The 114,021-nt window shown below is 63.5% G+C and carries 104 protein-coding genes and 1 tRNA gene (2 of these 105 only partly in view); 66 read left to right on the top strand and 39 right to left on the bottom strand.

Features of this window, described 5'->3' with window-relative positions; translation table 11 throughout:
* The 4 genes in view from serS to P8Q88_RS13485 are tightly spaced (each overlapping or abutting the next) and all read left to right on the top strand, a layout consistent with a single transcriptional unit that may run on beyond the window.
* A protein-coding gene (serS, locus tag P8Q88_RS13470; RefSeq protein WP_278324344.1) for a serine--tRNA ligase crosses the window boundary here: on the top strand, positions 1–115 show its end. It extends 1,166 nt beyond the left edge of the window; 115 of the gene's 1,281 nt are visible here — the last part of the coding sequence; its start codon lies off the left edge, out of view; the stop codon is at positions 113–115.
* Positions 115–879: a 5'/3'-nucleotidase SurE gene (surE, locus tag P8Q88_RS13475; RefSeq protein WP_278324345.1), complete on the top strand. Its 765-nt coding sequence runs from the start codon at positions 115–117 to the stop codon at positions 877–879. Before serS ends, surE begins: the two co-directional genes overlap by 1 nt.
* The gene (locus P8Q88_RS13480) at positions 876–1,655 is read left to right on the top strand and encodes a M23 family metallopeptidase (protein WP_278324346.1); all 780 of its coding nucleotides are present in this window, start codon (positions 876–878) and stop codon (positions 1,653–1,655) included. The genes surE and P8Q88_RS13480 overlap by 4 nt, the downstream gene beginning before the upstream one ends.
* Entirely contained in the window at positions 1,652–2,782 is a 1,131-nt protein-coding gene (locus P8Q88_RS13485; protein WP_278324347.1) for a potassium channel family protein, read from the top strand. The genes P8Q88_RS13480 and P8Q88_RS13485 overlap by 4 nt, the downstream gene beginning before the upstream one ends.
* On the opposite strand, the gene P8Q88_RS13490 is transcribed toward P8Q88_RS13485, so the two are convergent.
* Positions 2,783–3,151 carry a DUF1761 domain-containing protein gene (locus P8Q88_RS13490; protein WP_278324348.1) on the bottom strand — a complete coding sequence of 123 codons (369 nt, stop codon included), beginning with the start codon at positions 3,149–3,151 and terminating at the stop codon, positions 2,783–2,785.
* Between the two features lie 66 nt (positions 3,152–3,217).
* Here P8Q88_RS13490 and rimO point away from each other — a divergent pair, with 66 nt between their 5' ends.
* From rimO to P8Q88_RS13530, 8 genes are all read left to right on the top strand, one after another.
* The gene (rimO, locus tag P8Q88_RS13495; protein ID WP_278324349.1) at positions 3,218–4,591 is read left to right on the top strand and encodes a 30S ribosomal protein S12 methylthiotransferase RimO; all 1,374 of its coding nucleotides are present in this window, start codon (positions 3,218–3,220) and stop codon (positions 4,589–4,591) included.
* 258 nt (positions 4,592–4,849) lie between these two features.
* Positions 4,850–7,216, top strand: coding sequence for an EAL domain-containing protein (locus P8Q88_RS13500; RefSeq protein WP_278324350.1), 2,367 nt, complete (start codon positions 4,850–4,852; stop codon positions 7,214–7,216).
* Between the two features lie 212 nt (positions 7,217–7,428).
* Positions 7,429–8,226 (top strand): transglutaminase-like domain-containing protein, encoded by a 798-nt coding sequence (locus tag P8Q88_RS13505; protein ID WP_278324351.1) that lies wholly within the window; start codon positions 7,429–7,431, stop codon positions 8,224–8,226.
* Positions 8,227–8,311: 85 nt separating this feature from the next.
* The gene (gene zwf / locus P8Q88_RS13510) at positions 8,312–9,754 is read left to right on the top strand and encodes a glucose-6-phosphate dehydrogenase (protein WP_278324352.1); all 1,443 of its coding nucleotides are present in this window, start codon (positions 8,312–8,314) and stop codon (positions 9,752–9,754) included.
* On the top strand, positions 9,747–11,561 hold the full coding sequence (gene edd / locus P8Q88_RS13515; RefSeq protein ID WP_278324353.1) for a phosphogluconate dehydratase: 1,815 nt from the start codon (positions 9,747–9,749) through the stop codon (positions 11,559–11,561). The genes zwf and edd overlap by 8 nt, the downstream gene beginning before the upstream one ends.
* A gap of 2 nt (positions 11,562–11,563) precedes the next feature.
* The gene (glk, locus tag P8Q88_RS13520; RefSeq protein ID WP_278324354.1) at positions 11,564–12,535 is read left to right on the top strand and encodes a glucokinase; all 972 of its coding nucleotides are present in this window, start codon (positions 11,564–11,566) and stop codon (positions 12,533–12,535) included.
* Entirely contained in the window at positions 12,532–13,146 is a 615-nt protein-coding gene (eda, locus tag P8Q88_RS13525; protein WP_278324355.1) for a bifunctional 4-hydroxy-2-oxoglutarate aldolase/2-dehydro-3-deoxy-phosphogluconate aldolase, read from the top strand. Before glk ends, eda begins: the two co-directional genes overlap by 4 nt.
* Before the next feature lie 71 nt (positions 13,147–13,217).
* Positions 13,218–13,886: a L,D-transpeptidase family protein gene (locus tag P8Q88_RS13530; RefSeq protein ID WP_278324356.1), complete on the top strand. Its 669-nt coding sequence runs from the start codon at positions 13,218–13,220 to the stop codon at positions 13,884–13,886.
* Between the two features lie 6 nt (positions 13,887–13,892).
* On the opposite strand, the gene tilS is transcribed toward P8Q88_RS13530, so the two are convergent.
* From tilS to P8Q88_RS13555, 5 genes are all read right to left on the bottom strand, one after another.
* Positions 13,893–14,861: a tRNA lysidine(34) synthetase TilS gene (gene tilS / locus P8Q88_RS13535; RefSeq protein ID WP_512700436.1), complete on the bottom strand. Its 969-nt coding sequence runs from the start codon at positions 14,859–14,861 to the stop codon at positions 13,893–13,895.
* The gene (locus P8Q88_RS13540) at positions 14,857–15,813 is read right to left on the bottom strand and encodes a tetratricopeptide repeat protein (RefSeq protein WP_278324358.1); all 957 of its coding nucleotides are present in this window, start codon (positions 15,811–15,813) and stop codon (positions 14,857–14,859) included. The genes tilS and P8Q88_RS13540 overlap by 5 nt, the downstream gene beginning before the upstream one ends.
* Positions 15,814–15,908: 95 nt before the next feature.
* Positions 15,909–16,745, bottom strand: coding sequence for a helix-turn-helix domain-containing protein (locus P8Q88_RS13545; protein WP_278324359.1), 837 nt, complete (start codon positions 16,743–16,745; stop codon positions 15,909–15,911).
* A gap of 142 nt (positions 16,746–16,887) precedes the next feature.
* Positions 16,888–19,158 (bottom strand): phosphoenolpyruvate--protein phosphotransferase, encoded by a 2,271-nt coding sequence (gene ptsP, locus P8Q88_RS13550; protein ID WP_278324360.1) that lies wholly within the window; start codon positions 19,156–19,158, stop codon positions 16,888–16,890.
* Between the two features lie 70 nt (positions 19,159–19,228).
* Positions 19,229–19,384, bottom strand: a complete 156-nt coding sequence (locus P8Q88_RS13555) for a YdcH family protein (RefSeq protein WP_278324361.1) — start codon at positions 19,382–19,384, stop codon at positions 19,229–19,231.
* A 151-nt stretch (positions 19,385–19,535) separates the two neighbouring features.
* Between P8Q88_RS13555 and P8Q88_RS13560 the strand changes: the two genes are divergently transcribed.
* Positions 19,536–19,745, top strand: a complete 210-nt coding sequence (locus tag P8Q88_RS13560) for a YdcH family protein (RefSeq protein WP_278324500.1) — start codon at positions 19,536–19,538, stop codon at positions 19,743–19,745.
* A gap of 90 nt (positions 19,746–19,835) precedes the next feature.
* Entirely contained in the window at positions 19,836–20,291 is a 456-nt protein-coding gene (locus tag P8Q88_RS13565; protein ID WP_278324362.1) for a DUF1465 family protein, read from the top strand.
* Positions 20,292–20,298: 7 nt separating this feature from the next.
* Here P8Q88_RS13565 and P8Q88_RS13570 read toward each other — a convergent pair whose 3' ends face one another.
* A complete protein-coding gene (locus tag P8Q88_RS13570; RefSeq protein ID WP_278324363.1) occupies positions 20,299–21,762 on the bottom strand; it encodes a glycerol kinase in 1,464 nt (487 codons plus the stop codon).
* 62 nt (positions 21,763–21,824) lie between these two features.
* On the opposite strand from P8Q88_RS13570, the gene P8Q88_RS13575 reads away from it, so the two are divergent.
* From P8Q88_RS13575 to nadA, 4 genes are all read left to right on the top strand, one after another.
* Positions 21,825–22,697, top strand: coding sequence for an MBL fold metallo-hydrolase (locus P8Q88_RS13575; protein ID WP_278324364.1), 873 nt, complete (start codon positions 21,825–21,827; stop codon positions 22,695–22,697).
* Entirely contained in the window at positions 22,682–23,365 is a 684-nt protein-coding gene (locus tag P8Q88_RS13580; protein ID WP_278324365.1) for a DUF4230 domain-containing protein, read from the top strand. The genes P8Q88_RS13575 and P8Q88_RS13580 overlap by 16 nt, the downstream gene beginning before the upstream one ends.
* 80 nt (positions 23,366–23,445) lie before the next feature.
* Positions 23,446–24,222, top strand: coding sequence for a hypothetical protein (locus P8Q88_RS13585; RefSeq protein ID WP_278324366.1), 777 nt, complete (start codon positions 23,446–23,448; stop codon positions 24,220–24,222).
* Between the two features lie 66 nt (positions 24,223–24,288).
* Positions 24,289–25,275 (top strand): quinolinate synthase NadA, encoded by a 987-nt coding sequence (nadA, locus tag P8Q88_RS13590; RefSeq protein ID WP_278324367.1) that lies wholly within the window; start codon positions 24,289–24,291, stop codon positions 25,273–25,275.
* A gap of 10 nt (positions 25,276–25,285) precedes the next feature.
* On the opposite strand, the gene P8Q88_RS13595 is transcribed toward nadA, so the two are convergent.
* Together P8Q88_RS13595 and P8Q88_RS13600 are read right to left on the bottom strand one after the other, a co-directional pair.
* On the bottom strand, positions 25,286–26,110 hold the full coding sequence (locus P8Q88_RS13595) for a Brp/Blh family beta-carotene 15,15'-dioxygenase (RefSeq protein WP_278324368.1): 825 nt from the start codon (positions 26,108–26,110) through the stop codon (positions 25,286–25,288).
* Positions 26,110–26,976, bottom strand: coding sequence for a bacteriorhodopsin (locus P8Q88_RS13600; RefSeq protein WP_278324369.1), 867 nt, complete (start codon positions 26,974–26,976; stop codon positions 26,110–26,112). The genes P8Q88_RS13595 and P8Q88_RS13600 overlap by 1 nt, the downstream gene beginning before the upstream one ends.
* Positions 26,977–27,137: 161 nt before the next feature.
* On the opposite strand from P8Q88_RS13600, the gene P8Q88_RS13605 reads away from it, so the two are divergent.
* Positions 27,138–28,448 carry a DUF2254 family protein gene (locus tag P8Q88_RS13605; RefSeq protein ID WP_278324370.1) on the top strand — a complete coding sequence of 437 codons (1,311 nt, stop codon included), beginning with the start codon at positions 27,138–27,140 and terminating at the stop codon, positions 28,446–28,448.
* Positions 28,448–29,758: a DUF2254 domain-containing protein gene (locus tag P8Q88_RS13610; RefSeq protein ID WP_278324371.1), complete on the top strand. Its 1,311-nt coding sequence runs from the start codon at positions 28,448–28,450 to the stop codon at positions 29,756–29,758. The genes P8Q88_RS13605 and P8Q88_RS13610 overlap by 1 nt, the downstream gene beginning before the upstream one ends.
* A 7-nt stretch (positions 29,759–29,765) precedes the next feature.
* Here the strand turns inward: P8Q88_RS13610 and P8Q88_RS13615 are convergent, their stop codons facing one another.
* Complete coding sequence (locus P8Q88_RS13615) at positions 29,766–30,674, bottom strand: DMT family transporter (RefSeq protein ID WP_278324372.1); 909 nt, start codon at positions 30,672–30,674, stop codon at positions 29,766–29,768.
* 53 nt (positions 30,675–30,727) lie between these two features.
* Here P8Q88_RS13615 and P8Q88_RS13620 point away from each other — a divergent pair, with 53 nt between their 5' ends.
* Positions 30,728–31,834: an alkene reductase gene (locus tag P8Q88_RS13620; protein WP_278324373.1), complete on the top strand. Its 1,107-nt coding sequence runs from the start codon at positions 30,728–30,730 to the stop codon at positions 31,832–31,834.
* An 8-nt stretch (positions 31,835–31,842) separates the two neighbouring features.
* Here P8Q88_RS13620 and P8Q88_RS13625 read toward each other — a convergent pair whose 3' ends face one another.
* Positions 31,843–32,178 carry a hypothetical protein gene (locus tag P8Q88_RS13625; RefSeq protein WP_278324374.1) on the bottom strand — a complete coding sequence of 112 codons (336 nt, stop codon included), beginning with the start codon at positions 32,176–32,178 and terminating at the stop codon, positions 31,843–31,845.
* Positions 32,175–32,846 (bottom strand): lipoyl(octanoyl) transferase LipB, encoded by a 672-nt coding sequence (gene lipB / locus P8Q88_RS13630; protein ID WP_278324375.1) that lies wholly within the window; start codon positions 32,844–32,846, stop codon positions 32,175–32,177. The genes P8Q88_RS13625 and lipB overlap by 4 nt, the downstream gene beginning before the upstream one ends.
* A 56-nt stretch (positions 32,847–32,902) precedes the next feature.
* Between lipB and P8Q88_RS13635 the strand changes: the two genes are divergently transcribed.
* Positions 32,903–33,736, top strand: coding sequence for a hypothetical protein (locus P8Q88_RS13635; RefSeq protein WP_278324376.1), 834 nt, complete (start codon positions 32,903–32,905; stop codon positions 33,734–33,736).
* Here the strand turns inward: P8Q88_RS13635 and P8Q88_RS13640 are convergent, their stop codons facing one another.
* Positions 33,737–34,345, bottom strand: a complete 609-nt coding sequence (locus tag P8Q88_RS13640) for a class I SAM-dependent methyltransferase (protein ID WP_278324377.1) — start codon at positions 34,343–34,345, stop codon at positions 33,737–33,739. It abuts the gene before it with no gap.
* Between the two features lie 125 nt (positions 34,346–34,470).
* On the opposite strand from P8Q88_RS13640, the gene P8Q88_RS13645 reads away from it, so the two are divergent.
* Positions 34,471–35,835: an MFS transporter gene (locus P8Q88_RS13645; protein ID WP_278324378.1), complete on the top strand. Its 1,365-nt coding sequence runs from the start codon at positions 34,471–34,473 to the stop codon at positions 35,833–35,835.
* Here P8Q88_RS13645 and arsC read toward each other — a convergent pair.
* On the bottom strand, positions 35,832–36,176 hold the full coding sequence (gene arsC / locus P8Q88_RS13650) for an arsenate reductase (glutaredoxin) (RefSeq protein WP_278324379.1): 345 nt from the start codon (positions 36,174–36,176) through the stop codon (positions 35,832–35,834). The two genes, P8Q88_RS13645 and arsC, sit on opposite strands and share 4 nt — an antisense overlap.
* Positions 36,177–36,460: 284 nt before the next feature.
* On the opposite strand from arsC, the gene P8Q88_RS13655 reads away from it, so the two are divergent.
* Positions 36,461–38,566 (top strand): TonB-dependent receptor, encoded by a 2,106-nt coding sequence (locus tag P8Q88_RS13655; RefSeq protein ID WP_278324380.1) that lies wholly within the window; start codon positions 36,461–36,463, stop codon positions 38,564–38,566.
* Here P8Q88_RS13655 and P8Q88_RS13660 read toward each other — a convergent pair.
* Positions 38,563–39,114, bottom strand: coding sequence for a (2Fe-2S)-binding protein (locus P8Q88_RS13660; RefSeq protein WP_278324381.1), 552 nt, complete (start codon positions 39,112–39,114; stop codon positions 38,563–38,565). The genes P8Q88_RS13655 and P8Q88_RS13660 overlap by 4 nt on opposite strands.
* 129 nt (positions 39,115–39,243) lie before the next feature.
* On the opposite strand from P8Q88_RS13660, the gene P8Q88_RS13665 reads away from it, so the two are divergent.
* The 9 genes from P8Q88_RS13665 to P8Q88_RS13705 all read left to right on the top strand — a co-directional run bounded on the left by P8Q88_RS13665 (position 39,244) and on the right by P8Q88_RS13705 (position 50,790).
* Positions 39,244–40,581 (top strand): MATE family efflux transporter, encoded by a 1,338-nt coding sequence (locus P8Q88_RS13665; protein ID WP_278324382.1) that lies wholly within the window; start codon positions 39,244–39,246, stop codon positions 40,579–40,581.
* A gap of 79 nt (positions 40,582–40,660) precedes the next feature.
* A complete protein-coding gene (locus tag P8Q88_RS13670) occupies positions 40,661–43,081 on the top strand; it encodes a chemotaxis protein CheA (RefSeq protein ID WP_278324383.1) in 2,421 nt (806 codons plus the stop codon).
* Positions 43,078–43,512: a chemotaxis protein CheW gene (locus P8Q88_RS13675; protein WP_278324384.1), complete on the top strand. Its 435-nt coding sequence runs from the start codon at positions 43,078–43,080 to the stop codon at positions 43,510–43,512. The genes P8Q88_RS13670 and P8Q88_RS13675 overlap by 4 nt, the downstream gene beginning before the upstream one ends.
* A 57-nt stretch (positions 43,513–43,569) precedes the next feature.
* Positions 43,570–43,935, top strand: a complete 366-nt coding sequence (locus P8Q88_RS13680; protein ID WP_278324385.1) for a response regulator — start codon at positions 43,570–43,572, stop codon at positions 43,933–43,935.
* A gap of 10 nt (positions 43,936–43,945) precedes the next feature.
* Positions 43,946–45,031, top strand: coding sequence for a chemotaxis-specific protein-glutamate methyltransferase CheB (gene cheB / locus P8Q88_RS13685; protein WP_278324386.1), 1,086 nt, complete (start codon positions 43,946–43,948; stop codon positions 45,029–45,031).
* The gene (locus P8Q88_RS13690; protein ID WP_278324387.1) at positions 45,022–45,891 is read left to right on the top strand and encodes a CheR family methyltransferase; all 870 of its coding nucleotides are present in this window, start codon (positions 45,022–45,024) and stop codon (positions 45,889–45,891) included. The genes cheB and P8Q88_RS13690 overlap by 10 nt, the downstream gene beginning before the upstream one ends.
* A 115-nt stretch (positions 45,892–46,006) precedes the next feature.
* Positions 46,007–47,539, top strand: a complete 1,533-nt coding sequence (locus P8Q88_RS13695; protein WP_278324388.1) for a putative bifunctional diguanylate cyclase/phosphodiesterase — start codon at positions 46,007–46,009, stop codon at positions 47,537–47,539.
* Entirely contained in the window at positions 47,536–49,314 is a 1,779-nt protein-coding gene (locus P8Q88_RS13700) for a methyl-accepting chemotaxis protein (RefSeq protein WP_278324389.1), read from the top strand. Before P8Q88_RS13695 ends, P8Q88_RS13700 begins: the two co-directional genes overlap by 4 nt.
* Positions 49,315–49,386: 72 nt before the next feature.
* Positions 49,387–50,790, top strand: coding sequence for a methyl-accepting chemotaxis protein (locus P8Q88_RS13705; RefSeq protein ID WP_278324390.1), 1,404 nt, complete (start codon positions 49,387–49,389; stop codon positions 50,788–50,790).
* Between the two features lie 19 nt (positions 50,791–50,809).
* Here the strand turns inward: P8Q88_RS13705 and P8Q88_RS13710 are convergent, their stop codons facing one another.
* Both P8Q88_RS13710 and P8Q88_RS13715 read right to left on the bottom strand, forming a co-directional pair.
* Positions 50,810–54,133 carry an amidohydrolase family protein gene (locus tag P8Q88_RS13710; protein ID WP_278324391.1) on the bottom strand — a complete coding sequence of 1,108 codons (3,324 nt, stop codon included), beginning with the start codon at positions 54,131–54,133 and terminating at the stop codon, positions 50,810–50,812.
* Positions 54,134–54,211: 78 nt separating this feature from the next.
* Positions 54,212–55,240 (bottom strand): LacI family DNA-binding transcriptional regulator, encoded by a 1,029-nt coding sequence (locus P8Q88_RS13715; RefSeq protein ID WP_278324392.1) that lies wholly within the window; start codon positions 55,238–55,240, stop codon positions 54,212–54,214.
* A gap of 124 nt (positions 55,241–55,364) precedes the next feature.
* On the opposite strand from P8Q88_RS13715, the gene P8Q88_RS13720 reads away from it, so the two are divergent.
* Genes P8Q88_RS13720 through P8Q88_RS13730 form a run of 3 tightly spaced genes read left to right on the top strand, consistent with a single transcriptional unit; the run spans position 55,365 to position 58,492 of the window.
* Entirely contained in the window at positions 55,365–55,673 is a 309-nt protein-coding gene (locus tag P8Q88_RS13720; RefSeq protein WP_278324393.1) for a PilZ domain-containing protein, read from the top strand.
* Positions 55,674–55,675: 2 nt separating this feature from the next.
* Entirely contained in the window at positions 55,676–57,055 is a 1,380-nt protein-coding gene (locus P8Q88_RS13725) for a polysaccharide biosynthesis protein (RefSeq protein WP_278324394.1), read from the top strand.
* 45 nt (positions 57,056–57,100) lie between these two features.
* The gene (locus tag P8Q88_RS13730; protein WP_278324395.1) at positions 57,101–58,492 is read left to right on the top strand and encodes an O-antigen polymerase; all 1,392 of its coding nucleotides are present in this window, start codon (positions 57,101–57,103) and stop codon (positions 58,490–58,492) included.
* Here P8Q88_RS13730 and P8Q88_RS13735 read toward each other — a convergent pair.
* Positions 58,489–59,433 carry a hypothetical protein gene (locus tag P8Q88_RS13735; RefSeq protein ID WP_278324396.1) on the bottom strand — a complete coding sequence of 315 codons (945 nt, stop codon included), beginning with the start codon at positions 59,431–59,433 and terminating at the stop codon, positions 58,489–58,491. The genes P8Q88_RS13730 and P8Q88_RS13735 overlap by 4 nt on opposite strands.
* Positions 59,434–59,540: 107 nt before the next feature.
* On the opposite strand from P8Q88_RS13735, the gene P8Q88_RS13740 reads away from it, so the two are divergent.
* The 3 genes from P8Q88_RS13740 to P8Q88_RS13750 are packed head-to-tail and all read left to right on the top strand — an operon-like array spanning position 59,541 to position 64,868.
* Positions 59,541–61,043 carry a flavin-containing monooxygenase gene (locus P8Q88_RS13740; protein WP_278324397.1) on the top strand — a complete coding sequence of 501 codons (1,503 nt, stop codon included), beginning with the start codon at positions 59,541–59,543 and terminating at the stop codon, positions 61,041–61,043.
* A gap of 33 nt (positions 61,044–61,076) precedes the next feature.
* Entirely contained in the window at positions 61,077–61,832 is a 756-nt protein-coding gene (locus P8Q88_RS13745) for a competence/damage-inducible protein A (RefSeq protein ID WP_278324398.1), read from the top strand.
* A 60-nt stretch (positions 61,833–61,892) separates the two neighbouring features.
* Positions 61,893–64,868, top strand: coding sequence for a DUF2339 domain-containing protein (locus tag P8Q88_RS13750; protein ID WP_278324399.1), 2,976 nt, complete (start codon positions 61,893–61,895; stop codon positions 64,866–64,868).
* Positions 64,869–64,971: 103 nt separating this feature from the next.
* On the opposite strand, the gene rplA is transcribed toward P8Q88_RS13750, so the two are convergent.
* On the bottom strand, positions 64,972–65,664 hold the full coding sequence (gene rplA, locus P8Q88_RS13755; RefSeq protein WP_278324400.1) for a 50S ribosomal protein L1: 693 nt from the start codon (positions 65,662–65,664) through the stop codon (positions 64,972–64,974).
* 4 nt (positions 65,665–65,668) lie between these two features.
* A complete protein-coding gene (gene rplK, locus P8Q88_RS13760; protein ID WP_061926391.1) occupies positions 65,669–66,100 on the bottom strand; it encodes a 50S ribosomal protein L11 in 432 nt (143 codons plus the stop codon).
* Between the two features lie 251 nt (positions 66,101–66,351).
* Between rplK and P8Q88_RS13765 the strand changes: the two genes are divergently transcribed.
* Positions 66,352–67,392, top strand: coding sequence for a retroviral-like aspartic protease family protein (locus P8Q88_RS13765; protein ID WP_278324401.1), 1,041 nt, complete (start codon positions 66,352–66,354; stop codon positions 67,390–67,392).
* A gap of 19 nt (positions 67,393–67,411) precedes the next feature.
* Here P8Q88_RS13765 and P8Q88_RS13770 read toward each other — a convergent pair whose 3' ends face one another.
* Both P8Q88_RS13770 and P8Q88_RS13775 read right to left on the bottom strand, forming a co-directional pair.
* Positions 67,412–68,419 carry a copper resistance protein B gene (locus P8Q88_RS13770; RefSeq protein WP_278324402.1) on the bottom strand — a complete coding sequence of 336 codons (1,008 nt, stop codon included), beginning with the start codon at positions 68,417–68,419 and terminating at the stop codon, positions 67,412–67,414.
* Positions 68,416–70,242: a copper resistance system multicopper oxidase gene (locus tag P8Q88_RS13775; protein WP_278324403.1), complete on the bottom strand. Its 1,827-nt coding sequence runs from the start codon at positions 70,240–70,242 to the stop codon at positions 68,416–68,418. The genes P8Q88_RS13770 and P8Q88_RS13775 overlap by 4 nt, the downstream gene beginning before the upstream one ends.
* 46 nt (positions 70,243–70,288) lie before the next feature.
* Here P8Q88_RS13775 and P8Q88_RS13780 point away from each other — a divergent pair, with 46 nt between their 5' ends.
* Together P8Q88_RS13780 and P8Q88_RS13785 are read left to right on the top strand one after the other, a co-directional pair.
* A complete protein-coding gene (locus P8Q88_RS13780) occupies positions 70,289–70,558 on the top strand; it encodes a metal-sensitive transcriptional regulator (RefSeq protein WP_278324404.1) in 270 nt (89 codons plus the stop codon).
* 15 nt (positions 70,559–70,573) lie between these two features.
* Positions 70,574–71,140: a DUF305 domain-containing protein gene (locus tag P8Q88_RS13785; protein WP_446532566.1), complete on the top strand. Its 567-nt coding sequence runs from the start codon at positions 70,574–70,576 to the stop codon at positions 71,138–71,140.
* Positions 71,141–71,218: 78 nt separating this feature from the next.
* Here P8Q88_RS13785 and nusG read toward each other — a convergent pair whose 3' ends face one another.
* Together nusG and secE are read right to left on the bottom strand one after the other, a co-directional pair.
* The gene (gene nusG / locus P8Q88_RS13790; RefSeq protein WP_278324405.1) at positions 71,219–71,755 is read right to left on the bottom strand and encodes a transcription termination/antitermination protein NusG; all 537 of its coding nucleotides are present in this window, start codon (positions 71,753–71,755) and stop codon (positions 71,219–71,221) included.
* 31 nt (positions 71,756–71,786) lie between these two features.
* Positions 71,787–71,990 (bottom strand): preprotein translocase subunit SecE, encoded by a 204-nt coding sequence (secE, locus tag P8Q88_RS13795; protein ID WP_278324406.1) that lies wholly within the window; start codon positions 71,988–71,990, stop codon positions 71,787–71,789.
* A 251-nt stretch (positions 71,991–72,241) separates the two neighbouring features.
* On the opposite strand from secE, the gene P8Q88_RS13800 reads away from it, so the two are divergent.
* A complete protein-coding gene (locus tag P8Q88_RS13800; protein ID WP_278324407.1) occupies positions 72,242–73,765 on the top strand; it encodes an alanine/glycine:cation symporter family protein in 1,524 nt (507 codons plus the stop codon).
* A gap of 79 nt (positions 73,766–73,844) precedes the next feature.
* Here P8Q88_RS13800 and P8Q88_RS13805 read toward each other — a convergent pair whose 3' ends face one another.
* Both P8Q88_RS13805 and P8Q88_RS13810 read right to left on the bottom strand, forming a co-directional pair.
* Positions 73,845–74,000, bottom strand: coding sequence for a hypothetical protein (locus P8Q88_RS13805; RefSeq protein WP_278324408.1), 156 nt, complete (start codon positions 73,998–74,000; stop codon positions 73,845–73,847).
* A gap of 90 nt (positions 74,001–74,090) precedes the next feature.
* A complete protein-coding gene (locus P8Q88_RS13810) occupies positions 74,091–75,911 on the bottom strand; it encodes a DUF885 domain-containing protein (protein ID WP_278324409.1) in 1,821 nt (606 codons plus the stop codon).
* A gap of 282 nt (positions 75,912–76,193) precedes the next feature.
* Here P8Q88_RS13810 and P8Q88_RS13815 point away from each other — a divergent pair, with 282 nt between their 5' ends.
* Entirely contained in the window at positions 76,194–78,248 is a 2,055-nt protein-coding gene (locus P8Q88_RS13815) for a S9 family peptidase (protein ID WP_278324410.1), read from the top strand.
* 67 nt (positions 78,249–78,315) lie between these two features.
* Positions 78,316–78,831: a hypothetical protein gene (locus P8Q88_RS13820; RefSeq protein ID WP_278324411.1), complete on the top strand. Its 516-nt coding sequence runs from the start codon at positions 78,316–78,318 to the stop codon at positions 78,829–78,831.
* A gap of 34 nt (positions 78,832–78,865) precedes the next feature.
* Here P8Q88_RS13820 and P8Q88_RS13825 read toward each other — a convergent pair whose 3' ends face one another.
* Positions 78,866–79,735, bottom strand: coding sequence for a MipA/OmpV family protein (locus tag P8Q88_RS13825; protein WP_278324412.1), 870 nt, complete (start codon positions 79,733–79,735; stop codon positions 78,866–78,868).
* Positions 79,736–79,871: 136 nt separating this feature from the next.
* On the opposite strand from P8Q88_RS13825, the gene crtY reads away from it, so the two are divergent.
* From crtY to P8Q88_RS13855, 6 genes are all read left to right on the top strand, one after another.
* Positions 79,872–81,059 (top strand): lycopene beta-cyclase CrtY, encoded by a 1,188-nt coding sequence (gene crtY, locus P8Q88_RS13830; protein ID WP_278324413.1) that lies wholly within the window; start codon positions 79,872–79,874, stop codon positions 81,057–81,059.
* Positions 81,056–82,606, top strand: a complete 1,551-nt coding sequence (locus P8Q88_RS13835; RefSeq protein WP_278324414.1) for a phytoene desaturase — start codon at positions 81,056–81,058, stop codon at positions 82,604–82,606. The genes crtY and P8Q88_RS13835 overlap by 4 nt, the downstream gene beginning before the upstream one ends.
* On the top strand, positions 82,603–83,184 hold the full coding sequence (locus P8Q88_RS13840; protein ID WP_278324415.1) for an LOG family protein: 582 nt from the start codon (positions 82,603–82,605) through the stop codon (positions 83,182–83,184). The genes P8Q88_RS13835 and P8Q88_RS13840 overlap by 4 nt, the downstream gene beginning before the upstream one ends.
* Before the next feature lie 29 nt (positions 83,185–83,213).
* Positions 83,214–84,200 (top strand): phytoene/squalene synthase family protein, encoded by a 987-nt coding sequence (locus tag P8Q88_RS13845; protein WP_446532571.1) that lies wholly within the window; start codon positions 83,214–83,216, stop codon positions 84,198–84,200.
* A gap of 36 nt (positions 84,201–84,236) precedes the next feature.
* Entirely contained in the window at positions 84,237–86,117 is a 1,881-nt protein-coding gene (locus P8Q88_RS13850) for an acetyl/propionyl/methylcrotonyl-CoA carboxylase subunit alpha (protein ID WP_278324416.1), read from the top strand.
* A 109-nt stretch (positions 86,118–86,226) separates the two neighbouring features.
* Positions 86,227–87,777, top strand: coding sequence for an acyl-CoA carboxylase subunit beta (locus tag P8Q88_RS13855; protein ID WP_278324417.1), 1,551 nt, complete (start codon positions 86,227–86,229; stop codon positions 87,775–87,777).
* Here the strand turns inward: P8Q88_RS13855 and P8Q88_RS13860 are convergent.
* A complete protein-coding gene (locus P8Q88_RS13860) occupies positions 87,774–89,039 on the bottom strand; it encodes a multidrug effflux MFS transporter (RefSeq protein ID WP_278324418.1) in 1,266 nt (421 codons plus the stop codon). The genes P8Q88_RS13855 and P8Q88_RS13860 overlap by 4 nt on opposite strands.
* A gap of 67 nt (positions 89,040–89,106) precedes the next feature.
* On the opposite strand from P8Q88_RS13860, the gene dinB reads away from it, so the two are divergent.
* Positions 89,107–90,225, top strand: coding sequence for a DNA polymerase IV (gene dinB / locus P8Q88_RS13865; protein ID WP_278324419.1), 1,119 nt, complete (start codon positions 89,107–89,109; stop codon positions 90,223–90,225).
* On the opposite strand, the gene P8Q88_RS13870 is transcribed toward dinB, so the two are convergent.
* From P8Q88_RS13870 to P8Q88_RS13885, 4 genes are all read right to left on the bottom strand, one after another.
* Complete coding sequence (locus P8Q88_RS13870; RefSeq protein WP_278324420.1) at positions 90,222–90,692, bottom strand: NUDIX domain-containing protein; 471 nt, start codon at positions 90,690–90,692, stop codon at positions 90,222–90,224. The two genes, dinB and P8Q88_RS13870, sit on opposite strands and share 4 nt — an antisense overlap.
* Entirely contained in the window at positions 90,680–91,300 is a 621-nt protein-coding gene (locus tag P8Q88_RS13875; RefSeq protein WP_278324421.1) for a 6-phosphogluconolactonase, read from the bottom strand. Before P8Q88_RS13875 ends, P8Q88_RS13870 begins: the two co-directional genes overlap by 13 nt.
* 77 nt (positions 91,301–91,377) lie before the next feature.
* The gene (locus P8Q88_RS13880; protein WP_278324422.1) at positions 91,378–91,839 is read right to left on the bottom strand and encodes a Dps family protein; all 462 of its coding nucleotides are present in this window, start codon (positions 91,837–91,839) and stop codon (positions 91,378–91,380) included.
* Positions 91,840–91,927: 88 nt separating this feature from the next.
* On the bottom strand, positions 91,928–92,491 hold the full coding sequence (locus P8Q88_RS13885) for a TMEM165/GDT1 family protein (protein ID WP_278324423.1): 564 nt from the start codon (positions 92,489–92,491) through the stop codon (positions 91,928–91,930).
* A 79-nt stretch (positions 92,492–92,570) separates the two neighbouring features.
* Between P8Q88_RS13885 and P8Q88_RS13890 the strand changes: the two genes are divergently transcribed.
* Positions 92,571–93,365: an SDR family oxidoreductase gene (locus P8Q88_RS13890; protein WP_278324424.1), complete on the top strand. Its 795-nt coding sequence runs from the start codon at positions 92,571–92,573 to the stop codon at positions 93,363–93,365.
* A 4-nt stretch (positions 93,366–93,369) separates the two neighbouring features.
* Here the strand turns inward: P8Q88_RS13890 and P8Q88_RS13895 are convergent, their stop codons facing one another.
* The 3 genes from P8Q88_RS13895 to P8Q88_RS13905 all read right to left on the bottom strand — a co-directional run bounded on the left by P8Q88_RS13895 (position 93,370) and on the right by P8Q88_RS13905 (position 96,631).
* Positions 93,370–93,618: a DUF6356 family protein gene (locus P8Q88_RS13895; protein ID WP_278324425.1), complete on the bottom strand. Its 249-nt coding sequence runs from the start codon at positions 93,616–93,618 to the stop codon at positions 93,370–93,372.
* Between the two features lie 12 nt (positions 93,619–93,630).
* Positions 93,631–94,710 carry a YeiH family protein gene (locus P8Q88_RS13900; RefSeq protein ID WP_278324426.1) on the bottom strand — a complete coding sequence of 360 codons (1,080 nt, stop codon included), beginning with the start codon at positions 94,708–94,710 and terminating at the stop codon, positions 93,631–93,633.
* Between the two features lie 193 nt (positions 94,711–94,903).
* Positions 94,904–96,631, bottom strand: a complete 1,728-nt coding sequence (locus tag P8Q88_RS13905) for a YadA C-terminal domain-containing protein (RefSeq protein WP_278324427.1) — start codon at positions 96,629–96,631, stop codon at positions 94,904–94,906.
* A 243-nt stretch (positions 96,632–96,874) separates the two neighbouring features.
* Here P8Q88_RS13905 and P8Q88_RS13910 point away from each other — a divergent pair, with 243 nt between their 5' ends.
* On the top strand, positions 96,875–97,138 hold the full coding sequence (locus P8Q88_RS13910) for a winged helix DNA-binding protein (RefSeq protein ID WP_278324428.1): 264 nt from the start codon (positions 96,875–96,877) through the stop codon (positions 97,136–97,138).
* Between the two features lie 208 nt (positions 97,139–97,346).
* On the opposite strand, the gene P8Q88_RS13915 is transcribed toward P8Q88_RS13910, so the two are convergent.
* Positions 97,347–97,420 (bottom strand) — tRNA-Gly (locus P8Q88_RS13915).
* Positions 97,421–97,532: 112 nt separating this feature from the next.
* A complete protein-coding gene (locus tag P8Q88_RS13920) occupies positions 97,533–99,977 on the bottom strand; it encodes a TonB-dependent receptor (RefSeq protein WP_278324429.1) in 2,445 nt (814 codons plus the stop codon).
* A 90-nt stretch (positions 99,978–100,067) separates the two neighbouring features.
* Here P8Q88_RS13920 and P8Q88_RS13925 point away from each other — a divergent pair, with 90 nt between their 5' ends.
* The 10 genes from P8Q88_RS13925 to mmsB all read left to right on the top strand — a co-directional run bounded on the left by P8Q88_RS13925 (position 100,068) and on the right by mmsB (position 109,727).
* The gene (locus tag P8Q88_RS13925; protein ID WP_278324430.1) at positions 100,068–101,621 is read left to right on the top strand and encodes a tetratricopeptide repeat-containing sulfotransferase family protein; all 1,554 of its coding nucleotides are present in this window, start codon (positions 100,068–100,070) and stop codon (positions 101,619–101,621) included.
* A gap of 70 nt (positions 101,622–101,691) precedes the next feature.
* Positions 101,692–102,906, top strand: coding sequence for a DUF819 family protein (locus tag P8Q88_RS13930; RefSeq protein WP_278324431.1), 1,215 nt, complete (start codon positions 101,692–101,694; stop codon positions 102,904–102,906).
* 89 nt (positions 102,907–102,995) lie between these two features.
* Positions 102,996–104,489, top strand: coding sequence for a CoA-acylating methylmalonate-semialdehyde dehydrogenase (locus tag P8Q88_RS13935; RefSeq protein ID WP_278324432.1), 1,494 nt, complete (start codon positions 102,996–102,998; stop codon positions 104,487–104,489).
* Positions 104,490–104,491: 2 nt separating this feature from the next.
* A complete protein-coding gene (locus P8Q88_RS13940) occupies positions 104,492–104,974 on the top strand; it encodes a hypothetical protein (protein WP_278324433.1) in 483 nt (160 codons plus the stop codon).
* An 11-nt stretch (positions 104,975–104,985) separates the two neighbouring features.
* The gene (locus P8Q88_RS13945; RefSeq protein WP_278324434.1) at positions 104,986–105,285 is read left to right on the top strand and encodes an I78 family peptidase inhibitor; all 300 of its coding nucleotides are present in this window, start codon (positions 104,986–104,988) and stop codon (positions 105,283–105,285) included.
* The gene (locus P8Q88_RS13950; protein WP_278324435.1) at positions 105,282–105,671 is read left to right on the top strand and encodes a RidA family protein; all 390 of its coding nucleotides are present in this window, start codon (positions 105,282–105,284) and stop codon (positions 105,669–105,671) included. Before P8Q88_RS13945 ends, P8Q88_RS13950 begins: the two co-directional genes overlap by 4 nt.
* A 48-nt stretch (positions 105,672–105,719) precedes the next feature.
* Positions 105,720–106,865 (top strand): acyl-CoA dehydrogenase family protein, encoded by a 1,146-nt coding sequence (locus P8Q88_RS13955; protein ID WP_278324436.1) that lies wholly within the window; start codon positions 105,720–105,722, stop codon positions 106,863–106,865.
* 7 nt (positions 106,866–106,872) lie between these two features.
* Positions 106,873–107,919, top strand: a complete 1,047-nt coding sequence (locus tag P8Q88_RS13960) for an enoyl-CoA hydratase/isomerase family protein (protein ID WP_278324437.1) — start codon at positions 106,873–106,875, stop codon at positions 107,917–107,919.
* Positions 107,920–107,984: 65 nt separating this feature from the next.
* Complete coding sequence (locus P8Q88_RS13965) at positions 107,985–108,767, top strand: enoyl-CoA hydratase-related protein (RefSeq protein ID WP_278324438.1); 783 nt, start codon at positions 107,985–107,987, stop codon at positions 108,765–108,767.
* 30 nt (positions 108,768–108,797) lie between these two features.
* Positions 108,798–109,727 carry a 3-hydroxyisobutyrate dehydrogenase gene (gene mmsB / locus P8Q88_RS13970; RefSeq protein WP_278324503.1) on the top strand — a complete coding sequence of 310 codons (930 nt, stop codon included), beginning with the start codon at positions 108,798–108,800 and terminating at the stop codon, positions 109,725–109,727.
* Here mmsB and P8Q88_RS13975 read toward each other — a convergent pair.
* Complete coding sequence (locus tag P8Q88_RS13975) at positions 109,714–110,436, bottom strand: Nmad3 family putative nucleotide modification protein (protein ID WP_278324439.1); 723 nt, start codon at positions 110,434–110,436, stop codon at positions 109,714–109,716. The two genes, mmsB and P8Q88_RS13975, sit on opposite strands and share 14 nt — an antisense overlap.
* 65 nt (positions 110,437–110,501) lie before the next feature.
* On the opposite strand from P8Q88_RS13975, the gene P8Q88_RS13980 reads away from it, so the two are divergent.
* Both P8Q88_RS13980 and P8Q88_RS13985 read left to right on the top strand, forming a co-directional pair.
* Positions 110,502–111,314, top strand: a complete 813-nt coding sequence (locus P8Q88_RS13980) for an NTP transferase domain-containing protein (protein ID WP_278324440.1) — start codon at positions 110,502–110,504, stop codon at positions 111,312–111,314.
* Positions 111,315–111,331: 17 nt separating this feature from the next.
* Positions 111,332–112,597 (top strand): lipopolysaccharide biosynthesis protein, encoded by a 1,266-nt coding sequence (locus tag P8Q88_RS13985; protein ID WP_278324441.1) that lies wholly within the window; start codon positions 111,332–111,334, stop codon positions 112,595–112,597.
* 3 nt (positions 112,598–112,600) lie between these two features.
* Here P8Q88_RS13985 and gcvPB read toward each other — a convergent pair whose 3' ends face one another.
* On the bottom strand, positions 112,601–114,021 hold the 3' portion of the coding sequence (gene gcvPB, locus P8Q88_RS13990; RefSeq protein ID WP_278324504.1) for an aminomethyl-transferring glycine dehydrogenase subunit GcvPB. It continues 190 nt past the right edge of the window; 1,421 of the gene's 1,611 nt are visible here — the last part of the coding sequence; its start codon lies off the right edge, out of view; it ends in the stop codon at positions 112,601–112,603.

Here is a 114,021-nt window from a genome sequence, read left to right on the forward strand (position 1 = left end):
GCGGACGCTGGTGGCCGTGATGGAGAATTATCAGGACGCCGACGGGAGCGTGACCGTACCTGATGTGTTGCAACCCTATATGGGCGGTATCACCAAGCTGGAACCACAGGGCTGATGCGTATTCTCCTGACCAATGACGACGGCATTCGCGCGCCCGGACTGGAAGTGCTCGAAGGGATTGCGCGACAATTCAGCGACGATATCTGGATCTGCGCGCCGGATGAGGAGCAGTCGGGCATGGGTCATGCGCTCACTCTCACGCGGCCGGTGCGCCTGCGCCAGCATGACGAACGCAGGTTTTCCGTCACCGGAACGCCGACCGACGCCGTGACGATGGGCTTGCGCCGGGTCGTCCCCGGCAAGCCCGATGTGATCCTGTCAGGCGTCAATCGCGGGGCCAACCTTGCCGATGACATCACCTATTCCGGAACCGTTTCGGCAGCGATCGAGGGCGCCCTCGCCGGGGTGCGCTCGATTGCGCTGAGCCAGGTCTATTCCAAGGAAGGCGCTGGCGACGACGTGCCTTTCGGTGCCGCGGTGGAATGGGGGGCGAAAGTGCTGGCCCCGCTGCTCGACACGCCGCTGCCCAAGCGCACGCTGGTCAATGTCAATTTCCCGCCCCGCCCGGCGGACGAAGTGAGGGGCATCCGCATCGTGCGGCAGGGCTTCCACGATTATTCCAGGGGAACGGTGGTTGAAGGGCGTGACCCGCGCGGCTTCACCTATTACTGGTTCGGTCTCGAGGCGATCGAGCACACGCTCGACCATGGGACGGATCTTGAAGCGATTGACGAAGGCTATGTGTCGGTGACACCCCTGCAACTCGATCTTACGCACCATGCCTCGCTCGGCGCCCTGGCGGAGCGATATACCGAATGAAGCGGTTGGCCCTCGCATTGTCAGCATTCTTGCTGGTGGCAGCGGGCAACCCTGCGACCAAAACCGAGCACACGGTCGCCGAGGGCGAAACCCTGAGCGGCATAGCGGAGCGGGTCGGCGTATCGGCCACGGTCATCGCCGCGGCCAACGGGCTGGTCGAGCCATTCGACGTCAGGGCTGGCCAGGTCCTGATCATTCCGCGCCAGCGCAAGCATGTGGTCAAGGCAGGCGATACCGGATCCGGCATCGCGCAGAAATACGGCGTGCCCTTCGATCTGATCGCAGTGGCGAATGGGCTCGAGGCACCCTATCGCATCAGGCGCGGACAGACGCTCATCATCCCTGCCTATTCGGATCGCCCGGCCCCGCCCGCACCGGTTCGCGATCGCCCCTATTTCCGGCGTCCCCACGATGGTGCGATCCTTGCGGGGTTCGCCCGCCGCCCCGACGGTGGCGGTCATGAGGGTATCGACATCGCGGTGAGCACGGGCGACATGGTGCGCGCCTCCGCCAGCGGGACAGTGGTCTATGCGCAGGAAGACAGCGGCCGCTTCGGCCCGCTCGTCGTGCTCGATCACGGCAATGGCTGGCGCACGCGCTACGGCCATCTTGCACGCACGACCGTGACTTTGGGTGAATTCGTCAAGGCCGGGGAGCGGATCGGTATCGCCGGACAAGGCGGCAGCGCGACGCGGCCCGAACTGCACTTCGACATCCTGAAGGACAATACCCCCGTCGATCCCGCCGATCTTTTGCCGGCGCGAGGCCGTCCATGAGCCGGAAGGACCGCCAGGTCGATACGATCGTTCCGAGCAAGAATCCGGAACGCGTCTATCGCGGACCGCGCTTCCAGCCGCTGCGGCGCGCGGTCAAGATCCCGGTCTGGGGTGACCTCGGCATTCGCCTCGGCCTTGCGCTATTCCTTATCTTCATCGTGGTGATGATCCATTGGTGGGATCGTGAGGGGCTGGTCGACAATCTCGACGGCGAGGTCAGCTTCCTCGATGTCATCTACTTCACCATGATCTCGATCACGACGACCGGCTTTGGCGATATCGCGCCGATTTCCGACCGCGCGCGGCTGGTCGAAGCGGTCATCGTGACCCCCATCCGCTTTGCGGTATTCTTCATCTTCGTGGGCACCGCCTACAATTTCATCATCAAGCGCAGCTGGGAGAAATGGCGCATGGCCCGCATCCAGGAACAGCTTTCCGATCACATCGTGGTCCTCGGCTATGGCATTTCGGGCTCCGAAGCGGTCGCCGAACTGATCGAGCGGGGGATAGATCCTACCTGCATCGTGGTCATCGATCCCAGCGAGGAGCGGCTTGCCGATGCCGAGGCCTTGGGCTGCAATATCATGGCGGCCGACGCCACGCGCGACACGACGCTCAAGGCCGTACGCATAGATCAGGCGCAAAACGTGCTGGTTTCGGCCGGACGCGACGACACAACCATCCTCATCACGCTTACGGTTCGAGCGCTCGCGCCCAATGTGCCCATCAGCGCTGTCGTCCGGGCCGACGACAATGAATCGCTGGCGCGCCAGGCCGGGGCCAACAATGTCATCAACCCGGTGCGCTTCACCGGCCTGCTGCTGGCCGGCAGTGCCAAGGGCGAACATATCGCCGATTATCTCGCGGACCTCGCCTCCGTCTCGGGCCGGGTTCAGCTGGTCGAGCGCGAGATTACCGAAGAGGAATGTGGCTGCGCCATATCCGAGCTTCGCACCGGCGGGCGCGGCCTCAGGGTCTATCGCAACGGGAAGGCGCTCGGCTTCTGGGAAGACGAGTGCCAGGACTTGCAGAAGGGCGACATCGTGGTCGAGATCGTGCCAACGCCGAACGGCACGAACAAGGGCGATGGTCACGCTCGCGACGACCGCGCCGAAGAACCTGCCTGATCAGTGCAGCGCCCAGAAGACCCCGCCAATCGCGAGATAGGCCACGAGCCAGTAGAGCCAGTCATATAGCGCGCGGCTCACGGGCGTTTCCCGCCGTATCGCGGTGATGAACAGCGCAGGGCCGATGAAGGTCAGCGCCAGCCCGCCGGACATCATGAAATAAAGCCACGGTTTCGCAGCGAGCGTGGCCGCGCCCACTCGCGCGAACATGTGCCCGATCATGACCACGCTGGCGAAAAGCAGCAGGGCGGCCGCGCCATGCAGCACCAGCCGGTCCCGCGGGGTCGCGGCCCGGCCGAAGAAAGCCACACCCAGCACGGCTGCGGCCAGCCACGCCAGTATTACTGCAATCCAGTCTACCGGTCCCATGCAACTCTCCTAGCGCTGCCGGTGTCGTTCGTGTAGGGGCGCTCGCAATTCCACGGACATCGGTACATGAACACCTCCACACCCTCTATCCCCGACCAGAAAAAGGTCGGCATGGTTTCCCTCGGCTGTCCCAAGGCCCTGGTCGATTCCGAGCGCATCCTCACCCGCCTGCGCGCCGACGGATATGCGATGAGCCCTGACTATGCCGGGGCCGATGTGGTGCTGGTCAACACCTGCGGCTTTCTCGACAGTGCCAAGGAGGAAAGCCTTGCCGCAATCGGCGAGGCGATCGCCGAGAACGGCCGCGTGATCGTGACCGGCTGCATGGGCGAGGAAGCCGACGCCATCCGCGCCGCCCACCCCAGCGTGCTGGCGGTCACCGGCGCGCACCAATACGAGGCGGTGGTGGAGGCGGTGCACGAGCACGCTCCCCCGAGCCAGGGCCCCTTCATCGACCTGATCCCGCAGCCCGACATTAAGCTCACGCCGCGGCACTACAGCTATCTGAAGATCTCGGAAGGCTGCAACCATTCCTGCGCCTTCTGCATAATCCCCGACCTGCGCGGAAAACTCGCGAGCCGGCGGATCGATGCAGTGCTGCGCGAGGCCGAAAAGCTGGTCGAGGCGGGCACGAAAGAACTGCTGGTCATCAGCCAGGACACCAGCGCCTATGGTGTCGATACGCGGCACGAGAGCCGAATGTGGAAGGACCGCGAGGTCCGTGCGCATATGACCGATCTGGCCCGCGAACTGGGCCGGCTCGACATTGGCAACGGGACGCCTCCGTGGGTGCGGCTCCACTACGTCTATCCCTATCCGCATGTCGACGCGGTCATTCCGCTGATGGCCGAGGGGCTGTTGACGCCCTATCTCGATATTCCCTTCCAGCACGCCAGCCCGAAAGTCCTGCGTGCAATGAAGCGCCCGGCGAACGAAGCCAAGGTGCTCGAACGCCTTAAGGGGTGGCGCGACATCTGCCCCGACATCGCCATTCGTTCGAGCTTCGTCGTTGGCTTCCCCGGCGAAACCGAGGAAGACTTCAGCTATCTGCTCGACTGGCTGGAAGAAGCGCAGCTCGACCGCGTCGGGGCCTTCCGCTTCGAACCGGTGGAGGGCGCACAAGCCAATGCGCTCCCCGATCCCGTGCCCGAGGAAGTGAAGGAGGAACGCTATGCGCGGGTCATGGAGGTGACCGAGCGCATCAGCGCGACCAAGCTCGCAAGGAAAGTCGGCAAGACCATCCCGGTCATCATCGACGAGCTCGGCAACCCAGACGAGGACGGCGATATCGGAGCCACGGGGCGCAGCCAGGCAGATGCTCCGGAAATCGACGGAGCAGTCTACTTGCGGCAGGTTCCCGGCGATCTGGTCCCCGGATCGATCGTTTCGGTAATGATCGAGGATAGCGACGCGCACGACCTGTTCGGCGTCATCGCCTGATCGCGCTGCCTTGGAAAACCAGCTGCCAGGCGCATTAACTTTGCCGGTTAGGGCTTTCGGCGACAGCCGCAATGGACGGAAAAGTGGGATTTTTCCCAGCCAATTGCGCGTTTCTTCTCCGCTGTCCGCTTCATCTTGGAAAGCACGAAACCTAATCCGCTTTTAACCACCAAACCGCCCGCATTTCCTTGCCTGCCTCTACGAACCGCGAGGCGCGTCAAAGGTTTCTTAAACTTAAGATGCCCATAAGCAGTCGCGATGGGTATCGAACGCGCCTTTGCCGGAACGCGCCTGCCACCACCGCCTGTGCGGTGGGGCAACACGCGACGCGTGGGCGAGAGACTGCGGCATCTCGCTATTTCCTGCGGACTTATCCTTGGTGCGGTGGCCCTGTTCCTGTTCGAGCCGATCGACCAGTTCCTGTGGTTGTTCCAGTCGAAGATTGCCGGTCAGAAAGCGTCCGGAGACATCGTATTCGTCGAAAGTGACCAGATTCTCGACGACCCCAATCTTGGCCACCGCCGCTTGCAACTTGCCAAAGCACTCGACGAACTCGATCGGCGTGGTGTGGGCAAGGTCTATCTGGATGTCGTGTTCGAGGAGCGGTCCGAGAAAGCGTATGATGCCGCTTTGGCCGGAGCCATAGAGCGCCTCGGCCCCCGTATTTCCGTCGCGGATTGGCTCGAACTCGATACAAATGTTCGGCCTCGGATATCCCGCACCGATCCTTCGATCGCAGGCCAAACCAATCGCGTGATTGCCGATCGCCGAGATGACAATTACTTCAACGTCAATTGGAAGACTGCGTTCGGGTTCACCGTAGATGGTGAGCGATTGCCCACACTGGGAGCATCTCTGGGCGGCGATCACACTGCGCAGGGAGGCAGCTTCCAAATCGACTATGGCTTCCCTGGCCAACAGATAGCCAGCGCCCCGCTTTCGAGCCTTACGGAGGGCTCCGCGACCGGTCGCGATCGCAACATCGACTTTGCTGGCAAAACGGTTGTTATTGGGCACGACAAGCGAAGCTCGGGTTCGAACCTCAACGTGCCGAACAGCACCTTCGCTCCACCCAGCTACATCTCCATCTACGCTGGCGAGACTCTCAAGAGCGGACGCGGCGGATACCTTTATTCCGTGACTGTAATTGCAGTGTATGCCCTGTTGCTCGCTGTGCTTGTAATCGCAGCGCCACGGAGACGAAACCGGTGGCTCGCCTATGCTGCCCTCGCCATATCCGTTCCTGCGCTGCTTTTCCTGACAGCGAGGCTTGGATACCGGATCGAGATTTCCTACGCGGCGGGGCTTTTGGCCGTGTACGCGATCTATCGGTGGCGCGCTCGTTGGAAGAGGCGTCTGGCGCTGGTCAATCAGGAAACCGGCCTCCCGACCCTAAAGGCTTTCGACGCGCGTATGGTGCGCGAGCCGATGCTGCGCGGCCATGTCGTAGTAGCCAAGGTGCACAACTACGAGCGCATCCTGAAGAGCCTCGCCCCGGAAGAACGGACCACATATCTGCTCCGACTGGTCGATCGCCTGCGTGCGGTCGACCCGGATCTCGCCATTTTCAGCGAAGGGCACTACGTCGCCTGGCACTCGACTATCGAAGATCGCGCGGCGATGATGGAACACCTCGCCGGCCTCCGCGCGATCTTTGCTGCACCGGTCGTGGTCGGCGATGTATCAGTCGATGTCGGCATCACTTTCGGGGTGTCGGCGATCGACGACGAGACGGCTGGCCGTGTGCCGGCGGCGATGGCCGCAGCCGAAGAAACGTCGGAAGCACACGAGCCTGTCAAGTTTGCCGAAAATGGCGAAAACGCCGATTTGCTGTGGGACATCTCGCTTCGTGCCCGCATCGACGAGGCCATGGAAGCGGGCGAGATCTATTGCGTCTATCAGCCTAAGATCGACACTGCCACCGGGGCCGTCGCCGGCGTCGAGGCCCTGGTTCGATGGCACGATCCGGCAAAGGGCTTCATCGAACCGATGCATTTCGTGCAACAGTGCGAGAAGGCCGGGCGCATGGAACATCTTACGCGCTACGTTCTGCAGAGCGCCTGCTCGGCAGGGCAATTGCTTCATTTCCGCAATGCGCCGATCAAGGTGTCGGTGAATATCTCCGCAACCCTGCTCCGCGACATGCGTGTGGTAGGCCTTGTCCGCAACGCGCTTCAGGCGACCCGCCTGGATCCGCAATTCCTGATCCTCGAGATAACCGAAACATCGCGCATCGCTGACCTGGAGACTGCGTCAACGATCCTCGACGAATTGCTGAAGCTGGGTGTCGGCCTTTCGATCGATGATTTCGGTGTCGGCTCGGCAAATTTCGAGACCTTCTTCTCGCTTCCGTTCACCGAGTTGAAGATCGACCGTCTGTTCGTGTCGAATATCGTATCCGATCCGAAGGCGCGAGCGATCGTCTCGAGCATCATTGAGATGGGCCACCAGGCCCGAATCACGGTCGTGGCCGAGGGGGTGGAAACGATGAAAGAAGCTGAAATCCTTAACGAAATGGGCTGCGACGAGCTTCAGGGATATGTTTTTTCCAGGCCGATATCTCTATCCAAGCTGTTGGAATTCAACGCGAAAAAGGCAGAGGGCCGAGTCGCGAACATGGTTTAGGGTTTACAAACGATTATGGTTAATGACATGCGTTGCCTCTACCAACAGGAGGTACGATCATGTTCAATATCTGGAAATGGTTCTTCCGCGGATAAACCGCGGCCTCGGAATGCATTCATAAAAAAGGGTCCGCTCGGGCCCTTTTTTTTTGCGCATCTCGCATCGCAATCAACCTCCCCGAAACGAAGCAGCGCGTCCGCCGTTGAATGCGCATGGCGCTTACAATCGCAACCCGTTTCGCGTTCAGCGCGGACAAGCCGACCGACGTATTGCTGCAGTTCGAAGCCGCATCTCTGCCCGAACAGGCCATCCGAAACACATCGACCACCCTTCCGGACGCGGAGCATTGCGCACGCATTCCGGCCGAAGACGATATCGGTGAACGGATCTGGCTTCGCGTCGCGGGGCAGTGCGAGGTGCAATACGAAGCCAGCGTCGAGGTCAGGCGGCAACTCGCCGATCTGTCGGAACTGGACACCCTCCCCCCGCACCATCTGCCGGGCGAAGCTGTGCGCTATCTGCTCGACAGCAGATATTGCCCTGCCGATCGCTTCCAACCCTTCGTCGAAGCCGAGTTCGGCTCCACCTCAGGCGGCGCGCGCGTCGCGGCCCTACGCGACTGGATCGAAGACAGGTTCACCTACACGCCCGGCGCGTCGGGACCGGATACGGGCGCCGTCGAGAGCTTCGTGTCGCGCCAGGGGGTCTGCCGCGATTATGCCCACATGCTCGTTACCCTGGCCCGGGCCAGCGCCATCCCCGCGCGCTACGTCTCGTGTTTCGCGCCCGGAGTGACCCCGCAGGATTTTCACGCCGTCGCCGAAGTCTTTCTCGCCGATCCCGAGATCGAGGACGGAGGGACGTGGCAGATCGTCGACGCGACCGGCATGGCCCTTGCGGCCGAAACTGTGAAGATCGGCGTCGGCCGCGATGCTGCCGATGTCAGCTTTCTTACCAGCTTCGGCGCGTGCAATTTCATTTCAAGCGAGATCGACATCCGCAAAGAATAGGAATGCAGCCCTCTGGCAAGCGCCAGCATGCGCTGGTAACCGCCCATCGCAGGAGAGATGACACGATGATCGCAGGCCCGTTCGCATGAGCTTTACAGCAGACCGCCTGCTTTTGTTCGGAGCGACCGGCGACCTTGCGCAGCGCATGCTTTTGCCCTCGCTCTGTGCGCTCGATGCCGATGATCTGCTGCACCCTGAACTGAAGATCGTAGGCACCGCCCGCTCCGATCTCTCGACCCGGGATTTCCGTGATTTCGCGCGCGAGGCGCTGGAGAAGCATCTGCCCAGCAATCGGCGGGGCGGGATCGCCCAGTTCCTCAACCGCCTTCATTACGTGCCCGTCGATGCCACCACGCCGGAGGGCTATGGCGACCTTGCGCGCGAGGTCGGTGAATATGAAAGCGGCCTCGCCATTTTCCTGTCCACGGCCCCCAGCCTTTTCGAAGCGACCATCGCGGGGCTCGAGCATGCCGGCCTGACCAAGGGCAACGTCCGGATCGGCCTCGAAAAGCCTCTTGGCACCGATCTCGAAAGTAGTTGCGAGATCAACGATGCGGTTTCCAAGGCCTTTCCGGAGGACCGGATTTTCCGGATCGACCATTACCTCGGCAAGGAAACGGTCCAGAACCTGCTCGCCCTGCGCTTTGCCAACCTGCTGTTCGAGCCGGTCTGGAATGCGACCTATATCGATCACGTGCAGATCACCGTCGCCGAGACCGTGGGACTGGAATCGCGCGTCGCCTATTACGACGACAGCGGGGCGCTGCGCGACATGGTGCAGAACCACATGCTGCAACTGCTGGCACTGGTTGCGATGGAGCCGCCAACCAGCTTCGATGCGACCGCCGTGCGCGACGAGAAGGTCAAGGTCCTGCGCGCACTGCGCGACGTCGACCGGGACGAGGTGGTCACTGGCCAATATCGCGCCGGAGCCGTGAACGGCCAGGCCGTACCGGGCTATGATGAGGAGCTGGGCAAGGAAAGCGACACCGAAACCTTCGTCGCGATCAAGGCGCATGTCGATAACTGGCGCTGGAAGGGGGTCCCCTTCTACATGCGAACCGGCAAACGCCTGCCCGAGCGCGTGACCGAGATCGTCGTCCAGTTTCGCTGCATCCCGCATTCGATTTTCCAAGGGCGCGGGGCGAGGACCCAGCCCAACCGGCTGGTGATCGGCATCCAGCCCGAAGAGAACATCCAGATGACGATGATGGCCAAGGTACCGGGCCTCGATCGCGACGGACTGCGGCTGCGTTCTGTGCCGCTCGATATTGCCATGCCCGACGCGTTTTCCGGCACGGTGCGTCGGATTGCATACGAACGCTTGTTGTTGGACCTTATCGAAGGCGACCAGACCCTGTTCGTGCGCCGTGACGAGGTCGAGGCGCAATGGGAATGGATCGATGCAATCAGAGCGCTGTGGGGAGAGAACGGCATCGTTCCGAAGACCTACAGCGCAGGCTCTTGGGGCCCGAGCGCGGCCATCGCGCTCGCCGAACGCGACGGAGTAAGCTGGCACGATGACTAAGCCGCTCAACGATACCATACACCGCGTTACGCAGCGGGTGATCGAGAATTCGCGGGCGAGCCGCGGCGACTATCTCGACCTGATGGACCGCGAAGGCGACCGGCAGGTGAACCGCCATTCGCTGTCCTGCTCCAACCTCGCGCATGCGTTCGCCGGGGCGGAAGAGGATCAGGAGGCGATCAAGGCCGCGCGTGGACCCAATCTCGGCGTCGTCACCGCCTATAACGACATGCTGTCGGCCCATCAGCCCTACTACCGCTACCCCGAGCGAATGAAGATCTGGGCACGCGAGGTCGGGGCCACCGTGCAGGTGGCGGGCGGGACCCCCGCAATGTGCGATGGCGTGACGCAAGGCGAGGCGGGCATGGAGCTGTCGCTCTTCAGCCGCGATACGATCGCGCTCAGCACCGTGGTGGCGCTGAGCCACGCCATGTACGACGGCGTCGCTTTGCTCGGCATTTGCGACAAGATCGTGCCCGGCCTGCTGATGGGCGCCTTGCGCTTCGGACATCTTCCCGCAATCTTCGTACCGTCGGGCCCGATGGGCACGGGCATCTCGAACAAGGAAAAGCAGCGCACGCGTCAGCTCTATGCGGAGGGCAAGGTCGGGCGCGACGAATTGCTGGCCAGCGAGATGGGTAGTTACCACTCGCCCGGCACCTGCACCTTCTACGGCACCGCCAATTCCAACCAGATGATGATGGAGATGATGGGGCTGCATGTCCCCGGCGCGGCCTTTGTGCAGCCGGGCGCAAAACTGCGGCAGGAACTGAGCCGTGCCGCGACCCATCGCCTTGCCGCGATCGGTCAGGAGGGCGAGGACTTTCGCCCGCTGTCCCGCGTCGTCGACGAGAAGGCGATCGTCAATGCTGCCATCGGACTGCTGGCGACCGGCGGCTCGACCAATCACGCCATCCATATTCCCGCGATGGCGCGCGCGGCCGGCATCCGCTTCGACTGGAACGACCTCGCCGAACTTTCGCAGGCCGTTCCGCTTGTGGCGCGCGTCTATCCCAATGGATCGGGCGACGTGAACCATTTTCACGAGGCGGGCGGCATGGGCTATGTGATCGGCACGCTGCTCGAAGAGGGGCTTGCCCATCCGGACATCCTGACGGTGTGGGACGGCGGGTTCGAAAGCTATTCGCGCGAACCCGGTTTCGATGGCGAAGCGCTTTCGTGGCGCGACCCCGGCCCGTCGGGCGATACCGAGATGCTGCGCCCCGCCTCCGACCCGTTCCAGACCGATGGCGGCATGCGCCTGGTCGAGGGCAATCTCGGCCGCGCCTGCTTCAAGTCCTCCGCCGTGGAACGCGAGCGCTGGACCGTGGAAGCACCGTGTCGCGTTTTTCAGGACCAGCGTTCGGTCAACGAGGCCTTCAGCAAAGGCGAGCTCGACAAGGACGTCGTCGTCGTCGTCCGCTTTCAGGGTCCCCGCGCCAACGGCATGCCCGAACTGCACAAGCTGACCCCGGCACTCGGCGTGTTGCAGGACCGCGGCTATCGCGTCGCGCTGGTCACCGATGGCCGCATGTCGGGCGCATCGGGCAAGGTGCCCGCAGCGATTCATTGCACGCCCGAGGCGCTCGGCGGCGGGCCGCTGTCGAAACTGCGCGACGGCGATGTGGTCAAGGTCTGCGCGGCGACCGGCGAGCTGTCGACGACGGCCGATCTCGACGCGCGGAACGCCGCCGAAGCGCCCGCCCCCGATCTCGGCATGGGCCGCGAATATTTCGCCATGTTCCGCGCCAATGCGGACGGGGCGGAACAGGGCGCATCCTCCATGCTCGCGATGGCGGGGCTGTGACCATGGATCTCGTCAGCGTCGATATCGGCGGCACTCACGCCCGTTTCGTCATCGCCACCATCGCCGACGACGGCACGATCACGTTGGGCGAGCCCGAGACGATCCACACCGAGGATCATGCCAGCTTCCAGACCGCGTGGGAGGATTTCCGCGACCGCAAGGGCGGATCGCTACCGCCGCGCGTCTCGATGGCGATCGCCGGGCCGGTCGGCGGCGATGTGATCCGGTTCACCAACAATCCGTGGATCATCCGCCCGGCGCTGGTGAAGGAGAAGCTCGGTGTCGAGGAATATTGCATCGTCAACGACTTCGAAGCGGTGGCCCATGCGGTCGCGCGCGTTGACGAAGACCAGTTCATCCATCTGACCGGCCCCGACAAGCCGCTCGCGCCTACCGGCCGCCTCAGCGTGCTGGGCCCCGGCACAGGCCTCGGCGTCGCGCATCTCTATCGCGAGCCCGATGGGACCTATCGCGTCTCCGCGACCGAGGGCGGGCACATCGATTTCGCCCCGCTCGACAGCATAGAGGATGCCATCCTTGCCCGCCTGCGCAAGCGCCACACGCGGGTCTCGGTGGAACGGGTCGTCTCCGGTCCGGCCATTTCGGACATCTACCAGACGCTCGCCGCCATGGAGGGCAGGCCCGTCACCGACGAGGACGATATCGCGATCTGGACGCGCGGGCAGGAGGGCAGCGACAGCCTTGCAGCCGCGGCCGTCGATCGCTTCTGCTTGTCGCTGGGCAGCGTAGCCGGCGACATCGCGCTGGCGCAGGGCGGCTTCGGCGGGGTCGTGATCGCCGGCGGGCTCGGCTTCCGCATTCGCGACACGCTGCTGAAATCCGGCTTTGCCGAGCGCTTCAAGGCCAAGGGCCGGTTCCAGGAACTGATGGCTTCCATCCCGGTCAAGCTCATCACCCATCCGCAACCGGGCCTGTTCGGCGCTGCCGCTGCCTTTGCCAGGGAACACTCATGACCGATATTTCCCAGATCATGCAGACAGCGCCGGTGATCCCGGTGATCGTTGTCGACGAAATCGACCATGCCGAGCCGCTCGCTCGCGCGCTGGTTGCCGGCGGCTTGCGCGTGCTGGAGGTTACGCTGCGCACGCCCGCCGCGCTCGATGCGATCCGCGCGATGAAACGCGTCGAAGGCGCGATTGTCGGCGCGGGCACGGTGACCAACCAGCACGAACTGGCAGACGCGATTGCGGCGGGCAGCGAATTCATCGTTTCGCCCGGCCTCACAGAGCCGCTGGGCAAGGCGGCAATCCGCGAAGGCATTCCCTTCCTGCCCGGCATCGCAAATGCGGGCGACATCATGCGGGGGCTCGACCTTGGCCTGACGCATTTCAAGTTCTTTCCCGCCATGGCGGCGGGCGGTCTGCCAGCCCTGAAAGCGCTTGCCGCACCATTTAGCCAATGCAGGTTCTGCCCGACCGGCGGGGTGTCACTCGACAATGCCAGCGAGTGGCTGGCGTTCGATCCGGTGCTCTGCGTCGGCGGCAGCTGGGTCGCGCCGCGCGGTGCGATCGATCCGTCCGACGTGGAGCGCATCGCGCGCGAGGCCGCCGAACTTCGCGCCTGACTCCTGTACCCTGATGGAACGGCAGTGGGCGGACGCTGGAAATTACCAGCGATCCGGCGCATAACAGCGGCATGGACATGATGCTGAAATGGATCGGTGGCGCAACGCTCGTCCTTGTGGCGGGCTTTGCCGGCCTGTTCCTCAACGGCTCTCTCGAGGCCGAGGGCGAGGCACCGCGCAGCACGCCCGCCACGGCTGCCGTCGCAAGCGAATCTGGCGAGCCTGCGCTCGACCCCCTGGGTGCGCTCGCGGCCAAGGCGCTTGCCGACCAGCAGCGTCTTTACACCGTCCGCCGGGTGCTCCCGATCGACGGCCCGATCAAATATGGCGAATGGCATTGGGACGACGAGGGTGTTCCCGAAGGGCCGCTACTCGTGACCGTGGATCTCGAGGCGCGCGTCATCTCGATCTTTCGCGGCGGCTACGAAATCGGTGCGGCTGCCGTGATGCTGGGGACCGACGATTACCCCACCCCGACCGGCAAATTCCCGATCCTGTGGAAGCAGCGGCACAATGTGTCCGAGAAATATGGCAATGCGCCAATGCCGTGGAGCATGTTTCTGACCCGCGATGGTATCGCGATCCATGGCGGGTCGGAGGTCGAGAACGGCTACGCCAGCCATGGCTGCGTGGGAGTGCCCGACGAAATCGCCTCGCGCCTCTTCGACATCGCCAAGGAAGGCGACATGGTGGTCATCACCGATGGCGAGACGCTGCAGCTCGGCGACAGTATCGTCTGAACGCGCTCACCCCGCGCGGCGGGGCGGCTCCGGCTCGAGGTTCCAGCGCACCACGTCGATGCCAAGATCGCTCGGGTCGGTCACCGGGCGGACTAATATCCCGGACAGGTTCGCGCCCTTACCGTCCTCCAGCCGGTCCACGAGCCGATCGAGCTCGCTTCGCGCAGGGTTCGCGCCCATCCGCGCAAACAGCACTGCGAGCATTTCGATATTCTCGAACCGCGACGCTCCGGGGTAAAACCACCAGCGCTCCCCGTCATTCCCGCACAGCGTGTCGAAGCTCTCGGATAGCTGAGCGGCCAGAAACTCCTCGGCATCGGCAAGCAGCGCGGCGCTCTGCGCGATCCCGGCCGTGTCGATCCAGTCGGCTTGCGCCAAGGCCTGGCGAATGCGCACGCGCTCGAATGCCTGATCGGCATTGCTCGGATCATCCGCAACCTCGATCCCCGCCTGCTCCACGATCGCGCGAAGCTCCGCTCTACGGAAACCGAGGAGCGGGCGCAGGATGTCCACATCACACCCCTCCACGCGCCCCTTCGGCCGGATCCCGGCAAGCCCGGCAAGCCCGCTGCCCCGGTTGAGCCGCATGAGCAGTGTCTCGGCCTGATCGTCGGCGTGATGGGCAGTCAGTACCGCAGCGAGGTCGCGCGAACCCGCCCATTCGCCCAACGCGGCATAGCGCGCTCGACGCGCCTCCTGCTGCAGATTGCCTTCATCGACCCGGACTTCGAGAACCGTACAGGGGACTGCAAGCTTTGCGCAGAGATCCGCGACAAGCCGGCACTCACGGGCGGCCTCGGCCCGCAGACCGTGATCGACGGTCGCGACCTCGAAATCGTCCAGCACATCCCGGGCCAGTAGCAGCATGGCCATGCTGTCCGGCCCGCCGGACACGGCGAGGCCAACACGCCCTGGCGCATCGAGCCTGCCGATTGCTTGGCGAAACTTGCTTACGTGATCGATGGGATCGTCAATTGCAGGTCACCTTGCTTCGCTGGGTCGCATATTGCCCGCTCAGGCGGCCCGACGCCAGTGCCGGATAGGTTTCGGCGAATTCCGCCAGCGCGATGCAGGCCCGGTTGGTGTCGTTGAGCGCAATCATCGACTCGGCAAGATAGAGCAGGCTGTCGCCCGCGCGCGCGCCGCCCTTGTCGTCTTGGTAGTTCTTCAGGAACCACGGCGCCGCCTCGCGCGCCTTGCCATCGTCAAGATAGGCGCGGCCGAGCAGATTGCGGCCATAGGTCGCCCGCCAGTGATTGGGGTGCTGTTCGACGAACATCGTCAGCTGCTGCTGCGCTTCGGGGAAGAAACCGGCATCCCACAGGCGGAAGCCGTAGGAATACTCATCATCCGCCGCATCGTCCGTCTGCGGCTTGGCAATCGCCTGCACCGCGGCAAGGCGCGCCGCGCTCGGCCCCGAGGCGGTCGCTGCGGTACCGGTCATCTGCTCGGTATTGCGCGCAACCGCGTTGGTCGAGGGGGAGACGATGCTGTCGCCGGTGTCCGTCGACGTTCCGGTGGTCGTATTGCCGGTCGTTCCGGCTGCTCCGGCGCTGCCACCGCCCTCCAGCGCTTCGAGCCGCATCGTCAGCAACCGCACGGCATTGGCATTTTCCTCGATCTGCGAGGTTTGCTGCTGCAGCTGCGATTCCAGCGCATCGAGGCGGGCGAGAATATCGGTGACTGCCGTTGTCGAGGGGGTGCTGACGGTTGAATCGACGCTGGGCCGCGCGCTGATTTCCGGTTCGAAATAGCGCCCGTCGCCACCGGGGAAGACCTTGCGCTGCAAGGCGCGCACTTCCATTTCGAGGCGGCGGATGCGGTCTTCCGCATTGTCATCCTGCGCCAGCGCGGGCGCCCCGGTCGCAAGCAGGGCGAAGATGGCGGCACCGGTGGTCGTGGCACGAAGGGTGCGTCCGAATGTCATCGGCAAGGCTCCTGAACGAATGTCCTGATCGGGTGAATGGCCTAGCGCCCCGAACCTGTCGAGGTGGTGAAGCGCGCTTTTCCTCTGTGCAGGCGCTATCCTGCGGGCGGCGAGGCAGCCGGAGCCGCCGTTGCAGGCGACGAAGCCGGGGCAGCCGAGCGCTCGAGCAGGGCCTCGGCGGTGACGGGCACGTCGCTAACCACCTCGTCTTCCTCGGAAATCCTGGGCACGCTCTGACCGCCCACCGTGATGGCGAACGCATAGGGACGCCCGGTGCGGATCTGCGGATTTCGCGCATCCTCCGGCACGGTGAAAGTGTCGCCGACGGCCATGATGCCTTCGTAGAGACTCTCCCCGGCATCGTCGTAGAACCGGACCCAGGTTCCCTCCACCTCATTGGTGAAGACGACCGGGCCGGTCGGCGCGGCCGGGCTGGCCGTGGCCGCGGGTGCAGGCTCGTTCGCCGCGACCTGCTCTGTTTCGTCCTGCAGCGGAGCGGGGCCGAGGCCCGGCGCGAGATAGCTGCGATAGAAGGCGTAAATTCCGCCCAGCAGCAGAATGGCTGCGATAACGGCGAACCATGCAAGGCCGCGACCCGGCACACGGGCGGGATCGCCGGGTTCGAACTTCGCGGGGACCATCCGCTCTCCACCGTCGCCGGTCGCCAATTGCTCGCGGACCTGCGCGATGACCTCGTTCTCGTCGAGATCGACCGCGCGGGCGTAGGTGCGGCTGAAACCGATGGCGTAGGTGCGCGAGGGAAGCGCCGCGAAATCATCGGCCTCGATAGCTTCGAGATGGCGCCTGGGAATGCGCGTTTCCGCTGCAATCTGGTCGAGCTCGTATCCCTTGCCTTCGCGTGCCGCACGCAATCGCGCGCCGACCGTATCTCCAGGTGGCAGGGTTTCCTCGACGTGTTCGTTCGTTTCCATGCAAATCCCGATTGGCGACCATGCGGTTCGCACCGCCCCGTTTTATTCTTGCCGCTGAAAGCGTCGCGGGCGTGCGACTGTCAAGGGCGGTGTGTAGCACGAGTCGGACTGTCCGGCGAGCCGCGCTCCACGCGCGACGAAATCAGTCCGCTTCGATATCGCGCTCTTCCGCCCACGTCCTGAGCGCGGCCCGCATGTCGGGCGGAGGCGTGACCAGCCATCGCGTCATCTGCTCGCCGATTTCCTTGAGGTCGATCTTGCGCACCAGTTCCTTGATCGGACCGACGGCGGCCGGCGTGATCGACAGCCGGCGATAGCCGATGCCGAGCAGGGCAATCGCCTCGAGCCGGCGGCCGCCCATTTCGCCGCACACGCCGATGCGGACCGGCTGGCCGATCGTTGCATCGGCCACGCGCTTGAGGAACCGCAGGATAGCAGGGCTCAGCCAGTCGTAACGTTGCGCCAGCTTCGGGTTGGCGCGGTCGGCAGCAAAAAGGAACTGCGTCAGATCATTGGTGCCGACCGAGATGAAGGACAGGCGCGGAATGAGCTGGTCGAGCGTTTCCGCAAGAGCCGGGACTTCGAGCATGCAGCCGTATTCGATCGATTCCGGCAGGATGTGGCGGCGCTCGCGGAGGAAGTTCAGCTGATGCTCGAACACGGCCTTGGCCGCATCGAACTCCCATGGCTCGGAAACCATCGGGAACATCACCGACAATTGCCGCCCGGCCGCGGCCTCCAGCAGCGCTCTCGCCTGCGCCTTCAACAGGCCTTCACGCTCCAGCGAAAGCCGCAAGGCTCGCCAGCCCATGGCCGGATTTTCGTCGCGCTCGCCGATCTGCGAATTGAGATAGGGGACCGCCTTGTCGCCGCCGATGTCCACCGTGCGAAAGATCACGGGCTTGTCCCCCGCAGCATCCAGCACGTCGCGATACAGCCGCAATTGCCGGTCGCGCTGCGGCAGCGTGGCAGAGACGAGGAACTGGAACTCGGTCCGGAACAGGCCGACCCCGTCCGCCCCGGTCAGCTGCAGCATGCTCATATCGTCGCGCAGGCCCGCATTGATCATCACCGTGATCCGCGTCCCATCGCGGGTGAACGGCTCGACCTCGCGCAATTCGGCATAGGTCGCCTGCTGCTCGCGCATCTTGGTGAAGCGTGCTTCGAAGGCATCGAGCACCGGCTGGCCCGGGCGCAGCGTCACGGTGCCGCGGTCTGCATCGAGCAAGATGTCGTCGCCCTCGCTCACCCGCGCACGCACGCCATCTGCCCGGCCCAGCACAGGGATACCCATGGCCCGCGCCACGATGACCACATGCGCGGTGAGCGAGCCTTCCTCCAGAACCACGCCCTTAAGCCGGCGGCGGTCGTATTCGAGCAGCTCCGCCGGTCCGAGATTGCGCGCGATCAGGATGGTGTCGCGCCTGAGGCCCTGCGTCGCGGCGGTACCCAGCTGGCCCGACACGATCCGCAACAGGCGGTTCGACAGATCCTCCAGATCGTGCATCCGGTCGGCCAGCAGCGGATCGTCGATTTCGCGCATCCGCATGCGGGTGCGCTGCTGCACGCGTTCGATCGCCGCCTCGGCCGTCAGCCCGCTGTCGATCGCCTCGTTGATCCGGCGGCTCCAGCCCTCGTCATAGGCGAACATCTTGTAGGTCTCGAGCACCTCCACATGCTCGCCGCCCTTGCCGAATTCGGGTTCCTTGCCGAGCGCGTCGATCTGCTCGCGCATCTTGTCGAACGCGCGGTAAACGCGCTGGCGCTCTGCCTCGATATCCTCGGCCACAACCTGGTCGATCTCGATCCGCGGCTGGTGGAACACCGCCTTGCCCGTCGCCAGGCCCTTGACCAGCGTGAGGCCCTCGATGACCTCGGTTTCGATATGCGGTTCGCCGAAATCGATCGCCTCCTCGTCATCGACGAGCTCCTTGTGCGCGATCAGCTCCGACAGGATCATCGCCGTCGTCTGGAGCGCCTCGATCTCGACGTCCTCGTAACGCCGCGGTTCGACATGCTGTACGCACAATACGCCCACCGCGCGTTCACGATAGACGATCGGTACGCCGGCGAAGGAATGGAACTTTTCCTCCCCCGTTTCGGGGCGATAGAGAAAGTCGGGATGGGCCTTGGCCTCGGCAAGGTTGAGCGTTTCGATATTCTTGGCGATGGTGCCCGTCAGCCCCTCGCCCACGGCCATCCTCGTGACGTGGACCGCATCGGGATTGAGGCCGCGGGTCGCGAACAGCTCCAGCGCGCCTTCACGAAGGAGGTAGACCGAGCATACCTCGCTATCGAGGCTCTCGGCGATCACTTCCACGACGCGGTCGAGCTTGTGCTGGGCATGGGTGCGCCCGGCCATGATTTCATGCAGGCGGGTAAGGATCTGGCGGGCGGAGGCGGCAGCTGACATGCCTTGCCCTATAGCAAATACCCGGTTTGGCGAAAGCGGGACGAAGGCCCGCTTCCGCCACAGGTCCGGATCAGCAGCTGGCGAGCTCTTCCTTGATCTTGAGCTTGCGCTTCTTGAGCTGCTGGATCATCGCGATGTCGGGCGCCGGTCGGATCTGTTCCGCATGCAGGCGGGCTTCGAGACCGGCGTGCTTTGCTTTGAGCGCTTCGACATGGGATGATTGCATCGGGCTGTCTCCTTACGGGTTAATGCGACCCCAAAGAGCGACTCGTGCCATGCGGCACGCGCCGCGTGATGACTATGTGACCATAGTATTGCCGATTTACAAACCCCCAACTGAGCGCCATGCGACGAAACGAGATACGGGAAGGATCGAGGTGAACGAGCAGGAGCTGCGCAAGAGGCTGGAGATGTTGCGGAGCGAACACCGCGATCTCGATGCTGCCATCGCCGCGCTGAGCGATGCCGGCGATGGGGGCGGCTTCGTCGACCAGCTGCAGATCGCCCGCCTCAAGAAACGCAAGCTCCAGCTCAAGGACCGGATCGCGATCATCGAGGATACGTTGCTGCCCGATATCATCGCCTGATCGGGCAGGAACCACGGCTCCCCGTGCCAGCCGGACACAACATGGTAAACGCGCTGGTCACGATTTGCGCGCTGGCGTAGCTGCGGAGGCATGGCCGCACGCACCATCAACCAGCAGATTATCGAGGAGCTTTACGCTGAAGCTCTCGTGCTCGCCGACGATGCGCGCGCGGCATTCGGGCTGCGGCTGCACGCCGATACCGCGACGCAGGACGATGCCCTGCGCATCGCGCTCTCGATCGAGGGATTGCGCACCACCACCCGCGTGATGCACGTGCTGGCCTGGCTGCTGAATCAGCGGGCGTATTTCTCTGGCGAACTGAGCGAGGCGCAGCTGCGCCGCACCAGTGCCTTGCCCGACGAACGTGCTGCCGATCCAGGCAATCTCGAGGTGCTGGAGCCGGAAACGCGCGCGCTGATCCATGAGAGCGAGCAGCTGCACGCGCGGGTCGCCCGGCTCGACCGCGAGCTGCGCGGCGCTGCCGGTCACGGGGACGCGCCGGTGCGCGCGATGCAGGACCGGCTCGCCCGGGCCTTCGGCGAATAACCCTGAGTCAGGCCGCGCCCAGCGCCTTCGCATAACGTTGCAATCGTGCCTCGCGAACGTCCGCCGTCATGGCGGGCGCGAAGCTGCGGCCGCCGCCGCGCATGGCCTTCGCCGCCGCATCGAGTGAGGGTTGCAACCCGGCTCCGACCGCAGCGAGGATCGCGGCGCCCAGCGCTGTGGTCTCGATAAAGTCCGGCCGCTCGACCTCGAGATCGAGGATATCGGCAAGGTCCTGCGCCATCCAGTCGTTCGCGCTCATCCCACCATCAATCCTCAGCCGCGTCCAGGGCGCCCCATCGGCAGCGAAGGCGCTCGCCAGATCGTGGGTCTGGTGGGCCATTGCCTCAAGCGCCGCGCGGGCAATTTCTGCCCGACCGCTGGCGAAGCTCAAGCCGCTGATGACGCCGCGCGCGTCCGGCTTCCAGTGCGGCGCGCCGAGCCCTGCCAGGGCCGGCACGATGACGACTTCTCCGCTGCTTTCGATTGACCGGGCAAGCTCCTCGGTCTCCGCAGCGCTGCCGATCAGCCCCAGCTGGTCGCGCAAATACTGGACGAGGCTGCCTGCGACAAAGCAAGCGCCTTCGATCGCATAGGTCCGCTCGCCCGCCTCCTGGTAGAGGACGGTGCCGAGCAGCCGATTGTCGGACCGGGGAATATCCCTGCCCTTGTTGGTAAGGACGAAGGCCCCGGTGCCGTATGTCGCCTTGGTATCACCGAAAGCGAGGCAACCTTGCCCGATGGTGGCCGATTGCTGGTCGCCCGCCAGCCCGCAGATCTGGATTTCGGCCCCGAGGCACTCGGCTCGCGCTGTGGCAATGCGGCCATGCGTATCGACAACCTGCGGCAGGCTGGCGCTCGGGACGCCGAAAAGCTCGCACAACTCCTCGTCGAACTGCGCCCCGTCCAGCGCGAGCAACAGCGTGCGACTGGCGTTGCTGGCGTCGCTGGCGTGGGTGCCGCCGGACAGCTTGTGGACGAGCCAGCTCTCGACCGTACCGAACGCCAGATCGCCGCGCTGCGATGCGGTGCGGACTGCCTCGTCATTGTCGAGCATCCAGCGCATCTTGGTGCCGGAAAAATAGGGATCGAGCAGCAGTCCGGTGCGCTTCTGCACACCGTCCTCGTGGCCATAGCTCTTCATGTCGGCACAGAAACCCGCCGTGCGCCGATCCTGCCACACGATCGCACGAGCGAGAGGCTCGCCGCTGTTCCGGTCCCACGCGACGACCGTCTCGCGCTGGTTGGTAATGCCGATGGCGGCAATGCGACCCGGCTCGTTCCCCACCACATCGCGCGCGCAGGACAGGGTCTTGTCCCAGATTTCCTGCGCATCGTGTTCGACCCAGCCGGGACGCGGATAATACTGCGTGATCTCGGCCTGCGAGACCGCTTCCATCGTCCCGTCCGGCGCAAAAATCATCGCCCGGGTCGAAGTCGTCCCGGCGTCGAGTACGAGGATGCTGTCGGCCATGCGCTCTCCCTTGCCACTGGCGGGTGGTGACATGGCGCATCCCAAGCCCCATATGCAAGGGCATGGCAGGAGCTCCCCCCAAGCCCTGGCCCACCGGCCAGGCGATGCAGCTGGAACCGCTGGTGCGCCGCGTGCTGGCTCCCAACCCCTCGCCCTATACCTATACGGGAACCCAGACCTACATCGTGGGCCTGGGTGATGGCTGCGCGGTCATCGACCCCGGTCCGGCGGACGAAGCCCATTTGCTCGCTCTGGATGCCGCGATCGGCGACGAGCACGTGTGCGCGATCATGTGCACCCATACCCATCGCGACCACTCGCCTGCCGCCAAGCCGCTCTCCGCGCGCACCGGCGCGCCCGTGGTGGGCTGCGCGCCGCTGGTCATCGATAGCGACCTGCCCCGGGCCGACGAGAGTTTCGATTCGAGTTACGAACCCGACCGCGTGATGGAGGATGGCGAGAAGATGACCGGCCCGGGCTGGACGCTGACCGCGGTCGCAACGCCCGGCCATGTCTCCAACCACCTGTGCTTCGCACTGGAGGAAAGCGGCGCGCTGTTCACCGGCGATCATATCATGGGCTGGTCGACCAGCGTCGTGATCCCGCCCGATGGCGACATGGGCGATTACATGCTCAGCCTCGAGAAGCTGCACGCCCGCGAGGACCGCGTGTTCTATCCAGCGCATGGCGAGGCGGTGGAAAAGCCCCGCCAGCTGGTGCGCGGAATGATCGGCCATCGCCGCCAGCGCGAGAACCAGATTATCCGCCTGCTGGGCGATGGTCCACATGACGCCGCCGGTTTCGTGCCGAAGATGTACAAGGGCCTCGATCGGAAGCTGCACAAGGCGGCGGAAATGTCGGTGACCGCGCATCTGATCGATCTGGAACGCCGCGGCCTCGTCGCACGTTCGGGCGATACATGGCGAACGATCTGAAAACCCGCGAGAATACGGTCCAGCCCGAAGTGACGCGCGACCGGCCACTCGCGCGGGTGCAGGCGGTTCCGTGGCTCATCGTCATCGCTCTCCTGGCAGCGGTCGCCTGGCTCGGCTGGCGCGCTTTCGTCTACGAAGAGGAAGGCGACCCTGTGGGCAGCGCGATGCTGGCCTTCGAAAAGCAGAATTCGCTGACCGTCTTTTCTTCGCGGTTCGAGGTGGTGGCGGAAAGCGTCGACAACCGGGGCCCCTTCGGCCAGATCGAATCGCGCCAGGCCGTCATTGTTCCGGCCTCGGTCGAATACCGGCTCGACCTCGGCGAGATGGATCGCGACGATTTCACCTGGAATGCGGAGACCAGTCGGCTGACGGTCACTTTACCGCAATTGCAAACGAGCCGCCCGAATCTCGACGAAGCGCGCGCGCGCGTCTATACCGAGGGGCTGTATGTGAGCCGCGATGCTAGCGCCGACCTTGCGCGGAACAACTCGCAGCAGGCGGAGCGCAAGGCCTCTGCCTTTGCCAAGAATCGCGAAATCCTGGAACTGGCACGAACCGCCGCGAAACAGGCGGTTCGCCAAAACCTTGCAATCCCGCTTCAGGTCGCCGGATATGACGAAATCACCGTCGATGTCCGCTTCGCAAACGAGCCCACGCCCGACGCCTGATTTGACCAGACGACCTACCCCGCGATAAGCTTCGACGATAAAAATAGGTCGCTTGGCTCACGAGGGGGAGGTCCGGCACCATGGCAACATCGGCAGCACAGTCGCGTTCGATCGAGCGTGGCAACACGCGCTTCTTCACCATCATGGCCTTCGTCATGTCGGCCATCATCGTGGCGGGCTTCAGCCTCAATATCGCAATGGGCCGGTCCAGCTTCGCCGTGCCGCTGGCCTATCACATTCATGCCGTGGTCTTCATGGCGTGGATCGGCATCTACCTCGCCCAGCACGTCACCGCCTCAGCGGGAAACTGGTCGCTGCACGCCGCTTTCGGAAAAATCGCTTGGGCCTGGGTGCCGCTGATGATGGTGTTCGGGACGGCGGTGATGATCGTGGTCGCGCGGCGTACCGGCGGGCCGTTCTTCTTCCATGTCAGCGAGTTTTTGTGGAGCAACATCATGACGCTGTGGTGCTTCGGCGGGCTCGCCTTCTGGGCGCTGGCCCGCCGGCGCTACACCGGCTGGCATCGCCGGTTGATGCTGTGCGCCATGGCGATCCTGACCGGGCCGGGCCTCGGTCGGCTGCTCCCGCTGCCGTTGATGATCCCCAATGCGTGGACGATTACCGTCGCCGCGACGATGGTTTTCCCGGTCATCGGCATGATAGCCGACAAGCGCGCGACGGGCCGTGTGCATTCCGCATATTGGTGGGGCCTCGGTATATATGTCGCCGTGTTCCTGCTGTCGCTGGCGCTCGCCTACAGCCCCTTCGGCATGGGCGTGGCCCAGCAGCTGATCGCCGGAACGCCCGGCGCAGAACGGCCGATGGAAGCATTCCTGCCGCCCGGCTTCACAATGTAGGAACGCCCTCGCCTTCCCGTCCGTTCGCTTTATAAGCGACCTCAAACGCAGCAGACGGGATCCGACATGACCGCCCAGACCGACCTACCGACCGGCGAGGACCTGCTCGTCGCTATCGATCGTCTCCGCAAGGAGAAGAACGCGATCATCCTCGCGCATTATTACCAGACCGCCGATATCCAGGACATCGCGGATTTCGTCGGTGACAGTTTGGAGCTCAGCCGCAAGGCCGCCGAAACCGATGCGGACGTCATCGTATTCTGCGGCGTGAAGTTCATGGCCGACACGGCGAAGATTCTCAGCCCGGAAAAGATCGTCGTCCTGCCCGACATGGATGCCGGCTGCAGCCTCGAAGACAGCTGCCCGCCGGAAAAGTTCAAGGCCTTCCGCGAGGCGCATCCCGACCATATCGCGCTGACCTACATCAACTGCTCGACCGAGGTGAAGGCACTGAGCGACGTGATCGTCACCAGCTCCAGCGCAGAAACGATTATCAGCCAGATACCCGAAGACCAGAAGATCATCTTCGGCCCCGACCGGCACCTTGGCGGCTACATGAGCCGCAAGTTCAATCGCGAGATGTTGCTATGGCCGGGCGTGTGCATCGTGCACGAGGCCTTCAGCGAGACCGAGCTGCTCAAGCTCAAAGCGCAGCACCCCGACGCCCCCGTCGCCGCGCATCCCGAATGCCCGCCGACGATCATCGACCACGCGGATTACGTCGGCTCGACCAGCGGCATCCTGCAATTCGCCAAGACTTTCGAAGGCGACACGCTGATCGTCGCGACAGAGCCGCACATCATCCACCAGATGGAAAAGGCGCTGCCGGAGAAGACCTTCATCGGCGCGCCCGGCGCGGACGGCAACTGCAGCTGCAATATCTGCCCTTACATGGCATTGAACACCATGGAGAAGATGTACGCCTGCCTGCGCGATCTCGAACCGCGTATCGAGATCGAGGAGGGGCTGCGCCTGAAGGCCAAGCAAAGCCTCGATCGCATGCTTGAAATGGCCAGCGGCACTATCGGCAAGGGTGATCTGGGCAAGGTCTGACGATTATGCCCTAGTGCTCCAGCCGCTCCGTGAGCATGTGCGGCGTCGCCATGCCGAAAGCGAGCGCGACGGCGAGCTCCAGCGCCAGCCATCCCTGCCATACAGCCATGCCGATGGCCGCCGCGCCCAGCGTCGCAATGATGGTCGGTGCAGCCACGGCTCGCACGACGCGGTCTACGCCATAGGCAGCAATCTGTCGGCGCTGGATCGGAAGGGCATGCATGACGAGGAAGATCAGCCCCACGGCGAGCACAGGGTGAAACGCCGCGCAAGCCAGCGCCGCAGCCGCCGATGATAGGGCGCCTCGCTTGCGTCCGGCGACCGCCACGGCCGCAAGGAACAGCCCGATCGCACCTGCGATCTGCAAGCCACCCATCAGAAGGTCCGGAGGGGCGCGACCCAATATGGCCGCGAACACCGCAGAGGTCTCGTTCGCGCGCAGCAAGGCGCTGCCGCCGATCGCCAGCACCGCGATGGCGAGATTGACCAGCTGGCTCATTCCGCTTTCACTGCGCGCGAAATGCCAGGCCGACAGGGACAGGAACAGCGCCAGTCCCGCGACCGGTGCAGCCAGGAACATGGCCGCAATGGCAAGCCCGGTCGCCACATACGCCAGAATGAGCAGCGGGGAATAGCCGCGCATGGCGCCACCGTTTTCGTCTCCCGCGCCATGCCCGAGGCCCGCCACGAACATCGCAAGTCCCACCCAGATTGGCGTCGCCTCTCCCGCAACATGGGCAACGGCGGCAAAGGCGAACAATGCCGCCGAAAGCCAAGGGGCCCCGGCATCAAGCCGAGGCCCCTCGTGCGATCCGAAGATCGGCCGGGTCGTCATCAGTCGCCGCGGACGGAGGCGGCCTGCGAACCCACCGGCGTGGTCGAAAGCGCCTCGGCAGACGGCATGTAGCCTTCCAGCGCACTGCGGCGCAGCACGTAACGCGACAGGATCACCCCGTAGATCAGCTTCGAGGAGATATCCGCGATGCTGTAGAGCAGCTGGCGTACCACCACGACATCACCGGTAAAGCCGAGCTGCGGCAGGGCGTAGGCGATGGGATAAAGACCCCAGGTCGCGAGGAAATACCACCAGATGTTCTTCGGCCACGCCTTGAGTTCGGCGGGGCTGTTGGCGATGCCGGCGGTAATCACGCCGCGCACCTCGATGATCAGCCAGACGAAGAAGGCAGTGGAGATGATGCCCCACAGATTCAGGCGCGACCAATCGCCGGTTTCGCCGAACTGGCCGTAGAGGCCGGTCCAGATCATCAGCAGCGCCGGGATCGCCATGCGCAGCGCGCGCTTGTGCAGATCCGGCCGGGACAGGGCGAAAGCGATGGGCAATTGCGTCAGCAGCAGCGGGACGGTGATCGTCCAGTTGCCGTAACGATAGGCGTTGGTGAAGGTCTCACCCTCGGTCAGCGGGACATACTGACCGCCGACGAACTGGTAGACGTCCTGCCAGGCCGTGAATTCGCGGAACAGGCTGAGCCCCGCACTGGCCATTACGACCGCCGACAGGATCGGCACGATGCGATAACGTGGTGCAAGCTGCATCGACGTCATGAGAAAATAGAGAATAAAGGCGAAATGCGCGCCATAGCTGACCATCAGGATCAGCGAACCAGTCGTGTATTGCCCAGCTGTCAGGGTGACCAGGTTCTCGATATTGTTGACGGCATTGGATGGATTAGGAACAAGCATAAGAATTCCCTTTAAAAGGGTAGCCTGCCGGTAAGCCGGTAGCGACCGCACACATGCTCGAACCACGCTCTGCCGTGCGCAAGCATGGCAACGAAATGAGGTGCTGGTCGTTATGTTCCCGATCCAGCATGGATCGAGGTCATGTCCTGAAAGGCATCTGCTTGCTCCGACCCGCCCGTATCTCCGGCTTTCTCGGCTGGATCTTTCATCGCCTTTTCGCCAGCTACTGGATGCTGGCCGTGCTGGCGGTAATCGCGGCCTTTCCCTGGCACTTTGCGGTTCTCTGGCTCGACCGGGCAATCGTGTCCGACTGGCTGCTGCGCCACGATCTGGTGCCGGTCGCGACAGCCGATACGGCGAAGGATTTTCTCGGCATCGCAGCCGGGATCAATGCGGCCTTCATCACTCTCTATTTTTCCATCACGCTGATCGTTCTCAGCATGGCGGCAGGCAATCTGGGCGTGCGGCTGATCGACCGCTGGGTGGAACGCGGGCTGGTGCGGGTCAGCCTTGCCGGCCTGTCGTTTTCTCTCGTGTGCTCTCTCCTCGCCATGCTCTCGGTCGATGCCGAAGCTGCGCTGGAGGACACGCCCCTGCTGCTGGTCATCGTGGTCACGCTGCTGCAGGCTATCAATGTGGCGATGCTGTCGGTCTCGCTGCACAGCCTGGCGCGGACCATGTTCGTCGACACCTCCATCGACCGGCTGGCAAATGATGCCGACAATCGCAGCCTCGATCTGAAGGGCGGCCAGCCGGCGGACGAAGACTACCAGCACCAGCTCCGCGCCCCGCGCGAAGGCTATATCGAGGATGTCGATATCGCGAAGCTGCGTGCGCTATTCGGCGACACGAAGCACCGGATCGTGGTCCACGGCGCGCCGGGCCAGCATGTCGTGGACGGCCAGACGCTGGTGGAAAGCGATACCCCTTTCGATGAGAAACAGATGGCGCGCGCCATTCCCATCGGTCCTTACCGCTCGGACAATCAGGGCGTGGTGTTCCGCATCCGCTTGCTGGTGGAAATCGCCGCGCGTGCCCTGTCACCGGCGGTGAACGATTTCTATACGGCGCTGACCTGTGCGGACAAACTGGCGACGATCATGGAAGGCCAGACGGCGACCTATATTCCCGAAGGCGAAGTCCCGGTGCTGGTCGAGGCCGAGTGGCTCGTCCTCACCGGACAGGATTTTCGCGGGTTGTTCGAAGATCCGCTGAATGCATTCCGCCAGGCTGCCTGCGCCTATCCATCGGTGGCGATCCGCATGATCGGAAACTATGGCCGCATCGCATCGCGCCGCTATCACAACGGCGCGCCCGAAGGCATGGTGGTCCTGCTCGATCGCCTTGCGCGCGAATTGCGCGACCATGCCTGTCAATCAGCGGGCTTCGACCGGGATCGCGAGGATATCCGTGCCGCCTACGACGCGGCGTTCGGCGAAGAATTGCAACAGATCGCAAGGGACGAACCCTAATGGCGGAGATCCGTTTTTTCTGGTCGAGGCTGAATGCCAACTACTGGTTCTATCCGGCCCTGTTCTGCATCGGTGCGGCTGCACTCGCCTTTACGATGGTGGCGATCGACCGTGCCGGTTTCGCCGAATTCCTGAACGATGTGTCATGGATTGTCCCGGCACGGCCGCAGGGCGCGGCCGATATGCTCACCGTCATGGCAGGAAGCATGATCGGGGTGGCCTCCACCGTGTTCTCCATCACCATCGCCGCGGTCGCCTATGCCAGCGGGAATTACGGACCGCGGTTGCTGACCAACTTCATGGAGGATCGCGGCAACCAGCTGAGCCTCGCCACGTTTATCGGCAGCTTCGTCTATGCCCTGATCGTGCTGCGTGCCGTGCGCGCCGAAGACGAAACCGCCACCGGCGCGGAATCGGTGGCAACGGCCCTGCCCGGCTTCGCCCCGCAATTGTCTCTGCTGGTGGCCTATGGGCTGATGGGCCTCTGCGTGGCCGTGCTCGTATTCTTCCTCAATCACGTTCCCTCCAGCATCCGTATCAACAAGGTCCTGCAGGGCATCGGCGCACGACTGCTCGACGGGATCCGCGACACTTATCCGGTGGAAGACGAGTTCGGAGACGCCCGGCAACCAGAGGGCGGCAAGCCGATGACCGCATGGAAGACGGGTTACGTCCAGCTGATCGATTTCGAGGACCTCGTGGAGATTGCGCGCAAGCACGATTGCACGATCTCGCTCGATGTCCGCACCGGCGATTTCGTGCACCGGGACATGGTGTTGCTCAAGATCGATGGTTGCGACCCCGAAGACCTGATCGACAAGGTGCGCGGCTGTTTCACGCTGGGCGCGACGCGCACGCCCGATCAGGACCTGCAATTCCTGATCGATGAGCTGGTGGAGATCGGAATGCGCGCGCTGTCGCCGGGGATCAACGACCCGTTCACGGCCGTAACGGCGCTGCACTGGCTGGGCGCCGCGACCGCCGAAATCGGCCGCCGCGACCTGCGCAAGAACATCTGCGGTTCGGAAGAGGATGAATGCCCCGTCATCCCCGTGCCGGACGATTGGGACCACTATGTGAAGCGCGGCTTCGGTTCGATCCGCAGCGCCGTGGCAAGCTCGCCCATCGCTGCCGAGGTCATGCTCGATACGCTGGCGCATGCGGCGGTGCCGATCCGCGACGAAACCCGTCAGCAATCGCTGAAGGACGAAGCGGAAAAGCTGGCCGAGCAGGCGCGGGTGCTGATGGTCGGCCCCGACCTTTCCCGGTTCGAGGACCACCTGAGGAAATTCAACCAGAACTTCTGGTAGACGCGCCCTATGCCGCGCGGCCGATCTTGCGAGGCGTCTTCGCCAGCACCAGCGCCGTGCCCACCAGCAGCATGCCCGCGATGTCGAGCGGCACCAGCCTTTCGCCGAAGACGAACCACCCGACGATGCCGGCGATGGCAGGCTGGGTCAGCAGGGCCAGTCCGATGACGAGCGCTGGAAAATGCCGCAGCGAGAAAACCAGCAGGCCCTGCCCGATAATCTGGCTCGACAGCGCGAGCAGGAGGACCGGCGTCCAGCCGGCCGTGCCCGGGAGGACCGGCTCGCCCGCCAGCACGGCCATGCCCAGCAGCAGCGGCGATGCCGCCAGGCTGACGAGCGTGAGGACCGCCCACGGGTCGAGCGTCGTGCGCGCGGCCTGTGCGGGCAGGAGATAGAAGGCATAGCAGATGCCCGCCGCAAGGCAGAACAGGTCGCCGACGAAGGTCGCCGTCGAGATGTCGAGACTGCGGCCCAGCAGGATTGCCGCGCCCGCCAGTGCCGTAAGCACCCCGCCCGCCTCGCGCAGGGATGGTGCCCGACGCAGCGCAATCAGGCCCCACGCCATCAGGATTATGCTGCCCGAATTGCCGAACAGCACTGCATTGGCGAGCCGGGTGCGTTCGATGCCGACATGCCAGCTGGCAAGGTCGAAAGCGAAGAAGGTACCCGCCGTCAGGCACAGCGCCACGACCCGCCAGTCGAGCGCCACACCCTTGCGGGCGCGCCAGGCGAGGAAAGCGAGCAGTGGCAGGGGCAGCAGTAGGCGCCAGAAGGCTGCCGATACAGGCCCGGTATCCGCCAGCCTGACCAGCCAGGGGCCGAGCGCCAGCGCGGCATTGCCGAGAATCAGGCCGGCGAAGTGCCACGCCGTGGCCTGATAGCCATTCTTGCCGTCCGCCGCGGTTGCGCCATCCATCCTCGCGCCCTAGCTCAATGGCCAACCCGCGCCAGCAAAAAGGAAGCTGCCCAATGCACGAAACCCTGTTCCAGCCGCTGACCTTCGGGGCCCTCGAAGCGAAAAATCGTGTTTTCATGGCCCCGCTCACGCGCGGGCGGTCGAGCCAGCCGGGCTCCGTCCCCAACGAGATGATGGCGACCTATTACCGCCAGCGAGCCGGCGCGGGGCTGATCATTTCGGAAGCGACCGGCATCAGTGTCGAAGGGCTCGGCTGGCCCGCCGCGCCCGGCATCTGGAGCGAGGAGCAGGTCGAAGGCTGGAAACTGGTCACCGATGCAGTGCACGCCGAGGGCGGACTGATCGTCCTGCAATTGTGGCACATGGGGCGGCTGGTGCATCCGCTGTTCCTCGCCGGCGAGCCCCCGGTCTCGGCCAGCGCGACGACCGCGCCCGGCCATGCGCACACGTTCGAGGGGCGCAAGGATTACGAACAGGCGCGCGAAGCCAGCGTCGAGGATATCGCGCGGATCGTCGAGGATTATCGTCACGCCGCCGAAAACGCGAAGAAAGCGGGCTTCGACGGCGTCCAGCTGCATGGCGCGAATGGCTATCTGGTCGACCAGTTCCTGCGCGACAGCACCAATCTGCGGCAGGACGACTATGGCGGAAGCGCGCAGAATCGCGCGCGCTTCCTGAAGGAGGTCCTTACCGCCCTGGTCGACGTTTGGGGCGCCGAGCGCGTCGGCGTCCGCCTGTCGCCCAATGGCGAAACCCAGGGCTGCGACGACAGCGATCCCGCGACGACCTTCGGCGAGGCGGCCAGGGTCTGCGAGGAGCTGGGCCTTGCTTTCGTCGAGCTGCGCGAACCCGGTCCGGACGGAACGTTCGGCGCCACCGAAGTGCCCAAGCAAAGCCCTGTCATCCGCCAGATCTATTCAGGCGCGCTCGTACTCAACAGCGACTATTCGCCCGAACAGGCGGTTGCCGACATCGACGCCGGCCGCGCCGACGCGGTAAGCTGGGGTCGCGACTACATCTCCAACCCCGATCTGGCAGAGCGTTTCCGACTCGGCGCGGAGATCGCCCCCAATACGGACGTGCCGCGCAGCTGGTACGGCGAAGGACCGAAGGGCTATATCGACTACCCCGCCCTGACAGAGGCGGAAGCGGCGGAATAGGCAGCGGCCTATTCCGCTTCGGCGCCTTCGGCTTCGGCGTCTCCGGCTTCGCGAGGGCTTTGCGCTGCGGCGGCACCGTCCTCTGCTGATTCCGCTTCGCTGGCTTCGGCAGTAGCCCCGGCATCGTCGCCGCCATCGGCACTCCCGGTGTCGTCTGCGCCGCGCAGGGGCGGGGATTGCGATTGCAACTGGTCGAGCGGGATCATGTCGTCGCTGATCGTTCCGCCCAGAACCTCGCCCCGGGCACCGCGATCATCGCCTTGCCCGGCCGGCTCTGCGGTTTCATCGCCGCAGGCGACGAGAGCGAAGGCGAGCGGGACGGCAAGTGTCAGGGAACGGATCATGGCAGCTTGCAGGCCTTTCCATCGAGAGCGGCGAGAAAATCCTCGAACCGGTCATGCAATGCCGCATCGAAGCGTTCGGGCGCAAGGTCGATTCCCAACCGCTTCAGGCTGGTGACCCCGAATTCGTCGATCCCGCAGGGCACGATGCCGGTAAAATGCGACAGGTCGGGTGCGAGATTGACGGAAAAGCCGTGCATCGTGACCCAACGCCGGACGCGTACGCCGATCGCGCCGATCTTGGCTTCCCGCCCGTCGACATCCCGCGTCCAGATGCCGATCCGCCCCTCGGCACGCCAGCATTCGACCCCGATGTCGCCAAGGGTGGCGATGACCCACCCCTCCAGCGAATGGACGAAGCACCGCACATCGCGCCCGCGCTCCTTCAGGTCGAGCAGCACGTAGCCGATCCTCTGGCCGGGGCCGTGATAGGTGTAGCGCCCGCCCCTGCCGGCCTCGACCACCTCGAACCGGGGGTCGAGCAGTTCGGCGCCGTCCGCGCTGGTCCCGGCGGTATAGACGGGTGGATGGTCGAGCAGCCAGACCATCTCCGGCGCGCTGCCTTCCGCAATGGCGCGGTTGCGCGCGTCCATTTGCTCAAGGGCCTCGCGGTAAGGGATAGCGCCCTTTTCCGCGCGCCATTCGACAGTGGTGGAGGATTGGCTCGACATCGGCGATTGCGTGGCGATAGTGGGCAGGCTTATCAAGAGGCGATGAAAGGCAATCCATGAAATTCGATCTCGACATCGCCTGGCGCGACGCCGTGCGCCTAATGCGCGACAATAGCGGGATACTGTCGGCCATCGCCGGCATTTTTGTTTTCCTGCCTTATGCGCTCGTCCTCGTCCTCCTGCCCGCCATCGCCTCGCGGCCCGAATTGCCGGAAGGCGCCAGCTTTGAAATGGCAATGGAGGCGATGAACGCCTTCTATGCCAAGACCTGGTGGCTGTTCGTCCTGGTCGGCGCCATCGTAACCGTGGGCCAGCTGTCGATGCTCGCCCTGCTGGGTCGCCGGGCCAGTCCGACCGTGGGCGAGGCGATTTCCATCGGCGGCAAGGCGATCCTGCCCGCCTGGCTCGCGCTGATCCTGCAATCGCTGGGCATAAATTTCATCGTTTTGCTGATCGTCTCGATTGCGAGCCTTACCGGCCTGGGCGCGCTGGCCGTCGTCGCGACGGCATTCGCCTTTGGCCTGGCGCTCTACCTCTTCGTCCGGCTCTCGCTGGTCCTGCCGATCGTCGCCGTGGACGCCGAGACCAATCCGATCCGCGCGCTGACCGGATCCTGGGCGCTGACGAAGGGCCAGGGGGGCCGGCTGACGGCCTTCTATCTCCTGCTCGCGGCGGGAGCCATCGTCACGCTGATGGTCGCATTGCTCGTCACCGGCCTGGTGCTGTCGCTGGGCGGACCGACGGTGGCGGAGATCGGCAATTCGATCGTCACCGCTGCCTCGGTCACGCTGCTGGTCGTGCTCGCGACGAGCGTGCTGGCCGCGGTCCATCGCCAGTTCAGGCGGCTCGAACGGTCGGCGCCCAGCGTGCCCCCGACCGCCGATCCCTGATCAGCCGCGCGGTTCCTTCCAGCCCCAGAACAGCTGGCAGGGCAGCACATTCAGCGGCTCGAAATCGCTTTCGATCCGTTCGAAATGCGGGGCCATGAAATTGCGCGCCTTCGCTGAGAACTGGTAAACGAGAAAGGCGCCGCCCGTGCGGATGATGCGATAGGTCGCCTCCGCGATGGCCGGGCCCACCCCTTCGGGAAGCGTCGAGAACGGAAGGCCTGACAGGACGTAATCCGCACGATCGGCACCATGCGCGCGCACGATCGCCTCGACATCTGCTGCCGAGCCCAGCACCGCGTGAAAGCGAGGATCGGTGAAATGCTTGTCGAGATAGTCGATATAGAGCGGGTTCGTGTCGATCACGATCAGCTTGCCGTCGCGCGGAAGGCGATCGAGCACCGGCTGGCAGAATGTGCCGACCCCGGGGCCGTATTCGACGAACACCTTGCATTCGTCCCAACGCACCCGGCTCAGCATCCTGGCGATCGTGAAGCGCGAGGACGGGATGATCGAGCCGACCATACGCGGATGTTCGATGAAGCCGCGGAAAAACACGCCCCATTGACCGAATAGACGCGCGGCTCGGCGCTTGAGCGACGGGCGATCCATCACGGCTACACTTTGTTCGGAAGGCAAACAGGAACCTCGTGGGCGACCAACAAACAGGGGTTATGCTCTGGCAGCGCCTTGTTTCCATTGCAAGCACCGGGCGTGCGGCCTAGCCAAGGTTTTTCATGGCCGACATCAATCCAGCCAAGTCAGTCGCCCCTGCGAAACCGGCTATGCCGCGCACCATTTCGCGCGAGCGCATGGCCTTGCTGTTCACCGTGATGCTGGTCACGGCTGCGGGCAATACCGCCATGCAATCGGTCATGCCGTCGATCGGCACGGCGCTGAAGATCGACGACGTGTGGATCAGCCTTGCTTATAGCTGGTCGGCCTTGCTGTGGGTGATGTGCGCGCCATTCTGGGCCGAACGGTCGGACCGGCGGGGGCGCAAGGCGATGATGGCGTTGGGGCTCGGCGGCTTTATCGCCAGCTTCGCCCTGTGCGGCGCGATGCTGTGGCTGGGCCTGTCGGGCTATCTGACCGCCTTCTGGGCCCTGCTGCTTTTCGCGCTCGCCCGTAGCCTTTACGGTGGATTCGGCAGTGCCGCACCGCCCGCGGTGCAGGCCTATGTCGCCGCCCGGACGCCTCGCTCGGAACGCACGCAGGCGCTGTCGCTGATCGCCTCCAGTTTCGGGCTCGGCACGGTGATCGGGCCGGCCCTCGCCCCATTGATGGTCCTGCCTTGGGTCGGGCTGACGGGGCCCTTCCTGATCTTCTCGCTCATCGGGATTGCGGCCTTGGTCGCGTTGCGCCTGCGCCTGCCGAATGACGAGCCGCAGTTCCCCGCGCGCGGCACGGCGTATGATGCGCCCTATTCGGGCAGCCCGACGTCGGAAGTCTCCCGCGAGACGGATGAAGAGGAGGACGACGGCGAAGTGCCGGTGGAGCCGCATAAGCTGCGCTGGTTCGAAACGCGGCTGCGCCCGTGGGTCATCGCCGGCCTGCTGGGCGGCCACGCGCAGGCGATGGTGCTCGGTATTTCGGGCTTTCTCGTGCTCGACCGCCTCGGCCTGCGGGATACTCCGTCGGAAGGCACCGGGCCGGTCGGGCTGGTATTGATGAGCGGCGCCATCGCGACCCTGCTTGCACAGTGGGGCCTCATCCCGCGGTTCAATCTTGGCCCGCGTGCTGCAACGCTTTCGGGCATAGCCGTCGCGGCCTGCGGGGTCGCCTTCCTTGGCGTAGCCAGCGATCTGCACTCCATCGCGCTATCCTATGCCATCGCTTCGCTCGGCTTCGGCCTGTTCCGGCCGGGCACGACCGCCGGCACGTCGCTGGCCGTCACGCGTGCCGAGCAGGGGCAAGCCTCCGGCGTCACCGCCTCGGTTGCCGGGGCGAGCTTCATCTATGCCCCGGCGCTGGGCGTGTGGCTGTATGGTCACTCGGACTGGCTAGGCTTCGGACTGATCGTGGCGCTTTGCGCTGTGGTCTTCGTCCACGGCTGGTTCAAGCTCCAGCGCGACAGCCTGCTGACGACGGACCGCCGTTAGAGGATTTCCAGCACCACGTCCTGCGGGCGGCACAGGCGCGCGCCCTTGTCGGTCTCGACCAGCGGGCGTTCGATCAGGATCGGGTCGGCCGCCATCGCTTCCAGGATTGCAGCGTCGCCCGCGTCGGGCAGGCCACGCTCCGCGGCGTCGGTACCGCGCATGCGCAGCCCCTGCGCAGGCGTGATTCCCGCGTCGCGATAGAGCTGGGCCAGCTTTTCCGTGGTGGGTGGATCCTCCAGATATTCCACGACCGTCAGCTCGACCTCCGACAGGTTCTCCAGAATGGCGAGCGTCTTGCGCGAGGTGCCGCATTTCGGATTGTGCCAGATTGTCGCTTTCATCGCGTGATCTCCCATGTGCGCGTGCCGTATTCATATGCGCATGCCGTATTCATGCGCGTGCCGTTTTCATATGCGCGTGCCCCGTATGTACGCGCGTGTCCCGTCCTTGTGCGCGTGCCCGTTCGGATGCGCATGCCGCATTAAGCGAGGGCGGCGATCAGTGAAAGCGATGCTTGCAAATTTTTCACTCGTGGATGCGCAGATTGCCCTTGCGAATGCGAATGGTTCTCAATAGCACGCCGCAATCAGAAATGAGAATCATTCGCAATATTAGAAAGACCGGAATGTACTTTGCCAACATGCGTGCCGCGCTTCTTTTCGGCACCGCCTTCGCCGCGCTTCCCACAACCGCGCTCGCCGACGAGGCTCAGCCCGAGCGCGACTATCTGCCTGGCGACATCGTCGTCACCGGGAAATCCGATGGTTACGGCAATGATGACGGCTTCACCGCCGTAAAGACTCCGACCCCGCTGATCGATGTGCCGCAGGCCGTGACAGCGATCACCCGCGACCAGATCGACGATCAGAATGCGACATCGCTCAACGAGGCACTGCGTTTCGTGCCCGGGGTCAGCCTCGAGACCGGCGAAGGCCACCGCGACGAAGTGTTCATTCGCGGGCAGGAAACGACCGCCGACTTCTTCCTCGACGGTCTGCGTGACGATGCGCAATATTATCGCCCGCTCTACAATGTCGAACGGGTCGAGGTCCTGAAGGGCGCCAATGCGCTGATATTCGGACGCGGTGCCGGCGGGGGCGCAATCAACCGGGTCAGCAAGAAAGCAAGGCTCGGCGAGACTCTGACCGCCGGCGCTGCCAGCGTGGACAATTGGGGCGCCTTTACCCTGGCCACCGATCTTGCCGCGCCGGTCGGTAACAGTGTGGCCTTGCGGCTCAACGCGACGTACGAAGAGTTCGACAATCATCGCGATGTCTTCGAAGGCCGCTTCATCGGGATCAGCCCCACCGCGACCGTCGCGCTCGGCGAGGTAACCGATCTCGTCCTGAGCTACACCTATGACGACGATCAGCGCGTGGTCGATCGCGGTGTACCCGCGTTTCTGGGCCGCCCGCTGACCGGCTACGACGAAACGTTCTTCGGCGATCAAGACTACAATTATTCCGATGTCGAAGCGCACATCGCGCGCGCGCGCCTCGACCACGACTTCGGCGGTGGGCTCACCGCGAATGCCGCGCTGCAATACGCGCATTACGACAAGTTCTACTCCAATATCGTCCCCTCCGGGGCGTCGGACGCGGATGGCGATGGTGTGGCGGATACGGCCAGCCTCAGCGGCTATGAAGCCGGCACTATTCGCGAGAATCTTATCGGCCAGGCAAACCTCGTTTGGACGGGGGACACGGGCGGCATCGGCCATACGCTGCTGATCGGCACGGAATTCTCGCGGCAGGACACCGATGCCGATCGCGACCGCACATTGTTCGACGGTGAGCGCTCCTACACGACCGACCTTGCCGAAACGATCTTCGTGCCACCTTTCACGTTCGAGTTTCAGCGGGCCTCTACTTCCGAGCTATCGACCCTGTCGTTCTACATCCAGGACCAGATCGACGTTGCCGATTGGCTGCAGCTGATCATCGGCGCGCGCTATGACGAATTCGATCTCGAAAGCTACGATATCGGCAATGACTTCTTGGGCACCCGCAAGGACGACCGGATCAGCCCGCGGCTGGGTGTCATCGTCAAGCCACAGGACAATCTGTCGCTCTATGCAAGCTACTCGGAAAGTTTCCTTCCGGCATCGGGCGACCAGTTCACCGTGCTCAGCAGCACTTCGATCAACCTCGAACCGGAAACGTTCGAGACGCTGGAAGCGGGGATCAAATATGCGCCGCGTGAGGATCTTCTGGTCACGGCCGCCATGTTCCGTCTGGATCGCAAGGACACGCCGTTTACCGAGCCGGTGAGCAATGTCGTGCTGCAAACCGGCGCGACACGTGTGCAAGGCTTTGAGGCAAGCCTCGCCGGATCGATCACCGAGCAGCTACACGTCAACCTGGGCTACACATACCTCGACGGCGAGATTCGGTCGCAGACAAATGATGGCGGCATCGGAACCGAATTGCAGCAACTGCCAGAACACCAGATCGGTGCCTGGGGACGGTACGACTTCACGGACAATCTTGGCGCGGGTCTTGGCCTCGTCCACCAGTCGAGCCAGTTCGCAAGCTTCAGCAACGATGTCGTGCTGCCCGCTTACACGAGAGTGGATGCGGCGCTGTTCTATACGGTCAACGACCGGATGAGCGTGCAGCTCAATATCGAGAATTTGCTCGACGAGGATTACTATCCCAGCGCGCATGGCGACAACAACATCCAGCCGGGCAAGCCACTGACGGCGAAGCTGGGCGTGCGGTTCGAGCTCTAGTCGCTTTCCTCGCCAGGGATGCCGAGCGCGGGTACCTCGCGCGCGGCATCCGCAGCAGAAATCCCCGGGACGGGCGCGGCGCTGATGCGCTCCTGCCGGCGCGCCACGCGCCCGGCACGCTCGATGGCGCGCGCGAGCCGGGGGTAGACACCGCAGCGACACAGGTTCGGTATTGCCGCCTTGATTTCCGCCTCGCTGGGAGAGGCGGTCTTCTCCAGAAGTGCACTGGCGGCCATGACGATGCCCGGCGTGCAAAAACCGCACTGGATCGCCTGTTCGGCAACCATTGCCTGCTGGACCGGATGCGTTCGGTCACGGCTCAGGCCTTCGATAGTGGTGATGAATCGCCCCTCGGCCTCGGCGATTGTGATGAGACAGGATCGCAGTGCTTCGCCATCCACCTGCACCATGCAGGCCCCGCAATCGCCCACGCCGCATCCGTATTTCGTACCGGTCAGATTCGCCGCATCGCGCAGGGCCCACAACAGGGGCGTTTCCGGATCCATAAGAAAACGCACCGGGCGGCCATTGACTGTCATACTGGTCATCACACGCGCCTTATCCCGTCTCCTGTGCCTAGGCAAAGCGCGATCATGCACGCAACGCGGGCAGACCAGCCGCCCGGCTGAATTCTTTCGCTAGGCAAGCACCCCTCCGCCCGCTAGGCGCTGGCGGCAATGAGCGAGACGGCCAAACTCACGCGCGGCGGCATTCTCGGCCATCTCGTCACGCAAACCGCCCCGATGGTCATCGGAGTGGCGGCGATCATGTCGGTTGGCCTGATCGATGCGTATTTCATCGGCCAGCTGGGCGCCAGGGAGCTGGCAGCGGTCAGCTTCATCTTTCCGATCACCATCGCACTCTCCAGCCTCGGCGTAGGGGTGATGGTAGGCATTAATTCCGTCATCGCACGCGCGCTCGGTGCCGGAGACGTGGACCGGGCCGAGCGAAGGGCGAATTTCGGTGCGATATTCGCGCTCGCAATCGGACTGGCGATGGGGCTGATCCTCTACCTCCTGCTCGATCCGCTGTTTCGGCTGATGCAGGCATCGGACGATCTGCTGCCGCTTATTCGCGAATACATGCGCCCTTATGCGCTGGGCCTGCCAGTCCTGCTGTTGCAGATGGGGCTGAACGGCGTGCTGCGCGGCCAGGGTGAGGCCCGCAAGACGAGCTACGTCTCGGTGACCTATTCGGCCGCGAACTGGGTGCTCGATCCTATCCTCATCACCGGGGCATTCGGTTTCGGCGGTTTTGGTATCGCGGGCGCGGCCTATGCGACCATCGCCGGTTTCTTCATCGCAATTCTTGTTGCGCTCTATCTCATCAAGGGAGCGCAACTGCCGATCAATCCGGCCACGATCCGCCGGTGCAACATCGGGGAATCGAGCAAGGCCATCCTTTCGGTCGCCGGCCCCGCCGCATTCTCCAACGCCATCAATCCGATCGGCCTGTCGGTGCTGACGGCTCTCCTCGCCAGCCAGGGCGAAGCTGCGGTCGCAGGCTTCGGCGCGGCCGGCCGCCTGCAAAGCTTTGCGACTGTCCCGCTGCTCGCCTTGTCGGGATCCATCGGCGCGATCGTGGGACAGAATTGGGGCGCGGGCCAGCCGGAGCGCTCGAGGCAGGCGATGCGCTGGTCGGCGATCTTCTGCGTTGCATACGGCCTCGCCACCGCGGTCTTGCTGTATTTCACCGGCGACTGGTTCGCGGGCTTCTTCACCGAAGACCCGCAGGTGGTCGAGGAATTCTCGCGCTATCTCGCCATCGCGGTCTGGGGGTATGCCGGGTTCGGCCTGCTCATTGTCGCGAACGGGGCGATGAACGCCATCGACCGTGCGGGGGTCGCCTTGGGCCAGAGCGCGGCGCGCGTATTTCTCGTCATGCTACCCTTCGGCTGGTTGCTGCGCGGGAGCTGGGGGTCCGATGCCATCTATGCGGCGGAGCTTGCGGCCAATCTCGCCGGCGGCCTGCTGGCTGTCGCGCTCGCATTCAAATTCCTTCGCGAACGCGGCTGACTCATCGGCGCATCGCGCCAAACCAAGTGTTAACCATCATGCGGCATAGCTGCCCCGGATCGGATTAGGGGCAGTATCAATGGATGACCTTCTGGCGGACTTTGTCGCCGAAACACGGGAAATGCTGGAGGCGAGCGGGGGCGAGATCGTCGCCTGGGAGGCCGATCCATCCGACCGCACCCGGCTGGATACGATTTTTCGCTTCGTGCACACCGTGAAGGGAAACTGCGGTTTCTTCGATTTTCCGCGCCTCGAAAGGCTGAGCCATGCGGCAGAGGACGCCTTGTCCGAATGTCGCGCAGGCCGGCGTGAGCCCGACGGCGCGCTAGTTTCTGCCGTCCTGGCGATCATCGATCGTATCAACGCGATGACCGATTCAATTGAAGCAGGTGAAGAATTTCCTGAGGGCGGGGATGAGGAACTCATTGCGGCCCTTCAGACCGGCGAGGCTATCGAGGTAAGCAGCGCCGCGATGTCGGCGCCTGCGCCCACCCCCGGCACCGGCACCGGCACCGGCGAAGAGGATTCACCTGACGAAGCGGGCGACGACACCCCAGTTGCTGCGAAGGCACAAACTGTCCAGCGCTCCATTCGTCTTCCGGTCGATCTGCTCGACGAGGTCATGAAGGGGGTTTCGGACATGGTCCTTGCCCGCAACGACCTTGCCCGCCGACTGCGCGAGGCCGGCGACCAGCCGACGATCGACGGACCGTTCGACCGCCTTTCGACCATCCTGGCCGATGTGCGCTCCTCTATCACCCGGATGCGCATGCAGCGCCTTGAACAGCTGTTCGGATCGCTCCCGCGCCTCGTCCGCGATTTGTCGAACGAGCTCGGCAAACAGGTGATGGTCGATTTCGAAGGCGGCGAGGTCGAACTCGATCGCGAGATGGTCGAGATGGTACGCGATCCGCTGACTCATATCATCCGAAATGCCATCGATCACGGCATCGAAGGTCCGGGCGAGCGACTGAAGAACGGCAAACGCGAAATTGGCATGCTGCGTTTTTCCGCGCGACAGGCCGGAAACCAGATCAGCCTTGTCGTCTCCGACGATGGCCGCGGAATCGACGTTGCGCGACTGGCCGAAAAAGCCGTGGCGGCAGGCATCTACTCCCAGGCGGAAATCGCCGCCATGTCCGAACGGCGCAAGCTTCACCTCATTTTCGAGCCGGGTCTCTCGACTGCCGACTCCGTGAGCGCGGTATCCGGACGCGGGGTGGGCATGGATGTGGTGCGCGCCAATATCGAGCGCGTCGGCGGCTCGATCGATGTCGTCAGCAAGCCGGGCGAAGGCGCGCAATTCCATCTCAAACTGCCGCTCACTCTCAGCATCATTGCTGCGCTGACGGTGGGAAGCAACGGCCAGCGCTATGCGGTGCCGCGCAGCTATGTCGAGGAAATCGTCTTCGGCGCGAGCGACAACGTCGAATTCGCCGCAGCCGGCGACCGCACACTGGTGACCTTCCGCGACCGCCGGGTGCCTTGCCTCGCCCTGGGCGAGATCCTCGGCATCGGCGAAGTGGATGAAAGTGACTGGGAGGAAAAGACGCTCGTCCTCATCCGCCTCGCCGGGGACGAGGTCTTTGCCCTCGCCGTCGATAAGGTGTTCGATCACGAAGACGTCGTGGTCAAGCCGATTGCCCCCGCCGTGATGGAAACCCGCCTTTATGCAGGCACCACTTTGCTCGACGACGGACGTCCGATGATGCTGCTCGATCTGCCCAGCATCGCCACCAGTCGAATGCAGTTGGGCGAAGGTCGCCTTGCTTCGCACCTGGTCGATGAGAAGGATGACGAGCAGGTTCGCGAAACGATGCGGATCATGCTGTTCGTCGGTCTCGACGGACGGCGACGCGCAGTTCGGCTGGAAACGGTTCGCCGCATCGATACGGTGGCACGCGAGGCGATCGACCTCGACGGCCAGCGCGCGCAGGCTGTCATCGAGGGCGAGATACTCACCCTGCTCGGCCACGACACCGGCGAATTGCCGGCCGAGCGTTGCAGGCTGTTGCGGTTGAGCGATGGCGATCGCGAAGTCGTCTACGCTGTACGGGAGGTGCTCGACGCGACCGAAGTCGACCGCGACCTCGTGCCGGCCAGCGGCGATCCCCTGATCGAGGGTGTCACGCTTGTCGAAGGCTCGCTCGTGCCAGTCCTCGACGGGCATGCCCTGTTTGCCGGGCTTGCTGCGCCGCGTGAAGCACGCCGGACCTGGTCCTGCCGCATTCCGCGGGAAAGTGATTGGGCCCGCACCATCCTTGAACCCCTGGTCGAAGCTGCCGGCTATCGCATCGTTTCCGACGAGGCGGAGGAGGCCGATATCGCCATCGAACTCGCCGAATCCGCGCATGCAAAGACCGCCGCCGGGGCCCGTGAGGTGATCCGTCTGCGCTCGGCTCCCGATGCCGCCGGAGCCGACGACACCACCATCTATCGCTACGATCGCGACGGCTTGCTTGCTGCTCTGAAGCAAGCTCGCATCGGGAGGACCGCATGACCGAACTTCTGCTCCAATGCCTGATCGCAGGGCGTCCTGCGGCGATACCCGCGCGCGAAGTGCAATCGGTGATCGCGGTCGAGGACATCACGCCCATTCCCGGTACGCCCGACTTCATTCTCGGCCTCACCGCGCTGCGCAGCCAGGCGCTGACCGTGATCGACTGCGCACGCGCTATCGGTGTGGAGAACAGCGCGCCGGTCGACGAGCGGCGCGCTGCGGTGGTCGATCTCGACGGCCATCTCTACGCGCTTCTCGTCGACGAAGCATATGATGTCGGCGAAGCGCTGAGCGAGGCCGTGGCCGTGCCCGGGGGATTCGGCGCTGGCTGGCAACGCGCGGCGCGCGGCCTGGTAGAAACCGAGCACGGTCCGACGTTGCTGCTCGACACATCTGCCCTGATCTGCACACCGCGGCAGGATGCGGCTTAAGCGAATAGTTACCGGTCGGCGCTTACAAGCATGCCGCAACACATGAGGTCACATACCATGAAAACCTGCCTGATCGTCGATGATTCGCGCGTCATTCGCAAGGTCTCGCGCCATATTCTGGAGACGCTCGGCTTCACGGTCGACGAGGCGGAAAACGGTAAGGAAGGCCTTGATCGCTGCGCCGAAACCATGCCGGACGTGATCCTGCTCGACTGGAACATGCCGGTAATGACGGGCATCGAGTTCATCACCCAGTTGCGCCAGCGCGATGGCGGCGACAAGCCCAAAGTCGTTTTCTGCACGACCGAAAACGACGTCGCACATATTCGCGAGGCGATCAGCGCCGGTGCCGACGAATATGTCATGAAACCGTTCGATCACGAGACGCTACAGATCAAGCTCCAGCTTGTCGGAATGGCCTGAGGCGCGGGCAATGAGCGCGGCAGCAGAAAGAACGGGCAGGTCGTCACCTGCGGAAGACCGGCGCAAGGTCCGGGTTCTGATTGTAGACGATTCGTTGACAGTGCGGACCGTTTTCACGCGGATGTTGCAGAAAGAAGTCGACGTCCACATCGTCGCGACCGCAAATTCTGCGGAACGCGCGCTGGAAGAATTGTCAGCGAATGACGTCGACGTGGTCATGCTGGATCTCGAAATGCCCGGAATGGGCGGGATCGAGGCGCTGCCGAAGATCCAGCGGATTGCCCCGGGGGCGCAAATCCTCGTCATCTCCTCGCTGACGTCCGACGGGGCGCAACACACGGTTCAGGCGCTCTCGCTCGGCGCTGCGGACACGATGCTGAAACCTCGGCCAGGCGGCTTCAACGACGATTATCGCGCCACCCTGCTCGAGAAAATCCGTGCGCTGGCAGGCATCGATACGCCTGCGCAAAAGCCCGTTCGCCCAATTCCGGCGATGGCCAAAGGACACAAGCGTCCCGAAGTGGTCGCAATCGGGGCCTCGACCGGCGGCATCCATGCCCTGAATCTATTCCTGCGGGCTCTGCCGGCAAGCTTCGACTTGCCCATTCTGATCACCCAGCACCTGCCGGACAGCTTCATCCCGGTGTTTGCGAAGCAGATGGAACTGGCGTCCGGCCGCCCTGCCCTGCTCGCCAATGACGGACTCGAAATCGAGCGCGGCCACGTGATTATCGCCCCCGGTCACGGCCACATGGTCGTCCGCAAGGATGGGTTGCGCTATGTGACGGGTCTGGCTTTTCATCCGGTTCGCAGCGGTTGTATGCCTTCCGTCGATCCCATGTTCGAAAGCGTGGCGAGCGCCTTCAACGGTCGGGCAGCCGGTGTTCTGCTATCGGGCATGGGACGAGATGGCACCGAAGGGGCAGAAGCAATCGCCAGGGCTGGCGGCACCCTGTACGCGCAGAACGCGGAAAGTTGCGCGGTCTGGGGCATGCCGCGAGCCATCACCGAAAGCGGCCTCGCCAGCGCGGTTTGTCCGCCTGAGGAACTGGCCGGAAAGGTCGTCGCCAGCGCCGGAGCGGCGGCATGGGCGTAGAGGATGCTTCGCATCGCATTATCGCCGACCTGTTGGAGCGAAAGACCGGACAGCAGCTGACTGAAAGCCGAATGTGGCGCATCTCGACCGCGCTCGCAGGATTGTTCCGCGAATTGGGTATCGACAATGTCGACCAGCTCGCCTGCCTCTTGGAGCGGCCGGGAGAACAGCATCTCGCCACGAAGGTCGTCGAAGCGCTGCTCAACAATGAAACCTATTTCTTCCGCGACCACACCTATTTTGCGACGCTGGCCGAAAAGGTCCTGCCGGATCTTGCCAGAAAGCGGGAATCCAGCCGCAAGCTGTCGATCTGGTCCGCCGGCTGTTCAACGGGTCAGGAGGCGCTGAGCCTGGCGATGCTTTTTTGCGAACAGGCCGGCCGTTGGACCGACTGGACGATCGAAATCCTGGGCACGGACATCTCCGGTAAAGCTGTCGCCGCTGCCCGAACCGGGTGCTATTCGCAGTTCGAAATTCAGCGTGGCATCAGCGTCGCCCAGATGCTCAACTTCTTCTCGGAAACGCCACGTGGCTGGCAGGCAAGCGACCGTATCAGTTCGATGACCCGGTTCCAGCAGCACAGTATTCTCGACTACCCGCCCAGCCCCGGACAATTCGATCTCGTCTTGTGCCGCAATGTGCTCCTGTATTTCGATGCCGAGCGGCGGCGCCATGTCTTTGACCGGCTTGGCTCGGCCACGGCAAACGATGGATATCTGATGCTTGGAGCCGGCGAATCCGTTCTTGGCCAGACCGAACGGTTCGAACCCTCCGATTGGGGATCATCCGTTTACCGCCCTGCATCTGTAGTGAGTCGGCTTTCGCAGCAACAATTGCCGCTGGCCGCGCGGGCGGGATAGCTCCTTTCGCGCGCGCCCTTGCGGGACAGGGTGAACGCGAAGTTTACCGGACCTTAGAGATTGGCGCTTATTGCGGCACCAGACCCTGAGTGGGCGCAAAAATCGGGGGCAGTTCTTGGATCATCGGCAGGATTTCGTGTCGCGCGACAGCAAGGCCATCGTATTTGGTCCGCTGGTGGTACTCGCCGGGATTTTTCTCGCGACCTTCGCGCTGACCCTGGCGAGTTCTCGCCTGGGCATTGCACAACCCATGGTGGTTCTTGCGAGCGGAACGGTTCTTTTCGCGGCGGCAGTGGCCATGCTCGCCCACTCCGGCGTGCGCCATCTGCGTCAGGCCGAACAGCTGAATCTGACGGACAGCTTGACCTATCTGCCCAACCGCCGCGCCTTGCACCGCGACGTCCAGCAGGAAATGCTGAATGGCGCAGAGGTCGCCCTCGCCCTCGTTGATCTCGACGGGTTCAAACTGGTCAATGACCACTACGGCCACGGCATCGGAGACACTGCGATCCGGGAATGCTCGAAAGTGTTTTGCGATCTTACGGAAGACGAAGCGACGATCTACCGCCTGGCGGGCGACGAATTCGCCGTACTGGTGGCCGGCCCGGTGGCCGGAACGCTGCTCGAAGGGTTGTGCCGCCGCATCATCGAACGCCTGGCGAAGCCCGTGAAGGTGGAAGACCGCCGGTTGAGTCTGGGAGCCAGCATCGGCCTGGCGCGATATGCGCCCGGCGACCCAGTCGATTCGTCGGAGCTGCTGCGCCGATCAGATGTGGCGATGTCTGCATCGAAGCGCGGCGGCCGAATGCGCTGCACCTGGTACAATCGTGCGTTCGACAAAAGCCGGGAACAGCTCAAGCAATTGGACGACGAAATGCGCGTCGCCCTGGCAAACGATGAGTTCCGCCTGGCCTACCAGCCATTGGTGGATAGCGAGAACCGCACCGTGGTAGCCGTTGAGTGCTTGCTTCGCTGGGAACGACCCGACGGCAAACAAGTGGGGCCAAATGTCTTTATCCCCGTTGCCGAGGAAAGCGGATTGATCAATTCCATCGGGTTGTGGGTCCTGCGCCAGGCTTGCATCGACGCGCTCGAATGGGAGGACATAACCCTGTCGGTCAACATCAGCGCTGCCCAGTTGCGCAATCCCGAATTTCCGGTGCAGCTCGGCCATATCCTCGAAGAAACTGGCTTCGATGCCGAGCGGCTCGAGCTCGAAATCACCGAGACTTGCCTCGTGCTCGACCCGGTGGTCGCCGAACGCAGTCTCGCGCTTATTCGTGGGTTCGGAGTGAAGGTCGCGCTCGACGATTTCGGGACCGGATATGCCTCGATCGGCTTCCTGCGCCAGTTCCGGTTCGAAAAACTCAAGCTTGACCGCAGCCTGGTCGTCCAGGCGAGCGAAGATGACGGCAGTCGGGCCATGATGCTGTCCAGCATCACAGTTGCGCGCGCGATGAAGATGGGCGTCACGGCCGAGGGCGTCGAGACGCAGGAACAGGCTGACATGGTCCGCGCTGCCGGCTGCGACCAGATCCAAGGTTGGCTCTATTTCAAGGCCATGCCTGCAGCCGAGATCGGACAGCATCTTGGCCATCCGGTCAAAGCGGACGGGAACAATATCCTCAAGGGACAGCGGGTCGCATGAACGCCATAAGCAATTTGAGCGCCGAGCATGACGCCATCGCGGCGGACGTCGAGGCCATGTTGAACGAGAATCCCGCGTCGGAAATGACCGATGCAAGTGCTCCTGCTGAAAAGCCGAAAGGCGTCAAAGGCTGGATGTATTCCAAATCGGTCAGCGAAAAGCTGCGCATCATCAGCACCATCAACATTGCCGCGGTGGGCTTCGTTCTTTTCTGCATCCTCGCCGGAGGGGCTCTCGCGCTCGACCTGCGGCATGACCGAATGGCGATCGCGGAAGCGACGCTGGCCACAGCAGACATTGTCGCGAGCACGGACGAAACCCGCCTTGCGCTCGTGACGCACTCGCAATCCGGTGACGCAGCCTTGCTCGCCGAGGCCCGCGCTGGTTTGCGCGACGCCGCCGAAATGCTCCAAACGGTCAGGGCAGATGCAGCAGAAGTCGCGCCCCAGGTGTTGCCGGCCGTTGACGCTGTGTCGAACGATCTCGGAAATCTTCGCGACAACCTCGCCGAGACCGGCGCGCAACAGCTTGGCGATGAACGCCTGACTGCCCTGCTCACAGGCCTCGCCGACCTCGTTGATGCAGCCGGCGCGCTTCGCACCGATCTCGATGAGGTCGCCGCGGCCAATGATGCTACATCGCGCATGCTTATCGCGATCCTGCTGACCTGCTTCGTACTGGTCTGCGGGGTCGGCGCAACGCTCGTCTATCTCAGTCACGGCAATATCGGACGCGACATTTCGAATTCGCTCCACCGCATGGCGGACGTATCGAAGCGCATCGCCGCCGGCGAGAAGGACATGCACATCCCAGGGACACGGCGCCCCGACGAAATCGGCGAGCTTGCCCGCAGCTTCCAGGTATTCCTGCGCGGCGCCCATGCGATCGAAAAGATGGCTTCCGAGCGTGCGAACGCGCGCGCCGAAAGGACGCGCGAGCTGTCGCAACTCGCCGATCATTTCGAAACTACCGTGGGCAAGGTGGTCGGCGGGGTCGCGTCAGCAGCTGGCCAGCTGCAGCGTACCGCCGGATCGATGAGCGACATGGCGGATCAGACCTCGACCCAGTCGCAACTGGTTTCACAGTCGATTGCCCAAGCATCGAGCGGCGCGACAGCGGCGGCGGCCGCATCTGACGAATTTGCCATGTCGATTGGCGAGATAAGCCGACAGGCTTCGCATTCGGCCGAACTGGCGCGCGCCGCAAACGACACCGCAAAGGGTGCTGACGAGACAATTTCGGCCCTGTCGCGATCCGCGGATCAGGTCGGACAGATCGTGGAGCTGATCCAGTCGATCGCCAAACGTACCAACCTGCTGGCCCTCAATGCATCCATCGAAGCGGCGCGCGGTGGCGAAGCAGGCCGCGGTTTTGCCGTGGTGGCGAGCGAGGTCAAGGAACTTGCCGCGCAGACGAGCCGGGCAACCGAGGATGTCGCAGCACAGATCCGCACGATGCAGGGGTCGACCAACGATAGCGTCAAGGCCTTGAAAGCGGTGACGGACCAGATTGCCGAAATCGAGCTGACGGCGACTTCCATCGCCAGCGCCGTTGACCAGCAATCGGTAGCCGGACAGGATTTGGCCCGCAGCATCGACGTGGCCGCAAAAGCCAGCGGCGAGGTCGCCCAGCACGTTTCGCAAGTCCGCGAAACCGCGCTTGAGACCGGTGCCGCCGCGAGTCAGGTCCTGAGCTCCGCGACCGAGCTCGACAGTCAGGCCGTGGAATTGCGCGAACAGGTCGCTTCTTTCCTGGCCCATGTGCGCGCGGGGTAAGAACGAATTAACCACGTGCCCCTATAGCCAAGGGTGCCCAGCCGGGCGCACTCGGTCGGAACGGGGGAATACGTGACTGCTCTTAGAGATCTGACAGATCAGTTCGTGAAGGACGAGGCCGCAGAGCAGCAGGTCTTCGAGAACGCGCCGGCAATGGCGGTCTCCGGATCGGCACCCGTCCGCTCGCGTAGTTCGCTGGAACGCTGGTTCAGCAATCTCGACAGCGACGACAAGCTGCGCGTCACTGCGGGTTTTCCGATACTGATGATCGCTCTGGTGGCGCTGGTCGCCCTTTTTGGTCTGTCGCGAATCGATCCAACAAGCGGCGCGGAGAACATCGCTTCATCGCGCACCATCGTCATGACATGCGTCGGTCTGTCGGCTGCATTCTTCGGCCTCATCATTGCCCTGTCGTCGCGCATCTTGTCGAGCGACGTCGTTGATACCGTGCGCATCCTCAACGATGACATGCGCCGGATCGCTTCCGGTCAGACCGATTTTGCAATTTCCATCCAGGGCCGTGTCGACGAGTATGGAGAGATGTCCGAAAGTCTCGAGATATTGCGTCTCAAGATGGCCGATCTCGAGCAGCTAATGGACGAGCGGGTCAAATCCGCCGACGATCGCCATGTCATGCTCGAACGTCTGGCCACAGAGCTTGAGAACGGGGTTGGCGAGGTGGCCGGCAGCGTTGCGGCTGCAGCGACCCAGCTTCATTCGACCGCAACCAGCATGGCGGCCTCAGCTGAGCAGGCGAGCAGTGCGACGCATCATGCGCTGGAAGCCATGGGCCGCGCATCCGAAGGTGCCATCGCAGCAGCCGCCTCATCGGACGAATTTGCCATGTCGATCGGCGAGATCAGCCGCCAGGCGGCGCATTCGGCGGACCTCGCCCGGAAAGCCAACGACGCGGCGAGCGGCGCGGATGAAACGATCATGAGTCTGGCCGAAGCAGCCGACCAAGTTGGCGCTATCGTGGAACTCATCCAGAGCATCGCCAAGCGTACCAACCTCCTCGCGCTGAATGCCTCGATCGAGGCAGCCCGCGGAGGCGAATCGGGTCGCGGTTTTGCCGTGGTGGCAAGCGAGGTGAAGGAACTCGCAGCGCAAACCAGCCGAGCGACCGACGATGTCGCCGCGCAAATCCGGGCGATGCAGGAATCCACCGGCGCAAGCGTCTCGGCGCTGCGGGCCATTGCCGAACATATTCGCGAGATGGAAGGCACCGCGAGCTCCATCGCGAGCGCGGTCGATCAGCAATCGGTGGCAGGCCGCGACATGGCGCGCAGCATCGACATCGCTGCCCAGGGCACGGAAGAAGTGACCGCGAGCATGCAACAGGTGCGCGAGAGCGCAGTCGCTACCGGCAGCGCCTCAAGCCAGCTCCTCGGTTCGTCGAGCGACCTCGAACAGCAGGCGAGCGAGTTGCGCCGGCAGGTCGCCACCTTCCTGTCGCGAGTCAAATCGGCCAGATAATCCTCGTTTTGGATTCGCCCTATTCCCACCAGTAGGGCAGGCGATTGTCCGAGCCGGTGACCACTTCGTTCATCGTGCGCGCATCGTAGAGCCTGCCGCCGAGCATCACGCGTTCGATATCGTCCGAATTGCGGATATCCTCGCTGGGGTCGGCCGAGAGGATCAGAAGATCGGCAAGCTTGCCGACTTCCAGGCTGCCGACGTCACGATCCATGCCCAGCGATTGCGCCGCCCAGATCGTACCGGCGCGCAGCGCCTCGACCGGGGTCATCCCGCCACGCACGAAGCTCCACAGCTCCCAATGCGCCGCGATGCCTGCCTGCTGACCGTGGGCTCCGATAGCGATCTTGACCCCGCGTTCGGCAAGCTTCTTCGTTTCGCGCGCCGCGTCGTCGTCGACAAACGCCCAGTCTGGTGCCGTGACGCGGCGTGCTGTGTCCGCGATCAGCTGGCGGGGCGGAGTATGCACCAGCAACGGATTGTCGAACACGTCGGTCGCCTGACGCCAGTATGGGTCGCCCGCAAGCCCGCCATAGGTCACCACCAGGGTCGGCGTATTATTGGTCTGGGAGCCACCCCAGAACTGCAGCACGTCCTCGTAGAAATATTCGACCGGGACATTGTGTTCGACGGTCGAATTGCCATCGGCGATCAGGTTCATGTCCATGCCGAACAACGACCCGCCCTCGGCCACCACAAGCATGTTTTCGGCCTTGGCCGCGGCGACGACCTGCTGACGTTGTTCGCGCCGGGGCTGGTTGTAATTCTTCACCGAAACACCGCCCTGCGCCTTGATGCGGCGCACATGGGCGAGCGCGTCTTCATAGCCGTCGATCCGTGCAAACACAGACGGAGCCTTGGCACCGTATATGATCTCGCCGGTCGAGAAGATTCGCGGAGCCAGCAGACTGCCCGCTCGTTGCCGTTCGGCGGCGGCGAATATCATGCTCGCCTGCGATGACGGGTCATGCAGCGTGGTCGTCCCGAGCGCCAGATTCTGCACCAGCGACCAGTTCTGCTGCGGGATGAGATCGCCCACGCCTTGCGCGCCATGTGCATGTGCATCGACGAGGCCCGGCATGATGGTTTTTCCGGCTGCATCGATCACGGTCGCGTTGCCAGGCACTGCGACCTCCGCGGCGCTGCCGATAGCCTCGATCCTGTCGCCGCGAATGACGATCGTGCCGTTCTCGACGATGCCCGCACCATCTCCCGCCATCGTCAGGATGCGCGCGCCGGTCAGCGCGACGACCCCCTGCGCCTTGTCGGCGGCGATCGTTCGCGCAAGCGATATGCCGGTTTCGGGTGGCGCGAAGGTCGGTGCATCCTCACCCTGCGGCGCGGTCGCAATCATGTCCGAAGCCATGGCGCGATACAGCGTGGGTCCCATCGACCAGGTGAGCGTGCTGCTGCCATCGGTCCAGCCGATATAGTCCGCTCCACCCTTGCTCGCGCGCGTCACTGGAAGGGAACTCGACTTTTCGCCCAGCGTAACGGCCTGCCCGCCGGGCATCAGCGGAGTGACGAAGACTTCGTAATTCTCGCGGAAAGCGAGAAGGTCGCCGCGCGGGCTGACACTATACCCGCTGACCAGTTCGCCCTCGGCGTGCACCTGCCGCTTGTCACCATCGAGAGCGGCCGAGATCAGCTGGAGCTTGCCCTCCGACTGGCCGAGCATGAACAGCCTTTCGCTGGTCGCCCCGAACTGGGGCTCGGTCATGCCGCGCGCCACAAGGCGCGCATCGCCACCTGCAGCCGCAACCGCATAAATGCCCGGATTTTCCGAATATTCGGGCGAGGTGAGATAGCCCCCCTCGCGCTTTTCGAACACGATCGTGCGGCCATCGGGCGAGAACTGAGGCTTGGCATAATGGCCTGGCATTGACGTGACGGCGCGCGCACCGCGCCCGTTCGCATCGGCGACCATGACCTGGCCAAGCCCATCGTCGGTCCAGCGGACGAAGGTGACGCGGCGTCCGTCGCGCGACCAACTGGGCCACAGCTCGAGCGCTTCCGCTTCGCCCGACGACCAGCGTCGCGGTTCCCCTCCGCCAAGCGGCTTTGCATAAAGCTTCCCAAGACTTTCGAAGATCACCGTGCGGCCATCAGGCGAAACACTGGCAAAACGCGGGATCCGCGCGGTGAAGCTGTCCTGCCCCACCGGGATCGCAGGGTGCGGGGCATCGGCCACACCCCTCGTATCGTCGATCGCAAAAGGAATGACGCTCGACCCGCTGCCATCCGCAGCGATGCGGCGGATCTTGCCGCCCGCCCAGGCAACGATGGCGCTGCCGTCCGGTGTCCAGTCCATCCGCGGATAGAAGCCGTAAACCGCCCAGGTTTCCTGCATGTCGAAATCGAGATCGCCATAGACCATCCGCTCGACACCCGTCGCGAGGTTCTTGACCCACAATTCAGTCTGGTCCTTGTCGCGCCGGATGAAAGCGAGCGAGCGGCCGTCGGGCGATGGCGTGGGGCGAACCGCGCCGCCATAGCCGCTTGCCGCCGTCGTCACTTCGGTCGTCGTCAGGTCATACCGTTCAATCGCGAAAGTGCCCTGGGTCGAATCCTGCGCATATTCGAAGATCGGCCCGCCTGTGACGTTGCGCGTGTAGTAGACCGCATCCCCGCTCGGCGCATAGATCGGCTCACCCAGCTCTTTCTGCAGCGATTCACTGGCCCGCGCTACCAGCTTGACGCCACCGCCGCCCGAACGGTGGTAGAGCCAGATCTCGCCAGTGCCGAGCGAGCGCTGCGTGGTAAAATGCTTCTTCGCAACGATATATTTCCCATCCGGCGACCAGTCGGGCTGGTTGAGCAGGCGAAAATCTTCCTTGGTTACTTGGCTCTTGTTCGAACCATCGGCATCCATCACCCAGATATTGTCGCCCCCGCCGCGATCCGAGGTAAATGCGATCCGCCGTCCGTCAGGCGAGAACCGGGGCTGCACTTCCCAAGCGAGACCTTCTGCGATCCGGCGCGGCTTGCCGCCTGCGATCGGCATCGTGTAAATGTCCCCCAGCAAGGCAAAAGCCAGCATGCGGCCGTCGGGCGACACATCAACGTCGATCCAGGTACCCTCGTCGGTGCGGATCGGGACCTGGCGGATGGTGAAGCCACGCGGATTGCTAACGTCCCACGCCTCTTCGTCGTTCGCCGCTGCAGCGCTGGTCGTCGCAGGCGCAGCGTCGATGCGCAGGCCGGTGCCTTCGGCCGGCTGAACTTCCTGCGAGGCATCGACCTCCTGCTCCTCGACCGGATTGGGCGCCGGTTCGGGGTCCTGCGCGAAGGCTGCCTGGGCCACGAACAGGGTCGCGAGGACGGATGCGATGCTCGATTTCATGTCTCTCTCCCTTGAATGAGATAGGCCGCTTCATAGGCGGCGGATGCCCTCGGGCAAACAGCTTCGTGAAAAGTGGGATCAGCGCGCGCTGGCACGTTCCACCAGGCGCACAGGCACGCGCCGTTCGGGGCGTTCGCCATCGCGCGCAAGGGCTGTGTCGACCAACAGCTTGCCGGCAGTCGCGAAGTCCGGTTCTACAGTGGTCAGTGGCGGAGCGCTGAATTCGCCCGATCCAAGGCCGTCGAACCCGACAACCGAGACCGCTTCGGGCACGTCGATCCCGCGCGAACCCAATTCTTCAAGCGCGCCAAGCGCCATGGCATCGCAGGCGAAAAAAAGGCCATCGAAGGGCACGCCGTTTTCTAGCAACGTGGTGATCGCGTTGCGCCCTTGCGAAACGCGGTCCTCGCCCTCGCTTACCAAAGGCTCTCGCGCAGTTAGCCCCCGCACCTCCATTGCCGCGCGATAGCCGTCGTACCGCTCGGAGAACTGGCGTTGCGAGGAGTGGGTGTCGCCCACGAAATGGATATTGCGCGCGCCGCCCTGCGCCAGCCGGTCGACTGCGATGCGCCCGCCGTCGCGATTGTCCGATCGCACCCATGTGGCATCATCGAAGGGCGAACCCCAGAAGGCCATTCCCTCGCTTTGCGCGGCGCAATCGCGGAAATAGTCCCATGCCACCTCGTTGGTCGCCGTTCCGATCACGACGACGCCATCGGCCTGCCTGCGGGCGACATAATGCCCGAACAGCTCGTCGGGTTCGGCCTGAAAGGACACGAGAGCTTCGTAGCCGCGCTCTGCCGCCGCGGCACAGGTGCTTCCGAGAAGCGAATAGTAGAAGGGGTTGATCGCGGCCGCGCCTTGCCCGGCGCGGCCGATGACGACGATGGCGATCGAGCCGGTTTCCCCTCGCCGGAGCCCGGCCGCGCGAGCATTCACGTGGTAGCCGAGATCGGCGGCAGCCTGTTCGACCCGGCGGCGGGTAGCCTCGGTTATCGTTTCGGAACCCGACAGTGCGCGGCTTACCGTGGACTGGCTCACCCCGGCCCGCTCCGCGACATCGATCGAGGTCACCCGCCTTGGCTTTTCGCTCTGACTGGTCGGCATCCCTGTTCCCATGCTATTTTTAAGAGCTAGCTAATCCGAAGCGGACTGGAAAGCGAGCATCGCACCGATACCATGCTTGCGCTTCTTGCAAGGCTTGGCTTAGCAGGAGGGAAAGGAGGGTCCCATGTCCGAGAACAACAGGCGGGAAGAACGTGCCGTGGTGCAAGTGGCGGGTCGCTATCGCAACCGCCATGGCCCCTCGCGCGACATCTGGATCAAGGATATTTCGGAATATGGATGCCGCTTCTACGACAAGTTTTCGATCCTGGAAGTCGGCAGCGAAATTCTGGTCGGGCTGGGCAATATCGGACCGATCCCTGCCGAGGTGAAGTGGCGCGAGCAGAGCACCGTCGGCGCACAGTTCGAACGTCCGCTCCACCCCAGCGTGCTTGAACACATCATCCGCGAGATGGATCGCCGCGAAGAGGCGTGACAGTGGCCAGGGGCGCTCGGCAACGCCTGCTGGGCGCGGCATTCTCCTATATCGTCGGCATAGGAACACGGGTCGTGGTGCAGCTCGCGACCTTGCCGATCCTGTTTGCCAGCTGGTCGGCAGGACGGGTGGGCCTCTGGATGATCCTGTTCGCCGTACCGTCCTATTTCGCGGTCACCGGCCAGGCCTTTTCAGGGGCTGGCGGCACCGCAGCCCTTGCCGCGGCGCGTGACGGGCGCTGGTCCGACGCACGCGCTCTCTTTCGCGCAAGCTGGCTGTTCGGTGCCGGGCTTGCCATCGCGACGGTGGCGATCCTTGTCGCAGGCTCCGCGCTGGTTCCGGATGCGCGCGCGCGCGACATTGGTTTCGTCGACAGCGGCGAACTTGTCGCCAGTATCGCCTGGCTGGGGCTCTACGTCCTCGCCCTGTGCCAGGCAGCCCTGATGCTCATCCCCCTGCGGATCAGCGGCCGGTATCCGCTATCGAACATGGCGCTGAACATCGCCAGCCTGTCCGAAATCGCCGTGCTGGCGGTCTGCGTCACCATGAGCGATTCCCTAGCCCTGCTTGCCGCCGCGCTTGCCGGGGTCAGGCTCGCGACAGCGGCGGTCGTGACGGTGCTGGCCTGGAAGTTCACGCCCCGCCTGTTCGCAGCCTCGACACAATCGGCACGGATCGGCCTGACGACGATCGTTTATCCTTCGCTTGCATTCATGCTCCTTCCAATCGTGAATGCTCTGAACCTGCAAGGCTATACGCTGGTGGTTGGGTTCTTCATCGGCGTCGAGGTGGTGGCAGGCTTCGTAGCCTTGCGGGTCATCGTTCGCGCGATCGACCTCGTCACAAGCGTGGTATTCGCCATTCAGTTCTTCGAAGCTGGATATCTCGGCGACGACAAGCAGGCGATCCAGCGTCGCCAACTTGCGACGATGACCGTGATCACACTCGCGTGCCTTGCCATGTTCTCGATCGCCCTGTTCGGATTGGGCGACTGGCTGATGAATCTTTTTACCGCCGGAAAGAGCCGGTTCGATGCGGCGCTGGCCGCTATCTTCCTCGCGGCGGGAAGTTGCCGTGCCCTCGCCACGACACCGCAATCGATGGTCGCGGCGGCGAATGCGCACGGACCGCTGGCGCGTCTGTATCTGATCGCATCGGCAGCGGCACTGGCGCTGGCCGCGGCGGCGGCAGCGCTCGGCGCGCCGCTGCTCGCGATTGCGGGGATCCTTGTCCCCGTCGAAGCGGCCGTGACCATCTATGCCTTTCATACCGTCCTGCGGCAGCTCGATTGGCGGCCACACGACTTCGCTTCCGCTCTCGCAAGTCGCGAACGCTGGCACGACATTCTGCTGACGATGCGCTTTCTGGGGCTTCGCGGCTGATCGAAGCTTGCGGAACGCCTTCGGGAAGGCCACACCCTGCGGGCTTTGTACGAGCTTCTTCTCCTCGCCTCGCTCCTGTTGTTTATCGGGGTCTGCGCGGTCTACGCGCGGCAAGAGGCTGCAAGCCTTGTCCACCCCCTGACGATCTATCTCGCATTCCACGGCTTCATCTTCGTAATTCGTCCGCTTTTCGCGCGGTTCTATGACTTCGATCTCGTTTATCGCGTATATGATTTCCTGCCCTCGATCGACGACAAGATCACAGTCATCCTGGGGGCCAATCTGGCGATGCTGGTCTTCGCTTTCGCAAGCCTGCGCACGGCTGGCGTTCCGGTCGGGCGCACGCCGCCGCCGACGGAATTCGAGGATTTGCGGCGCCGGCTAACCGTACCGATAGTGATCACCACCGCCTTGCTGGCACCCTTCGCGATATCGTCTCAATTGTCGAACTGGTCCCGGCGTGTGGATCCTCTTGCCACCATGGCGCGCGATGCGGGCACGGGCATCATGGTCAATGTCAACGCAAACGGCTGGTACACGGACTCGGCCCTGATCCTTGCCCCCCTGGCCGTCTTCGCAGTGTGGCTGCTGCGGTATCGCGCGACGGGCTGGGTGATCTTCGCCATCGCCAGCACGCTGATGCTGGGGTCCGGAGGGCGCGGCAGCTTCATTTTCGCCGCCACCGCCATAATGATCGTCTTCCTGCTCGAGCGCGGGCGCCGTTGGTTCGACCTGCGCATCGCAGCGCTCGGCGCGATCGCATTGCTCCTGTTCAACGCGGTCGTCCTCGACCGTGGCGAGGCGGTGCGCAGCATCTTCGGCGCCGGCGACGGCTATACGGCGTCGACCGTCCACGATCTCGACCCGCTCGAGCATATGGATTTCGCCAATCTCGAATATTTCGAATTCGTCGTCTACGCAGTTCCCCAAAGGACCGGCAGTTGGGACTATTTCGCGCATAATCTGCAGATCTTTACCGAACCGGTGCCCCGCGCGCTCTGGCCCGACAAACCGGTCGGTTCGCCGGTCAAATACTTCGAACTGTGGGATTATGGTACGCCGATCGGCATGACGATATCGCTGCCGGGAGCCGGCTGGATGTCGCTCGGCTATTTCGGTATCGCAGTATACGCAGCCTTCTTTGCGCTTATCTACGGCTGGATTTATCGACGCCTGCTAGTCCACTCCGGTACGGCCATATCGATCCTCGCCTATGCCCTGCTGGCCGCGACCTCGATCGTCGTCTTCCGCGATGGCCTGCTCTTGACGCTGTTGCGCCAGCTGCCGTTTTATTTTGGACCGTTCCTGCTCGTGTTGCTCTTGGCACGGCTGATGACTGCCCGTGCGTCGACCCACTTCCAACCGGCCGAAACACCGGGCGAGACGCCCGCCGACAGGCGCCGTGCGCTTGCCGCAAGCGCATCCGACAGACGCTAAAATCGGGGAGCGTACCGCCGCGTGCCACCCAGCAATCGTGCGCCGAGTGCCGCGGGACGGCGCATGGCGATCTTGCGCCGCAAATGCCGCTCGTATTCAGCCAGAAACTGGTCGGGCATAAAGCGACGACCGGCCCAATTGGCAATGAACGGCTTATCTGCCGGCAAATGCAGGATCGAAGCCTCGCGCGCGTTTGAAAAACGGGGAAACGGCGTCTGGGTTCGGGCCGACCAGAATCGAGCTATCGCGCCCGCCGCGCCGGCATCGCACAGCGCAATCCCCTGCGACTCCAGCTCGATCAATGCGACCGTCAAAACCATCTCATCGCCAACATGCACCATGGCTGATCTGTTCTCGAGATAGCGCGGCCAGATCTTCTCAAGCCGCCCGCCCAGCGCTCTGAAATGCTCCCGATCCCCGAGCAGGAACTCCCCGCCCCACCAGTGCAAGTGCTTCGAAGCGATCCCAAGCTGGCGAAAGCTCGTCCGGTAGTTCTTCTCATCGGGCGAGCGCTGCACGACATCGCTTATGTCGTAGCCGCACAATGCACCGCCTTCGGTGACCGCCGGGGGCAAATCGGCGATGCAGACAGCGTCGAGGTCGACCAGGCCCACCCGCTCGCCGAAATCCCCGGTCGAGAACTGCTGCAGCAGCTCTAGTTTGTAATGCGCGGCGCGAAAGCGAAGATCGGCGGGCACCTTCCATGCCAGATTCACCGCCCGGATCGGCGGCGCCTCGATTCCCGCCTGCGCAAACCCGGCGCGCATCAGATCCGGAGCATCGGTCACCAGCGTCCATGCATATCCATGATAGGCGAATGAGGCATGACAGACTGCCGCACAGCGCAGATAGGCGTCGAGCGCGCTCGTCCCGCCAACGAGGTTCACGCTCGTATCCGTATCGAGCGGGGCGACCATCAGGCCATAAAATTGCAGCGCCATGGGCAGGCCATAAGAAAGCCTGTCCGCGGGCGAAAGGGGTTTCAATTAAGGACTGACTGGCGCTCGCCTTCCAACTGGTCTAACTTGTATCGCCAGAGGAGAGCAAAATGGCTGACATGGCGAGCGATTTCGACGTGCTGATCGTCGGAGCGGGCATTTCCGGCATCGGGATGGCCGCACATATGAAGGAAAAATCGCCCTCCCACAGCTTCGCTATCGTCGAGCGGCGCGACAATATCGGGGGGACCTGGGACCTGTTCCGCTATCCCGGCATCCGTTCGGATAGCGACATGCATACGCTGGGTTTCGACTTCGAACCGTGGAAGCACGAGAAGTCGATCGCCGACGGCCCCGCCATTCTCGACTATCTCGAACGCATCGCCGACGAGCGCGACATCCGCCGCCACATCCGCTTCGGCCAAAAGGTCATCGCCGCCGATTGGCGGGGCAGCGAAGCGCGCTGGCACGTCACGCTGGAATCGAAGGAAGGGGAGCGCAAGCACCTGACCGCAAACTGGCTCTACCTCGGATCGGGCTATTACGACTATGACGAGCCGTATGATCCGGGTTTCGACTTCGGCGAATTCGAAGGCCAGGTCCTGCATCCGCAATTCTGGCCCGAAAATCTAGACTATGCGGGCAAGAATGTTGTCGTGATCGGCTCCGGCGCTACGGCAGTGACTATCGTGCCGTCGATGGCGGACAAGGCGGCCAAGGTTACCATGCTGCAGCGCACGCCCACCTGGATGTTCAGCCGTCCGGCCAAGGATGCGCTCGCGAATTTCCTGCGCAAGATCCTGCCGGAAAAGACCGCCTACCGGATCACGCGCTGGAAGAACATCAAGCTGCAGGACTTCGGCTTCAAACGGGCGCGCACCAAGCCCGACAAGATGGCCGAGGACCTGCACAAGCGCATCCGCAAGTCGATGGGCGATGATTACGATCTCGCCGACTTCACGCCGCCCTATAATCCGTGGGAACAGCGGCTTTGCCTGGTGCCGGACGACGACCTGTTCGAGGCCATGAAGAGCGGCAAGGCAGAGGTCGTCACCGGCCATATCAAGGCGTTCGAGAAGGGCGGCGTGCGGCTTACGGACGATACCTTCCTTCCTGCAGACATCGTCGTGACTGCGACCGGGCTCAAGCTGGCCGTTGCCGGCAAGATCGCCTTGTCGAAGGAAGGCCAGCCGATCGATCTGTCGGACCATTTCTACTACAAGGGCTGCATGTTCTCCAACGTGCCGAACCTCGCGGTGGTGTTCGGCTATCTCAATGCCAGCTGGACTCTGCGTGCGGACATCAATTCGGATTACGTCTGCCGTGTGCTCAATCACCAGAAAGAAACGGGGACCGACATCGCGGTCCCTGTCCTTCCGGAAAACCATCGCCTCGAAGAGGACGACATTTTCGATTTCTCCAGCGGCTATATCCAGCGCGGCAAGGCAATCATGCCCCGGAACGCGGTCTCCTATCCATGGCGGCTCAATCAGGAATATGTGATCGATCGCAAGCGCATGAAGGCCGATCCGGTCGATGACGGCATCCTCGATTTCCGGCGCCACGGTGCCAATGCGCCCATGGGCGAGGAGCGGCTCGAACCTGCAGAGTAGCTTTCCGCGCTCTGCCGCATTAGGCCCGGTCGCATGAGCGAACGCATCTATACCGCCGGTCTGGTCGTCATCGGTGACGAAATCCTTTCCGGCCGAACGCATGACAAGAATATCGCGCAGGTTGCCAGCTGGCTGCAGGTGCAGGGAATACGTCTGGCCGAGGTTCGGGTGGTGCCCGACGTGATCGAGCGGATCGTCGAGGCGGTGAATGCGCTGCGCGAGGCGAACGACTACGTCTTCACAACCGGCGGTATAGGTCCGACGCATGACGACATCACCGTTGATGCGGTCGCCAAAGCGCTTGGCGTGCCCGTAATCGTGCATCCCAAGGCGCGGGCGATCCTCGAGACCTATTATGCCGACAAGGGCGGACTCACCGATGCTCGCCTGCGCATGGCACGCGTGCCCGAGGGGGCTGAATTGATTGCCAATCGCATGTCTGGCGCGCCGGGGATCAGGATCGCCAATGTCCATCTCATGGCGGGCGTGCCGCACATTACCGCCGGCATGCTGGACGCGCTGACAGGCACGCTGAAGGGCGGAAAGCCCCTGATCTCCGAAACTGTCGGTTGCTGGACGCCGGAAAGCGAGGTTGCCGATATTCTGCGGCAGGTGGAGCAGGCGCATGCCTCCTGCCAGATCGGCAGCTATCCTTTTTTCCGCGACGGCCGCGTGGGCGCGAACTTCGTTGTTCGCTCCACCGACGAAGGAGAGCTAAAAAGCTGCGTCGACAGCCTGTGCGACGGACTAGCCAGCGCAGGCTTCGAGTTTACCCCCGGCGGAATCTGACCGGACCTTTTCCGCCGCGCGCTTCACCGATACGCAGAACACGAGGGGAAGCGGCGACGCATGGAATGGCTTTTCATCCTTGTTCTGGGCGGGGTCGCCTACTTCCTGACGGAACGCCTTCGGAAGGCCGAGCGGCGCATTCAGGAGTTGAGCGATCTGCAGGACCGCATGTACGAATACATGCGGTCGATGACGCTGGGTGATCGCGCGAGGGGGGCGGCCGAACTCGCCGAACAAGGTGTGGAAGGGCCTGCTCCGACCGTGCAGGCAGAGCAAGGTCCGATTGCCACCGTCCCGAAAGTGGCGCTGCAGCGCGCCGAGGATAGCGATAGCGCTGATGCGCAGGCGCCTGCCTTCGCTGCGGAGCATGACGAGCAGCCGGAGCATGCGGGGACAGCGCAGCCGGAAGTCGAGGAGCCTGCCGCAAGCGAGCCTTTTTATGCCCGCTTCCGCTTCGATCTCGAGGACGTGTTTGGCCGTCGCCTGCCGATCTGGGCGGGCGGGGTCACACTCGCGGTCGCAGGGGTGTTCCTCGTCCGCTATTCGATTGAGCGCGGGCTGATCACGCCTCTCCTGCGGGTTGTGATGGCGTTCCTGTTCGGCGGAGCGCTGATCGCCGGCGCCGAAGCGGCCTATCGTTTTCGTGAGAAGGTGGCCGATCCGCGCGTGGCGCAGGCGCTCGCCGGGGCGGGTCTCGCCACGCTTTATGCAGGCTTCTATCTCGCTGGCACGCAATACGGGCTGATCGGACAGACGCTCGCCTTTCTCGGGCTTGCCGGAGTGACGGCAGGCGCCATCGCGCTGTCGTTTCGTTTCGGGCTGCCCAGTGCCGTGCTGGGCCTCGTGGGCGGCTTTGCAGCGCCGGCCCTTGTCGGCGGGGATGAGGCGAACCTGCCGCTTCTGGCGCTCTATCTCGGTCTGGTCACCGGCGGACTGGTCTATGCCGGGCGCGCGCAGCATCGCGAATGGCTCGGCATCGCCGCTATCGTCGGCGGGCTCGGCTGGGGCGCCATGCTGCTGCTAGCAGGCGATCCGGGCATACCCGAGATCCTTGCCCTCGGCCTCTATTTCGTCGTCCTCGGTGCGGTCATGCCCGCGCTGTCCGATGCAGGTCGTTTCAAACAATGGCTGCGGCTTGCCGCCGCGCTGGTCGCCAGCGTTCAGTTGGCCTTGCTCGTCCAGCAGGGCGGCTTTTCCCCGCTGGCATGGGCGCTCTACCTGCTGCTCGGCGCGACGCTGGCTTTCCTTGGCTGGAAGCGCCCCGAAACGCGGGAAGCAAACGGCATAGCGGCCCTCGTCGGCATCATCCTCTATGCCTTGTGGTCGATACCCTTCCCCCCCGATTTCACCCTCGTGGGCATCGGCCTTGCGCTGGTATTCGCAGCCGTGCCGCTGTTCCATTGCCGTGCAGGCAGCGACCGCCTGGTCGACCGGCTGCAACTGGCGCTTGTCCCGCCCCTGGTCGCGGCAGTTGCCTACGGCACCTTCGGAGACTTCGAAAGCGACGCGCTGGAGCTCCGCCTCGCCCTCGCCAGTGCAGCACTGGCGCTGCTGCCGGCGGCAGGCGCCTTTATCCTGCGCGTACGTGAAGATAGGCGCTGGTACGCCGGTCTCATTGGCTCTGCCTGCGCTCTCGCCTTCGCGGCGCTCCTGATGGTGACGCCAGGATGGAGCGCGCCCCTGATCGCCCTTCTGGTTTTGAGCGTACCCCTTGTCCTACTTTACCGCGCCCAGGACCCGGCGCTCGCCCGCCTGTGCTCGCTGGGCGCGGTGGTAGCGCTGGGCGCACTGGCCTCGACCGGAGCATTTATCGAGGAGGCGGCCCTGCTTGGCGGGGATGCGGGTGCAACGACGGTGTGGCAGGCCACACTGCGCTGGGCCGCGACTGCGACGCCTTTTGCCGCCGTGGCGCTGCTGACACGCGATGCAGCGATGCGTCACAGCGCGGAAGTCCTCGCCGCGCTGCTTGCCTATGGCACACTTGCCCAGGTTCTTCCCGTCGAAGCCCTTGCGTGGACAGCCGCGCTGGCGGCCATTGCCATTGCCCGCTTCGCGCCCGAACGGACGGCGGCCCAAGCCACGCTGATCGGCATCGCACTGCTCTGGGCTCTCAGTCCGCTCGCGATCTGGGCAGAGGCAGCACTGGCCTCGCTCGCAGGAGATCCGGTGTTCGTCGTCGATCTTCCAGGCGTGAAGGCGGTGCTGACACGCCTCCTGCCGCTCGCCGCCGCCCTGTGGCTGTCGGGTCGATTCACTCCTTTCCCAAATATCGAGAATTTCCGTCTGGCCTGGCTGGCGGCACCGGTCGGGCTGGTTGCCCTGCATGCGCTGTTCAAGCAGGTTTTCGCGATCGAGACGGAGACGCGCTTTTCTGCCTTGGGCCTGGCAGAGCGCACGGTGTGGGAAACGCTATTGCTCGGCGCTTGTTGGCTGGCAGCAGCAGGCCTGGCGCGCCTGCAGCCGCAGCGTTGGCTCGCAGTGACCTTGGCCGCGGCGGCGCTGCTTCATTTCATCCTCTACACCTTCCTGCTGCACAATCCGCTATGGGACGGGCAGGCGCTTGGACCATTGCCGCTCGCCAATCTGGCTACCGCCAGTTATGGAGTCGCGATAGCGGCTACCCTGTCGCTCCGGCGCTGGCTTGGGGAACGAATGCGGCCGGCGCTGGACGCTGGCGTGATCGCCTTCGCTTCGCTCATGACCCTCACCTTGCTGCGCCATCTGTTTGTCGGATCGGTGCCCGCAGGCATTCCGCTTTCGCAAACCGAGGACCTGATGCGCAGCCTCGCGGGCATTCTCCTGGCACTGTTCTTCCTGTTTCTCGGCAACCGACTGGGCGAGCGAAGCTGGCGGATCGGCTCGCTGGTGCTCATCCTGCTGGCGGTGGCAAAGGTCTTTATCGTCGACACTGCCGGGCTCGAAGGTCTGCTGCGCATTGCCAGTTTCATGGCCCTCGGCTTCAGCCTGATCGGCATCGGATGGGTCTATTCGCGGCAGTTGCGCAGCCAGCCTTCGCCCTCTCCAATGCCACAATAAAAAAGGGCCGGGAGTTTCCTCCCGGCCCGTTTCTTTTGGCGCTACCGCCTCAGGCTACTCGAACGCGGTCTGCCTTCAAGCGGCGCGGCGGCAGGGCTGCAATTTATGCGCCTTCGACTTCGCCGAGGTCGACCTTGAGGCCGGGACCCATCGAGCTGGTCAGCGTGACCTTGCGGACATACTTGCCCTTCGCACCCGAAGGCTTCGCCTTGACGATCGCCTGGGTCAGAGCTTCAAAGTTCTTCTTCAGGTCTTCGTCCTTGAACGACAGCTTGCCGATGCCGGAGTGGATGATGCCCTGCTTCTCCACGCGGAACTCGACCTGGCCGCCCTTGGCGTCCTTCACGGCCTGTTCCACGTTCGGGGTCACGGTGCCGAGCTTCGGGTTCGGCATCAGGCCCTTGGGGCCGAGCACCTTACCGAGACGGCCGACAACACCCATCATGTCCGGCGTGGCGATCACGCGGTCGTAATCGAGGTTGCCGTTCTGCATGTCTTCCATGAGGTCTTCGGCACCGACCTTGTCGGCACCAGCGGCCAGCGCCTTGTCGGCATTGTCGCCCTTGGCGAACACGGCGACCTTCACGTCCTTGCCGGTGCCCGAAGGCAGCGACACCATGCCGCGGACCATCTGGTCGGCGTGGCGCGGATCGACGCCGAGATTCATCGCGACTTCGACAGTCTCGTCGAACTTCGCCTTGTGCTCGCGCAGGGTGGCAATGGCTTCATCGACGCTGTAGAGCTTTTCGCTGTCCAGCTTGGCGACGGTCTGCTGCTTCTTGGTCTGCTTTGCCATGGTCTTAGCCCTCCACCACGTCGAGGCCCATCGAACGCGCGGAGCCTTCGATGATCTTGGTCGCCTGTTCGATGTCGTTCGCGTTCAGATCGGCCATCTTGGTCTGTGCGATTTCGGCGAGGGCCGAACGCTTGATGGTCCCGGCCGAAACCTTGCCCGGTTCCTTCGAACCCGACTTGAGCTTCGCGGCCTTCTTGATGAGGAAGCTGGCCGGCGGGCTCTTGGTGACGAAGCTGAACGAGCGGTCCGCATAGACGGTGATCGTCGTCGGGATCGGCATGCCCTTTTCGAGGCTGTCCGTCGCGGCGTTGAACGCCTTGCAGAATTCCATGATGTTCACGCCGCGCTGGCCCAGCGCGGGGCCGATGGGCGGCGAGGGGTTGGCGGTGCCAGCGGGCACCTGCAGCTTGATATAGCCGTCGATCTTCTTGGCCATGAATGGCCTCCTTTCTCACTTTCGCCGCGTTTCTTTCGACACGCGGCTCATGGTAAGCGGTCAAGCGGTCCGGCGAAGCGAACCTCCCGCGCGGGATTCCACAAGATGACTTGGGGAGCCGCGCACATAGCGATTTTGCGCGGGTTTGCAAGCGATTCGCCGCCCTGCTTTTTGCCAGCCGCTGTCGGCACACATGACCTGCCGGTCGATTGCCCCTGCAGTTTCACCGGCCGGGCTGATAGAGTATTTGTGTGCTTTTCCGATCGCTCATTTCATCGCTCGCAGCTGCAGGCTTCATCCTAACCGGCCCGCTGCTTGCTCAGGACCGCAGCGAGACAGACGAAGTCGAAGGTCGCATGCCCGACCTGCCGCCTGCGCAATTCGACGAACAATTGAGTATCGGCGGCGAGCAGATCGACGCGCGCAAACTGCGCAGCCGGATGACCGTGAATGTTGAGATCAACGGCAGGGGCCCCTACAAATTCGTCGTCGACAGCGGCGCGGACACTTCGGCCGTCGGTTCTGCGCTCGCTGGAAAGCTGGCTCTTCCCGAGGGCGACCGCGCCCTGCTGCACGGCATTACCGAAAGCAAGGTGGTCGATCGCGTCTGGGTCGATGAGCTGCAACTCGGCCCCACTGTGACGACCGATCTCGAGGTCCCCGTGCTCGATGAGCGCCATATGGGCGGCGAAGGCATGATCGGTCTCGATGCGCTCGTGAACCAGCGGCTGATGATGGATTTCGAGAAGCGCGTGATTACGGTCGACGACGAAGTCGAGGAAGGCACGTTCAAGGACGGCATAATCGTCGTGACCGGGCGCCTCCAGCGTGGACAGCTCATCCTGACCGAAGTTGCCGCCAACCGGGAGAAGGTCGAGGCCGTGGTCGACACCGGATCGGAGATTACCATCGGCAACCTCGCCCTGCGCGATAAACTGCTGCGCAAGCGCATTCGGGGATTTCAGACGATAGAAGTGACCGGCGTTACAGGCGCGACGATGGCAATCGAGTTTGCCGTTATCAGGAATCTGCGGCTCGGCCCGATTACATTACAGAACGTGCCGATCGCCTTCGCGGACATCCCGCCTTTCGCGGTCTTCGGGCTCGATGAAAAACCGTCGCTCCTGCTCGGTACAGACCTGATGGAAACCTTCCGACGCGTGTCCCTCGATTTCAAGGACCGCAAGGTGCGCTTCCAGTTGCGCAAGTGCCACAATGCCGGCGTGATGCTGCGCACGGGCACTCGCGCGACGCGAATTCGCACTGCCGAAGAAAGCGCCTGCGCGCGCTAGGAAGCAGAACGCAACACGGTCAGAACCAGAAGCGCACGCCCGCGACGACGCTGGTGGTCGAGGTGTCCTCGCCGTCAGCTCGCGCGAAATCGGCGGTGCCGCCGACTTTCCACTCCTGCTCCACCCCGACATAGGGCGCGAATTCTGGCGTTATCTCATAGCGCAAGCGCACACCGGCCTCGACATGGTCGAGACCCGCGCCAACCGCGAGTTCGGGAATATCCTGCGCCGATAGCGCGATTTCGGCACGCGGTTGCAGGATCAGGCGCTGCGTCAGACGCTGGTCGAGTTCGGCTTCGATCCGCGCCGTCACATCGCCTCGATTCGAGACGAAGGCCGCCGCATCGACTTCGAACAGATAGGGTGCGAGCCCCTGCGCACCGATGACGAAATGCGTGCGCCGCGGACCCGTCAGATCCTGCCGGACCCCGGTCTGGAGGTCCCACCACGGACCGATGGCGTGGCTCCACAGTGCCTGGAGTTCGGCATCCTCGACGTCCTCTCCGAACGCGCCCTCGCCTTCGGACTTGAACCAGAACTTGTCGACATCGCCGCCGTACCAGCCCTGTACGTCCCACAGATAGCCGTCCGCGCCTTTGCGCGCGCGATATTCGACCCGGTCGCCCTGAAACCAGAACAGCGCCTGCCCGCCATGGTCGTTCTTCAAGGCTTCGCGGCTGGCGCGCATGGCGTCTGCACCCCAGACTGCATCGGCCGCGCGCGCCGGTCCGCGACCGGCCGAGACGGGCGGCGCAGCTTCGGGCGGAGGCGGAATATCGAGCCGCAGGCCCTGTAGCACATCGCCCGAAAGGCTCGGCGTCGATTGCGGAGAATCCTTGCTGGCGGCACTGTCGACGTCTGGCATTGCGTGCCCCGCATGGGGGTGCTCCGCCTCGTCCGGCACTTCGCTTTCAGCCGGCCCTTGCTGATGGTCTGTGTGCTCGTGATGAGTGTGCTGGTGGTGGTCGTGCTGGGCAGCTGCGGGCGTCGCACCGAAGGCCAGCAGTATTGTTGACGCCAGCCTCACGCGGCACCTTCCGGACCAGCGACCGTGACCACCTGAAACATGCCGGCGTGCATGTGATAGAGCAGGTGACAGTGGAAGGCCCAGTCGCCCACCTCGTCCGCAGTGAGATCGAATGTCACAGTACCGCCCGGCTGGACGATAACGGTATGCTTTTGCGGTTGGTGCATCCGGTCAGCCCCGTTGACCAGCTCGAAAAAATGGCCGTGCAGGTGAATCGGATGCGCCATCATGGTGTCGTTGACCAGCTTCACGCGCACGCGCTCGTTGTAGGCAAATCGGACGGGCTCGTCCGAAACGGCGGAGAATTTCCGGCCGTCGAAGCTCCACATGTAGCGCTCCATATTGCCGGTCAGGTGGATTTCCATCGAGCGGCTGGCAGGGCGCGGATCATCGTTCGGTTCCAATGCGGCGAGATCGCGATAGGTCAGGACCTTGTGCTTTACCTTGTCGAGGCCGAGGCCGGGGAAGTCCGTGCGATCGATCGGCATGGCCGCGACCATGTCGACGCCCGGCCCTGCCTTCACGTCCGGCGGGAGCCTGGAGGTGTCGCGCATTTTCATCTCGCCATGATTCATCGCCGAGGAACCCGCGTTTGCGGCAGGCCGATTACCGTGCCCCATCGCCGCGTGATCCATGCCAGCGTGTCCCGTCGCGGCGTGATCGACCTCGCCGCCGCCGTGATCCATGCCGGAATGATCCATGCCGCCATGACCCATGTCAGTCATGGTCAGGAGCACCGGATCGCGCAGCGGCGGCACCGGCGCGCGCGCGCCGGGACGCGTGGCAAGCGTCGCTACACCCATGCCGGAACGGTCCATTGCCTCGGCCACGATGGTGTGTGCCTCGCCCGTTGGCTCGACAACAACATCGTAGGTTTCCGCCGTGCCAATCTGGAACTCGTCAACCTCGACCGGACGCACGTTCAGCCCATCGGCGGCAACGACGGTCATCCGCACGCCGGGAATGCGAATATTGAAGAAACTCATCGCGCTGCCGTTGATGACTCGCAGACGCACGCGTTCGCCCGGGCGGAAAAGATACTCCAGGCCATCTGCCGGGCCGTGCCCGTTGATCAGATAGGTGTAGGTAGAACCCGTCACATCGGCGATGTCGGTCGGCATCATTCGCATGCGCGCCCACATGCGCCGTTCTTCGGCGGTCAGCGGATAATCATCGCTCGCGGTCGTCTTCTGGCGATTGAAATATTCTTCGCCCTTCTTGAGCTTGGCCATGATCGTGTGCGGATGCAGCGGCGTGAACTCGCTCAACAGCAGTACATAGTCGCGGTCCGCCTGCACCGGGTCCGCGCCTGCGGGATCGACGATGATCGGGCCGTAGTGTCCCGCCTGCTCTTGCAACCCCGAATGGCTGTGCCACCAATATGTGCCCGCTTGCCGCAAGGCGGGAATGTCATAGGTGAAGGTTTCGCCGGGCTTGATGCCGGGAAAGCTGACGCCGGGCACACCGTCGAACTGGAACGGCAGCAGCAGGCCATGCCAGTGGATCGAGGTGTCCTCGTCCAGCGTGTTGGTGACATTGAGGCGCACCGGCTCGCCCTCTTTCAGGCGCACGAGCGGACCGGGTACGCTACCGTTGACGGCAATCGCATGGCCACTGCGCCCGCCGGTCGCGAAGCGGCCAGTTCCGACCGTCAGGTCGATCGAGCGGCCCGATACCTCGTCGAAACCTTGGCGCACCGGCCCATGCGGCATGCCGCGCGCCCAGGCCGGCATGGCGACCACCCCGGCGCCGATCGCCGAACCCTGGATGAAATGACGCCGCGACACATGCATGCCGCGGCTGCTCTTGAAAATCCCGGTCATCACGCGCTACATATACCCCCTGGGGGTATTGTTTCAAGAGATTGACATGGCAGAGAGCAGCAAAATCGTTACCCGTCTGCGACGGATAGAGGGTCAGGTGCGCGGCATCGCCAGCATGGTCGAAAACGAGCGCTATTGCATCGACATCCTGACCCAACTGCAGGCGGTGAAAGCAGCAATCGCACGCGCCGAGGACGAAATTCTCAAGGGCCACGCTGCCCATTGCGTCGCGGAAGCCATCCAGTCCGGAAACGCTGCCGAGCAGCGCGAGAAGTTTGACGAGCTCGTCGAACTTTTCAGCAAGGCAAAACGCTAGATAACAGGGAGCCCAATGTTGGCTGATCACAACGCGAAGAATGACGGCAATTACGGCCGCTTCATGGCGATGGTGGGCACTTCCACCGTCATCATGCTCGGCCTCATGTATCTCAACACCTATGCCCTCGCGCATGTCTTCTGGAGCGAGACGCGCTTCTGGATGATGTTCGTTATGGGCGCGGTGATGGCGGTGGTCATGCTCGCCTTCATGTGGGGGATGTATCGCAACACAGCCAAGAACATCGTTATCATCGCCGTCGCCGCGATTACCTTCGGCCTTTCGCTCTTCCTAGTGCGCAGTCAGGTCACGGTGGACGACAGCGATTACATGTCGGCCATGATACCGCACCACTCGATCGCCATTATGACCAGCGAGAGAGCCGGCATCGAAGACGTCCGCGTTCGCAAACTCGCCAATGACATCATTCGCGCGCAGCGAAGAGAGATCGACGAGATGCGCTGGCTGCTGGAGGACATCGAAGCCAATGGCATCGCCGCGAGCGAGGCTGAAGCGGCCGCGAGGCCGGTCCCGCCGTTCGAAGGCGAGGTGAACCCCGGCACGCCGACGCCAGGCGAATAGCTCGCAAGCTGTCCCTGATAACGAAAGCCCCGCCAGGATCTCTCCCGGCGGGGCTTTTCGCCTGGCCTGCCGAAAGGCCTACTTGACCAGTTCGACCTGCTCGAAATCGAGTTCGACCGGGGTCGCGCGGCCGAAGATCGAGACCGAGACCTTGACCTTCTGCTTGTCGAAATCGAGCTCTTCCACAAGGCCATTGAAGCTGGCGAAGGGGCCGTCGAGCACCTTGACCTGGTCGCCGATCTCGTAATCGACGCTGACCTGCTTCTTGGGCGCGGCCTTGGCTTCTTCCACGCCGCCGAAATAGCGCGCGGCTTCCTTGTCGGAAATCGCCTGCGGCTTGTTGTTGGTGCCGAGGAAGCCGGTTACCTTGGGTGTGTTCTTGACGAGGTGATAGACATCGTCGGTCATGTTCAGCTTGGCCAGCACGTAGCCGGGCATGAATTTGCGCTCGACCTGCACCTTCTTGCCACGCTTGACTTCGGTAACCGTCTCGGTCGGGACTTCGACCTCCTCGACACCTTCGGACAGGCCCAGCCGCTCGGCCTCGGCGATGATCGAATCGCGAACCTTGTTCTCGAAGCCGGAATAGGCGTGGATGATGTACCAGCGTGCCATGTGTCGGATACCCTGTCGGAAAGTGGCTAGGTCAGGCGAGCGTCAGCAGCCAGCGCACAACCGCGCCGAACAACGAATCGATGCCGAGGAAGAACAGCGAGAGGATCAGCGTCAGAATGCCGACGAAGATCGCGGTGCGCACGGTTTCCTCGCGCGTCGGCCATACGACCTTCTTGCCTTCGGTCTGCACCTGCCGGAGGAATTCCGCCGGGCTGGTCTTCTGCTTGTCTGCCATCACTCGCACTCTCGCGTAAGATTAGTCGCGCCGTCCGCCACTCCTGTAACAGGTAGGGCTCTTCGCCGCCCCGGTTCAAGTCCGGGAGGGGCTTTTTTGATCCCAATGTCGGAAGACGGCGCTGCATCTAGGCCGTGATTTGCGAAAAGGCAAGCGGTGGGCGGGGCGCAAATGCGGCCTTTTCAAGTCGGCGCGCTGCCACTAGCGTCCGCGCTTTCACCCGACAGGGTCGTATGAGGGGAATTTCCGCAATGGCAACCAGCCAGGCACCAAGTCTGGGCGAGCGGCTGATCGAGCCGGTCACCAATGTTTCCGATTTCATCTGGGGCGGCACTTGGAACGGGGCCGAAGTGCTCCCCTTCCCGCCGATGACCATCATTCTGCTCGGCATCGGCCTGTGGATCATGGTCGGCCTCAAGTTCTACCCGATCATCAAGCTCGGCAGCGCCTTCAAGGGCCTGTTCGCCGGCCGCAAGAGTCAGGGTGCGGGCGAGATTTCGCCGTTCGCGGCGCTTTCGACGGCCCTGTCCGGACAGGTCGGCACCGGCAACCTTGCCGGCGTCGCCACGGCCATCGCGCTGGGGGGCCCCGGGGCGATCTTCTGGATGTGGATCACTGCCCTGTTCGGCATGGCGCTGGCCTTTGCGGAAGGCTCGCTCGCCATCCGCTATCGCGAGACCACCAGCGACGGCGTGAAGCGCGGCGGCCCGATGAGCTACATCATGATGGGTCTCGGCCCGAAGTTCACGTGGCTGGCCGTGATCTTCTGCCTCGGCACGCTGTTTTCCGCACTGGTGACGGGCAATTCGATCCAGGCGAACGCCGTCGCCGACGGCCTGAACGAGCTGTTCGGGATCGAGGAATGGCTCGGCGGGCTGATCGTCGCGATCCTCGTCTTCATCGTCATCATCGGCGGCATCAAGTCGATCGGTAACGTGGCCGAGAAGGTCGTGCCGTTCATGGCCGCGACCTATATCCTAATGGCGATTATCGCGCTGATCCTGAACTTCGGCGACCTGCCGGAGACCTTCGGCCTGATCTTCTACGGTGCCTTCAATGCGCAGGCGGCAAGCGGTGGCTTTGTCGGCGCGGCGATCATCCTCGCGATCCGCGCAGGTGTCGCCCGCGGCCTGTTCTCGAACGAGGCGGGTCAGGGTTCGACCGCCATCGCCCATGCCGTAGCGCAGACCGACGATCCCGAAACGCAGGGCCGCATGGCAATGCTCGGGACGTTCATCGACACGATTGTGATCTGCACGATGACCGCGCTTGTCATCCTGACCGTGCGGGGCGATTTCACCGCCAATGGCGAACCGGTGCTGCACGCCTGGCAATCCGACCGCGTCGGCTTCGAGATGACCAGCGGCGCATTTGCCGCCGCCTTCCCGGTCGAGATTGCCAGCATTCCGATCGGGACGCTGGTGGCATCGATCGCGCTGATCCTGTTCGTCTTCACAACGCTGCTGACCTGGAGCTATTACGGCGAGCGGGCGATCACCTTCCTCTACGACCGGATGAAGGGCTCTACCCGGTCGGGCGAAAAGAAGCTGCACATGGCCTGGCGCGTGCTGTGGTGCGTGGTCATCTGGCTGGGCGCGGCGCAGCCGAGCGAGCTGGTCTGGCGCTTGGGCGACATCTCGAATGCCGCAATGGCCCTGCCCAACCTTCTGGCGCTCGCCCTGCTGTCGGGTGTCGTGTTCAAGCTCGCCAAGGGCGAACGGACAGCCGGCAAGGATCATCACGTCGCGACGCCGGAAGAGCCGGAGGAATACTGATCGCCGCCAAATTGCGGCGGACATGAAAAAGGGGCCGGGAGTGGACGTTACTCCCGGCCCCTTATCCTTCGACTGAACCTCAGCGCCGTCCGAACAGGCGGGCGAAGAAGCCCGGTTCTTCGCTCTCCATCGGCAGGATCTTGCCGTGGACCTTATAGCGCAGCGAGCTGTCGCTATACGGCTTGGGCTTCACCCACCTGTCGGGGCGGCTGCTATGGAAGGACATGCTCGACATGGGCTAACCTCATGAAATGCTTTCCCTCCGTCCTGGTGGGTAAGAACCCTTAAGGGCGCCATCGGGTTCCCGAAGCTGCCTCCGGAGGGTTCAGGCTCCCCCGTCAGCGATCCAGCGATCGATCTTCGCTTCGAGAACCGGAAGCGGCAGCCCGCCCGTATTCAGCACCTGCGCATGAAACGCCTTGATGTCGAAATCATCGCCCAGCCTGGCCTTAGCGCGATCGCGCAATTCCTGGATCTTGAGCGCGCCGATCTTGTAGGCCAGCGCCTGGCTCGGGATGGCGATGTACCGGTCCACCTCGTTCTCGACCTCGGTCCGCGTCATGCCAGAATTCTCCAGCATGAAGTCGATCGCCTGGTCTCGGGTCCAGCCCTTGGCGTGGATGCCGGTGTCGACCACCAGCCGCATGGCGCGCAGCTGTTCGTCCTGCAACGTGCCGTAGCGCGCCCAGGGATCATCGAACAGGCCCATGTCGTAGCCAAGCGTCTCCGAATAGAGCGCCCAGCCCTCAACGAAGGCGGTGGTGCCGCCGAACCGCATGAAGGCCGGCAAATCGGTATTCTCCTGCGCGAGGCTGATCTGGAAATGGTGACCTGGCGCACCCTCGTGCAGATAGAGCGTGACATTGCCCGTCGTCAGGCGACTGGGAAGGTCATAGGCGTTGAAATAGAAGGTCCCGGGTCGCGAACCGTCGGGCGCGCCCGACTGATAGGAACCGCCAGCCGAAAAGCGTTCGATCGAAACATCATAGGGTTCGATCTTCAGTTCCGATTTGGGCAGCAGCGAGAAGTAGTCGCCAATCTTCTCGTCGACTTCCTCGCCAATACGGTAATAGTCCTGTGTCAGCCATTCCCGGCTCTCGGGCTTGAACTGCGGATCGGTGCGGACATAGTCGAAAAACTCGTTGAGCGTCCCGTCATAGCCGACCTCGGCTTTGAGCGCTTCCAGATCGGTCTTGATGCGCGCTACTTCGCCAAGGCCCAGCTGGTGCACTTCCTCGGCTTCGAGCGGCAGGGTCGTAGTGCTTTCGATCAGCTGCTTGTAGAGTTCCTCGCCGCCTTTCATTTCACTGAGGCCGATGCTTTCGCGGGCGGCGGGGAGGTATTCCTCGCGCAGGAAATCGCGCAGCCGTTCATGGGCGGCGTAGATGTCCTTCGTCTTCGCTTCGTAGGCGGTAGTCAGGCGTGCCTTGTCGGCATCCGAGAAGTCTTCGGGGAACATGCCCACCGGACCCATGAACTGCGATTCGGCCACCGGCACGGCCAGCAGCGTATCGAGCTGCTCGATGACGCGGCCGATGGTCAGCTTCGTCTCGAGCACGCCTGACTCCATCCCCTCGCGCGAACGTTCGATGGCGCGGTCGGTGATGGCGATGTAATCGTCATGGCGGCTGAGGTTGTCCTCGTAATTCTCCAGCGTCTTGAAGGGCGCAGCGCCCTTGCCGCTGGCGAAGTTCGGATAGAAGGTGTGGAAGCCGAAGAAGTGGTTCACCGGCCGCACCTCGGTCAGGGCGCGAATTTCGTCGGTCTGGCCACGCAGCGCATCTTGCTGCTGATACTTGAAGACATCGTACGCAAGCTGGTCCGTCGGGCTGAGCTTGCTGCGATCGATCTGCGAGAGCAGGGCGAGATTCAGTTTGGTGTCCAGCCGCGAGGCGTAGAAACTCGCATCGGTCAGGAAATCGCCCAGCCGGTCGGCATTCTCCGTATCGCCCCGGAACAGCCGGCCGAGCGGATTGAGCTCGAGCGAACGAGCGTCGGATTCCTCGAACAGCGCGAACAGCCGATCGCGCTCGCTCTGCGGTGCTTCCATTGCCGCATCATCCTGCGCAGCGGCGACACCCGGCGTGCCCAATGTTACGATGGAGGCGGCAGCAGCGCAAAGGATCGCGCGGCGGAGTTTGGTCATGATGGTTCCCAGTCGGTTCGTGTATTGCCGCGGCATGACACGCTATGAAGGCAAGAACACGCCAAATTGACGATTGCCCCTATGCGCTCGACGAACGTCGAGCATCATGCGGAGACGCATGACGGACCATGTCGCGAAGAAGCTGCGCGATGACGAGCTGGAGATCGAATAGCTCCAGCTGGCCGCGCCGGGCCCTGCATACCTCTCGCAACAGCGCGATTTGCCCTTCGCGCCGTGGTCGCTATGAAGCGGCCAAACGTTCACCACGAGAGAGGAATTTCGATGACACTTCGCGCCGCGACTACTGCCGCAGCCCTCCTTGCCACTGCCTCGATTGCCGCGCAGGCGCAGGCCCGTCCGATGACACCGGAAGACGTGGCGAAGCTCGAAAGCGTCGGCACGGTCGCCGTCTCGCCCGATGGCAGCCGCGTGGCATTCACCACTGCCAGCCTGCCCGACGTAACCGAGGGCGAGGACAACGGCTCGACCAGCCTGCAGCTCAACATGGCTTTTGGCCCGAACAATGTTCGCGAGTTCTTGCCCGAGGACATCAACGCCTCGTCCATCGCCTTTTCGCCCGACGGCCGCATGATCAGCTTCCTGTGGGCCGACGAGGACGAGGACCGCGCAGTCTATGGCATCCCGGTCGATGGCGGCGCACAGCGCAAGCTTGCCGCAGTCGAGGACGCCGCGGTGCGCTCCTACGCCTGGTCGGCCGATGGTTCGACCATCTGGATGCTGGCCGCCGCCGAGAAAGACGAGGCGCGCGAGAAGCAGGCGAAAGCCGGCTTCGATGCGATTGTTTACGAAGAGGAAGCCCGGCTGAACCGCCTGTTCGCCGCGCGGGTCGGCACAGAGGTTGACGGCGATCCTCGCGAAGTCACCATTCCGGGCTATGTCAGCGGCTTTCACGTCGCGGCCGACGGGCGCACCGGCGTGGTCGAGAGCGCTCCGACGCCGCAGATCGACGATGCATACACCTCCAAGCGGGCGCACATCATCGACCTGCAGACCGGCACTGTCCGCTCGATCGTCGAAACGCCGGGCAAGCTCGGCGATATCGAGATTTCGCCCGACGGCCGTCAGCTTTCCATGATCGCCGGCGTCGACATGAACGACCCGGCGGAAACGACGCTGCATCTCGTCGATGTTTCGAATGGCAGCTATCGCGCACTTAACGCCGGCGCCCCCGAAGCCGCCATCGATGCCGAATGGCTTGCCGACGGCCGCCTCGCTGCAGTGGTCCACAAGGGTGCGGAGAGCGCGCTGCGGATCTACAACGCCGATGGCAGCGTGGCTGAGGAACATGAAGGCGGTGACCTGCTGCTGGCTAGCGTGGAAAGCGGCGGCGGGACGATCGCAGTCGAGGCCAGCAGCGCGACGCACCCGACCGAGCTGTTCGTCTGGTCGAATGGCGCCTTTCAGCGATGGACTTCGCATAACCCATGGCTGTCCGAAATCGACTTCGGCACTCAGCGCACGCTGACCTACACCGCACGCGATGGCCAGCAGGTCGAAGGAATCCTGATCGAACCGGTTGGCGGCGTTCCGCGCGGCGGCGCCCCGCTGATTCTCGACGTACACGGCGGGCCCGAGGCACATGAATCGGACGGCTGGAACACCGCCTATGGCGCGCCGGGCCAGGTCGCTGCGGGACAGGGCTATGCCGTTTTCCTGCCCAACTACCGCGGCTCGACTGCTTACGGCACGGCCTTCTCCAAGCAGCACCAGGGCAATTACACCGATCCCGAATTCACCGATCTGGTCGATGCGAAGCGTGCACTGGTCGAGATGGGCGTGGCCGATGCGGATCGCGTCGGCGTGACCGGTGGCTCCTATGGCGGCTACGCCACGGCGTGGAGCTCGACCTATTTCAGCGACGAATTCGCGGCGGGAGTCATGTTCGTGGGCATCTCCAACCAGATCAGCAAGTTCGGCACCACCGACATCCCGTACGAGATGTACAATGTTCACAGCCGCGCCTGGCCGTGGGACGACTGGCAGAAGATGCTGGAGGTCTCGCCGATCTACCATGTCGACAAGGCCAACACCCCGCTGCTGATCCTCCACGGCGAGGAGGATACGCGCGTGTCGCCAAGCCAGAGCTACGAGCTCTACCGCTCGATCAAGGTGCGCAAGCCCGAAGTCCCGGTACGCCTCGTGCTCTATCCCGGCGAAGGCCATGGCAACAGCAAAGCGGCCGCGCGATATGACTACAACAAGCGGATGATGCGCTGGTTCGACACCTACCTGAAGAGCGGCGACCGCGACGCACCGCTGCCCGATCCGCGACCCGAGCTGGATCTTTCGAGCGACGACGAGGGCACAGAAAACTAAGGTAACCTCGCGCTTACCAGTGCCGTGCTAGTGCCCGCCGCCATCACCTGGTGAAAGGCGGCGGGCCGTGCGGGCAGTGTTGGGAATAGCGGCGGGCGCAGTCATGATTGCGGCAGGCCTCGGATATTTTCCGGACCTCGAAGGCTTGCCGCTCGCCATGGCCGTCATCTTCACGCTTTTCGGCGCGTTGCTGATCTATGCCGCGGCCTATCATGGCGTGCTCCGCATGCGCCGGCGCCGCGCCTATGACGGTGGCCGCGAACGCCGAGGCACTGCGCGTCTGCTCAAACCCGCTGACGAGGACGATGCTACGGCTTACCTGCTGTTCGCGAACAGCCATTCCGAATGGCTCATGTCGGTCGAGATGCGCAGTATCAGCTCGAAGTGCGATGCGCTGGTCGAAGGTACCGCCGCCAAGGCCTATCTGGGCGAGGACGACAGAATCTATGCGCTCGAAATCGGCGATGCCCGGGCCCTGCCGATCTCGCCCGGGGTCCCGTTTGAAGGAAAGTTGCGCGAGCGGATAGAACGCGTCGGTCGCAAGGAGGCGGAATGGGTCGCCTGGACAGGGAGCAGCGGCTGAGCCAATGCACCGCGCCTATCCGGAGGGGGTACGCCTAGAAGGTGTAGCCGATCCCCAGCGCCGCGCTCCATTGATCTGCATCGCCGCGAATGCTCGTGAAAGGCGTTTCCTTGGCATCGCCGAGCAGCCGCGAATAGCCGCCGAAGGCGATCAGCGCGAGCCCACCATTGGTCGCGTCGCCGTCGAGATCGTAGCCCAGCAGCAGGTTCACCCCCGCCCGGTCGAAGCCGCCATCGGCATCGAAGGCCGGCAGGGCCACGCCAGGTTGTACGAAATTGATCTGCGGGACCGAATAGTAATACTCCGCATAGTCATCGTTCACCCAGTTTGTGCTGAGCGAGATCGAGGCGATAGCCGCGCGGCTGAGCGGCGTGAAATAGGTGACGCTGGGGCTGACGGTGAAGCCACTGTGCGCGCCCGCGACATCGAAGAGCACATCGGTGCTGACTGTCAGGCTGTCGAAGGGATTTAGCAAGCCGGGAAAGCTCAGCCCGACCGTCGGACCGACCTCGATCGCAGTGTCGAGTTCGCCATATTGCTCGACCACCTCGTCCTTGATGCGGTCGGCGCGATTATTGCGGATGCGTGCGGAAATGCCGGCGGAGATATCCACGCCACTCTCGGCATCCGGCAGGAAATCGAGAGCGAGACCGGCTGGCCGGGGATCGATGCCGATCCCGCCAAGCCGGCCCTGCACGATCGGGATTGGCGTAAACACGTAGTCGTCGGATCCATCGTAGCTGGGCGAATATACACCGCCAACACCGATGCTGATCCAGTTGTCGTCGAACACGCTGTCCTCGGCGAAGGGATCGCCGGTCGGAGGCTCCTGCTCCTGCGCGGAGAGCTGGGTCGCCGATACGAGTGCAAGGGCAGCGATCGCCGTGGAAACTGTGGTTTTCATGAAGTGCTTTCTCATTTTCCCCCGTGCCGTTCCCGGCGTCCGTGTCAGCCTTTTCAATTCGCAGTGCGGCGTTGCGTTCCCCCGGATAACGCAAGGCGATTGCCCGGCGCGCCCGCATTGCCTAAGCCCCTGCGCGATGACCGGGCGCGCAATCGACATGGCGATAGTAGGTGGCGGCCTTGCCGGTGGCCTCGCTGCCCTTGCCGTGCATCGTGCGCATCCAGCCCTCGAAATCGCCCTGTTCGAAAGCGGCGACGTGTACGGCGGCAACCATCGCTGGAGCTGGTTCGACAGCGATCTTGCACCGGCGGGCGAGGACTTGCTCGCTGCGTTTCCCCAGACACGCTGGGACGTCGGGTACGATGTCCGCTTTCCGGGACTGGAGCGCACCCTCGCATCGACCTATCGCTCGCTCGCCAGTCGCGATTTCGACGCGACCCTGCGCCGCCTGCTTCCACAAGCCGCGCTCCGGCTGAACTCGCCCGTCGCGGAGGTCGCGGCGGATAGCGTGCAGCTTGCGACGGGCGAGAAGGTGCGCGCGCAAATCGTTGTCGATTGCCGCGATGCGCTGCCTACGCCGCACTTGCGCGGTGGCTGGCAACTGTTTTTGGGGCGTCACTTGCGGCTCTCCTCCCCGCATGGGATCACGCGACCCATCGTGATGGACGCGCAGGTCGAACAGCACGATGCCTATCGCTTTGTCTATACGCTGCCGCTCGGCACTGACGAGTTGTTCGTCGAGGACACCTATTACGCTGACAGCCCGGTGCTCGATCGCGAAAGCCTCTCGCGCCGCATCGACCGCTATTGCGCAGCCAATGGGTGGAGCGGCGAGACGGTGGGCGAGGAAACCGGCGTTCTGCCGGTCATTACCGGTGGGGATTTTGCTGCCCAGCGCCAGTCCCTCGCCACGCCCGGTGTCGTCGCGATCGGCGCGCGCGGTGGGTTCACCCATCCCCTCACCAGCTATACCGTCCCGTTCGCAGTGGACAACGCCCTGACCTTGGCACGCCATGCCGCATCTCCGGCGCAAAAGCTGTCCGCCCGGTTCGAAAGGCGCGCGCATGACCATTGGCGCGACACGGCATTCTACCGCCATCTGGGCCGGATGCTGTTTCTCGGAGGCGAGCCGGAGGAACGCTATCGCATCTTCGCGCATTTCTATCGGCTGCCCGAACCGTTGGTGGAACGCTTCTATGCCGGGCGGTCCACCCTTCCGGACAAGGGCCGCATTCTGATCGGCAAACCGCCGATCCCGATACCCGCGGCAATCCGGGCCCTGCTTGGCAAGGGCGCGCCGCTCGTCCATGAAGGAAGACCATGAACGCCGAGACGAAAACGCCGCCCACCGCCGCGGGCGAAGCCCAGACTGCCGAGATTGTACCCACCGGGAAAACGGCCTGCGTCATCGGGGCGGGATTCGGCGGGCTGGCGCTCGCCATCCGGCTGCAATCCGCCGGCATCCAGACCACTTTGGTCGAGGGACGCGACAAGCCCGGCGGCCGGGCTTATTATTGGGAAAAAGACGGTTTCACCTTCGATGCCGGCCCGACCGTTATCACCGATCCCGATTGCCTGCGCGAGCTCTGGGAACTGACCGGACACGACATGGCCGAGGATGTCGAGATCGTGCCGGTGATGCCCTTCTATCGCCTCAACTGGCCCGACGGCACCAATTTCGACTATTCCAACGATGAAGAGCAGCTCTTCAGCGAAATCGCGGCGCTCAATCCTTCGGACGTGGCTGGCTATCAGCGCTTCCTCGACTATTCCGAGGCGGTTTATCGCGAAGGCTACGTAAAGCTGGGGCACAAGCCCTTTCTGGACTTCAAGTCGATGCTCAAGGCCGCGCCGGCCCTTGCCAAGCAACAGGCCTGGCGCAGCGTCTACTCGATGGTGTCGAGCTACGTCGAGAACGAGAAACTGCGCGAGGCGCTGAGTTTCCATACCCTGCTGGTGGGCGGCAATCCGATGAAGACCAGCAGCATCTACGCGCTGATTCACAAGCTGGAGAAAGACGGCGGCGTGTGGTGGGCGAAGGGGGGCACCAATCGCCTCGTCGCCGGCATGATCCGCCATTTCGAGCGCATTGGCGGGACGGTCCGGATTGGCGATCCGGTGCTGCAGGTCCACACGCTGGGCACGAAGGCGACGGAGGTCGAGTGTGCTTCGGGCTGGCGCGAGCGGTTCAATGCCGTCGCCAGCAATGCCGACATCATGCACAGCTATCGCAACCTGCTGTCCGATTCCAAGCGGGGCAAGAGCTATGCCCGGGGGCTGTCTCGCAAGAAATTCAGCCCCAGCCTGTTTGTCGTCCATTTCGGGATCGAGGGAACCTGGCCGGGCATCCCGCACCACATGATCCTGTTCGGGCCGCGCTACAAAGGCCTGCTGGAAGATATTTACGACAATGGCGTGCTGCCGGAAGACTTCTCGATCTACCTGCACCATCCCTCGGTGACCGATCCCGACATGGCGCCCGAGGGCAAGAGCACCTTCTACGCGCTGGTCCCGGTCGCCCATATGGGCAAGCTGGCAGTCGACTGGGACGAGATGGGCCCGATCCTGGAAAAACGCATTCTCGACGAGATCGAGCGGCGGCTGATCCCCGACCTGCACGACCGGATCGTGACCAAGTTCCATTATGCGCCGAGCGATTTCGCGACTGACCTCAACGCCCATATGGGCAGTGCCTTCAGCCTCGAGCCGGTGTTAACCCAAAGCGCATTCTTCCGGGGGCATAATCGCGACGACGTGATCGACAATTTCTATCTCGTAGGCGCGGGCACGCATCCTGGCGCAGGCATCCCCGGCGTGGTCGGCAGCGCCAAGGCGACCGCCGGCCTGATGGTGGAGGATCTGGTCGAGTGAACCGCCTGGCCGTCTATTGCGGCTCGGCCTCGCCCGAGGATCCGCGCTATATCCAGCTGGCCTACGATGTCGGCGCGGGGCTGGCCGAACGCGATATCGGCCTCGTCTACGGCGGCGGCCGGCTCGGGTTGATGGGGGCGGTTGCGCGCGGCGCGCTCGATGCGGGGGGCGAAGTGATCGGCGTTATTCCCGATGCCCTCGCCAATTCCGAAGTTGCCAATCACGATTGCACCGAGCTCTACACGGTGGGCGGCATGCACGAACGCAAGCAGCGCTTCACCGACCTCAGCGACGGTTTCGTGACCATTCCCGGCGGTGTCGGCACGATGGACGAATTGTGGGAAGCGATGAGCTGGGCACAGCTGGGCTATCATGACAATCCGGTCGGCCTGCTCAATGCCTTCGGCTTTTATGACGAATTGATCACCTTCAATCGCAAGATGGCAGAGGTCGGTTTCGTTCGCCCGGTGCACCAGAACATCCTTGTCCACGATACGACGCTGGGCGGCCTGCTCGACAAAATGCGCAGTTACGAACCGCACACGCCGATCTTCCAGATGAAGGCTGACGACCTCTGAATACCCCCCGCCCCCTGACGACCAGCAAGATTCGGGCGACCCCCGCGCGCGCCGGTGGCGGGCGCGAGCGGGCCAATCTCGTCGCCAAGGCGCGCGAGGCGATCGAGGATGGATCGCAGAGTTTCGCTGCAGCAAGCAAGCTGTTCGACCGCCGCACGCGCGAGCGCAGCTGGCTACTCTATGCCTGGTGTCGCCGCTGCGACGATATTGCCGACAATCAGGACAAGGGCGGCCCGCTGGGCGACCAGGGCGACCTGAAAAGCGCGGAAGACCGCGTGCAGGCGATCCGGGTGTTGACGAAGCGGGCGCTGGATGAACAGCCGACCGCCGATTTCGCTTTCGATGCCTTCGGTCAGGTCGCCGATGAAACCGGCCTTACATGGGACCTCGCCAACGACATGATCGGCGGCTTCGCGCTCGATGCCACGCGCTGGCAGCCGGCGACCGAAGCCGACATGTTGCGCTATTGCTACCACGTGGCGGGATCAGTCGGGATCATGATGGCGGTCGTAATGGGGGTTAACAAGGACGACGGCGAAACGCTGGACCGGGCCTGCGATCTCGGCCTCGCCTTTCAGATTGCCAATATCGCGCGCGACATCGTGGAAGATGCGGAAGCGGGCCGATGCTACCTGCCGAAGACCTGGCTCGACGAGATGGGTTGGCAGGCGGGCGAACATGCTCTGCCGGAAAACCGCTTTGCACTTGCCGGCCTGATGCCGCGCCTGATCGCGCTGATGGAAAAGCACGAAGAGGCCTCGAAGCTTGGGGCGAGAAAGCTGCGGTTTCGCCAGCGCTGGGCCGTGCTGGCAGCGGCCAATATTTATGGCGCGATCGGGCGCAAGGTGCTGGAACGTGGCCAGCTGGCCTGGGACAAGCGCACGCGCGTCGGCGGGCTGGAAAAGTCGTGGCATGTCGCGACGGCTTTCGTCGAAGCCCTGTGGAACCGCCCGGCCGGACCGCGCGAGCCGATTTTGTGGAGCCGCCACGATTTCCGCCCCGTCGCCGGGTGGTAGCTTGAACGGCCGCGACGCTACGGCTAGCGCACGCTGATGATTTCAAAGCTCCTCATCGCCAATCGCGGCGAGATCGCCTGCCGCATCATCCGCACTGCGCGCGAGATGGGGATCGCCACGGTGGCGGTCTATTCGGATGCCGATGCCAAGGCGCTGCATGTGCGGCAGGCAGACGAGGCGGTGCACATCGGCCCCTCGCCCGCTGCCGAGAGCTATCTCGTGGGCGAGAGGATCATCGCGGCGGCCAAGGAGACGGGCGCCGAGGCGATCCATCCGGGCTACGGCTTCCTCTCGGAGAATGCGGATTTCGCGCAGGCGGTGATGGATGCCGGAATTATTTGGGTTGGCGCGCCGCCGTCCTCGATCCGCGCGATGGGGCTGAAGGATGCCGCCAAGAAGCTGATGCGCGAGGCGGGCGTGCCCGTCACTCCCGGCTATGACGGCGACGACCAGTCGGCGGAACGCCTGAAGCAGGAAGCCGACGCGATCGGCTATCCCGTGCTGATCAAGGCAGTCGCAGGCGGCGGCGGCAAGGGCATGCGCAAGGTCGATGCGGCCGAGGACTTCCTCTCCGCGCTCGAAAGCTGCCGGCGCGAGGCCAAGGCGAGCTTCGGCAATGACGATGTGATCCTCGAAAAGTGGATCACATCGCCCCGCCATCTCGAAGTGCAGGTGTTCGGCGACAGCCACGGCAATGTCGTCCACCTGTTCGAGCGCGACTGCTCATTGCAGCGCCGCCACCAGAAGGTGATCGAGGAAGCCCCCGCCCCCGGCATGGACGAGGCGACGCGCGAGGAAATCTGCGCCGCCGCCGTGCGCGCCGCCAAGGCCGTCGATTACGAGGGCGCGGGCACGATCGAATTCATCGCCGACGCCAGCGAAGGCCTGCGCGCCGATCGCATCTTCTTCATGGAGATGAATACGCGGCTTCAGGTGGAACACCCGGTGACGGAGGAAATCACCGGGGTCGATCTGGTGGAATGGCAGCTGCGGGTGGCGAGTGGCGAGCCGATCCCGCTGAAGCAGGAGGAGCTTAGCATCGATGGCTGGGCCATCGAGGCGCGGCTCTATGCGGAAGACCCGATCACCTTTCTGCCCAGCACAGGCCGGTTGGAGGTTCTTCGCTTCCCTAAAGACAAGGACTTGTTCGCAGAATTACGCATCGAAACGGGCGTGGAAGAAGGCGATTCAGTTTCGCCATTTTACGATCCGATGATCGCCAAAATCGTCGTTTCCGGCGGCGACCGGGATACCGCACGATTAGAACTTGCAAAGGCTCTCGAACACTTGGCCGTTTGGCCAGTGGTGTCGAACGCGCCATTCCTGCTCAAATGTCTCATTCATCCAGAGTTTGCCGAGTTTGCTGTTACCACGGGTTTCATTGCTGCGAATGAAGACGCGCTCCTCCAGCCGGTTGAACCCGATAAAGCTACGCTGCAGCTTGCTGCCGAAAACGTGGTTGGCAAGTTTGTCTCAAATCGATCAAACGTTGGCTTGCTCGGTTTTCGCCTAAATTCTGGGCCACGAACAAAGGTTCACGTTTCGGTTGATCGTAAGGTTCATGAAGTTGAATTGGCGGCGTTCGATGAAGTCCAACCGCAATCCGCAGGCGGTGTAATAACACTTGATGGTCGAACCTTTCGTTATGAGGACGCGCCCGAACGCGGCACTGGAGCAGCCTCCACCGCCGACGGCGCCATCCTCGCGCCAATGCCAGGCAAGGTCATCGCGGTTGATGTGGCCGAGGGCCAAGCCGTCACGGCCGGACAGCGGCTGATGGTGCTTGAGGCGATGAAGATGGAACACGCGCTCACCGCACCCTTCGACGGGACGGTCACCGAACTCTCCGCCAGCGAAGGCGGGCAGGTTCAGGTCGAGGCGGTGCTGTGCGTGGTGGAGCCTACGGAAGAGGGCTGATCTCTCGATCCGTTCGTGCTGAGCTTGTCGAAGCACCGCTCTTTCTTCTAGCTCAGGTCCCGAAGAGAAGGACCGCCCTTCGACACGCTCAGGGCGAACGGAGATTGAGATGTCATGGCAAGCTGAACTCGAGGAACTGCGCCAGCGCGAAGCCCTCGCCGAGCAGATGGGCGGCGCGGACAAGGTCGCGCGGCAGCACGGGCGTGGCAAGATGGATGCGCGCGCCCGGCTCGCGGCGCTGGTAGACGACGGCTCCTTCCGTGAGATCGGCAAGATCGCGGGCAAGGGCTCCTATGACGAGGACGGTAATCTCGATACCGTCCTCCCCGCCCCGTTCCTGTTCGGCAAGGCCACGATCAACGGTCGCCCCGTGGTCGCCACGGCGGACGATTTCACCATTCGCGGCGGCGCGGCGGACGCCGGGATCAGCCGCAAGATGGTGCAGGCCGAGAAGATGGCGCACGAGCTCAAGCTGCCCATCGTCCGCATGATCGACGGCACCGGGGGCGGAGGCTCGGTCAAGACGCTCGAGCAGATCGGCGCGACCTATATTCCTGCCGTGCCCGGCTGGTCGGACGTGGTCAAGAACCTCGACACCGTGCCGGTGGTGGCGCTGGCGCTCGGCCCCACGGCGGGACTCGGCGCGGCACGGATCGTCGCCAGCCACTATTCGATCATGGTCAGGGGCCTCAGCCAGATCTTCGCCGCCGGACCCGCCGTGGTCGATGGCCTCGGGGATAGCTACAAGGGTTCGGACGATCACCAGCAGGCGAAGGAAGACCTCGGCGGCAGCGGCATCCACACCCGCAACGGCGTGGTCGATGACGAAGTCGCCAGCGAGGCCGAAGCCTTCGCCCGCGCGCGGCACTTCCTCAGCTTCATGCCCGAGCATGTGGGTCAGCTCGCCCGCCGTTCCAACTGCACCGATCCGGTCCACCGGCGCGAAGAAGCCCTGCTCTCTCTCGTTCCGCGCGAGGACAAGCAGGTCTATTCCATGCGCCGCTGCATGGAGATGGTCTTCGACCAGGGCACCGTTTTCGAAATCGGCAAGATGTGGGGCCGCGCCTGCATCACCGCTCTCGCCCGGCTGGACGGCTGGCCGGTGATGGTGCTTGCCAGCGATCCAAGCTACCTGGGCGGCAGCTGGGACGCTAAGACCAGCGAGAAGGTCGAGCGCTTCGTGAAGCTGGCCGACCAGTTTCGCCTGCCCATCGTCCACCTGGTCGACAACCCAGGCTTCATGATCGGGCGCGAGGCCGAGATGGCAGGCACGATCCGCTACGGCGTGCAGGCGATGAACGCGATCTACAAGGCGACGGTCCCGCTTGCCAGCATCGTCCTGCGCCGCGCCTATGGCATTGCCGGCAGCGCGATGAGCAACGCCGAGACCTATCAATACCGGTTCTGCTGGCCGAGCGGCGACTGGGGCAGCCTGCCCATCGCGGGCGGGCTGGAGGTCGCTTACAAATCCGATCTCGAAGCCGCCGAAGATCCTCGGGCAGAGCTCGAAGCAATCCGCGAACGGCTCGACAAGGTCACCTCGCCCTTCCGCAGCGCCGAACGTTTCAATGTCGAGGATATCATCGACCCGCGCGACACGCGCCCGCTCTTGTGCGAATTTGCAGAACTCGCCTGGCGCCGGGTGGAAAGCGAGAGCTAGTCGTCTTCCGGCTGCGGTGGCCCGAACAGCATGCCGCGCTCGCTGAACAGCACGAATATCAGGCTCAGCACCGCAGTCAGGAGCAGCGCGGTCGCCAGGGGCCGCGCGGTGCCATCGTACATATAGCCGACATAAGCGCCCAGCGCAGCGCCGCTCGTCATGCGCAGGAACCCTTGCGCAGAAGACGCCGCACCCGCGATATGGCGAAACGGCTGCAGCGCGATGGAGCCGAAATTCGCGCCGATGAAGCCAAGCAGGCTCATGTTGGCCGCCATCAGCGGCACGAAGGTCCACAGCGTTTCATCCGGCTGATTGGCGAAATAGAGTTGTGCGCCAGCCACTGCGATGAATGCGAATAAAGCCGCGTGGCTCACACGGCGCGCCCCGAACCGCTCCACGATCCGGCTGTTCGACCAATTCGCGATTGCCATGCAGCCCGCGCAGATCGCGAAGATCAGCGGGAAGCGGTCACCCGCTCCGAAAGCCTCGCCAATGAGCTGTTGCGAGGAATTGATGAACCCGAACAGTCCGCCAAAGACCAGCGCGCTGCCCAGCGTATAGCCGATCGTCTCGCGCAGGGTGATAGCCGCCTTCATGTTGCGCGCGATGACGGGAATGCGGATTTCCTGCTTGTCTTCCTCGTGCAGCGTTTCCGGCAGGCGGATATAGACCCACAGGCTCATCGCCACACCCGCAAAGGCCATGGAGGCAAAAATCCAGCGCCAGTCGCCGAGAGCAAAAAGCACGGCCTGTCCGATGCTGGGGGCCACGGCCGGGACGAGCAGGAAAATGACGAAGATCAGGCTCATCATGCGCGCCATCTTGTCGCCACCCACGCGGTCGCGGATGATTGCCGGCGGCAGCGCGATGATGCCCGCCGCGAAGAAACCCTGCGCGGCCCTCAAGGCAACCAGCCCGTCATACGAGGTAACGAGCGCACAAGCGATCGACAGCGCGATGTAGAGAAACAGGGCGGTGAACAGCACCGGGCGACGGCCGTAGCGATCGGCAAAGGCGCCGGGTATCAGCGTGCCGATGCCGGCCGCGAGCAGATACGCGCCCACGACGAACTGGCGATCGTTGCCGCTTGCGCCCAGGTCTTCGGCCAGCACATCGAGCGCCGGCAGGATTGCATCGATGCCAAAGGCATTAAGCGCCATCAGCAGCGCCATCATCCAGATCAGCTCGAGCTCGCCGATCCGCGAGCGCTTGGCCGCGGCGGCTTGCGGGCGTTCTCCCGCGGCAGGCTGATCTGTTCGCATCTGCACAAAATGGCGAGTGGACCCAAAGGTTCCGCTTTGCAACCCATGCGCCTATCTATCGCGAGCCATGGCCGACCAGACCGACACCGACGATGACACCGAGGCGGATGGCCTCAGGAAGATCATCCACGTCGATATGGACGCCTTCTTTGCCAGCGTGGAGCAGCGCGACAACCCGGAACTGCTTGGCAAGCCGGTCGCGGTCGGCGGATCGAGTGGACGCGGCGTGGTGGCGGCTGCGAGCTACGAGGCACGCAAGTTCGGCGTGCGCAGCGCGATGCCTTCGGTCACCGCCAAGCGCCTGTGCCCCGACCTCGTCTTCGTGAAGAGCCGCTTCGATGCCTATCGAGAGGTCAGCCAGCAGATCCGCGCGATCTTCCGCCATCACACCGATCTGGTCGAGCCGCTCAGCCTCGACGAAGCCTATCTCGATGTTACCGAGGACAAGCTCGGCATCGGCAGCGCCACCCGCATCGCCGAGCTCATACGGCAGGAGATACGCGCCAAGATCAGGCTGACGGCCAGCGCCGGTGTGAGCTACAACAAGTTTCTCGCAAAGATCGCCAGCGATCAGAACAAGCCTGATGGCCTGTGCGTGATCCGCCCTGGCGAAGGTGCCGATTTCGTCGCCGGGCTGCCCATCCGGCGTTTCCACGGTGTCGGCCCCAAGGGGGCGGAGAAGATGGCGCGCCTGGGGATCGAGACCGGCGGCGACCTGGCCGGAAAGGATATCGAGTGGCTCCGCGCCCATTTCGGCAGTTTTGCCGATTATCTCTATCGTGCGGCGCGCGGCATCGATCTGCGGCCCGTGCGCTCCAGCCGCATCCGAAAATCGGTCGGCGGCGAGCGCACCTTCAGCCGCGACCTGTCTTCAGGCAGCGAACTGCGCGAGACGATGGAGGACATCATCGACATCGTCTGGGGCTATATCGAGCGAGCCGAGGCGAAAGGCCGCACGGTCACGCTGAAGTTGAAATACAACGATTTCACCATCTTCAGCCGCGCCAGGACGGTCGAAAAGCCGATTGCCAGCAAGGACGAATTCGCGACGATCGGTCGCACGCTCCTGGAAGAGGTCCTGCCGCTGCCAATGCCGATCCGGCTGATGGGGCTGACCCTTTCGAAGCTCGAACACAAGGATGCGGCGCCCGCCTCCCGGCCCGACGCGCAGCTCAACCTGCTCTAGCCGCGGCGATCCTGCCACATGGCGAGCCGCCGACGCGTTGCGCCAGACAGGGGCTCGGGCAGCGAATGGGTCGGGAAGAAACGGGCATCGATCACCTCGCGCCCGTCCGGCCGCGGCATTTCATCGACCACGCCTGAAAACACATAGGCTGTGTGTGGGGCATCGGACAGAGTCTCATCCACCTCGCCAAGGAAGCGTAGGCCTTCGATGCCGCATCCGATCTCCTCCCGCAATTCGCGACGCGCCCCTTGTTCGGGCAGTTCCTTGCGCTTCAGTCCACCACCGGGAAGATACCAGCCCGGCGGCCCATAGCTGTGCCGGACGAGCAGCACCTGCCCTTCGAGATCGTGCGCGATCACGCAGACTCCGCGACCCGTCACCCCGCGCAGCTTGCGCCATCTGTGCCGTACGCGATACGCCACGCGCAGCGCGGCGCGATAGAGCGGATCAGGTATCAGGCGAAGCATGTCACCGGTTGTCGCGCAGCGCCGAGCAGGCGTGCCACCGGCAAATCGCTGTCTCCCGCCTGCGCAGCATCGAATACGGCTCGCTTGTCCTCGCCCCGCATGACGAACACGATCCTGTCGCTGTTCAGCAGCGACGGCAGGGTCAGGCTGATACGGTCGAACGGGGTTTCGGGAGGCAGTGGGTCGGGGGTGAGGCGCAGAATGGCCCGCTCTTCGTCCACCTGGGGATCGGTGTTGGGAAAGAGCGAGGCAATGTGGCCGTCAGCGCCCATGCCGAGCCAGGCGATGTCGAACGCCGGCACGGCCTCCATCACCGACAGGGTTACGACCTCGGCACCTGCCGGCTCGAACAGTGCGCGCAGCTTGCCCGTGTTTGACGCCGCGTGATCTTCGGCCACGATGCGATCATCGTTCGGCCAAATCACAAGGCGGGCCCAGTCGAGGTCGGCCTGGAGCATGCGCTCGATGATCGGAAAGGGGGTCGATCCGCCCGGAACGGTGATTGTCACCGGCCCTTCCCGCTGTTCCAGCACTGCGCCAATCTCGCGCACGAACCAGGCCGCGATGGTCGCATCGTCGGCATTCTCGATCAGGGTAACGTCAGCCATGGCGCCCTCAATACACGAAGGCCGCCCGCGCCCAAGAGCGCAAGCGGCCAGTCGCATGTTTTTGCTTCAGACGACGATTATTTCGAGGTCTGGTTGAGGAACCAGATGCGCTCTTCGCACTGGTCGATCCAGTCATCAACGATGCCGCTGGTGGCATTGTCGCCGACATCTTCGGCCGCCTCCTTCACTTCGCCGAGCCGCTTGTGCAGCAGGCGGTTGTCGTCGCGCAGTTCTGCGACCATCGCATCTGCGGTCAAGGTGACATCGTCCTGATCCTTGATGCGTGTTTCCGACTGCACCATGCCGATCGAGGTCAGCGTGTACTCGTCGTTCTTGCGCACCCGCTCGCCAAGGTCGTCGACCGTTCCGATCAATTGGGCGGCCTGTTCATCGAACAAGACATGCAGGTCGCGAAAGCGTGGGCCTGCGACGTGCCAGTGAAAGTTCTTCGTCTTGAAATAGAGCGCCATCGTATCCGCAAGCGCGCCATTAAGCGCGGTTACGAGACCGGCTTTTGCGTTGTCGCCGAGTTCGGCCATGATAAAATCCCTTTCGTATCAGATCTCAATCACTCAACGGGCGGTCGGCAAATCGGTTTCTTGATCTTCGGCTCAGACAGCAATCGATTTAATCGATCAATCCTCTGGCCGAGAGACCGAGCCATATCGCCAAGACCAGCAGAATCACTGCGAGGAGCAGCCGGATCATGCGAAGCGGCAATCGAGCCGTCAGCTGCGCCCCCATTGTCCATCCCATGGCGACGGCGGCCGACCCCCCGATTGCGCCTCCGATCCCGGCGAGTTCCGGCGAAGCAAAGGCGGCAGCGAATGCCGCGATCAAAAAACGCGAGGCGTCGGTAAGCTGACGGAGGAACAGCACGATGGCGATCGCGCCAAGCGAGCGGGTCGGTTCCCTGGCCTCCCTTACCCGGTTCGGCCAGGCGCACTCGGCGGCGGCCAGCAGCATGGCCAGTGCCACGAACATGGTCGCGGCATCGGCCGAGAGCTGTGATGCAAGGGTATTCCCGAACCAGGCGGCGATTGCCGCGGTCGCCATGGCGCTGACGATCGCGATGGCCAGCAAGCCGTTCGACGGGCCGAGATGCGCGCGCAGCGCCGCGACGAGCAGCTGGTCGCGCGCTCCGGTCGCCGCGAGAAAACTTGCGACCATGGCAAACAGGAAGGATGACACGGCGTAAGGGCTCCTCTGGCTCGCGCTCATCGCATGCGATAGCACGGTCGTGCATCAGGCAAAGGGTTAGGAGTTCGAGATGAAACTGGACCAGGGCATGGCAGCAGTGGTCACCGGCGGGGCATCAGGCCTCGGCAAGGCGAGCGCGACCGCGCTGGCGGAGGCGGGACTCAAGGTGGCCATCTTCGACGTCAATGACGAGGCCGGGCAAGCGCATGCACAAGCGATCGGCGGCACCTTCGTGCATGTGGACATAACCGACGAACAATCCGTGATCGATGGCTTCGTCCAGGCCCGCGAAGCCCATGGTCAGGAACGCGTCACCGTCCACTGCGCGATGGCCAGCAGGCGTGGCAAGACACTCGGCTGGGACAAGGAAAAAGGGCGCTACGCCCGCCTTTCGACCGACGATTATGAATTCGGAGCGCATGGCATTCTGGTCTCGTCCTATCGCATCGCGAGCCATTCTGCGCTGGGAATGGCGAATAGCGAGCCATTGAATGAGGATGGGGAGCGCGGATGCATCACGTTGACGGCCAGCGTAGCTGCGCAGGACGGTCAAATCGGGCAGGTGATCTACGGCAGCTGCAAGGCTGGCGTGAACGGTCTGGTCCTGCCTATGGCGCGTGATTTGATGGATATCGGCATCCGGGTGAATTCGGTCATGCCGGGCATTTTCGCAACGCCGCTGATGCTTGGCATGAAGGATCGCAATCCGCAGATGTGGGACCAGCTCAACGCCAGCGTTCCCTTTCCCAAGCGGCTTGGCCACCCGGAAGAGTTCGCCTCGCTGATCCTCGAGATCGCCCGCAACGGTTACATCAACGGTCACCAGTTCCGGCTGGACGGCGCCATACGCATGCCGCCTCGGTGACAGGCTAGATACACCAGTCCTTCTGCTGGCCCTTGGGGGCTTTGCCATCGAACTTCTCGCGACCGTGCAGCATTTCGGCGGACAGGCGCTTTACCGCCTTGCTCCCGGTCGCCTTGCACCAGAAGGGAAACACCCCGTGGACGATGCAGGCGAGCCCCGCGACCATCAAACGGCCGCCAAAGCGGGACGCGCTGACCAGATGTTCGCCATAGCTTTCGCCGATGGAATGCGGATGGTCGGTGAAAATGGACATGGTCGGATATCCTTAAGCGGGAACGACGAGACGCGCTGCCGCGAGCGCGAGAAGGAACGCGACGAGGCTTGACCCTATCACAGGAACGAAGGATCGCCAGCCGGCGGTCAGGATGGCGGACAGATCCGCTTTCATCGCCGCCGCGGTGATGGCGAGCAACAGGCAGAAGCTCGCCATCTCGAGACCCCAGGCCGACAGCGCTGGCGGCAGGTCGACAAGGCTGTTCACGGCGCATACGGCCGCAAAGGCAAGGATGAACCAGGGTATCCGTTTGGTCAGCGACAGCGTTTGTCCGGCTCGGGGCTCCGCGCCACTGCTGGCGCGTCCGAGAACGAGCCCCGCAAGCAACAGCAGCGGGACCAACAGGGCAACCCGGGACAGCTTGACGAGGGTGGCCACATCCCCCGCCCGTTCCGAGAAGGCAAATCCGCCGCCGATAGCCTGCGCGACGTCGTGGATGCTGGCGCCCATCAGGAAACCGGCCTGGCTATCCGAAAGGCCCGCAAGTGACCCGATGCCGGGATAGGTCAGCAGCGCCAGGGCACTCGCCAGCGTTATGCCGAGCACAACGATCGCGAAGCTCTCCTGGCTTACCCGCTTCGCGCCAATCATGCCCCACAGCGCCAGCGCGGCGGAAATACCGCAGATCGCCGTGGCCCCGCCTGCCAGCAGACCGAAGTGCCAATCCAGCCGGGCGAGCCGGGCAAACAGGATGCCGGTCGCGATCACCGCCGCCATGATTGTAAGCAGGGCGAGAAAGGGAGACAGCCCAAGCGTTGCAACCTCGGCAAAAGTTATGCGCAAGCCGAGCAGTACGATGCCGATGCGAAGCACGCTTTGCGATGCGAAATCGAGCCCGGGAAGCAACCGCGCGTCGGCGCTGGCAAAGTTGAGCGCAAAACCGAGCAGCAAGCCGATGAGGATCGGTGGTGCGCCGTATTGGCCGCTAAGCCAGAGAGCTGCAAACGCAGCGATAGTGACGGGAATGATTCCCGGAAGGATTGCGCGAATTCTGAAGCGGGGTTGCGCGGGCGCGAGTTGAAGTTCGCCATAGAGATCGGCGATCCAATACCCCTCCTTCGCTTTGTCCAATTTGAGCCCCCACGATAACGGACGCGAATGGCTCCGCAGCCTCGCTGCCAGCTCTACGCCAAGATAGGCGCGGGTGGAAGGCAGGGACCTGCGCCCGCCCACGACCGCGTTTCGACGGCACATATAAAAACGTGGCCCGGAGCATTGCTGCCCCGGGCCACGCCGCGATGTAAAAACCTATCGCGAGAGGTTCTTAGAACCCGAAGATCACGCCGACGCGGCCGCCGACCTTGCCGTTCTTGTTGAGGCCGCCGCCGACACCGGCAGTGACTGCAACATTGTTGCTGACGCGGACGCCAACATTGGCTGCGATCGCCTGAGCGCCTTCGTAGAAGCCACCAGACACAGCGAGGTTGAACTTCATGTCCGGCAGGAAGGCCATGCCGCCCATGGCGATGGCGGTTGCCGTCGAGCTCGAGATACGGTCGTCGAAGTCTTCGAGACGCGTTTCGATGGCGCCGACGCGACCCGAAAGCGTGTCGATCTGACCCTGCAGGGCAGCGTCGCCAGCGATACGAGCATTCTCCTCATCGGTGATGCGGCCGAGCAGTTCAGCGTCGGCAGCAGCACGCGTTTCAGCTTCGGCAACGATTGCGTCGGAGTTAGCCGTGATACGCTCGTCATACTCGACAAGGGTTTCTTCGACCACGTCCAGACGCTCGGTGTTCGAAGTCACACGCTCGTCAAGATCGACGATGGCAGCTTCGTTAGCCGTAACGCGACCGTCGAGATCGACGATGGCAGCTTCGTTAGCCGTAACGCGACCATCGAGTTCGACGATAGCGTCTTCGTTTGCGCTGATGCGACCTTCGTGATCGACAAGTGCGGCGATGACCTCGACGTCCGAGTTAGTCTCAGCAGCGCGCGGGTCACCAAGCAGAGCCTGCGAGGCGGCAGCGATCGCAGCGTTCTCGTTTTCTGCAGCGTCAACCAGCACGTCCTGTGCACGGATGAAGGTGTTCTGCACGTCATCGAGACCAGCCAACTGAGCTTCTGCGGCCGTCTGGTTTGCAGTGGCGGTTTCAGCAGCATTGTTGAGGTTGGTCAGGCCGCCTGCATTCGCAGTGAAGCCAGCTTCTTCGATTGCTTCAACGAAGTCGTCGTTCGAGGCGAGCGAAGTGTCGAGATCGGCGAGCGCGTCGGCGAAATCGTCAGCGGCAGTTGCGGTTGCAAGCTGAGCAGCAGCCAGGTCTTCCTGAGCAGCCGTCAGGTTTTCCGAAGCCGTGTTGGCAACAGCCAGAGCTTCAGCGCGCTCTGCCTCGGCGGCAGCCAAGTTCTGCTGGGCTTCTGCGCGAGCCACGAGAGCTTCGTTCAGAGCCTCAAGGTTTTCCTGCGAATCGTCAGCGTCGAATGCAGCCTGAGCAGCATCGACATCGTCCTGCGCATTGGCTGCAGCAACCTGAGCATTCGTAACAGAAGCGTTAGCTTCGGTCAGATCTTCAGCAGCACTATCGAATGCAGCCTGTGCAGCAGTCGCATCTTCTTCAGCAGCTTCCTGAGCAGCCTGAGCAGCAGCCAGATCGGCCTCTTCGGTTTCGACAGCTTCAAAAGCTTCGAGGTTTTCTTCCGTGAGCGTGGCATTCACGGCGGTGACAGCACCGTTGAGAGCTGTGGCCGTTTCAGTTGCCGTAGCGACGTTCTCTTCTGCAGCCTCGACTTCGGCTTCAGTCGGAGCCGAAGTAGCGATCTTCTCTTCGAGATTGTCGTAAGTGCCGTCACCCGAACCGTTGATCTGGAATCCACCTTCGTAGAAACCATCAAAGTCATTCGCTGCCGGATCGTTACACTGGTAATAGCCGTCAGGGAAACGCTCACACGCCTCCTGCGCCGCTGCCGGCGTAGCCGTCAGCGCGATAGCAGCCGTTCCGGCCATAAGACCGACGGCCAGAGCCCCCCGCCCACTGTTGATTTCGAACTTCATTTTATGAACCCCTCGATTGAGTCATCACATCAATTGTTAAACCAGCCCATTACTGGAGCCGGTTGCCGTCGGGGGTATGGCCTTTTCTTAGCGGATGATACAATTATAGTATATACAAGGTATATGCAAAATAAGTGTATCCTTTTTGTTGCGGGTGCTTGCACTAATTAAACCGAAACCGTAGGGCGCGCAGCATATCAACTTCAGAATATTGCGCCGACAGGGGCGGCGCGCAGGGGCAGAATGACGGTGGTTTCCGAGGAATTACAGCGGTTTATCGCTGATTACGACGATCTGGGCATCAACCTTCTAACGGTCGATGGGCGGATCCTGTTATTTCTGCAACAGCGCAAGCAATCGCGTATAAAGGAACTGATGCTCGCATCGGGTTCTTCCTATCGCGGCTTCTATCTCGCGCTCGATCGACTGAAAGAGAAGGGTCTGATTACTTCGGTCATGGACCCTGAAGACAAGCGGGCGCGAATAATTCAGCTAAGCTCCGGCTGACCGGCCCTCACATACGATGAGCCGTTGGCTGGTGCGCTCTGACACGTTCATCGACCTAAGTAATCGCAACCATTGAATTCACGGCGGCAACCTGCCTCGCCGCCCCCGCGCGGGGACGGTTTGCAAGCGGCAATGATCGATCGATTCTGAAGAAACTTGTCGAGCCCCTCCCGCATGCTTCAAGCGGGGCCCTCGCTGCCGGAGGCAGTGGAGCGGGTGAAGGGAATCGAACCCTCGTCGTCAGCTTGGGAAGCTGCTGCTCTACCATTGAGCTACACCCGCGTGCCCGTCGGGCGCCTTTGCCCCAGCGCAGTGCGACGGTCAACGCGGAATGACGGATCAGAAAGGGGCGCCCCGATCCTTTTGGAGGCGCCCCCAATGCGTTTCCGTGTGGTCAGAACTTGCGCGAGGCGCGCAGGCCGATGGTCCGCGGCGGCGCAACGAATGTGCCGTAGGTCCGCACATAGACCGGATCGCCATTGATGTCCGAAACCTCCTGGTCGAACAATGGCGTGCCACGCACGCCGGTCTCCCCGAACTCGTTGAAGACGTTGTTGACGTAGGCCGTGACCGACCAGTCGCCATCGCTCAGATTGACCTGGAAATTATACGTATCGAAGCCAGGCAGCACCAGACCACCCGCGCGGCTGCCGGTACGAGTCAGCACATTGCTGTGCGCCGTCATGCCGTAACTCAGCGTCAGGTTCCACGTATCCGACACAGGCACTTCGTAATCTGCGAAAAAGCTGCCCTGGTGCTTGGGCGAACCCGGCAGGCGGTCGCCAGGCTGCCCATCGACCGGCGTAGTTCCGAAGCCCGGAGGTGTCAGCGCGTTGAGCAGCGAAGGCGACACATCCGTAAGCTCGGCATCGGTATAGCTGTATGCCGCGCGGAAGCTGAGCGCGTCGGTCACCTGCGCCGCTCCATAAAGCTCCACGCCCTTTGACTCAGCGCCCGCTCCATTGATCGTGATCGGCGAGGACCCGTTGATCGTGGCCGAAGCCACCTGCGGGTCGGCCCAGTCGATATAGTAGATCGCACCGTTCAGCGTCAGGCTGCGGCCGAGCCACTGCGTCTTGAAGCCGAGTTCGTAATTGGTGGTCGTGTCGGGCGTGTATTCTTCTTCGTTCGGCAGAGCGCAGATATTCTGCTGCTGTCCGCTGTTGGGATCACACGGCTCCAGCCCGTTGGAATTGCCGATCCGGAAACCCTGGCTGACCGTCGCATAAACCAGGACATCGGGCGTGATCTCGTAAGAGGTGTTGATCTTGTAGAGGAACCCGTCGTCGGACTGGTTGGCGGGTGTGAAATCGAAGATGATCTGATCCTGCGGGTCGCCGAAGAACACCGTGTTGAGCAGTGGCAGGTCGGTCGCGCTCTCCGTTTCCAGCTTGTAGTCGTAATAGCGCCCGCCCAGAGTCACCTGCCATGCATCGGTGATCTGGAACGTCGCCTCGCCGAACACGGCCGCCTCGCGCAGGTCCGCATTGAACGGGGCGATGTACTCGATCGCGTCGGGGCGCAGTTGCACGCCGCCGAATTCATCCACCGCGAACTGGTCGTAACCCGGCGTGAATTCGGTGCTCAGCGAACGGATCTTCTGCTCGTTGTAAAACCCGCCGACGATGATGTTGAACGGGCCGGCGAAATCGGAGACGAAGCGCAGCTCTTGCGTAAAGGTCTCCTCGTCCGTCACTTCCTCGGTGAAAGCGGTGAAATTGGGGAACTGCTCGTAACTGTATTCGAGCGTGATCAGGAGGTCGGTCTGGTCGCGATTGCCGATTTCGTCATAGGTGCTGTAGCCAGTGGCGGAGACGAGGCTGCCGAAACCGAGATCCAGCTCGGCCTCGAGGCTCACCAGCTGCGTTTCGCGGCGGTTGGGTTCGGGCACCCGCAACGCGTTCTCGTAGCGGCCGAGCCGGACCGGGAAACTGTCCAGCCGGAATTGCGAGAACTGGCGGCCGTTGGTGCGGGCGTCCTGATAGTGATAGGTGAGCACCGCATCGAACGTATCCGAGGGATTGAACCGCAGGGCAGCGCGGGCCGAGAGCGTATCGTCGGTGTTGAGATCGCGCAGCGGCGTAAAATTCGCAGCATTGCCGATCGCGTCGGGGTTGACGTTGCCCACTGTGCTGAGCGTCGGCCGACGTGTCACGGCATAGGGATAATCGATGAAGCCGCGATCGTTCGAATAGTCGATCGACCCGCGAAACGCGATGCTGTCGGCAATCGGCACGTTCAGCGTCACTCCGGTGTCGCTGCTGATGCCCTTTCCGGACTTGTAATTGTAGAGATCCGCGCGGATTTCCCCGCCGATTTCGCCCAGTTTCGGCTTGGTCGGAATATAACGGATGGCCCCGCCCAGCGTACCGGCGCCGTATAGCGTGCCCTGAGGGCCCAGCAGGAATTCGACGCGCTCCATATCGTTCAGGCGCAAGTCGACATAGAGCGGGATGTCGCCGACGTAGGTCGCCACCGCGCCGCCGCCGTCGTTATTGCCGTCGAACGAGCCGAGCCCGGTCGCGTTAAGGCCGCGAAAGACGATCGGCGTGCCGGCGCGGTTGCCTTGGTCGAGGATGTAGACGCCCGGGACGGTCGCCGCGACTTCGCGGAGGTTGTCGAGACCCTGCGCCTCCAGCACCTCGGACGTCACGGCAGAGATATTGATCGGTACGTCCTGCACGGTGCCCTCGCGGCGGGTCGCGGTGACGATGATGACGTCCTCGTCACGTTCCTGCGCCTGCGTAGAACCGGTCGCTGGTTGAGCATGCGCTGCCACGGGGATAGAGCTGGCTGCTGCGAGCAAGAGCGCGCGAAATGCGAGATTGGAATTCTGCATAAGATTATTTCCCGTCTATCTCGTCCCCAGCAGCAAACTGATTCATTTTTGTCACAATCGCAATATGGAGGCCCTGTCGCCTGTCGAAAAATGTCACATGTTGATGCAATACGGCAACTGCGCGCCGGCGATCTGAAGGCGGCCTACGACCGCGCGCTCGACCTGTTGGAGCAGGACCGCGAAGATGCGAAGGCGTGGGGCATCATGTCGCTCGTGGCGCTTGAGGGCGGTAATCCGGCCAAGTCGCTCGAGCTTTCGGGCAAGGCGCTGCAATTTGGCGACAGTTCGGCCATCACGCTCGCCGGAAGGGGGCGCGCGCTGCTGGCGACCGGGCGCCAGGACGAGGCGCGCGAGCTCGCGGCAGCACTTTCGCCGCATGGCTGCGAAAGCGCGGTCGAGGCGGATACGCTCGGCGTCATCCTCGCACGCACCGGCTTGCATGCGGAGGCGCTGCCGTTCTTCGAAGCGGCCATTGCCGATCGGCCAGATCACCCGCAATTCCTCTACAATTTCGCGACCTCGCTACAGTTCGTCGGACGGCTGAACGAGGCGCGCGCGGCTTATGAAAAGCTGTTGGCGCTCGCTCCCGGCTTTCACCGCGCCCGCCTCGCCCTCGTGCAACTTCAGGAAAGCAGCGAGCATGATCTCGCTTCGGTCGAGCGGCTGTTCGAAAGCAACGCGTCGGATACCGAGGCTGCCTTGCAACTTGGGCATGCCGCCGCGCGGATCTGCGAAGGCCGAGGGGACCATCGCGAAGCGCTGGCGTGGTTGCATCGCGCCAAGCGCCGCAAGATCGCCGAAGCGCGGCATGATCGCGGCTGGGTAGAGCGGCTGTTTGCGGCCGCGCGCAATGCCCGCGGCGAGGTGGCCGATGCGCCCGCGATGAGAGCAGGGTCTGCGCCGGTTTTCATCGTCGGCATGCCCCGCAGCGGCACGACCCTTGTCGAGCGCATAGCCTCCAGCCATTCGCAGGTCGCGACCGCAGGCGAGTTGCCTGATCTTGCGCTGCTGGCAAAGCGTTCCTCGGGCGTCGACGGACCGCACACGCTGTCTCCGGACGTCCTCGAAGCCACCTTCGACGCGGACTGGATCGGCCAGACGTATCGCGACCGGACAGCGCGGCTGTCGAGGGGGACGGCCCGCCTGATCGACAAGATGCCATTCAACTTCTTCTTCGCCCGCCACGCGCTCGCCAGCCTGCCGGAAGCGCGGGTGATCATGGTGAGGCGCGATCCCCGCGACACGGTGTTCGCCAATTACCGCCAGCTGTTCGCGACCGACTTCGGCTATTACGACTATGCTTACGATCTCGAGGATACGGCGCATTTCGTGGCGCATTTCGCGCGGTTGGCGGACCACTGGCGCGGTGTACTTCCGGCGGCGCGCTACATGGAAATCCACTACGAAGCGCTGATCCGGTCGCAGGAGGAAGAAAGCCGCCGACTTGTCTCGTTCCTCGGTCTCGAATGGGAAGACGCCTGCCTGCAGTTCCACCGCAACGCTGCCCCGGTCGCCACGGCGAGCTCTGTGCAGGTGCGCGCACCGATCCACGCCAAATCTGTCGGGCAATGGCAGCGCTATGGCGAGGACGGCGAGAGGGTCGATGCCGCGCTGCGGCGCTTCGGTGTGGAGCTTCCCGGGTGACAGCATGGCCAATGCCGACCACTCCCGCTAGCAGGCTCGCTTCGGGACATCGGACGGAAACCCAACCATCATGATCAGCGACGATCGCATCATCCTCGGCCTGCTTGCCGCCCTTCTCGCCTTCGTGTTCGCGACGCGCGACCGGCCAGGCTGGCAGCGTTTCTACGTGTTCGTTCCAATCATCCTCGTGTGCTACCTCGCGCCGTCGCTGTTCGTGACGACCGGACTGATCGACACGAGCGAGAGCCAGCTATGGCCCATCGCGAAGGATTATTTCCTGCCCGCCGCGCTGTTCCTGATGACGCTGAGCATCGATATCAAGGGCATCCTCGGCCTCGGCAGCAAGGCGATCATCATGTTCCTGACGGCGACTGTGGGGATCATCCTCGGCGGGCCGCTGGCACTCTGGATCGTGGCCCAATTCGAGCCTTCGGTTATCGGTTCTGGTGACACCGCCGCCTGGCGCGGGTTGGCCACGCTGGCAGGCAGCTGGATCGGCGGCGGCGCAAACCAGACCGCCATGCTCGAGGTCTATGGCTACCCGCTCGAAGGCTTTGCCGCGCTGCTCGCGGTGGACATCATCGTGGCCGAGATCTGGATGATCTTCCTGCTTTACGGCGCCGGAGCGAGCGAGCGGGTCGACCGCTGGCTGGGCGCGGACAGTTCGTCGATCACGAGACTGCAAGAGACCATGCAGGACTATTCCGACAGCATCGAGCGTGTCGCCAAGGCGAATGACTATGTTCTGCTGTTCGGCGTCGCCTTCGCAGTCGTCGGCCTTTCGCACCTGCTCGGCGGATGGCTGGGCGGGGTCTTCGCGGACTTGCAGGGCGAGGATGCGACGCTGGCGAGCAGCTTCTTCTGGGTCGTTGTCGTGTCCACCACCGCGGGCCTGCTCGCCAGTTTCACCCGTGCACGTGAACTTGAAGGTATCGGTGCAAGCAAGTTCGGCGTACTGTTCATCTTCCTGTTGGTGGCGATTATCGGCACGCGCATGGATGTGACCAAGATCATGGACGCGCCCGCTTTCATGGCCATCGGCGCAATCTGGATGCTGTTCCACATTGTCCTGCTGCTCGTAGTCGCGAAGATCATCAAGGCGCCGTTCTTCTTCGTCGCCGTCGGCAGCAAGGCGAATGTGGGCGGCGCGGCCTCGGCGCCGGTGGTGGCCGGAGCGTTCCACCCTGCTCTCGCCCCGGTCGGCGTGCTGCTGGCCGTGCTCGGCTATGCGCTCGGAACTTATGGCGCGATCCTGTGCGCCCAGATGATGGCGGCCGTCGGCTAGACGCAGCCGATGCCGGTTTCATTTGATACCGATTGATTTCGGACCTCTCGCTTGCCACAGCCGTTGGCAACAAAAGAGAGGATTCTGCCATGCGCCAAGTCGATCATTTCATTGTCGGGGATAGCCCGGCAGCCACCCGCAAGCACGAGATCTGGAACCCGTCGACCGGGGAGGTTCAGGCAAAGGTCGCGCTGGGCGATGCAGCCCTGCTGCAGCAGGCGGTCGACGCTGCGAAGAAGGTCCAGCCCGAATGGGCTGCAACCAATCCCCAGCGTCGTGCCCGCGTAATGTTCGAATTCAAACAATTGGTCGAGGCCAACAAGCAGGAGCTGGCCGAGTTGCTCTCCAGCGAACACGGCAAGGTCGTCGAAGACGCGCATGGCGACGTCCAGCGGGGGCTCGAGGTGATCGAGTTTGCCTGTGGCATCCCGCAGGCGCTCAAGGGAGAGTACACGCAGGGCGCGGGCCCCGGCATCGACGTCTATTCGATGCGCCAGCCGCTCGGCATCGGGGCCGGCATCACGCCGTTCAACTTCCCCGCCATGATCCCGATGTGGATGTTCGGCATGGCAATCGCAGCGGGCAACGCCTTCATCCTCAAGCCCTCCGAACGCGACCCCAGCGTGCCGGTGCGGCTGGCGGAACTGTTCCTGGAAGCGGGCGCGCCAGAAGGGCTGTTGCAGGTCGTCCACGGCGACAAGGAAATGGTCGACGCCATCCTAGACCACCCCGACATTCCGGCCATCAGTTTCGTCGGCTCGTCCGACATCGCGCAGTATATCTACTCGCGCGGCACGGCGAATGCGAAGCGCGTGCAGGCTTTCGGCGGGGCCAAGAACCACGGCATCGTCATGCCCGATGCCGATCTCGACCAGGTGGTGAACGACCTTGCCGGCGCGGCTTTCGGTTCGGCTGGCGAGCGCTGCATGGCGCTGCCCGTCGTAGTGCCCGTCGGCGAGGAAACGGCCGACAAGCTGCGCGAAAAGCTCATCCCGGCAATCAACGGCTTGCGTGTCGGCGTTTCGAACGATCCCGATGCGCACTACGGCCCCGTCGTCACACCAGAGCACAAGGCCCGCGTCGAAGGCTGGATCGACACGGCCGAGAAAGAGGGTGCCGAGGTTGTCATCGACGGCCGCGGCTTCTCGCTGCAGGGCCATGAGGACGGTTTCTTCGTCGGGCCGACGCTGCTCGACCGCGTGACGCCCGACATGGAAAGCTACAAGGAAGAAATCTTCGGTCCCGTGCTCCAGATCGTCCGCGCCAAGGATTTCGAGGAAGCCGTGAAGCTGCCGAGCGAGCACCAGTACGGCAACGGCGTCGCCATCTTCACGCGCAACGGCCACGCCGCGCGTGAATTTGCCAATCGCGTCAATGTCGGCATGGTCGGCATCAACGTGCCGATCCCGGTGCCCGTCAGCTATCACAGCTTCGGCGGGTGGAAGCGTTCCGGCTTCGGCGACATCGACCAGTACGGGATGGAAGGCCTCAAGTTCTGGACCAAGGCCAAGAAGGTCACCCAGCGCTGGCCGGATGGCGGCGGCGACGGCAGCAACGCGTTCGTCATTCCGACGATGGGGTAAGCATGTCGTTCAAGTTCTTCGCAAGCGTTTGCGCGCCGGCAGCCCTTCTCGCCTTGTCGGCTTGCGCGCAGGATGAGACCGCGCCCGTCGACAACGATGTCGCACCCGGCACCGTGCAGCAAGACACCTCGCTGGCGGATGAGACCGAGGAGGGCCCGACCCGCGCGCGTGATCTGTCCGAGATCCCCGAGCGGTTTCGCGGCATTTGGGACAGGCCGGAGGGAAGTTGCGAACCATACTCGAATTTCCGCGTCGAGATCGGTGCGCAGAAAGTCGCGTTCTACGAATCCACAGGCGAGGTGCGGGCACTGCGCATGGAGACGGATGATGCGCTCGTCGTCACCCTCGCCATGTCCGGTGAAGGGCAAAGCTGGGAGCAAACGACGCGGTTGACCCTGTCGAGCGACGCAGAGCTCCTGTCCATCGAGGACTCGCAGGTTTCGGGCGAAGATGCTACCGATGCCCGCAGGCGCTGCGACGCGTAGGGAGCGAGCAAATGCGATTTTTCATCCTAGCAATGCCATTGTGCCTCGCAGCCTGCGCTGGAGCTTACGGGACCGAACCCGGTCCGGTCGCAGCCAATGAGGACGGCGGCGAATGCGATGCCGGACCAGTCCAGTACCATGTGGGCCATGACGCCACCAACGACATGGGCGCAGCGATCCTGGCGGAAAGCGGCGCGCGAACGCTGCGCTGGGGCCCGCCCAATTCGGCCTGGACGATGGATTATCGCATGGACCGTGTGAACGTACGCTACGACGACGAGCAGACGATCACCGAGATCACCTGCGGGTGAACCAGCGCCGGCGCGCCTTTACCGGCTCTCCATTCGAAACGCAGTTCGGCTTCGCGCGTGCTGTGCGCGATGGCGACCGGATCATTGTGGCCGGCACCGGCCCGGTCGAGGACGACGGCTCCAGCACGGTCGGTGGTGCGCGTGAACAGGCCGAGCGCTGCTGCGCTCTGATTATCCGCGCAATCGAGGACCTTGGCGGTTCGGCAGGCGACGTCGTGCGCACCCGCATGTTCCTGACCGATCCATCGGACCAGCAGGCAGTCGACGAAGTGCATGCGCGCGTTTTCGGCGCGGCGCAGCCGGCTGCAACAATGGTGGGCTGCGCATGGCTCTGCCGACCGGAGTGGAAAGTCGAAATGGAGGCCGAGGCAATCGTCGCGTCCTGACGCGCCCGCCCCTTCCCTCGCCCCGCCCTCGGCGCTAGAGCGCAGCGCATGACAGGACAATTCCAGCTCACCGACGATCAGCTGGCCATTCAGGAAATGGCCCAGCGTTTCACCGCCGACAACATCACCCCGCATGCGGGCGAGTGGGACGAGAAGAGCCACTTCCCGCGCGAGGTGATCAAGCAGACCGCCGAACTCGGCTTCGGCGCGATCTATGTCTCGGAAGAAAGTGGCGGCATCGGCCTCGGCCGGCTCGAGGCGGCGCTGATCATGGAGGCCATGGCCTATGGCTGTCCCACGACCAGCGCGTTCATTTCGATCCACAACATGGCGGCATGGATGATCGACCAATTCGGCGGGCAGGGCGTGAAGGACAAGTACCTCCCCGACCTCGTCACGATGGAGAAGATCGCCAGCTATTGCCTGACCGAACCCGGCAGCGGGTCGGATGCGGCGGGCCTGAAGACCAGCGCCGTGCTCGATGGCGATCACTATGTGCTGAATGGTACGAAGCAATTCATCTCCGGCGGCGGAGTGAACGATGTTTACGTCACCATGGTCCGGACCTCCGATCACAAGACCAAGGGCATCACCTGCCTGGTGATCGACAAGGACACGCCGGGCGTCAGCTTCGGCGCACCGGAGAAGAAACTCGGCTGGAACGCCTCCCCCACCGCGCAAGTGATTTTCGAGGATGCCCGTGTACCGGTGGAGAACCGGGTGGGCGACGAAGGCGAAGGCTTCCGCTTCGCTATGATGGGCCTCGATGGCGGACGGCTGAATATCGGTGCCTGCTCGCTTGGCGGGGCGCAGCGCTGCCTCGACGAGGCAGTGGTCTACACCAAGGACCGCAAGCAGTTCGACACGGCTATCGCCGATTTCCAGAACACGCAGTTCATGCTGGCCGACATGGCCACCGATCTCGAGGCGGCGCGCGCGCTGCTCTATCTCGCCGCCGCCAAGGTCACCGATGGCGCGCCCGACAAGTCGCGCTTCTCCGCCATGGCCAAGCGGCTGGCGACCGACAATGGCAGCAAGGTCGTGAACGACGCGCTGCAACTGTTCGGCGGCTACGGCTATCTCAAAGACTATCCGATCGAACGCTTCTGGCGCGATCTGCGTGTCCACTCGATCCTCGAAGGCACGAACCAGGTCATGCGGATGATCGTGGGTCGCGACCTTTTGCGGCAGTGAGGGGCACATGACCGAAGACGTAAACATTCACCTCCACAGCCATGCAGGGCATATCTCGCTCAACCGGCCCAAGGCGCTTCATGCGCTGACGCTCGACATGTGCCATGCGATGAGCGCGGCACTGGCGGACTGGGCGTCGGACGACGCGGTGAAGGCCGTGATCCTCGACCATGCGGAGGGCCGCGGTTTCTGCGCCGGCGGGGACATCAATCTGCTGCGCCATTCCGCGCTGAACGATGGCGGAAAGAGCGGACGCGAATTCTTTCACGACGAGTATCAGCTCAACCACCAGATGTTCGAATATGCGAAGCCGATCGTGGCCTTCATGGACGGCATCACGATGGGCGGCGGCGTGGGCATCGCCATGCCGTGCAAGTATCGCGTCGCGACGGAAAACACGCGCTTCGCCATGCCCGAGACCGGCATTGGCCTCTTCCCCGATGTCGGCGGCGGCTGGCACCTCTCGCGCCTGGGGGGGCGGCTCGGTCAGTTCCTGGCGTTGACTGGCGCGCGGCTGGATGGGGCCGAATGCGTCTGGGCGGGGATCGCCACGCATTATCTCGACAGCGCCGACCTCGCCGAAGCGAAATCGCGCATCGCCGCCGGGCACGAGCCCGGGCAGGTGCTCAGCGCGCTGGGCAAGTCGCCGCCGGAAGCGCGTATCGCCGGAAATGCCGACCGGATTGCGAAACACTTCGCCTCCGATAGCTACGAGGATATCCTCGCAAGCCTGGAGGCGGACGACAGCGATTGGGCGGCCAAGGAATTGGCCACGCTGCGCACCAAGAGCCCGCAAACCTGCAAGGTTGCGCTGCGCCAACTTGCCGAAAGTCAAAATCTTGACAGCTTCGCAGACAACATGCGCATGGAGTATCGCATCGCCAGCCGCGTGCTGACCCGCCCCGATTTTGCCGAGGGCGTGCGCGCGGTGATCGTGGACAAGACGAACGATCCGAAATGGGATCCGGCAACGCCCGAGGGCGTGACCGAGGAATTGCTCGACAGCATCTTCGCACCCCTGCCCGATGCCGAGGAATGGACGCCCTTGCGATAGTCGTCATCCCGGCGAGGGATTGATCGATAACGACCCCGGCATTCGCTGGGATGACGGAGAATGAAATGAGCTACGAAACCATCACCGTCGATCAGCGTGACGCGGTTACGCTGATCACGCTCAATCGCCCGAAGGCGCTTAATGCTCTCAACAGCAAAGTGCTGGAAGAGCTGATCGAGGCCTTCGCCGCGTATCAGGCCGATGGCAGTCAGTTGTGCGCTGTCCTGACCGGTTCGGGCGACAAGGCCTTCGCCGCGGGGGCCGACATCAAGGAAATGAGCGAGAAGGAAGCGGCCGACTTCTATCTCGACGATTTCTTTTCGCCCTGGACCAGCGAGATCGTGAAGAAGACCCGCAAGCCGTGGATCGCCGCGGTCAACGGCTTTGCGCTGGGCGGCGGGTGCGAGCTTGCCATGATGGCGGACTTCATCATCGCCAGCGAGAACGCGAAGTTCGGCCAGCCCGAAATCAAGCTCGGCGTGGCCCCCGGCATGGGCGGCTCGCAGCGCCTGACCAAGGCCATCGGCAAGTCCAAGGCCATGGAAATGTGCCTGACGGGCCGCATGATGGGTGCGGAAGAAGCCGAGCGCAGCAATCTCGTCGCGCGCGTCGTGCCGCATGAGAGCTTGCTGGACGAAGCGATGAAGACCGCCGCACAGATAGCGAGCATGCCCCCGATGGCCGCGATCGCGAACAAGGAGATGGTCAACGCCGCCTTCGAGACCAGCCTAGATCAGGGCCTGATCATCGAACGCCGTATCTTCCAGATCCTCACCGCCAGCGAGGACAAGCAGGAAGGCATGGCCGCCTTCGTCGAAAAGCGCGAAGGCCAGTGGAAGGGTAGATAGCGCGTCGTCCCAGCTGAAGCTGGGACCGCTATCGGCTCGAGAGCGGCCGGCGATCCCAGCGTTCGCTGGGTTGACGAGAAACGGAGAGAAAACATGAAAATCGCCTTCATCGGCCTCGGCAATATGGGCGGCGGGATGGCCGCGAACCTCGTCAAGGCGGGGCATTCGGTCAATGCCTTCGACCTCTCGCCCGAAGCGCGCGGATCGGCAGAGAGCGGCGGCTGCGACGCCTATGATGATGCGGAGCGCGCCTGCGAAGGCGTCGATGCAGTGGTCACCATGCTGCCAAATGGCGAGATCGTGAAAGCCGTCTACGAGAACGATGTCTTCGGGCATGCCCCGGAAGGAGCAGTTCTGCTCGATTGCTCGACCATCGATGTCGCCACCGCCAAAGAGGTGATCGCCAAGGCCGAAGCTGCCGGATACGACATGGTCGATGCCCCTGTCTCCGGCGGGATCGCAGCGGCCAATGGCGGCACGCTCACCTTTATGGTGGGTGGTACCGAAAAAGCCTTCGCGCGCGCCGAGGAGGTGCTTCAGGCGATGGGCAAGGCGGTCATTCACGCAGGCGATGCAGGTGCGGGACAGACGGCCAAGATCTGCAACAACATGCTGCTCGCCATCTCGATGATCGGCACCGCCGAAGCGATGAAAATGGCCGAGAAGCTGGGCCTCGATCCGCAGAAATTCTACGAGATATCCAGCCAATCCTCGGGCTATTGCTGGTCGCTCAACGCCTATACGCCCATGCCCGGCGTCGGGGTCGAGAGCCCGGCGGACAATGATTACCAGGGCGGCTTTGCGACAGCGCTTATGCTGAAAGACCTGCGGCTCGCGATGGATGCAGCGCAGGATGTCGATGCGACCACCGTGCTCGGTGCAAAGGCAACGGAAATCTACGAAAAGCTCGCCGAGGAGCACGGCGCGCTCGACTTCTCCTCGGTCATCAAGACGCTCTGATCTCGTCGATGATGTGCCCGAGCCAGTCGCGCGGAGCCTTGCGCCGGCCGATGTCGGCGACGAATTCCTGACCGCGCGAAACGCTCCGCAAGCGACCGCCCCTCATCCACCGGTCGGACCGGTCGTGATAGCTGAGCCCGCCCGGCCGGAGCCAGTCGGGCCGCGTCCACAAGCTCGGCGGACCTTCGGGCACCGTCAGCCGGAGCGTATGGCTGGCGCGGCAAGCAAGATGACCCGGGCCCGCGTATATCGTATCGTTGGCGCCATGCATGGCGAGCGCATGCGGATGCGCCTTCTCGACGAGCCAGCCGGGGGCGCCCTGTGCCAGCGGAATCACTTCTTCCACCTTGAGATAGCCGAAGATGCGGTGATGAGGATCGCCACCCTCTTCCCGGAACAAGCCGAAAAACAGAAAGACATCGTCCACCCCGACGCCGCGATTGGCCAGATGCGTCTGCGCAGCGCCCACCTGCCCGAACAGGCAGGCGCCTTCCTCAAGGAACATCGGGTCGTGATGGCACATATTCTCGGCGTGATACCGACCCCTGCTGGCGCGATGAGCATGGTCGCCCATGCCAAGGTCGCCATAGCTGGTGCGTGATGCCGCGCCTGCGGGGATCGGCAGACTGACCGGCCGTCCGTCGACGATCGGAGACGGTCCGCCGCCCGATCCGCTGTCGAAGCCCTTGCGACTGAAGATAATCCGCATGAAGCCCGCGCTGCCCGCTATCCGGCAAGGTGACAACCCCACACTTCGCGACTAAATGCGCGCCCATGGCTACACAGACATCGGACAAGATTACCGCCCTCGTCATGGCAGGAAAGCGCTCCGGCGTGCTCGACCCCCTCGCCGAGCGCGCGGGTGTCGCGCAGAAATGCGTCGTGCCGGTCGGCGGTATGCCGATGATCGAGCGGGTCATAAAAAATGTCGCCGCCTGCGACCGTATCGGCGAAATCCGTGTGGTGGCACACGAGCCGGACGAAATCGCGGAGATCCCATCGATCAAGGCGCTGATGGACGAGGGGCGGCTCGTCTTCAGGCCCGGTGCCTTCAACCTCGTCGACAGCGTTTTTTCCGGTGCGGAAGGTGCCGGCTATCCGATCCTCATCACCACGGCCGACAACTGCCTGTGGCTGCCGCATGACTATGCCGAGTTCATCGACAAGGCCCTCGCCTCACAGGCAGGCGCGGCGGCGGCCCTCGCGCGCAAGGAAGGCGTCATTGCCGCAGATCCTGTCGGCCAAAAGAAATTCTACGAATTTTCCGACGGCGGCTTTTCCAATTGCAACACCTACTGGATCGGCAGTGCCGAGGCTCTGGGTGCGGCGGAAATCATGCGCGGTGGTGGGCAGTTCGTGAAATATCCCAGCCGCATCGCGAAGGCCTTCGGCGTCGCCAACCTCGTCCGCTTCTTTCTCGGCTGGGGAACGAAGGAAAAACTTTTCGCGCAGGTTTCGCACCGCTTCGGCTTCAAGCTGGTTCCGATCGAAATGAGCAATGGCTATTGCGCGATCGACGTCGATAACGAACGCACGTTCGAGGTTACCGAACGCCTACTGGCCAAGCGGGGCTCGACCGCCGCCTGAGGCGGTGGGGACCTGCGATGAAACGCCTCCTCCGCAACATCGGCTGGCTGCTGAGCGGCCGCGGCGTCAATGCTGTTCTCAGCCTCGTCTATCTCGCACTCGCCACCCGGACGCTGGGCCTCGACGGTTTCGGCTATTTCGCACTCATCGTCGCGTTGGGGCAGACGGTCACCGGTCTCGCCAATTTCCAGACATGGCAATTTGTCGTGCGCTGGGGCGCGGGCGAGGATGGCCCGGCCGAGGCGACCGGCTTCGCGATTGCGCTCGATATTCTGTCGATCGCGCTTGGAACGGTCCTCGCGGCGGCGCTGTGCTGGTCGGCGCAGTTCTGGCTGCCATTGCCCCCGGACTTGCTGTGGCTCGCCTTCGGTTTCTGCATGGTGTCGCTGTTGGCCATCCGGACGACGCCCACCGGCCTGCTGCGATTGCGCTTCGAATATGGCCGCGCGACGGCGGCCGAGGCCGTGCAGCCTGTGATCCGGGCCGCAGGAGCGATACTCGCCGCCATCTTCATGCCCAGCGTTACCGGCTTCATCATCGCCTGGGCCGCCGCAGAGGTCTGCGTGGCCGCCGCGCTCTGGTTCGCCGCTGGCCGAACCGAGCGGATCGACTTGTCACAAATCAGCCTGTGGCGCCTGCCCCGCGATCATCCGGGCGCGTGGAAGTTCGTCTGGTCGACCAACCTCACCGGCAGCCTCAACGTCGGGTCGAAGCAAGTGCTTATCCTGCTGGTCGGCGCCATCGGCGGCGAGGCCTTCGCCGGCGGTTTCCGCGTCGCCAGCCAGCTTGGCCAGGCTCTCGTCAGCCTTGCCCAGACGGTGTCGAAGGCAATCTATCCCGAGCTGGTCCATGCACGCGACGCCGCTCACGACATGGCGCGGCGGATGGCAAATATCGCGCTCGTCGGGGGTGGGCTGGCCGTGCTGGTGGCGATATTCCTGGGGCGGCCTGGCCTTGTCCTGATTGCCGGTCCGGAATTTCGCGTGGTCTATTGGGCGATGGTCATCCTGGCGATTGCCGGCGCGATCGAGCTGGTCGGGGCGAGTCTCGAATCCCTTCTGGTCAGCGCCGGGCGTGCGGGCACCGCCTTCGTCATGCGCGCCGTGCCGACGGTGCTCGGCCTGTCCCTTCTCCAGGTCGCAATGGACTGGAACGGCCTCAAGGGTGCCGCCTTCACTGTTCTGGGATCGAGCGCACTGTCGGTGATCGGCTTCTGGGTGGCGGTGATCTCGCTCAGCCAGATCACCATCACCGTGGAAGCCAAGCCCGACAAGTCTGACTAGCGATTACCGCCCGCCGATTTCGCTGGCGACCGGCGTGCCGGAGGGTGCGCCCTGATCCTTGTACGCAAGTACCGGTTTCCTGGCTGCCTGCGTCTCGTCCAGACGGCGACGCGGGGCATAGAAGGGCGCGGTTTTCAGTGTTTCGTCGCCTGCCTTGGCACGTTCCGCCACGCTGCGCAGCGCAAGGATGAACTGGTCGAGCGCCGCCTTGCTTTCGGTCTCGGTCGGTTCGACCAGCATCGCGCCGTGCACCACGAGCGGGAAGTACATCGTCATCGGATGGAAGCCCTCGTCGATGAGGCCCTTGGCCAGGTCCAGCGTCGACAGCCCTTCGCCAAAACCTTTGTCGCTGAACAGCGCCTCATGCATGCACGGGCCGCTGTGCGCGAAAGGAGCGTCGAGCACATCTTCCAGGCTGCGCAGGATGTAATTGGCATTCAGCACCGCATCCTCGGCTACCTGCCGCAATCCATCCGCCCCGTGGCTGAGGATATAGGTCAGCGCGCGGGTGAACATGCCCATCTGCCCATGGAAGGCAGTCATGCGCCCGAAATGCTGCAAGGGCCCGCCGAAATGCTCCTTGGCGAAGGACTCCGCATCCTCCTCCTCTACGAGATGAACGACACCGTCCTTCGTGCGCGAAGTATAAGGGAGCGGCGCAAACGGGCTGAGCGCTTCGGACAAAACGACCGGGCCAGAGCCGGGACCGCCACCCCCATGCGGGGTGGAGAAGGTCTTGTGCAGATTGATGTGCATCGCATCCACGCCGAGATCGCCGGGGCGAACCTTGCCGACAATGGCGTTGAAATTCGCACCGTCGCAATAGACGAAGCCGCCCGCTTCGTGGACCGCGTCCGAGATTGCCTTCAGGTCACGCTCGAACAGGCCAAGGGTGGAGGGATTGGTGATCATCACGCCCGCCACGTCCGGGCCGAGCCGGTTCTTGAGCGCCTCGAAATCGACGCGGCCGTCCGAATTGGCCGGGATGTCCTCGATCTCGTAGCCGGCGAAGGCGGCAGTGGCGGGATTGGTGCCATGCGCGCTTTCTGGCACGAGGATGACCTTGCGGGCATCGCCGCGCGCTTCCAGCGCGGCGCGGATGCAGAGGATGCCGCAAAGCTCGCCATGCGCGCCGGCCTTGGGGCTCATCGCCACGGAGTGCATGCCGGTGAGCTTGATCAGCCAGAACGCCAGTTCGTTGACCACTTCCAGCGCGCCGCGCACGGTATCGACCGGCTGAAGCGGGTGGACGTCCGCAAAGCCAGGCATCCGCGCGACCTTTTCGTTGAGCCGCGGATTGTGCTTCATCGTGCAGCTGCCGAGCGGAAACAGGCCGAGGTCGATGGCATAGTTCTGACGACTAAGCCGCGTGTAGTGGCGCACCGTCTCGGGCTCGGTCAGGCCGGGCAGTCCGATCGGGTCGC

It is taken from the genome of Qipengyuania marincola, from assembly GCF_029688625.1.
GTDB lineage: Bacteria > Pseudomonadota > Alphaproteobacteria > Sphingomonadales > Sphingomonadaceae > Qipengyuania.

What these genes read in the sequence shown, in the direction of transcription:
- surE (WP_278324345.1), top strand. Translation starts at nt 115, where the DNA reads ATGCGTATTCTCCTGACCAATGACGACGGCATTCGCGCGCCCGGACTG.
- P8Q88_RS13480 (WP_278324346.1), top strand. Translation starts at nt 876, where the DNA reads ATGAAGCGGTTGGCCCTCGCATTGTCAGCATTCTTGCTGGTGGCAGCG.
- P8Q88_RS13485 (WP_278324347.1), top strand. Translation starts at nt 1,652, where the DNA reads ATGAGCCGGAAGGACCGCCAGGTCGATACGATCGTTCCGAGCAAGAAT.
- P8Q88_RS13490 (WP_278324348.1), bottom strand. Translation starts at nt 3,151, where the DNA reads ATGGGACCGGTAGACTGGATTGCAGTAATACTGGCGTGGCTGGCCGCA.
- rimO (WP_278324349.1), top strand. Translation starts at nt 3,218, where the DNA reads ATGAACACCTCCACACCCTCTATCCCCGACCAGAAAAAGGTCGGCATG.
- P8Q88_RS13500 (WP_278324350.1), top strand. Translation starts at nt 4,850, where the DNA reads ATGGGTATCGAACGCGCCTTTGCCGGAACGCGCCTGCCACCACCGCCT.
- P8Q88_RS13505 (WP_278324351.1), top strand. Translation starts at nt 7,429, where the DNA reads ATGGCGCTTACAATCGCAACCCGTTTCGCGTTCAGCGCGGACAAGCCG.
- zwf (WP_278324352.1), top strand. Translation starts at nt 8,312, where the DNA reads ATGAGCTTTACAGCAGACCGCCTGCTTTTGTTCGGAGCGACCGGCGAC.
- edd (WP_278324353.1), top strand. Translation starts at nt 9,747, where the DNA reads ATGACTAAGCCGCTCAACGATACCATACACCGCGTTACGCAGCGGGTG.
- glk (WP_278324354.1), top strand. Translation starts at nt 11,564, where the DNA reads ATGGATCTCGTCAGCGTCGATATCGGCGGCACTCACGCCCGTTTCGTC.
- eda (WP_278324355.1), top strand. Translation starts at nt 12,532, where the DNA reads ATGACCGATATTTCCCAGATCATGCAGACAGCGCCGGTGATCCCGGTG.
- P8Q88_RS13530 (WP_278324356.1), top strand. Translation starts at nt 13,218, where the DNA reads ATGGACATGATGCTGAAATGGATCGGTGGCGCAACGCTCGTCCTTGTG.
- P8Q88_RS13540 (WP_278324358.1), bottom strand. Translation starts at nt 15,813, where the DNA reads ATGACATTCGGACGCACCCTTCGTGCCACGACCACCGGTGCCGCCATC.
- P8Q88_RS13545 (WP_278324359.1), bottom strand. Translation starts at nt 16,745, where the DNA reads ATGGAAACGAACGAACACGTCGAGGAAACCCTGCCACCTGGAGATACG.
- ptsP (WP_278324360.1), bottom strand. Translation starts at nt 19,158, where the DNA reads ATGTCAGCTGCCGCCTCCGCCCGCCAGATCCTTACCCGCCTGCATGAA.
- P8Q88_RS13555 (WP_278324361.1), bottom strand. Translation starts at nt 19,384, where the DNA reads ATGCAATCATCCCATGTCGAAGCGCTCAAAGCAAAGCACGCCGGTCTC.
- P8Q88_RS13565 (WP_278324362.1), top strand. Translation starts at nt 19,836, where the DNA reads ATGGCCGCACGCACCATCAACCAGCAGATTATCGAGGAGCTTTACGCT.
- P8Q88_RS13570 (WP_278324363.1), bottom strand. Translation starts at nt 21,762, where the DNA reads ATGGCCGACAGCATCCTCGTACTCGACGCCGGGACGACTTCGACCCGG.
- P8Q88_RS13575 (WP_278324364.1), top strand. Translation starts at nt 21,825, where the DNA reads ATGGCAGGAGCTCCCCCCAAGCCCTGGCCCACCGGCCAGGCGATGCAG.
- P8Q88_RS13580 (WP_278324365.1), top strand. Translation starts at nt 22,682, where the DNA reads ATGGCGAACGATCTGAAAACCCGCGAGAATACGGTCCAGCCCGAAGTG.
- P8Q88_RS13585 (WP_278324366.1), top strand. Translation starts at nt 23,446, where the DNA reads ATGGCAACATCGGCAGCACAGTCGCGTTCGATCGAGCGTGGCAACACG.
- nadA (WP_278324367.1), top strand. Translation starts at nt 24,289, where the DNA reads ATGACCGCCCAGACCGACCTACCGACCGGCGAGGACCTGCTCGTCGCT.
- P8Q88_RS13595 (WP_278324368.1), bottom strand. Translation starts at nt 26,110, where the DNA reads ATGACGACCCGGCCGATCTTCGGATCGCACGAGGGGCCTCGGCTTGAT.
- P8Q88_RS13600 (WP_278324369.1), bottom strand. Translation starts at nt 26,976, where the DNA reads ATGCTTGTTCCTAATCCATCCAATGCCGTCAACAATATCGAGAACCTG.
- P8Q88_RS13610 (WP_278324371.1), top strand. Translation starts at nt 28,448, where the DNA reads ATGGCGGAGATCCGTTTTTTCTGGTCGAGGCTGAATGCCAACTACTGG.
- P8Q88_RS13615 (WP_278324372.1), bottom strand. Translation starts at nt 30,674, where the DNA reads ATGGATGGCGCAACCGCGGCGGACGGCAAGAATGGCTATCAGGCCACG.
- P8Q88_RS13620 (WP_278324373.1), top strand. Translation starts at nt 30,728, where the DNA reads ATGCACGAAACCCTGTTCCAGCCGCTGACCTTCGGGGCCCTCGAAGCG.
- P8Q88_RS13625 (WP_278324374.1), bottom strand. Translation starts at nt 32,178, where the DNA reads ATGATCCGTTCCCTGACACTTGCCGTCCCGCTCGCCTTCGCTCTCGTC.
- lipB (WP_278324375.1), bottom strand. Translation starts at nt 32,846, where the DNA reads ATGTCGAGCCAATCCTCCACCACTGTCGAATGGCGCGCGGAAAAGGGC.
- P8Q88_RS13635 (WP_278324376.1), top strand. Translation starts at nt 32,903, where the DNA reads ATGAAATTCGATCTCGACATCGCCTGGCGCGACGCCGTGCGCCTAATG.
- P8Q88_RS13640 (WP_278324377.1), bottom strand. Translation starts at nt 34,345, where the DNA reads ATGGATCGCCCGTCGCTCAAGCGCCGAGCCGCGCGTCTATTCGGTCAA.
- P8Q88_RS13645 (WP_278324378.1), top strand. Translation starts at nt 34,471, where the DNA reads ATGGCCGACATCAATCCAGCCAAGTCAGTCGCCCCTGCGAAACCGGCT.
- arsC (WP_278324379.1), bottom strand. Translation starts at nt 36,176, where the DNA reads ATGAAAGCGACAATCTGGCACAATCCGAAATGCGGCACCTCGCGCAAG.
- P8Q88_RS13655 (WP_278324380.1), top strand. Translation starts at nt 36,461, where the DNA reads ATGTACTTTGCCAACATGCGTGCCGCGCTTCTTTTCGGCACCGCCTTC.
- P8Q88_RS13660 (WP_278324381.1), bottom strand. Translation starts at nt 39,114, where the DNA reads ATGACCAGTATGACAGTCAATGGCCGCCCGGTGCGTTTTCTTATGGAT.
- P8Q88_RS13665 (WP_278324382.1), top strand. Translation starts at nt 39,244, where the DNA reads ATGAGCGAGACGGCCAAACTCACGCGCGGCGGCATTCTCGGCCATCTC.
- P8Q88_RS13670 (WP_278324383.1), top strand. Translation starts at nt 40,661, where the DNA reads ATGGATGACCTTCTGGCGGACTTTGTCGCCGAAACACGGGAAATGCTG.
- P8Q88_RS13675 (WP_278324384.1), top strand. Translation starts at nt 43,078, where the DNA reads ATGACCGAACTTCTGCTCCAATGCCTGATCGCAGGGCGTCCTGCGGCG.
- P8Q88_RS13680 (WP_278324385.1), top strand. Translation starts at nt 43,570, where the DNA reads ATGAAAACCTGCCTGATCGTCGATGATTCGCGCGTCATTCGCAAGGTC.
- cheB (WP_278324386.1), top strand. Translation starts at nt 43,946, where the DNA reads ATGAGCGCGGCAGCAGAAAGAACGGGCAGGTCGTCACCTGCGGAAGAC.
- P8Q88_RS13690 (WP_278324387.1), top strand. Translation starts at nt 45,022, where the DNA reads ATGGGCGTAGAGGATGCTTCGCATCGCATTATCGCCGACCTGTTGGAG.
- P8Q88_RS13700 (WP_278324389.1), top strand. Translation starts at nt 47,536, where the DNA reads ATGAACGCCATAAGCAATTTGAGCGCCGAGCATGACGCCATCGCGGCG.
- P8Q88_RS13710 (WP_278324391.1), bottom strand. Translation starts at nt 54,133, where the DNA reads ATGAAATCGAGCATCGCATCCGTCCTCGCGACCCTGTTCGTGGCCCAG.
- P8Q88_RS13715 (WP_278324392.1), bottom strand. Translation starts at nt 55,240, where the DNA reads ATGCCGACCAGTCAGAGCGAAAAGCCAAGGCGGGTGACCTCGATCGAT.
- P8Q88_RS13720 (WP_278324393.1), top strand. Translation starts at nt 55,365, where the DNA reads ATGTCCGAGAACAACAGGCGGGAAGAACGTGCCGTGGTGCAAGTGGCG.
- P8Q88_RS13735 (WP_278324396.1), bottom strand. Translation starts at nt 59,433, where the DNA reads ATGGCGCTGCAATTTTATGGCCTGATGGTCGCCCCGCTCGATACGGAT.
- P8Q88_RS13740 (WP_278324397.1), top strand. Translation starts at nt 59,541, where the DNA reads ATGGCTGACATGGCGAGCGATTTCGACGTGCTGATCGTCGGAGCGGGC.
- P8Q88_RS13745 (WP_278324398.1), top strand. Translation starts at nt 61,077, where the DNA reads ATGAGCGAACGCATCTATACCGCCGGTCTGGTCGTCATCGGTGACGAA.
- P8Q88_RS13750 (WP_278324399.1), top strand. Translation starts at nt 61,893, where the DNA reads ATGGAATGGCTTTTCATCCTTGTTCTGGGCGGGGTCGCCTACTTCCTG.
- rplA (WP_278324400.1), bottom strand. Translation starts at nt 65,664, where the DNA reads ATGGCAAAGCAGACCAAGAAGCAGCAGACCGTCGCCAAGCTGGACAGC.
- rplK (WP_061926391.1), bottom strand. Translation starts at nt 66,100, where the DNA reads ATGGCCAAGAAGATCGACGGCTATATCAAGCTGCAGGTGCCCGCTGGC.
- P8Q88_RS13775 (WP_278324403.1), bottom strand. Translation starts at nt 70,242, where the DNA reads ATGACCGGGATTTTCAAGAGCAGCCGCGGCATGCATGTGTCGCGGCGT.
- P8Q88_RS13780 (WP_278324404.1), top strand. Translation starts at nt 70,289, where the DNA reads ATGGCAGAGAGCAGCAAAATCGTTACCCGTCTGCGACGGATAGAGGGT.
- P8Q88_RS13785 (WP_446532566.1), top strand. Translation starts at nt 70,574, where the DNA reads ATGTTGGCTGATCACAACGCGAAGAATGACGGCAATTACGGCCGCTTC.
- nusG (WP_278324405.1), bottom strand. Translation starts at nt 71,755, where the DNA reads ATGGCACGCTGGTACATCATCCACGCCTATTCCGGCTTCGAGAACAAG.
- secE (WP_278324406.1), bottom strand. Translation starts at nt 71,990, where the DNA reads ATGGCAGACAAGCAGAAGACCAGCCCGGCGGAATTCCTCCGGCAGGTG.
- P8Q88_RS13800 (WP_278324407.1), top strand. Translation starts at nt 72,242, where the DNA reads ATGGCAACCAGCCAGGCACCAAGTCTGGGCGAGCGGCTGATCGAGCCG.
- P8Q88_RS13805 (WP_278324408.1), bottom strand. Translation starts at nt 74,000, where the DNA reads ATGTCGAGCATGTCCTTCCATAGCAGCCGCCCCGACAGGTGGGTGAAG.
- P8Q88_RS13810 (WP_278324409.1), bottom strand. Translation starts at nt 75,911, where the DNA reads ATGACCAAACTCCGCCGCGCGATCCTTTGCGCTGCTGCCGCCTCCATC.
- P8Q88_RS13815 (WP_278324410.1), top strand. Translation starts at nt 76,194, where the DNA reads ATGACACTTCGCGCCGCGACTACTGCCGCAGCCCTCCTTGCCACTGCC.
- P8Q88_RS13825 (WP_278324412.1), bottom strand. Translation starts at nt 79,735, where the DNA reads ATGAAAACCACAGTTTCCACGGCGATCGCTGCCCTTGCACTCGTATCG.
- crtY (WP_278324413.1), top strand. Translation starts at nt 79,872, where the DNA reads ATGACCGGGCGCGCAATCGACATGGCGATAGTAGGTGGCGGCCTTGCC.
- P8Q88_RS13835 (WP_278324414.1), top strand. Translation starts at nt 81,056, where the DNA reads ATGAACGCCGAGACGAAAACGCCGCCCACCGCCGCGGGCGAAGCCCAG.
- P8Q88_RS13850 (WP_278324416.1), top strand. Translation starts at nt 84,237, where the DNA reads ATGATTTCAAAGCTCCTCATCGCCAATCGCGGCGAGATCGCCTGCCGC.
- P8Q88_RS13855 (WP_278324417.1), top strand. Translation starts at nt 86,227, where the DNA reads ATGTCATGGCAAGCTGAACTCGAGGAACTGCGCCAGCGCGAAGCCCTC.
- P8Q88_RS13860 (WP_278324418.1), bottom strand. Translation starts at nt 89,039, where the DNA reads ATGCGAACAGATCAGCCTGCCGCGGGAGAACGCCCGCAAGCCGCCGCG.
- dinB (WP_278324419.1), top strand. Translation starts at nt 89,107, where the DNA reads ATGGCCGACCAGACCGACACCGACGATGACACCGAGGCGGATGGCCTC.
- P8Q88_RS13870 (WP_278324420.1), bottom strand. Translation starts at nt 90,692, where the DNA reads ATGCTTCGCCTGATACCTGATCCGCTCTATCGCGCCGCGCTGCGCGTG.
- P8Q88_RS13875 (WP_278324421.1), bottom strand. Translation starts at nt 91,300, where the DNA reads ATGGCTGACGTTACCCTGATCGAGAATGCCGACGATGCGACCATCGCG.
- P8Q88_RS13880 (WP_278324422.1), bottom strand. Translation starts at nt 91,839, where the DNA reads ATGGCCGAACTCGGCGACAACGCAAAAGCCGGTCTCGTAACCGCGCTT.
- P8Q88_RS13890 (WP_278324424.1), top strand. Translation starts at nt 92,571, where the DNA reads ATGAAACTGGACCAGGGCATGGCAGCAGTGGTCACCGGCGGGGCATCA.
- P8Q88_RS13895 (WP_278324425.1), bottom strand. Translation starts at nt 93,618, where the DNA reads ATGTCCATTTTCACCGACCATCCGCATTCCATCGGCGAAAGCTATGGC.
- P8Q88_RS13905 (WP_278324427.1), bottom strand. Translation starts at nt 96,631, where the DNA reads ATGAAGTTCGAAATCAACAGTGGGCGGGGGGCTCTGGCCGTCGGTCTT.
- P8Q88_RS13910 (WP_278324428.1), top strand. Translation starts at nt 96,875, where the DNA reads ATGACGGTGGTTTCCGAGGAATTACAGCGGTTTATCGCTGATTACGAC.
- P8Q88_RS13920 (WP_278324429.1), bottom strand. Translation starts at nt 99,977, where the DNA reads ATGCAGAATTCCAATCTCGCATTTCGCGCGCTCTTGCTCGCAGCAGCC.
- P8Q88_RS13925 (WP_278324430.1), top strand. Translation starts at nt 100,068, where the DNA reads ATGTCACATGTTGATGCAATACGGCAACTGCGCGCCGGCGATCTGAAG.
- P8Q88_RS13930 (WP_278324431.1), top strand. Translation starts at nt 101,692, where the DNA reads ATGATCAGCGACGATCGCATCATCCTCGGCCTGCTTGCCGCCCTTCTC.
- P8Q88_RS13935 (WP_278324432.1), top strand. Translation starts at nt 102,996, where the DNA reads ATGCGCCAAGTCGATCATTTCATTGTCGGGGATAGCCCGGCAGCCACC.
- P8Q88_RS13940 (WP_278324433.1), top strand. Translation starts at nt 104,492, where the DNA reads ATGTCGTTCAAGTTCTTCGCAAGCGTTTGCGCGCCGGCAGCCCTTCTC.
- P8Q88_RS13945 (WP_278324434.1), top strand. Translation starts at nt 104,986, where the DNA reads ATGCGATTTTTCATCCTAGCAATGCCATTGTGCCTCGCAGCCTGCGCT.
- P8Q88_RS13955 (WP_278324436.1), top strand. Translation starts at nt 105,720, where the DNA reads ATGACAGGACAATTCCAGCTCACCGACGATCAGCTGGCCATTCAGGAA.
- P8Q88_RS13960 (WP_278324437.1), top strand. Translation starts at nt 106,873, where the DNA reads ATGACCGAAGACGTAAACATTCACCTCCACAGCCATGCAGGGCATATC.
- P8Q88_RS13965 (WP_278324438.1), top strand. Translation starts at nt 107,985, where the DNA reads ATGAGCTACGAAACCATCACCGTCGATCAGCGTGACGCGGTTACGCTG.
- P8Q88_RS13975 (WP_278324439.1), bottom strand. Translation starts at nt 110,436, where the DNA reads ATGCGGATTATCTTCAGTCGCAAGGGCTTCGACAGCGGATCGGGCGGC.
- P8Q88_RS13980 (WP_278324440.1), top strand. Translation starts at nt 110,502, where the DNA reads ATGGCTACACAGACATCGGACAAGATTACCGCCCTCGTCATGGCAGGA.
- P8Q88_RS13985 (WP_278324441.1), top strand. Translation starts at nt 111,332, where the DNA reads ATGAAACGCCTCCTCCGCAACATCGGCTGGCTGCTGAGCGGCCGCGGC.